The sequence below is a fragment of the Leuconostoc kimchii IMSNU 11154 genome (genome assembly GCF_000092505.1).
GTDB classification, from domain to species: Bacteria; Bacillota; Bacilli; order Lactobacillales; family Lactobacillaceae; genus Leuconostoc; species Leuconostoc kimchii.
Window position 1 is genome coordinate 1 of the sequence record NC_014136.1, and the last position, 115343, is coordinate 115343.

Here is a 115343-nt window from a genome sequence, read left to right on the forward strand (position 1 = left end):
AATGTATGTGATGTATTTATGTTAGTGTATATAACATCATTATATAGGCTAACATATACACGCTTATATACACATCTATATATACGTATATAGTGACTAACATACACGTGAATATGTTTGTAATATACTGACGTGTATGTTAGCCGTTAGACTGTTATTGACATTGATATTAGACTGGATTTTAACTAAAACGATTGGTAAGATCTTCTCATAATATTGTGCTAATCAATTTAATTAATAGTCGTCAAGTAACTATGTCTGTCTCAATTGACAAGTGCGCTTGTTTATAATCGCACACAAAAAAGCCATCAATGGACGGCTTTATTTGCGCAGTAAATCAGGTTTGATTGACTCACTGTTTAACTTTAGAAAAATGTTTTGAAAAGCCATGCAACAACAGTAAATATATGAAGTGAGATATGATAATTTCTTGCAAGTTAATCGTAATTTTTGATGAAAGCAGACTACTGAAATCGCATGTCAAGACCTCTTCTGAACACCTTAAATATAGCACATTGTGAAGAACAAAACAAGGCTATTGTTCATTATTTTATTGCTTGATCAAGACAAAACAAAAAAACAATGCCCTAAGGCACTGTTAAATATCGTTATTTGTGAAACCACTTCTTGATTGGCTTGCGAAATCCAAAGGCTGCGCCTGCTAGTGCAATCGCCCCATACAACCAACCCTTTGGCGGTTCAACATAGCTCGTATTTGGCGTGGGTGTTGGTGTAACACCTGGCGTTTTGTTCTCGACAGTATTTGATTCCGTCTTTGAACCGTTTTTCCAGATGTCATACGTATTCTTAATCGTGGCATTATCTTTGTTAGCTGTTACATAAACATCAAACACTGGTAAGGCAAAGGCTTTTGTTTTATCTGCATTCGCTAACTTAAAAAAGTCTGCGTTAGCCTCAGCTGTCAAGACTCGAGTCTCTTCATCATAACTAATCTTGAAATACTTAGTTAGATCAGTCTTACCGTCTTTTGAATAGACCTTCGCTGACTTATAATCCACTTCCTTTGGCAATGTATCAACGTATTTAAATGTCTTTAAATCGCTGGCACGGTTGGCTGGTAAGTCGTTAACTGTTAGCGCATAAGTAATTTCTTGCCCCTTCTTGATTTCATCACCATCAATTGACTTGTCAGAGTCACCTTTTGCCTCGCCTGATTCAACATCTTTTTTAGGCTTAATTTCAGGTGTGGTGTTCTCAACGGTATTTGATTCCGTCTTTGAATCGTTTTCCCAAATATCGTATGTGTTGTCGAACTTAGCATTTGAAGTATTGGCAATCGCATAGACATCTACAATTGGTAATTCGAAAGCTTTTGTCTTATTTGCGTTAATCAGTTTCAAATAATCTGCATTCGCTTCCGCTGTAAACATGCGTGTCTTTTTATCATAACTAATTTTGAAATACTTGGTTAAATCAGTCTTGCCATCTTTGGAATAGACTTTCGCTGACTTGTAGTCCACTTCTTTTGGCAATGTGTCAACGTACTTGATAGTCTTCATATCGTCAGTGCGATCAGCTGGCAAATCTGTTGTCTTCAATGAATAAGTTAACTCATCACCCTTTATCACAGACTTCCCGTTATCAGAACCATCCTTATCTCCAGCATTTTGACCTGCATCAACATCTTTTTTAGGTTCTGGGGTCACAATAAATTGAGTCAAGCCATAGGTTCCCTTGATTGGTGTTGGCTTAGCAGGTTCAGTTGGAGCTTTGGGTGGTGTTGGTGCGGTTGGTTGCTTATTTATATTGGTAAATTTCGTATAGATTTGACCATGCGTATTATAAACCCAGTTATCATCAACCTTCAAAATTTGTTGCTTATCGGTTGATTCGTTAGGTTTCAAAGTAAAGCTCGTACCCAGTGATAACGTTTTATTGATGTCTTTGGTAAAGGTGCTCTCGCCATCATGATTGACAACAAATAATTCCTTGCCAGAATTATCATAGACGTGGAAATTGATATTTTTATTAGCAGCTGTGTTAGGATGTTCATTTGTATACTTGTATGACGTTAAAGTAATAGAGTCTGCAATGATGACTTCAGATCCATCGCCCTTTGAAGTGACTTTCCAATTAAATTTACCTTTCAAAACACCATGACCAATGATTGACACGCCATCATTCATGTCATGAGTCAGTGTGAACTCACCAGTTTTTTGGTTAACGTCTGCTGTCATAAAAGTATCATATTGATCATGATTATCATGATTTTGGGTCAGCGCTTGCATTTCAGTATTGACATCAGTCCCGTTTTCAAAGGCAGCCTCATCCTTATCATACTGGGCCTTGTCTTTGTCATATTGGGCTTTGTCTTTATCGTACTTGGCTTTGTCCACCTTGTATTGTGCCTCTTCCTTATCGTAAGCATCATTAGCAGCTTGTTGCTTCTTCAATGCCGCATCAATAGCTGACTTTTGTGAAGCGTAAAGTGCCTTTATTTTAGTTGCTTCTGCCGCGTATTGACTGGCTGTAATGACTTTAGTCACAGTAGCATTTTGTGTGATTGTCATGCCCGCTTTTTTAGCAGCAGCCACGGACTTATCCAACTCACTATGATCGACATCGACCGATGTTCCCTTTGCGTCAGAATTTTTTGAGTCATCCGCGAAGATGTTATGGTTATCAAATGGATGGACTAAGCCAATAATTGCAGACGTCGCCACCATTGCCGATACTGCGATTACTTTTGTTTTGCGTTTAATGTTATGTGACATAATAAATATTCTCTCTTCCGATTTTTGGAGGGGTCGTAAATCCCGACCCCCTTTATAGGTTTTATTGCAGTTGTTGCTTTAAGCTGCTGTCCAGGAAATTAATTGATTGTTGACCAACTAATTCACCAGTCAGTACGATTCGCTTTTTAGCGGTGAAATTTGTGTAGTGACTCGCTTTAACCTGCTGCCAAAATTCTTGATCTTCCAAACAAGCAACCAATTTAACCTTTGGTTTGCCTGTGTTCTCAATAGACAATTCTTGATTCATCGCGCCCACAGCGATACCATAATCCAATTTGGTCGCTTTATAACGATAAACTGTATGACCATCAGAGAGATAAATATCTTTCCCTATGATGGTTTTTTCAGTCATGTTTTGCAAGGCACTAAACTTGGTAGGATGGTATGGCCACACGGCATTATAATCACCCATATTGTGAGCAAATATTGGCACTAATCCAGTTCCAAACTTTAGGTTGGGTGCATTCATGCCCGCACCAATGGCTAAGACGTGGTTACTAGTGCCTTCATAGATTGGCTCACTAATGCTAAAACTTGGCATAGCCACATGTCCACGTAGGATTTCAGCTTGATTGCTTTGGGCTAGTTTCAACATATCTTCTTTGCTAGATAAACCGCCAGTCCCTGAGTAATCAGGTTTGACACTTTTCTGTGCCGCCACTTGTTTGACTTGACTTGCTTTGACAACAGGTTGTTTTTTTGCTTGAGCAACAGCCTTATGACTAGCTTTTTGAACCTTCTTCGCTGTTTGCCACTGCGTATGGTTACCGTAAATCACAGCGCCAGTGACAATTAAGATGCCAAACATGGCTAATAACAGTGTTTTTAGAATTGGATGGTCCCTTTTCAAACGATGGTAATTTGGACGTCTCGGTTGCGCTGCCTTTCGACGGCGCTTGACTTGTTCAATGTTGATTGCCATAGTTCACCGCCTAATTGTCAAACGGGACAACATAATCGTAGCCATCATGATGCACTGTGATGGTTTTGTCTTGTACCGAAACGACTTTAGCGGTGACTGTTTGACCATTGATTGTGGCATCTACGTCTTCACCGACATGGTAGCGATCAGCTAAAGTAGAAGAAGTGTTAGCTTGTGAGCTTGATGAGCTTGATTGACTACTTGAAGCACTTACCTTTGAAGAAGAACCAGCTTCAGATGATTCGGGTGCTAAGGTTACGGTTGCGTTGCCTTCGTTGTGACCACTCGCAGAGACTGCTTTTGATGATTGTGCAGTGGCATCGGTTTTGTGTTGTGCCATCGCATAACCACCAAAGCCCGCACCACCAATAGCCAGAACAGCCAAGAAACCAATCGCCGATGATTGCCAAGCACTTGTTTTCTTTTGTTCAACTTGAGGCTGCTTTATTTGCGCTGCTAACAAAGTCATCAATTGTTGGTTAGTTTCATCATGTGATGTTGTCTTTGGGGCATTTTGAAGCATTTGTAACTGTTGACGAAGTTGGGAAACCTCATCATTATTGACAGCATCTTTACCTTTTAATTGTTGCTCGAGGTTTAGATTAGTTTGCTTCAAAATCTGGACTTGTTGCTCAAGTTCACTGAGGCTACCAGAATGTGTTTTAGCACTTTCTAACTCAGTAGCACTGATCATCGCTTTTTCATGCTCTGATTGATATTGTGCCCGCTTGTTACTGATGTCTTCTTCCAGCTTTTGATGCATGTCTAGCAATGATTGTGTGTTTTGAGCTAATAACTCATCACGCAAAGCTTTAAGACTGGTTAGCGTCTCTGTTTGCGCTTGTGACGTCACTTCTGAGACCTGATCGTCTACTGTGGCTTGAAGATTACTTTGCAAGTCTTTAGAACGTTCTACAAACCAGTTATCGAGCTCTTGGTTAACAGATACTTTCAAAGCCTCTAAGTCGCTTACAAAGTCACTCTTGAGCGTTTTGAGAGTATTATCATGACGTGCATTCTCATCTTCCACAGCCGTGCGATAACCTGCTTCACGAGCTTGATGTGCTTGCGCATAACGGGTTTCAAACTCAGTTGCCCGTTCTTCCTTCATTTGTGCATCAACCGTCTCAGAAACATTAGTGTCACGTAACTGTTCAACTGCTGCTTTAGTCTTTGCTTGTTGTTGTTTCAACAAGTCGGACATCGCTTTGCGTATCTTTTGCGTGTAAATGTTGCTGGTATCATTCAAAAAGTCATTTGCTTTGGCTTTGTCAGCGTTCAAACGACTAACCACGTAATCGGGGTGTTCCGCAGGTAAATCAGCTTTGACATCACTCAATTCAAATGCATTTGGTGTCAGGTTGACACGATCAATTAACTTCTGTGTGGGATCACTTTCGGTCATGACACCCTCTGAGTTGTCTTGAGTCGGAACAACAGCTCGAACAATCGGCTTCACTGTTTCAGCAGTTGATGGTTGCTTTGGCTGGTCAACTATCTTAGGAATATCAGGTACAGTCTTTACGCCCTTTTCCTGTGATTGGGCACTAGTTTCATTTTCAACAGCTTGAACTACTGGTGGCTTGTCTTCAATCTTTGTGCGTTGGAACTTATTAGGCTCAACTGTTAGGACTTCACCAGTTTCTCGCGCTTGTCTAAACTGTTCCTCAGAAGGTAAATCTGGCAAATCATCTGATGACAGACTACCATCTGCCAGCACGGCATCCATCAGCGGTTGTAAGGCTTCAACAATAATGTCATAAGTCATATCTTCATCTTGACGAATTTCTGTGTCATTAAAAATATGATCAGCGGTACTAACAACAATGTTTTCAAACCCTGCTGTTAATGTCGCTCTTTCCCAACTTAATCCGGTTGGCTCAGCGCGACCTTTTTCGTTAGTGATAAAGTAGACGACATTGCCTAAACGAACATCATGATCACCTGCGCGAACCACATCATTGACCAAACCAGCAGCGAATTGTTGTAGCCCTGACAGTGATACATTCGGCCAGCTTTCACTTACCCCACTTTTTTCTGCCAGGTCTTGAATCACCTCATCATTGAGATCAATTTCAGTTTGTTCAACGCGGGCAAAAAATGGATCCCCGATACTAGTTTGTTTTTTCTTTCCAAACATATCTTATTCCCCCGTTTAGAATGGCCAGTTGATGACGTTTCCGCCACCAGCAGTAGTTGCTGTTTGCCAAATCCATGTCAGCAATAGTCCAGTTAAGGCGCCGCCACCAATACCGAACATGGCGTGCATTAGCTTGCTGTTACTCTTTTGCGCCATCTGTTCATTACCAGTAGCACGCATGATGAAACCAATCAATAAGCAAATAGCGCCCACAACGATCAACACAATATAAAGAATTGTGATGACCTTTGAACCACTTGTTTTGGCAGCATCACCAATGTCCGCTGAGGCAACAGTCGGTAGCCACATTGGTAATGAAGCAACCAATCCCGCTAATGTTTGTTGTAAGCGTGAAATCGGACGACGCTCCCATAGAAACTTGTTATGTGCATTTGACTTTTTCATTCAAAAAGTCCTCCTTTTTCTTTGTTGTGTTATCAACACACGCACAGAATAACAAGAATCAAAAAATTGTCATAAAGGTAAATGGTTTTTCCTGAGGCAAACAAAAAAGCCCATCCAACGGGATGAGCTTTAGTTAATTTACAAAAAATAATTCAACGACACTCAATCCAAAAAAGTTTGAGTGTCGTTATTAACAGCTAAGGCTTGGTCGTTATTAAGTCTTGTAATGTTAATTCCGGTTTCATTTTCATATTTATTAATTTTATCTTTTATTGTAGGATCGCGGGTTAGCATTTCTTTAAAGTGTGGATACACATGAATATCTGTTAAATTAAGGCCATCTAAATTCGAGTCATTAAACTGATTATCTTCCGGATAAAGGTACTGCATCAGAGCTATGGAAGGGCCTGAAATAATTGAACCGGCACTTAAACCGAATATAAGTCCTCCATTTTGGTTTATTCTCTTCAAAATCTGATCAGCACCACTTTTTTTGATGTAGTGCAAAAGGTAAAATGGATAGCCCCCATTCAGAAAAATTAGGTCGTAATCAAAGAGTTTGTTAGCATCTTCAAATTCCACATCTAAGAAATCTACTTGCTGTATATTCATGCTGAGGAGATCTTTTTTTATTTTTTGCATCTGAGGGTGCTTTTCTTTTTCCTTTGGCCAAGATGTGGAAATAATACAAGCCTTTGTTATTTTATTCTCTTGAATCATTTTTTGAGCAACATTTATAATTTTTGGTGTTGAAAATCCATAAGCAGTAAGTAGTAACTTATTCATTTAAAAACATCCTTCTCTTTTTGTTGTATAATTTTTTTAAAATATTTTTTCAATTATAACACTGTAAAAAATTATAATTTATTTTATTTTTGTAAATGCACATTAGCATCTTTTTAAAAAAAATGGGGGCAAAAAAATGAAGTGCTTAGTATTAAGTGAAAAAGATTATTTATTGTACAAAGAAATTCGACTCAAAGCTTTACGAAGTGATCCACTTTATTTTGGATCTACTTACGAAGAAGAATCTATTAAGTCTGATGATTACTTTAAAAATAAAGTCAAATTTTCATCTAAACATTTTGTTATGGGCTTCTATGATGGCACAAAACTAATAAATGTTGCCGTTTTTAATAGTCAGACCAATATGAAAGAAGCTCACAAAGGTGAAATCACTTCGGTAATATGTTTAAAAAAATACCGCAATCAAGGATTAACCTACAATCTGCTGACTTGTTTAATTCGTAAAGCATTCACTGTGCCGAATTTAAAGATAATAAAATTGACATGTTTGACGGATAACAATAGTGCACGGCATTTGTATTGTAAATTGGGGTTCAGAAGCTATGGTGAAGAGCCGAATTCTCTGTTTGATGGCAAAAAATATTATAACGAAAGTTTATTGTTACTTGATTTTCATTCATTTACCGCAAAATAATGTTATGTCGTGGATAACCACTATCAGAATTGTTTTAATATATGCTTTCATTTATTTGAGCCAAAAAAGAAAAGGAAAACCATCTTATGACACTGATTCATGAATTACATGCTATAGCCGAAACGGCTGAGCACCATGAAGGTAAAACAATCTATTTAGCCGGAGGTTGGTTTAACCCACTTCAAGAGGAAATTCTGAAAAATTCTTTCAGTTCCTTACTCAAAAATACGACCGTAGCTCATGTTCATGTGCCCTTACTTCACCAGTACCAAGGCTCAAATCCGATTGTAGATGGTGAATTCAATCCTGATCAGGAATGGGCCACTGCCACTTTTGATGACGATGTTAATGCAATCGATAATGCCAACATTGTTGTTGCTTTACTTGACGCAAAAGATCAAGATACTGGTACAATTTGGGAAATGGGATATGCTTACGCCACTCATAAACCTGTGGTTGTATTAACAGTTGGTGATACGTTTGAGTATCCCATTAATCTGATGCCGGCTCAAGGGGCAATTCATCATCTCGAAAACAATACTCTAGCAACATTTGATTTTTATGAAATTAACAAACGTTTCTATGTTGGAAAAACAATCTAAAAACCTTAACCAATCGAAATTTCTGGTTAAGGTTTTTTTCATATCATTTCACGATGAATTATGTTTTTGGATTGAAACTAGTCATATTTGATCAAAATATTTTTAAAAAAGAAACGCCAACTTTGTACGAAGTATCCTGTCGTGAATGCTATAATCAATGTTCCAATTCCCAATGGTCCACCAAATACAAGTGCTAATGTAAAGAAAAGCACATCTTGCATAGACCTGGTTAATCGATAACTAATCCAACCCTTTTTTTCAAATGACAGGGCGACAGCATCGTAAGGAGAAACCCCTAAATTGACGCTTGTGTATAGACTAATGCCTAATGAAAAAAGAACCATACCAAAAACAAACAAAATAATAATTTCTAGGATAGAACTCTTACTAAATGTGTGAAAAATTATCCTACTCAATATTGGCGTAAGATAGCCAACAATGTATCCTGGTAATGACATATTAATTAAAGTACCAATGCCAAATTGACTGCGATCAAAAATGCAAATAGTCAGAAATAAAAACGCGTTAAAGATTAGTTGATAGTTTCCTAAGTACCAATTAAAAGTATTTGATATACCGATATCAGCGGCTGTCGCGGGGTCTATTCCCAGACTCGATAAGCGAAAAAATACGATACCCAGTGCTATTATACTTGTACCAACAACAGATAAACAAAGGCGAATGAAAATTGAAAGTGAGTCATTCTTAAACATTTCTTCTCCTTTTTCTTACTAATTATAAGAGAAGTCTAAACGTTTAATACATCATTGTCAATTTATATCTATGCCATACGTATCTTTCTACGCAGATTAATTTTTAATTGATCTTTTCAATTTTTATCTAGTTTATAGCACGCTACTATCACTTTGTAATTGATAAGTCCCAATCCGATCTAATTGTGTCACAAGATTTGTTTTAGGATTGTAGGTCACATTATAGACAAAACGTGTGGTGGCGTCTGCCGAGTCCTTGAGGTGGCTTTTAACAAAGACAATCACCTTCCCCTTCACTGCTTTGGCACTTGCTGAGGTGGGTAAGAAGTCCATGTGATCATAGGTCATCACCACACCTGTCTGTGTAATCATTTTATCGGGATCAGCCTTGAAATCTAAACTATTTTTGACTACATCCTGAGTCACATAAGGTGTCATCTGTTTGGCTTTGGCATCAAATTCCTTTTGAGAGGCAATTGTCCAATCTAGGGTAAACAGCCTATCTAGCAAGTTAGAAGCTGCAGAAACATTTGGTTGCTTTGAATCTAGTACCGTACCGACCTTTGATTTCTTCTTGATGAGTTTGCTTTGTTGTACCGCGAGTTCATTTGAGGCACTTTGATGCGTTTTAACAGCGACTTGAGTAGCTAACCAAAAACCCAGTCCAGCAATCACCATCAACGCTGGCATAGCCCACAGTAAGGCTATTTTTTTATTAACTTTTGACATGGTTATTTCCTTCCTGAGGTATCTTTTACAGCACCCGTTTGGAGTTCTGTAATTTTGCCATTTTCAATGTGCATCAATATTGTTGTGCTGGTTTCCTCTTTGCCTAATTTATATTTAACCGTCCCAAATCCTAGACCTGAACCATCGGCTGCTTTGGAATAGACAATATCATTGCTTTCTAAATGAAAAGTTGGCACCCCTTCATCCACGTCACCGCCAAACGTTGCCCCTAGAAAAGCTGAAACAACATCATCCGTTGCCACACTGCTTTTTGCATCTGATTTATTCAGTTTTAGTGAGATGGCAAACATTTCTTTGAGGAAAGTATTGCCAATTTTTTGAATGTTTTGGGTATCTCGAATATCAGCGGTTTCAATCTTATCAAGTTGTTTAGCCTGGACAACGTACTGACTTGTCTTAGCTTTTGTTGCTTTGATTTCTTGGTGCACGATATTCACACTCTTGACCGTGCGTTGATAGCTAAGTCCTTGCTGGATTAAAAACAGGCAAGCAAGCGTTAACGCAAAAGCGTAGACCCATTTTAAATTGAATTTTGTCATGGTTAATCTCCTGCGACCACTTTGGCAATCGTTTTATTGTTGGTTGAACTGGTACTGTCAATCACTTGATTACCTTTCAAAGCAATCACTGTGGGTACTTGTGTCACGCCGTACTTAGCAAGATATGCTTGTGCATCAAACTTTTTAACGTTGACCACAACATAATCAATTGTCTTTTGATGTGTCTTGATCGTCTTTTTAATCGTGCTACGCGCCTTTTTACAGTCAGGGCAACCAGGCCTATGGAAGATTAAGACTGTCTTTTGCTTGCTACTGGCATCTAACTGTTCAATCTTGTCAGCGAAGTTCTTGGTATCTGGATAACCATTCACTTCCGTGTTGTAATAATAAGTCCCACCAATTGCAGTCAATATCGCAATGACGGCTAAAGAGAACACTGCAATGCCCCATTTCTTTAATTTATTCATATTTGAATACTCCTATTTATCTGTTTTGCCTGTACTAGAGTCAAATGGCCCACTAGGAATAACAACGTTAGTGCCTGCCTTTGCAGGTAGCTTGAGATAAAGCCCAGGGGATTTTAGTCCTTTACTTTCGGGCGCCCAATTATATTGATCTTTTGTTTGTACGGCGAAGTGAACGTGAATACCTGTTGCTTCACCAGTTTGTCCTTCATGACTAATGTGTTGACCAGCAGAAACCTTATCACCTGTATTGACAACAATGGCTGACTGAGTTGGTGCGTGACCGTAATAGGTAAACACCCCGTCAGTGCCTTTAATCACTAGCCAATTACCCCCAACGCTATCAAAGCTTTTGGCTACTACCGTGCCATCATGAACAGCGTACACATTACTTTCACCACCAGTCATAGTGTGGTTGACGGTTTGAAAATCGACACCATAATGTTCTGCGCCTGTTAGGCCTGCATAGTTTGGATAGCCACCTGTTATGTTGTATTTTCCTTTAACTGGTAAGCCATCTGTGTTGGTATCCAACCCTGTGTCACATGAGGCATCAGACATAGCACTTGAATTGGCATCGCTTGAGGTATCACTAGAACCCGAGTCGTTGTTGCCGCCATCAAAGACATCAATATTACCTGCATAATCTAGTTTGAAAACCTTTTTGACTTCTTCGGCAGTTTTTGCGGTGTCGGCGACTTTTCGTTGTGGATCATTTTCTCCGACCCCTTCAAACTTTGTATCCCAAGCCACCATTGAACTGTTAATGTTGTTAGCGGCCGCTAAGCCAATTAGAGTTGCTTTATGACTACTATGCAATTCATTGATTGCCAGTTGAACTTGTGCTTGCACTGTATCAGCTGTGTCACCATAGCGATTTCCGTTAATACCTCCAGCACCCCACTGCCAAATGCCTTTTACCGAGCCAGCCGGATTGACGGCTTTCGAATTAAAGCCACTTTCTCTAAGACCAATCGCAATTGCAGCAGCGATATTGTCGCCTGACATTTTAATTTCTTTATGAAAACGGTCAATTGCATGTTGTATGGCTTTGTGCGTTGCTGAGTTGGGATCTTTCCAATCACCACCGATTGAAGTGCCACCATCATCAATGGTTGTATCATCATTCCAACAATTGGCATTCTGTGTTGAAAAGACCATGACACACATTAAGGCAATAACTGATATTGACAGAATTGCTGTAGTGATGATGCCGATGATGACATACAAGCGACGTTTTTTATCTTGCATCCAACGTTCTAACATGGTCTAACCTCCCATTAAAAGGCTGAGGCCTTTGAGAATAAAAACAAAAACAAAACCACCAATGACATACCAAATAATTTTGTTATCCACTGGTTGAGGTTTTTGACCTTTGTCATAGTTTTCAACGATTTGTTGCGCCTCTTGCTTCATTTTTTCACGGTTATCACGCGCCTTCTTTAATGGATGTGGCAACTTCATCTTACAGTCCTCCACCAAACAAATTAATTTCTGAGTCATTAAGATCAACGTGCATGAACGTAGCTTGCTTACCCACCAAGTTCATTAAGAAATCACCTTGATCCAATCCTTGTAACGCTTGTAGTTGACCATCAGTGATATTAGTTTCACTCACCACACTGCGTAAACGGGTTGTATCCGTTTTTGATAGACGTCCAATCGTTTGCTTTGGGAATCGGCCGAAGAAGGAAGATGCGGCACGACTAGCCTCAGTGTCTGAGGCATTACCCGTTGGCACAACGTTTTTGAGTCCTGGGAAGATAGCAAACATCCCGAAAAAATCTTTACCATGTTGTGCCATCATGTTATCGCCAAAGGTTATGCCTAATGAATGTTTAGCATTGAAAATATCATCCGCTTCATCCTGTATCCACCAGAAGTATTTTGGTGGATTACCATTGTCGTTGGCCTGAGTTGAGACTTCACCACGTTTAATGCGCTCACGTTGCTTAGTTCCATTAATCGTGATGTAGCTTTCCATCAAAGACAAAATGGTAAAGTATTGGGCGTTGTAGAGATCATCTTCTAATCTTGAAAGACCACTCGTATCAAAACGAATCAAACGCTCACCAGACAGATCAGGCATGGTCGTTACACCATTCACCATGTCGCCATGGTTTTGTATTAAGCTGCTAATTGTCGATAAGATGTTATCCAAACGTTCTACGGCAGGCTGTGTCATGTTGCGCGTCAGCATGTTACGGGTTTCTAGGAAGGTTTGAAAATCTTCGAGAATTGGATAGGCTTCATTTCGTAGCCCGATTACACGCAAATCTTGCGGGTTGTCTTTTGGTGACAATGACCACATACGCCGTTCAACATAGAAATCAGTAATTAGGTTACCCAACATTTCTAATTCTTTCTTGTCGGCTTGTGGATTAAGTGTCGCGTAGTACGTAATCACTTTTGTACGATGCTGGTTGAAACTTGCAATGACATCAACATTGCCATTTGCATCAAGGACAGTGCCAAACACTTGCATCAAATTAATGATGTTTTGACTACCATCAAGCGTCAGAGTGACACCGTAATAGTAATTCACTATATCACGCCATTCATTAGACTTATCAAACACCCAAACTGTATCACCGCGAGAAACTAATGGCCCCAAGTTCTTTTTGGCAAACGAGCTTTTACCTGAGCGCTCACCACCCACAACTAGGTTATAAGCGGTTAACTGCGTTCGGTGGTCATTGTAGCTAGGATCATACATAACTTCACCACGTTGCATGGTTAAGCCCATGTATGAACCACGAGGATGTGCAATAAAGGTTTGATTAAAGGCATAAGAACCAGCTAAAGCATAGGCTTTCATTGGGAACCCTTTGTCCTTAATCGTTTGATTTTCAATTGACATTGCTGGCATAAAGAACTGTTGGAAGTGGGTTAATTGCTCAGAAGGATAAACTTTCATGCGGTAGTTAGAAAGCTGTTGTTGAATTTCTTTAACACGACGACGTAATTCTTCTGGAGAAACATCTGATACCAATAATCTAACGTAGACACGTTTGTAAATTTCACGACCATTGCGGGCTTCATTCAAGTCTTGGAGTGTAATGTCAGCATCTTGTTCGGCTTCCAACGCGTCACCTTGTGAGGTCACTTCACTACGTGCCTTACTACGCAACGTGTTAGTAGCTGTCTCAAGTGCTTTTTGCACTTCAAAGTTGTTCTCAGTCCCAATCTTGATGTCTACAATGGTGTTCTTGTGATTGATTAACTCTTTGAACCAGCCTTGTAACTGTTCATTCTTGGGATAGTCATAGACATTGATAATGGCACTACTCGCCATACCATCATCAAAGTAAGTGGTATGAAATTCAATGCCACTAGGGTTTTGAACTTCCTCAATGAGTTCTAAATTATAGCCGCGTGCTTTCAATGCGGAACGTTTTGCTGTATTTAAACTTGTGCGCATGCTTATTTTTCCTCCAGTTCTAAGGTTTCCCCAGGATTGTTAATTTGGTACATGACCATCTTTTTACGATTAATTGAGACTGGCTCAGGTGTAAACGCCATGCCTGCGTGTGCCATAAAGTCACGGCGATTTTTATCTAAGGCAGCTAACGTCTTGCCATAGATCACAGCGGTATATTCTTGATGTTTAATGTCACCGACCACATTTTTTTCAATATTAATTTCTTGCAAAATGGTTTGGCGCATCATTAACAATTGTTGATAATGACGATCATCTAGGTCAACACTATTCAATTGGCTTTCCACTCTCACTAACTCTTGCCCCCATGAAGCTTGCTGATTCGCGTGTCAGCGGGTAGTTGACTAACGAAAATATCAAAGTCCTCCACGTAAACTGATAGCAACTGGTGAAAGTCAGCGATAATGGCGTTGGAACTCTTATCGCCTTCAGCATTCAGGAAATCCAAATCTTTTCCAGGTAAATTGAGCATGTCAGCGTATGTATCATCTGCCAATAAAATTGGATGCCCTTTTTTATTCAAAATGTCTTTATAAGGTAAAGCAAAGTAGATTGGAATTGGTTTGCGATTATCAAGTGCTTGTTTGACAACTGTTAAACCCTTTCCCTTTTGTGCTTGTTTAGCTTTTATTCCCATTATTTTTCCTCTCGTTTCTTGTTTTCAGTAATCGCAGTTAGATCACCTGTGGCGTGCTTGCTGGACTTTAAGATGCCACGTAGGATTTCTTGATACATGAGACCCATTGGGTTACTTGGACTCGGTAAAATCAAATAGCCAGCTAGTAAAGCATTACTGATAATTAGAATCAGCCCATACTTGCCAATATTGTAGGGATAGAATGATTTAATCATCAGGTAAGTAATACCAAAAACAATGACTAGGACAAAGATTCGTTCCATCGTGAAAAACATCCACCGAGATACTTTCTTCCAAATATTGCGTCCAGGGGTAAAGTGTTCATACATATAATTTCTCCTTTAACAAGTTATTTTTGCCTGGATTGAAGTTCAATCTGTGGTCAGTGTACAAGGTATCGAAAAAATGTCATAAAGGTAAATGGTTTTTCCTAAGGCAGAGAAAAAGCCCCCTGCACGAACAGGAGACAATGATTTGTTTGTTAAATTTTTGTGTATCCAATCTATATACGATATTGATATCTGTGTATATATTCATCTTATAACATAAACATACCTTTACTTATACTTAAAGTATAGTATATTGATATACATGTTATACGTATGATATAATATATATGTAAGCAAGTTTTACATGCCTGGATTGATGGTTTCATCGTTATTTCGTTTTGACAGATAAAATAACTAAGGAGCTTCATCATGAGTAAAACAATCACATTTTCAGCATCTAAAGGTGGCGTTGGTAAAACAACGATGACATTCAACTTCGCTAGTTTTTTGATCCGACAAGGCTACAAGGTCTTGTTAATTGATTCAGACTACCAAGGTAACTTGTCCTCTACCTATGAAAGCTATACTAATAAAAATACGCTATATGACGTCTTTACAGGCGGTTTAGCCCAAATTAGACACATTACCCCACAATTAGGTTTGTTACCTGCTAGCCCTCATTTAGACGAATTAGAAGGTACATTACAATCAAAGAATAATAAAAACTTTTTGATGATGATGTGGCTTCAAGATCACCTTGAGGAAATCAAAGATTATGACTATATTCTAATTGACACCCATCCAGAGTTTGGGACGTTAACGAAGAATATGATTGCCGTGTCTGATTACGTTGTCGTGCCACTAGAACCCTCTGAATATGGCTTTATTCAATCAAAACAACAATTTGACCTGCGGATGAAAGAGTTCCGAGATGATGCAGTAGATATTAGAACACGCGAATCACTGATTGAAGCGAAAGTCTTGTACCTTGCTAATCGTGTGAAGCACAATACCCGTTCAAGTCATGAGTTTGGCCAAATTATTGACCAAATTGAGAACCTTGTCGCTGTCTTAAATGAGCGTGAAGTGTTTAATAGTTCAACGATGCTTAAAACCCCAGTGTTTGATTTAGACCAAGCAAAGCGCAACCCTAAAACCTTGCAGCAAATTAATGATGCTTATCAAAAGCTATTAGAAAGTGTGAAATAATGGATTACGATAAAAAAGACCCCCGTATGTTTGATGAAGCCAGCGCTCAAAAACAAATGGCAGATGCCTTTAGTCGAGACGAGCCACAATCAGAGGTATCGTTAGGTGACGGGTTTAAGTTACCTTCTTCAAATCATAGTAGTCGTAAAATACAAACGACTTACACCATTCGCCCTGAGATAAAACAAGGCATTGAGAAGTTGGCTACCAAACAAGGATTCCGCTCATCAAGTGCCTTTGTAGATCTAGTATTAGAACAAGTCTTAAATCAATCAAAATAGTTTAGAACAAAACAAAAGCCGTGATTACTTATTAAATCACGGCTTTTTATCTATTTCTTTATATCATCAGGATTAACTCCTGGATATTGTTTGTTATATGCCTTAACTGTGGAGAAGTAATCAGAAGGTGTGCCATTAGATTCGATTTGTTTGGCCCAATTATCGAGGGGATATAACATATTAGTATCACTGTTTTCAATGTTCACTGGGGTGCCAAAACTTTCTTTAACACCATCTTTGTGTCTTTCGGACTCAGATAGCGCAAGATAATGGCTAGCCCAATTCTTAAACTCTTTAGCTGTCCACGTAGTGAAATATACTTGATTTTCACCCATTATCAAAACATGTCCCTTCATCGAAGCGGCTTTTTTTGCATACACTTTTTCATTGTTCTTGTCTTGAACTGAGGTTGAGGCGGATGAAGCCTTAGCACTTGACACGTAACTTGATGATTGTGCCTCAGGACTGTTTTGTTTTTGTTGATGCAACATAGCCAACAAAATTCCGATAACAATGATTCCAATTACCAAAATCGTGATCCAAATTTTATTTTGCTTAATTTTCTCCATCAGTATACTCCCTAAAATCAACTACTGTTAATTTTATCGTATTAGCCTACAAATTAAAAGTTTCACTTGTCTTCTTTACTTGATACGTTTTGTTGATTCTGCATTTTAGCTTTTTGTTTTGCAATAACACTCTCAGCCCATGCGCGATCCTTTTCTTTTTGTTGAACAGGTGTCAGTGGTTGAGTCACTGTCTTTCTACCAGGCAATGTACCGCTCAAACGTGGGGTGTTTGGACGTGACATGGTTGCTGGTGTTGCACCAACTCCCTTAGGTTGAACAACTGTTCCACCACTCACAATTGGCTTAGTTGAATTAGCAGTGCTAGACTTGGGTGAATTAGTTCTAGTAGATAAGCCACGATGTGCATCAGACATAGCGTGGCTCATGTTAGATTGAGACTTATTTGCTGTATCCTTTGGATGAGAATTAGGTGAATCTGTGGCAGCCTTTGAAAGTGCTTCATGCACATTATGTGGTTGAGAAGAAGATGGTGTATCACCGTTGTTTGATTTTGGTGTTACAGGTGAATGACGTTTGTTAAAGGCTTCAACCGCTTGTTGTCCTCCTGCAAAGTTGTCGGCGACACCACCAGCATAATCTTTGACATTGCCAACGGCTTTATTCACGCCACCTTTAACTTTATCACCAGCCGCACGACCAGTGTTTTTCAATAAACTACCTGGATGTTTCATTGCTCCGACTGTACGTCCTGCTACCTCAGCCGCCTTTGCCGCCTTACCTGTGGCTTGTGCGGATGCATCGACACCAGTATCATTTAAGCTATGATCAGTCAGTGCTTTACTATTATCTAAGCCTTGATTGCCACCTGAGTTGGCAATCTTCTTACCTAGTTCACGATTCTTCTTTTTCTGTTCTGGTGAAATTGCGTTGAGACCCTTGCCAATATTTTTCTTGGCAACCCTTGTGGCGCCACCTACCATGTGTGCAGCTTGATTGGCTAACATCATTGAAGCAACAGGATTATGACCTGAGCGAACACCAGTCCATTGCTCAATCATTTCAAAGCCACCTGCGAGTCCTTTACCACCAGCTAACAGAGCGGCAATCGACAAAATTGTAAATGGCCACATATCTAGACCTAAACCATTAATGGTATTAAAGGCAAATTCTACCCAGGCAAAGAAGAAAATTAATGAAATTGGCATCATGACAATACCTGTTATTTGTCCCTCAATCATTCCCAGAACTTGCTGTACCCGTTTACCTTGTGTGCCATCTCTTAGTCCAAAGTAAACAATGGATCCTGCCATAAAAGCCATTTTATAGACTGAGGACAGCAAACGCACAATCGCACCAGCTACAACGATAATAAAGACTATTTCACCACCAATGATGCCTAACCAATTTGTTTTCATCACTGGATAATCATCCGCAAATGTCTTACCCAGAACAAGTGAGTCACCGGTAATATCAACCATGTTGCCATTGCCACCAATTTTTTTGGTAAATACAGACTTTTGAGCGTCACTTAAACCGTCGGTGTAACCAGCATCACTCATTACTGAGTGGAAATCCGAACCTTCAATTTTTTCTCCAGTAATTGGATGGTTACTCAAGTAGACTTTATATTTATTCAGGTCAAAGTTATTTGAGGCTAATGTACGCAAATTTGTAGAGTTACCTTGCCATAATTGTGTGACAATGTTTTTTTCTTTTGTACCTGACGTATCATTGACCGTGGCTGTCCCAATACCACTCATCAATCCAATCGCCCAGGGTAAAGCCGTGATTACGGCAACTGTAATGGTGATTCCCTTAGGCCACTCCCTACCCTTGCGACCAGAAGTAGCGGTATATTGTATCCACTGCACCATCATCATGATGCCAAATATAACAAAACCCAGGTACAGAAAGTCTTTAAGAATATTACCTAAATTCCAATTTTGATAAACATCGCTATTTGGCTCAAAAAAGATATTCATAAAGTCTAACAGTTTGAAAGATGACTGATAAGCCGTAAAGACTGCATTCGCAATGTAATAGAAAATCAATGCAATGCTGTGCATGAATAACATGATCAGCGTTAAGAAAATATGTGGCAATGGTGATAGGTATTGCGACCATTGGTTGTAAAAATCGGCTGTTGGGCCATTATTAGGTAAAGTTGGTAAACTTTCCGCTAATGTATTGATGCCCGAGAATAGATTTGTCATTCGACTTCTCCTTGAGTTGTTGCAGCGTTAAGCTTCTTATATATTTCCCACATGTATGCGGGTTCGTTGTTTAGTAATCGTAGAACTTTACCGTTATTATTGTTGCCAGAAAGTGTCAGATATTTGCCACGATTTAAGTAAGCAACGGCACTGTTTTGTTCTTCCGTTTTATTTGAGCGTGGTATCCTCATTTTGATGGATTTCTCTACAATTTGACGTAGCTCAACATTGTCTAGTTGTTCTTCGGTCATAAATGGTTCATCAGGGTTAAAGTCATGTTTCCACTGCAAGTAACGTTCCTCATCAGAGAGTTCTTGTTGTGTTTGCACTGTCGCTGTTTCGATACCTTGATGCGCTTTGGCCAAAATGTTGTTGATTTCATCATCAGCTAACGTGTTGAGTTGACGATTATCAATTTGATTGCCACCTGCGCCTTCTTCCTCAATTTCTAGTTGAACTTGTTGATCTAGCTCATCAAAGTAAGGCACAAAGTCATGATAGAGGTCATCATATTTCAAATCGTTATGCTGCGCTTTGATGTTCAAATCGGCTGTATAGTAATCAAGTGAATACTGCTTACCCAATAATTCGTAGGCAAACGGCATTCGGTAAGCACCCGTAGAGAAAATTGGCAAAGGTCTAACTGATCTTCCCTTCTTATCCGCACGTTTGATCGTACGGATGGTAATCATCTCACGCGGACTCAATTCACTAATTTCTTTGGCATCTAACAGCCGAACCTTGCTAACTTGTGCATGACGGTTACCACGATCTTGACGATCTAACCCAATCTGTGAATTGACTGATTCAGTTTGGACTTCGACCTCACCTAATTGTTTGGATAAGGCTTCATTAGTTGGCTCATCATTAGTTAAAATGTGGAACCAGTTACCCGTGTTACCATTGATGTCATTGGTTTCCATTTCAGAATAATGCAATCGTGGTTGTGTTAAGGTTTGAATATACAAATCAACCAAATGCCCGTAGGTTAAACCACGCGTTAGAATATTGGTAAAACCTGGAATACGTGGGAACATAGAAAACTCATTGAGCTTATAAAGGATCCAACTGTCCATTTTCCTGCGGGTAATCGTTGAAGCAATATCGGTGTTAACCGAGAAGACTTGTGAGATAAACAAGCTGGCCAAAGCAGAGAAATCATCGTTAGATTGTGGCGTGATGATGAAGACTGCCATTGGATTTTCTGAGTAACGCAAGGTAACACCTGGTGTCTCAGTAGTGCCTTGTGGTTTAATCTGATCAACCAGGCATTGGATGACAGGCTGCTTAGAAAACAAGTCCCGCTTAATCTTGCCATTGAGTAATTTTCGTTGTACAATCTTACCAGTCAATGTAAACTTTTGTTTACGCATCACAATTGAATTGCCGTCATTATCGAGTGACAACTCAATTTGCCATGAGACGGGTAAATGGTTATGAATCGGATAAGTTAGCGTGCCTGATTGGGACACGGTTAGCTTGTCCTTTTCTATTGCATGCTTTTTACCTGATTCATAAACATGAATGCTCACATGAACGCCTTTATAGCGGTCAGAGAACTTAATCTTTAGCATTCTTGGAAACCCTAAGTCGGTCAAATTGATAGTGTTAAAGGTTGTCAGACGAGTGATTGACTCTGAGGCAAACAAATTCAAACGATTCATAACTGAGAAAGAAATTGATGATTTTGTATCCCCTGTGGCAGATAGGTACTCAGCGGCGTTTAGAATAATCATATTGCGCGCTGGTGTTCGCGGTAGTTTACCAATGTTAGTAATGTACTTAGTTAAGCCATCACCTTCCTTGTCCGTGAACTTGTTCATATCATTGATGAACTGCAAAACGTTTGATATGGTCACCATTGATTTGTCCTGGTGACGTACAGCAATATCTAATACCGTGAGCATGACTGCCTGGATGGTACTTTCAGCGGCACTATCCCAAATATCTTTGTGGCTACTTTCTTCACCACTGGAACCACCAATAACCTGCACGACCTTACGCAATTCCGTATTGGCACTGTCCCAGTCACCATCAAAGGCATAATCAATCGCAATTTCAAGTGGATTCCAGGACTCAGACTCACTTGGCTCCATGATATTGAGTAATTTCACGTCATAACCTGCTGTGCGTAATGACTTGTAACTCATTTTGGCATCTTCGTTTTTGGCATCAGTATCAATAATGTTCCATTTGATTTCGGCACGACGAATGATGTCAATTAGGGTGTAGCCTCGCATTTGGTCTTTTGAAGAACGCGTCATCCCAGTGGTCTTTGAATGTGTGTTACTGGTATCCACCCAATAAAAACCATCAAAACCGCCGTGAACATTCAGTTGCTTTTCAAATAACTTTGGCAAACGTTCCAGTAAAACGGGACGTATTTTTTTGTACACCCCGCTAAATTCTAGTGAATTCATACCTAGTGGCCGCTTAAACCATTGCCACGCCCACAGGAACGGATGAATCATAAAGAATTCGAAGGTGTATCCTTGTGTGTGCAGCACTGGTTGTCCTGGGCGACCCTTAAAATTCTTATTGCGATCAGGAATCAATTTATAAACCTTATCGACTTCACGGACTTCCGCAAAACGGTTAGTATTACGCGTTTGGTCTCTAAACAATTGATACCAGTCATAGATGCGTTGGAAGACATATTTTTTAAGTAGGAGTAACAAGCAAAGGATTAGTACAATGCTTGTCACTAAAGTTAGTCGGGACAGAATAGTGAAAATATTGAGTGGATTGAGCACCGTGGCGGTCATGTTCATGACATCGTTGAATTCAGGCCATTGAGCAACACCACTTTGCATATAGAACTTGAAGGCTTGAATATATGGGCCAACTACTCTTATCAACAAGTCAACAATAATCGTGACGTAAAGCGATATGAATATCACTCCAATAGTTGCTGTAATGCCATACAACCATAAGAACCAGGGACGACCACGCCAACGAATGTAACTCTCGCGCATAAATTGTCTTTCAGCTCGGTAATCTTTTTTAAATAGCTTCATTGTCTGTTGCCTCCTTAACTGTGGAAACCACAACTTGCCACTCTCCGTAAGGACTTGTTAAAGATGGCGGGTTGCCAATGGCTCTAAAGATGAAAGTGTCAAAGTCTTGCCCTAATCCTTGTCGCTTTTGGATAATTGCGGCAGACACTGGATCACTCACATACGTGGCAATTGTGTCATCAATTGGTCTGACACCACGAGATGGTTTATAACCAACGTCTGCGATGTAGTTGGCAATTGGTGAACTGACTTCCTGTGTACCGTTCAGATACTCAAAGCCCAGGTCAAAAGATGGAATATAACGCGCTACTTCTTGTGTGTCAAAAACAATATTGAAGCCACTAGTTTGTGCTTTTTGATTGAGTCGGGACAATTTTAGTTCAACAATTCGCACCATATCCGCCATCTTTAAGACATCAAAGACAATAATGGCACCAATTCTTGCGATAAACTCAGGACGGTAACCATCACTTTGCAAGGCAATTTCGAGTTGTTCTTCAAAATTTGCTTGACGCTTTTTGTCTTCTTTAACAGCATCTGATTTGGCATCACGATTCATCACTGCTGTGGCCCCTGAGTTGGTTGTCATGACAACGATTAAGTCTTTAAAGTTAATGACCCGACCATATTCATCACTCAAACGACCATCATCTAAGACCTGCAAAAGTAAATCCATGACTTCTGGATCAGCCTTTTCAATTTCATCCAACAACAATACGGCATAAGGCGTGTGCCTGACTCTAGTTGTGAGTTGATCTTTAAATCTTTCTAGGCTAGTCCCTGCAAACTTAAACTCAGACATATCAAAGCGAATAAAGTTTTGAGCGTTACCAAATAGATTTAGCGCTAGTTGTTTGGCGGTCTCAGTCTTACCAACACCAGTTGGCCCCATAAAGAGAAATGACTCAGGCTTTGAGGTATCGGCCAGACCTGCCTCACGATTAGTCAGTTTCATCGCAACTTTTTCTAAGGCTGTGTCTTGACCAATCACCTGGCTTTTTAGTCTTGGTAACAGGTTTAATAATCGTTCATCAGACGTCTGATGAATGACATATTCAGGCACATGATAATCATCATGGATGATTGTGGCAACATCTGTGTCTTCTAAACTAGATTTATTAGCTAATCGTGCGACACTTAACGCACCATCTAGCAACATAATTGCCTTTTCAGGAAAGTAACGGTCAGTGATATAGCGTTGTGATAGTGCCATAATTCTGTCTTGTACTGTTTCTGTCACTTCAATACCGTTATTTAGTTGTAAGGCGACTTTAGACAAAACACGCTTCGTTTGTTCAAAGCTCAGTTCTGGCACTTCAATCAAATCAAATCGCCGCATCAGTGCGCCATCACGCGCCACATATTCGTGAAATTCTTTCGTAGTCGTTGCTCCAATAATTTGGAGATCATCACGACTCAGAGCTGGTTTGATAATATTACCCGCATCCAATGAACTGCCTGATGTTTCAGCACCAGTGCCAACAATTTGATGAATTTCATCAATAAAGGCAATCACTGTATCTTTATTGGCAATCAATTCATCAATGATGGCTTGGAATTTATGAGCAAATGACTCACCATCGCTACTTTTCATTAAGTTGGCCAAACTAATTTGAACTAAGTGCTTGGCTTTGAGGGAAGAAACTGAGGTACTTAACAATTGACGTGCCAGGTCTTCCACAATGGCTGTTTTACCAACGCCAGGTAGCCCAACTAATAAAGGCGCATTTTGAATCTGTTTCATCAAGGAGACCATGATACGACGCGTAATACTTTCACGTTCGTAGGCATGATACTTTTCTGGATCAGACATCACTTTGGCACTAATGTCTGTTGTATAGCGATCAAGGTAAGGCGTGGTATTGTTTTGTTTTAATTCAATCATTCATTCCCTCCTTGGTCGGTGACGGGATCACCATAATTCGTATTGCTTTCAGGAACTTGATTGGCAGCATCATGTTCTCTGGCCAATTCTTCTAATTCGCTTGTACCCGCATCAATGTGATCAACTGCTTTTTGACGGTCAGCAATTAAACTTGTGTAGACATCAGTGTTTTTGGCATCATCTAATTGATGATTCAATTGGCCAAGTTCTGGCACTTCATCAGCGGCAATAAAATCACCTTCGGGATCATAAATTGACACCACTTGTAATTTCTTGCCAACTTGTTGTAATACGGCCACCATTTCAATGCCTAAAATTGGATCGCCTGCTGGGAATAATTCGTGGTAGTGTCTAGTTTCAATTGTCAAAGCAATTGCACCTGGTTGACCCTTTTCCTGGAAGGATAAAATATTAACTTCCGCAGACTTTGTAATGCCTGTGATAAAGCCTGTAACTTCTTGAATGTTTTCTTGTGACATGTGTTTGCTCCTTTTACATGTGTCGTGTACTTGTTTGATTAATGGCCTGATAGTTTTGTTCAACAACCGCTAACTTATCAGGCTTAAGCAATTTTGTTGTTTTTGGTTGACGGACTTCACCGTTGCTCAAGTTATCCGATAAATACTGAGTAACATCGGTACTAGCTTTGAGTGCTTGACTAATGATTTTGCCAGTATTTCGACCCTCTAGCGCCTTTAGGTTCTTTGACCAACCCGCAATATAATCAACGCTTTTCTCACCAGGCTCAATGCCTAGGTTTTTAGTAATCACATAGCTGGATAACTCTGCCTGCGTTTCTTTAATGGCTGTGGGCCAATTATTTTGACTCTGCAAAGAATGAAGTTGTGCGTGCGCTATTTCGTGTGCTAAGGTGTGGATTTTATCGGTTGGGGTAAGATCACTGCGCAACAGGATATATTTTTCATCCTTATTGGTTTTTGATTGAACAAAGGCCCCTTTTGCTTGTCCTTGCCAGGTCATTGGTCGTTTGGCAATTTGTTCGTCTAAACCTTGGTCAATGACGGGCACTTTAAGCTTGTCGGCGAACTTTAATAATGTTTTATAGGCCGCATCCAAATGTTTTGGACTTTTATCAGTGGCTAAGTCAATTGGACGATTCGGTAACAAACTTGGCAATTGCTCAGCTGTGGCATTGGTTTGACGAACATCAAATACGGTTTCGACTGGATAATGTTTTACACTGCGGACTTCCAATTGATTGTTATTGGCTAATTGCTTTTGTTCAGGTGTCGCATCAGACCAACGTATCTTTTCACCATTGCTATCAATAATGGTTTTCAAGTTTGTTGGGGCGCCAAATATTTTGATGCCCTTTTCCCCCTTATTAACTTGGATGCCATCAGCAGACCATTGTTTGTAGCCTTTTAACAAGGTGGCTTTTGGATTTTGTAGTTGAATCAACATTGAATTACGAGCCGAATAATTTAAGCCAGTCGCGGTAAAGTCAAGGAGCTTTTTAAGTTCAGCGGGATCTTGTTGGTACTTAGCCACCTTTCCCATTGCCTCTTGAATAATCTGCTTATTTTTTAAAGCATTTTCCTTACGACGATCAGCTTTGGAACGGCGTTCTTTACCCTTTTTAGGTGTTTGTTCCTCAACAGTTGGCTTAACAGGTTGAATGGTGCTCATTTTGACATCCACATAATCAGGTTTGCCTGTTTGTGTCTCTTGCACAGCAAGTTTTTCTAAGGCATCTAGGCGATTAGCATTATCCGTCATACTCATGACACGACGGCCTGTAACACCTGCTTTCAGTTGTTCGTTCCAATCTTTGCCTTGTAAGGGAATATGACGTTCTGCTTCAATTGCTTCACCAGTAATTGGATTTTTAAAGCTAAATCGATCAAAGTAATCTGCGGCTTTAAATCCTGCGACATCATTATCAAAAGCCACAATGATCTTATTAAATTTGGCTTGCTTAGCCGCAACCGCATCATTCAAATATTGCAAGCCACGCTTAGCATCAGTGCCAGACACAGACAATAGCGTGGCGTTACTTTTCACCATGTCTTGATGATTTTGTTGCGCATAACTCAATAAATCAATTGGGCTTTCAAATAAAATCAATGTTTTGTCACCTGATCCAAATGAGAGGTTATAACCCGTTGAGGTATCACTGCCAGCAAAGATTTTTTTGGATGTGCCACGCTTTTTGTAATGTTCAAAGTCTTGTTCAGTCCCTTGACGATCAGCGCCAACAATTTTGCCATTCACATCCTTCCAGGGAAAGATGACAGGGTTTTGATGCAACTTATCACCTTCACGGTAACGGCTACCTTGTACAACTGCGCCACTTTTCAATAAATTGTCAACGAACTGTGGATTGAGCTTGCGTTGATTAACTAAATAATCTTTGGCTACGTTTGTTTCTTGAGTTTTGAAGACCTTGTCATAATCAAACTTGTAACGCGGTGTGTTGTCTTCGTACAGTTTAGAGACATCAATATTTTCACCTTTGACAAAGCGTGCGTAAGCCAGTTGATTTTTAATAGCGGCACCTTTACTGTCACCATCTGATTTACCTAATTCGTAGTAATGAATGAAATCAACCAAATCGCCTTTAACCCCAGTTGAGTTCCAGACAAAGCGGTTTAATTTTGTCCTAACCACCAAACTGTCATGATCAACCATACGTAACTCAGTGGGAGTGTCCGTCGTGTATGGAATACCCTTCCAATCGCAATAGCCACGAATTGGTAATAATTTTAGCTGCGCACGTTCTTCTTTACTGATCGCCATGAGCTTGTCCTCCAACTTGTTTGTCAATTGGTAAGTGATTCAATTCAGCAAATGCCTGGTCAATATCATCTGTTTTCAAGTTCATTTTGGCTAACAGTGACCGTCCCAATTCAGCCACAAGAGCGTCATTAAGTTGTTTGATGTCTTTTTTGATGGCCCGCTTTTCGTCTTGAATTGCCTTTGCTTGTAAATCTAGTTCATCCAAACGTGTTTGCTTTTCTTTGATTTGTTGGTCAATCGTTTTTTTAGCCATTTTGTAGCTCCCTTTTTGTTTAATATAGGGTCAATATATCAACCTTTTAAATAACCTCATAAAAGTAAATGGTTTTTCCTGAGACTAAGCAAACCTCCCCCAGTCCCCCTAATCATTAACTTGACAGGCGTGGTTGATACCACACCAGTAAAGTTAATTGGGGGTTCAAAAAAAGCCATCACATTCAAACGATTTTCAAACCGTTTAAATGTGATGGCTTTCCTGCCTGCTGGCTGTTATGCACCATCTATTCTTGCTTTTGTGCCTACCAAAACTCTAACAAGTCAAGCAAATCTAAGGACTAAAGTCCAAAGATTTGGGGCTAAATTTGCAAGGCCAAGCCCTGCGTGTCGCTACGCGAGCTTTGCAAACCCGCCCTGGCTTGTTTTAGTTTCTCCGTTCACAACGCAATAAGAATAAATTGGTCACAAAACAGGCCAACAGGAGGACAAGACTATGGGCTTAGATATGTATTTACAAACAGAGAACAAGCAAACAGGTAAAGCCGTCATTATTCACTCATGGCGTAAAGCCAATCAAATTAGAGATTGGTTTGTAAGACGCTTTGACTTAGACCCTAATGACCAATTGAAGATTGCTATCACTCGTGATGACTTAGAGGCTTTAACGAGTGATATTGAACAGGTTTTGGCAAGCCATGCTTTGGCACTAGAGTTGTTACCTACGGCATCAGGGTTTTTCTTTGGTAGTACAGACTATGACGGCTATTATTTTGAAGTGTTGAGAGACACACGGCATTTTCTTCAGAAAGAATTTACTTACAACAGTGATTCAGAAAATTTGTACTATACAGAATGGTGGTGAAATATGAATATCAGAATTATTAGAATGGAGACCTACTTACAAAATTCAGCAATGGTACTCATTCCTAGCGGTGCTATCCAAGCCGTAGAACTTGTTTATGAGGCTAAAGGCTATGATGAATATGATTTGACGGCTAATGTCTGGTCGGGATTGGAAGACGAGTTATCCGAGCTAGGACTTTATTACCCCGTCAACAACAATTGGGTACACCATCAACATCTAAATGAGAAATTCGATAGATTAACAATTGGCTACGTGGCAGACAACAACATCACGGTCACAAACGAAAGTCTAGTCAATCATATTCACGGCAGTATTGATGGTGATGAAAGACCCGATTGGATGTAAAGGAGACATTATGGCATGGTATAGCCCTCAACAAGGTTTGACAACAGACTATATGATGATTGAACAAAATATTTCAATAACTACAGAATTATTGAGCTGGCGTGATTGTGACTCAAAATTAAAACCAATTCACTTGCAAGCGTATCGTAATGACTACAATGACGGTGATTATGACTATTTTTTCTCATTGCGGTTTGCAGAATATCCATTATCCAATCTTGTTTTTAATAATGATGTGACGGAACTAGTATGTGGCAACCCCAAAGCCAGTGCAGTAACCATTCGTAAAAAGTTGTTTAAAATCATGAATGCCTGGTGGCTAAACAACCCAGACTATCACTCACCAAAATCAGACAAGGAGCAACAAAATGACAGAAACTAACCCATTTGAAATTGTAAATAAGCTAATCACTACCAATGGTGTGATGATTGCAACCCTAAAAAATGGTGATGAAATAACCGTGGCTAGTAATGGTCTAGCGAGACATAACGGGACTTACTTCAAAGATTATGGAGACATTCTAGCGACTGTTTCAATTGATACAATTCTTGATGCTATTGTTCAATCAATATCTCAATAAAACAAGCCATGACTATTTTTTAGTCATGACCCTTCCCCCAGTCCCCCTGATCATTAACTTGACAGGCGTGGTTGATACCACACCAGTAAAGTTAATTGGGGGTTCAAAAGGCTCACTTCCGTTCGCATCGCACCAAATTGTTCTGTTTGCTCTGTGCCGTTTTCACAATCGCATGATAAAGAGTCTGTAAGTCGCAAGCGCCAAACAGTCTCTACAAAGAAACACAAGGACGTGGCAAGTTGCTGCGCAATCCTTGTGTTTCTTTGGTTATCATGCCAATTGTTACCCGTCACGACGCAACCAGCTCAATTGGAGCGATTGCCAATAGGAAAAAGTTTTGGAAAGGTTTATTTCTTTTGGAAAGGTTTATTTCTTATGGAAGTTTATTATCAACTCATTCGCAACAGCGGTCATACCGTGCGTTATGCCTCAACTGATAAGCAAGTTGTTCTCACGCATGGCTACCCAATTTATTTACAAATCTATGGCGTTAATCGTTCTACAGATTATATTTTGAAAGCCACGTTTGCCTTTTTAGCCACCCAATACGGCAACAATATTAAATTAGTCAATGTTGATGAACTGGAGAAAAAATAATGACAAAGCAATTCTATGATGATTTTAGTAAATTACCAATCGCCAAAATGGCACAATCAATCGCTGATATGACTTATTTGTTCAATGAGACCAAAGTGCCAACTAGTCACTATAAAGCGCAATTAAGTAAAGGCTTTGAAGAAATGGTTGAAGCAAACGTTAGTGTTTCATTAGTCAACACCATTTTCAACACTTTGCAAGCTTTGCAAAAAGAAAGCCCAAAGTTGTTTTACCAAGCTATGCTCTGCCTTGATACCAAAGTAAAGCCTAGCAGTATTACGCCAAGTCAATATCAAGCAATGGAATTTACTTGGTCACAATTTGAATTGAACAAAAAGAAAAACATCCTTGATAAGGACTTTATCCAAATGTTCAATCAAGTTGAAGAAAACGGACTAACCTATTACACGCAAAACCAACAGGAGACAGATGACAATGAATGATGAAGTTATTGAAAATATAGCCATACGTTACTTTTCATGGTCTGATAAACAACCTATGGGTGGCTCAGAAATACTGGTAAGCGAAAATCAAAGCAATAGTTCTGGCGAAATTGTTTTATCAGATGATGAAGCACTGCGATTAAGCGCATTTATCATGGAAGAATTGGCTGAGGGTAAACACGTTACCCTAAGAACCACAATTTAAGGGGAATAATATGGCAACCGTCAACGTTAAATATATGGAAACATTGGTTAAAACAGTGGCAGTTAATGTCCCTGACACACTCACAGATGAACAGAAACTGACACTAGCTGTTGAAATTGGTAAACGTCACTATTTTGACGAAAAAGTGATTTTGGGGGCAGATGATTTAGATTTACGTGAAATCAGTGCGGAATACAAACAAGAGACAACAGACTACGAGGAATTTTAATCACAGATAGGAGTGTGTGCTTATGGGTGTATTCGTTTTTAAACTTCTCATGCTAATTACCATGCTGGTCTATATTTTATATTACCTAGTCGGTGTGATTATGATTGCGCGTGAAGATGATGAGCGGTAAAATTTTTTGCCGTGTTCCCCAGACCCGCAAGCGGGATCAAACACGCTACGCTAGTCCTGCCAAGATCTTGGGTGCCACTTCGCTTTGAGTCAAACATTGTGCCACAACCAGTGACTTGTAAGCTGTGGTGATGATACCACAGCAACAAGCACTAGCACAGAATACAAGGGCTTCGTAAATTCGCTACGCTCACCCTTGTATTCTGCGCTGCTTGTGTCCCTATGTTCTTCGTCAAAACGAGATAACACACCAATCACAGGCAGGGCCGACAGGAAACAGTTTCTGCCTGGTGCGTACATAATGAAGGAGAACTACTATGAATCGAATTACCAAAGTTATCACTACTATTGCCGCAACAATTATCAGTTTGGATATTTTATTAATGGTCATCAATGGCACGATGCTGTATGTCTTGCTCACCCTGGCTGGCTTTTATGTCTTAGCTTGCTTGGCTTTCAAGCAGTCCGCTTATAAAGCAACGCGTAGCTGGATTGATACTGGTCACCTGTCCCATAAGGAGAAAACTCATGTCAAAACTCACAACTAAATCATTGTCTACCACTACTGATGTTAAAGGATCAGCCATTTTAGAAAGCAATGGCCAATATATTTACCCAGGTTTAGCACAAGCAATCTTTGACGATGCTATTTTTGGTCCGCGTATTTTAAAGCGACTGCAACGTCTTTTTGTTGACCACCCAGATGGTCTGAGTGAATCAGGCCATGACTGGTATTTTGGTTATCTGGTCTGCGCTTATACGCAAACGCATTTTGGTATTAAGAATCTATTGAATTATCCCTCAGTGACAAAGGAGCTTTTTTCACTTTGTCTCACACAACTCTCTAATTAGGAGGAACCTAGCATGTTAATCTTTTGTTTATGTCTATTAGCAATGTTTCTGTTTTGGCTATTTGGCCACATCATGGGCACCATCCTGTATTTGAGTATCCTATTTGTTGGTCATTTCATTTCATATTGGTACTTTTATTTATCACTTATTATTTTGATAAGTCTGGCTATTGTTTTTGGCATCAAAAGTATCTTAGCGATGCTGGTGCTAATTATTCTCATTCTTTCACTTGTATTATCACTAATGATATATTGGCCGCGTCATCACAATTCATAACAAAATAAAAAGCCCTGAATAATCAGAGCTTTTACCGAACTATATCATTCGGTATCCAATGGTTAAGCGCGTTGTAAATGCCACTGGTATCATTTACTTGTGTATTATATCATCTTTTGAGTAACACTTTTAAATATTAGTGTTAACTGTTAGCCCAGTTTCTTTGCGAATTTTAGTAATGATTTCAGGTATCTGTTCTCTGTACTCACTGTCTAAGCGAGCTATTTGTTGTGAGTGTGTTGCTTTGCCAATTTTATAGTATTCAAAGAAAATATTGACCTTCTTTGAGTAGATCTGATCAACTACCCTCACCTCATAGATTGTGTTAGGCTGTTTAGCAAACATCTTTTTAATATCTACAATGATAGCATCAATTTGATTCATTCTTCTTTCACCACCGCTCTAATGTTTTCAAAGGCAATATAGGTTTCATTAATATACACTCCTAAATCCGAAAAGCCATCAACCAAACCTGTTGTGTTAGGCACTAAATTGCCATCCGTGTCCTCAATATTTTGTTGTACCGTCACAAATTCATAATTTGCTGCCGCATGACGTAAGATATTTTGACAATCCGTTAAGGACATCATTGGTAATTTAACAGGTACGGCATTTTTTGCCTGTGCTTCACGTTTTAAAGCTGAGGTATGGTCTGACAGAAAATAGCCATTCCACTTCACCTTACCACGCACGCGATAGTCGTTTTGAAAGTAATTGTTAATCATCTTACTAAATTCTGCATCACTCATAGCTGTTACCTCCGTTATGACCACCAACAAGGCTGGCACGGTTAATCGCCGTACCGCCTTTTTCTTTGGACATTGCCCGCATCAGGGCTGTGGTGCCAAACCGTTTTCGAATTTCATCAACAACTTGATCAATCTTATTGGATTTAATTGATTTTTCTGGTTGTTCAAAGAGGTCAAGCTGTACGCCAGTGTCCTCAATTAAGCCGCCATAATCAATCCCAATATTACGAATCACTTCACCATGCCAATGCTTTTCAAACAAAGCCACCATAATTGCCATTAGTTTGCGGGTATCATTAGTTGGATCAATCCTTTGTTGCTTTCTAAAACCATGACTTCCCTGGCGTTCACTTTCGGCAAAAGAATACCCGATAAACAAGCTTACCAAACAAGTTTGTTTCTTATGTGATCTAATCCTGGTCGCCACTTGATCTGCCATTTCACGGACAACAATTTCAATCTCTTCTTTTCGTTTATAATCACGCGGTAATACCTGGGAATTACTATATGATTTGCTTTTAGGCACGACCACCCCAGCCATATCTGTACGATCAATGCCCCAAGATAAGGCAAACAATTGCTCGCCAACCAATCCCATTTTGGCTCTAAATTGATAAGGGTCCTGATGCGCCAAATCGTACATTGAATGGATACCCATCACTTCAAGTTTATGTGCTGTGCGGGAACCAATACTCCAGACATCATCCAGTTTCGTAATTGGCCACAATTTTGTCGGCACATCCTCATAGTGCCAAATACCCGTCAGGTTTTTTGTATGTTTTGCGTCAATGTCCAAGGCTATTTTTGCGAGCACAGGCGTGTCACCAATGCCAACTGTTAAATAGACACCTGTTTCCGCTCTAACTTGCTTTTGAATTTTAAAAGCGACTTCCTCAGGAGTTTTACCAAACAACCGCCAAGAGTGGGTTACGTCTAAAATAGACTCATCAATCGAGTACGGCAGCAAATTAATATCATCGGTATATTGACGATAAATATTATTGATTTTTAGGTTTTCAGCAATATAATTATTCATCCTAGGGTGTGCGATAAATAAGCCATGCACATCAGGTAAATCACGCTGGCGCATCACATTACTAATGCCTAAGTCCTTCTTAGCTGTTGGTGAGGCCGCTAGGACTAAACCACCATTCGTGTTTGCTTGTTCAGACATCACAACTAGATCGCCCTTTAGTGGATTAAAGCCTCGCTCAACATTCTCAACACTGGCATAGAAACTTTTTGAATCAATTAAAAAAAACACGCCACGATTTTCTTTGCTATAATCATATTCAGTTGTGATTGCGTTTTCCATCAGCAACCTCCAAAAACAATTGTGTATAATTCATTATACGAACAAGCGTTCGTTTAAGCAAGCGAACAAAACATTAAATTTGTGACAAAAGAAAAAGCTATGCTATAATAAAGACATAGAAAAGAGCCGTAGCGCTAACTACGACTCCTAGCAAACCCGTATCGACGGTGGCTAAGTTAATAATTCATCTAATGATCATCAGCCCAGCTAAAGCAAGATGATCATTTTTTGTTGCTGTTTTTTATCAGCTCAACAACTAATCCAACCAGTATCAAGACAAATGTCCCAAAACCAATCATTAGCTGTAAAGTATCCGAAACGGACACTAGGCATCTCCTTTCCTAGAATCTGGGTTTACAGTTTTGACACCAGCGCCACCTGCCGGTCGGCAGGTGATATGCGTTCTAAACCTTTTAGTCCTTTTTCGGAATAGGGAATATTTTGAATTACAAGTTTATCTGATTTCACCGTCATTTTCATCATCCGCCCTATTAATAGATACCTTTATTATATATCATAAAACCATTCAAATTTTAGTTTTTTAATAGAGCAAATGCAGACAAAAAAGGGTTGATTCAAACGAATCAACCCAATAGTTGTATTAAAATCACTATATGTTGTAACTATTCAACACCCAAAGCCTTAAAAGCAGCTTCTTCAATCGTATTATAGAAAATAATTGTAAATGATCCTAGCAAATCGCTAGGGACAGTACCAAAATCGGCAGCTGAGGTCATTGGTAGTAACACTTTCTTTGCACCGCTATCCCGTGCAACCTGTAGCGTATCAGCAAGATTCTCAGGCTTAACTACTGATCCGCCAATTGTTAAATCTCCTACAACAACAAGGCTATCAACAGTTGGCTTTGCGAGACTAATTGAAATCAAAGCAAGGTACGTCGCCAATGACAAATGGTCTGTCATCAAGCCATTATTTAAGTTGGTAGCGTTCAATATAAAGTCATGTTGTGACAACGAGATAGTACCACTAACCTGGCCTGCATTTGCTTTCAGATACTTATATGCTGTATCCATACTTTCCTTCGCGCCACGGTGACCACCAATACCAGTAGTCGCAAACTTGCCGTTACCCGCAGTCATTTGAGTCTCAATCTTAAACAAACTCAGTCGGTTTCCAGCATCATAACCGACTGAGTAAACATGCCCCGGCTTCTCAGTTCCAACAGGAATTAATGTTGAAGATCCTTGTTCAGGTACTGCGACAAACTTCTCTTCAAACGTTTCATTATCAATGTAACTTAAGTTCACATCGAAAAACTCCATGCCACCAATTTTCTTAAGTTGTTCCTTAACACGGCGTCGCATTTCAATGGCGAATCGAAGTACTTCTTCAACGTCTTCCTTGCTAAACTCTCCATGAGGATAGATAAGCTTGATCATTCCAGACACTGTCTTACGAACCGCGATTGTATCACGTTGATTCAATTGATTCCCTAGTTTGAAGTACGCTTCGAAAGCATCACCATATGAAATTTTACGCAACTCACGCATCACTTCCGCAAAATAATCAGTGATGAAGCCATATCCCTTTGTAAAAAAAGAAGGCTTATACTTTGGAATTTCCCAGCCAGGCAAGTAATTATGAATTCGGTCCAAAAATGCCGAATCGTTGGCCATTACATCGGGGAATGGATCAAACAAATGTGATGTCCGCATAACAACATCTACACTTTGGTTGATATTTCCAACAAACACCATTGACGCACTTGCTTGAATTTCATCCTTGCCTCGTGCGAATGATCCCGATGCCATGTAGTCTTTCATAATTTGAACGCCGTCTTTATCTTTAAATGTAATACCCGCTACTTCGTCGAAAGCGACAGTATCCCACATTCCAACCAGCCCTACTTGGTGGCGGCTCATGTTATAAAACAAGTTTGCAACAGTCGTTTGACCACCTGAAACCAAAATAGAATTTGGTGATAATTCTTTATACACGTGTGACTTTCCGGTTCCACGAGGACCCAGTTCCACGAAGTTGTAGTTGTTTTCCACCATTGGAATTAGACGTGAAATGAATAACCACTTTTGTCGCTTTTCAAATTGAGTTGGTTCCATCCCAATCGTTCGAAGCAACAAATCGATCCACTCGTCCGTAGTGAATTTTTCTCTTCCCTGTCGAACTTCAGACATGTCCAGTCCGGCAACTTGAATTGGAGTAAGCTTTTCTACATTGAATGGCGCTGTGCTATCACTTTCCATATCATCGTGATAATAACTTAGTCGCACAATCGCCCAGATACCTCCGCCTAGCAAACGCTCATAATCCTGAGGATAACGTGAATCCACTGGCACTCCCGTAATGCCTAAATTACTGAACGCCGCCTCATACCGATCTAATCGCGTGTTCAAAGTAACAGTCAATTTATCAATTACGGTATAAGCACCGTTCTCTCGAATTTTTGACTTAATTTTCTCCGCCTCGTCTGGACGAACATAATTGTTTGCTAGTGTTTTCTTGACGTTTTCTACACCTTGCTCGATAGTTGCTGGATCCGATGAGTTTGCATACATACCAAGCAGATACTCCAACACATAAGACGGCACGTTTGCGCCTTCTTTGATTCGCTGCGTCAAATCCTTACGAACAAAACGACCAGGAAAGTTAATTTCCAACTTGTCCAGCAAGTCGAAATTACTATCACTCCCAGAGGCTAAAACTTCAGTGGCAGTAATATCTACGTCGTCATTTGAACTCTCTAAGTCATCGTGTAAGTTGTTGTCATCATTAACTAAAGTCAAAATCGAAACCTCCAGTGATTGCAAGATCCATCGTAAATTCTTCGCGAATTATTTCTTGCTTATTTTCAACATTTTCGACAATCAAGAAGTAACTTTGCGTTTGATCATACACTTGGTCCGCGATTACAAAGCGTTTCTTAATAATTCGCTTACTTGGATTTTGGTCATCACTAAACGCATTAATAACTTCCGTAGAAGAAATGACGTCACCCGCTTGGTCCACAAACTTCGCTTCAAACGTAGCGCCATTCACGTCGGAACTAATTGGTTGCAATTGGTTAAAGCTGACAATAATAGTTCGAGAAGTAATGCGGTGTGGGACTGGACTCAGTTGAACTTCCACAGTTTCAGATGTATCTGCCCCACGCTTTGAGTGAACAGCAATCACCGGCACAATCATTTCTTGTGGCGAAACACCGCCGTGAACGTAATTTTTACCAGCCCCTTGCGACATAAAGACGTTTGCGGAAGTTGGATAGTACACTATTTCCTCTTGGTCATTGTCCAAAACATCACTAATCGCCACTGAATCAACGCCCGTCTGTTCAAATTTTTCTTTCGAAACGGCGTATCTTGGTGCTTTTTTCATAAAGTTAGCTGGCTTAAGATCAATCTTATCTGTGGTGTCCAGTTCGGAATCACGATAAATAAATCCATGATCCGCAGTCACAATAAAGTTTGTGCGATTTGCGCTTCTTAACCGCTTGATAATTGATTGAATTTCGCTGACAGTCTGAGCAGTCGCTTCGAACGTTTTACGTTCGGTTTTTGCATTGTCGCTAATTGCATCAATGCCGTTGTGATATACGTAAATAACATCTTTGCCCACGAATTCAGACTTTAGGTCTTCCGTTTTGGTACTCATCACCTTATCTGCAGCAATCGTCATTGATTTAGCATTGCGTTTTTGCAAAACCAACTCTCTTGAAGCCAAATCTGTTGCTTTAACACCATCCACCAAAACCGTAGGCACCGACGCATCATACGTCAGCTCTTCATGAGGAAGTAATGACGGCATACCGAAGTATGTCACCGACGGCACGCCGGTAATCATATAATCAACTTCAGCAGATAGTTGATTTTCTCTATTAATAAACTTCGCTAAATCTTGTCCTGACTCAAACCTCAATGCATCAGAAACAATTACGACAACTGGATTTTTGCTTGAAGCAACCTTGTTTCGATAGAAATTTCTCTGCAATTTTTGTGATTCAATGGACTTAATATCATACACATCAGACCAGCGCTTAATCATCGGGTTCAAAAAGCCATTTAAATAGCTTTGTTCTACACGTTGTGCAAGCGTATCAAACGAGTCAAACAATTCAGAATCTAACGTCCAACGATAGTCAACAAACTTACGATATGATGTATCGATATTAGCAAGCCCGTTTTTTGTATCCACATACGCTTCTGCAAATTTTTCTACGTTTTCGTAATCACCAAACGCTTTACCAGCTAATACTGGTATCGCCTTTCGAATCATCTTGTACGCCGATTCGTACTCATTCGCATACATCGTATCCTGTCGTTCATGAGTCAAGAAACGTAAATCAACCCCATTAGGCTGAAGTTCTGAGTTCACTAAACTAGTAGCAGCCCAATCCATGATTTTTAAATCAAAATTTCTAAATACATCAGATTTAATCAAATCATTCATCTCAACGTTTTTAAAAACCGATTCTCCGTTAATAAATTGCCAGACTTCATCGGCAATTTGTTTCATACGAGACGTGAAATTAGCCATATTCATCAATTGCGAAACTGCAGCTATAACATTAGTCTTCGCAAACGATTGATAAACATTTACTTGGGAAGGAAGATCCAGTTCCATTTGATCGAATGCCGTAATAACAAGCATACCACTTAACAATTCTTTCAACTTCGGCTCTGAAGAAAAATAACCAAATTGGCTACTCATTCCTTGCCAAAACTGATCATAAACATTGAATTTTTTAAACTCATTCAACGCTTGATTATCTTCTAAGTCCGTTTGAATAACCGACTTAAGAATGTCCAGAGATGAAATGCCGTTAGCCTTTGCAAGAGCGGCTAAAATAACAATAACTGGATTGTTAATTTTTCGGTCTTTAGTTAACGCCTTAAATTTATTAATGCGCTCCTTATTTCCGAAGAACTTCATGTTGTCCACAACAAACTCTTGGTGTTTCTCTTCCAGTCCTAATTCTTCACGAAGCATTACAGTTGCGTCCGCTGTAAATTCAACCGAGTAGCGTTCTACATCGGCCATTAAATTTTGTGATAAGCCAGGCTTTTTTGCAGGCGAATATATTAATGCAGCTTCCCCATTCTTCTCAAGACTCAAAACCTCTAACTTAGTCTTAAATTGTTCACCCGGAAGCATTTCAATTGTCGTTTGAGTCAATTGTGCAGTGATTTCTCCGATATTATCTGCGAAATCCGCATTTGCGTCATACCAAAAAACAAACTGTTTTCCTTGCGCGAATAACGTACGAATTCGTTCAACAATCTCCCCTGTATTTAATTCAACCATGTACTGATACTCATTCCTTTTATACGTTGTCCCGTCATAAACGGTGTTTAATTCATTATATCAAAATTAGTCAGCATCCCCTATTATAACATATAAATTATTGTTCACCCCCAGCTATCACGATGGGGTCATTAAGGACTTGATTGATGGTATTCCTGAGAGTGATTTTGATGTGCAACTTGAAGGCCAAGTTGAAATTATTGGCTGGCTCTACCAGTACTATAATGAAGAGTCGAAAGATAAAGCTATCGGTCAACCTAAATCTCATAAGTTTCGAGATGTTGAAATAGCTTCAGTAACACAAATTTTTACTCCAGATTGGATCGTTAAGTATATGGTCCAAAATTCAGTGGGTAAATACTGGATGAACGTTCTTAAAACTCGTCCTTCCTTTACAAGTGAGAAGGAAATCGCTCAAAATTTCGGTTGGGAATATTACATGGAAGATGCAGATCAACCCATCGATGTTGAAACCAATCTTTCTGTTGAGAACGATATCTTGAACAAAGATATTCAGAAACTAAAAGTGCTAGATCCATCAATGGGAAGTGGACACATTTTAGTGTATGCGTTTGACTTGTTAATGGATATTTATCAATCGGAAGGCTATTCAAAGAATGAAGCCGCAACATCTATTTTAAATAATAATTTATTTGGGATGGATATTGATAGACGAGCATTCCAATTGGCTTATTTCGCTTTGATGATGAAATACAGGCAATATGTCCGACGTGGGTTGTCTGATGAAAATTCTGCCCACGTTTACGATATTCCAAGCACTTCTGGTTTTGATGCTTTGGATTTTGCTGCAATTGAAGAAACATTCAGCAATCCGGTTGCATTAGAAATTAAAAAAGTACTAAACAGGTTTGAACATGGGGATGAACAGGGGTCACTTTTAAACACTGATGATATCGATTTCAATGTGATTGAAGACGCATTGGCAGATTTGAAAAACAGTTCTATCCCTCTTGATTTAATTAACGTAATTGATACGCTGGAAAACTCATTGGTAGTTGGGCAAACGTTATCAGCTATGTACGAGGTAGTGATCACAAATCCTCCGTATATGGGATCTTCTAGAATGAATAGTTCCCTATCTGATTTTGCCAAGAAGCAATTTCCAAATTCGAAATCAGATTTATTCGCAATGTTCATGGAGCATTATAATGGACGTATCGTAAAAAATGGTTACAATGCTATGGTAACTATGCAGTCTTGGATGTTTTTATCTAGTTTTGAAACTATGAGAACGTACCTTTTGGAAAAATTCACAATTTCAAATTTGATGCACATGGAAAACAACGTTATGGGTATTGCGTTTGGTACAGCCGTTACGATTGTTCGAAATGTGAACCTTCCCACCTTTGTTGGAACGTATCATCAAATAAAAACTTCTGATGCTTCGGGTAAAGTGCCAAAAAATTTACCTGTTTATGGTAATAGGTATAATCGAACTAACCAAGCGAATTTTAAGAAGATTCCTGGTAGTCCGATTGCGTATTGGGTAAGTGCTAATTTGATTCATGACTTTGAAGTTGGCACTAGAATGGACAAAATAGTAGAACCTCGTCAAGGTCTTGCAACTGCAGATAATAACAGATTTTTGCGCCAGTGGTTTGAAGTTTCATTAAACAATATTAAGTTTGACGCTAAATCAATCGATGAATCGATCTCATCAAACAAAAAATGGTTTCCATATAACAAAGGTGGTTCCTATCGTAAATGGTACGGCAACTATGATTATGTTGTTAATTGGGAGAATAACGGTGCCAAAATTCGTAATTTTACAGATGCCAAAGGAAAAGTCAGATCCCGTCCACAAAACACAAATTATTACTTCCGTGAAGCAATAACCTGGTCGGATGTGAATAGTGGTCATTTTTCGTTGCGATATCGCGAATTTGGATCGATACACGATGTTAAAGGGATGTCTGCTTTTAGTACAGATAAATCAGTTTTTGAATATATATTGTCATTATTAAATTCACCCGTTGGGGAATACATTTTCAAAATGCTGAATCCAACTATTAGTTTGCAAATAGGAAACTTCCAAACTTTTCCTGTTTTAGGAATCCATGCTGATTCAACGGCTATTAAAGCATTTGCTCATCGCAATATTAGTCTCAGTCGCAATGATTGGGACTCATTCGAGATATCTTGGAACTTTAAAATGCATCCGTTGATTCGTCATATCGATGAACATAATCGAAATTGGAATATCACCCCTATACTTAACCACTGTAATGTGCCAAACTTGAGCCAAAAAATATTTTTGGAGGTCAACTATGGTTAGTTATCGAAAGCGTGGCTCAGTCTGGCAGTATGAAATTTCATATAAAGATACATCTGGTAAATATAAAAAGTTGCGAAAATCTGGGTTTCCTAGAAAATCAGACGCCATTTCTGCAGCAGCTCAACTCCAAACAAATCATCCAAATTTAATTTCATTTCAATCTGGCAAACAGCTTTTCTCAGATTACTTCGAACACTGGATAAATCTGTATAAAAAGCCTACCGTTTCAAAGATAACCTTTATTAAATATCAAAATACATTGCAACATGCAAAACAATTATTTAAGGGAATTCGCCTTTCTGATCTTTCTCGTACTGTGTACCAACAGAAAATCAATAAATTTTCAGAAACACATAGCATCCGTACGGTACACACATTTCACAAGCAACTAAAATCCGCACTTCTTGATGCATTCGATGAAAAAATCATCTCTATTGATCCCACGAGAAAAACTGTAATTAACGGGACTCCACCTCGCAAGCAGCGCATGACATTAGACTACAAAGAGACCAAGCTACTTGTTAAACATCTTGATTTAAATATGCTAGAAGACCTTGTAATCTACGTTGCAATCGTGACCGGAATGCGCTTCGCCGAAATATTAGGACTAACTCCTGCTGACATAGACACCCAGAACAATATAATTTCAATAACTAAAACTTGGGACTATAAGTTTAATAGTGGATTCAAACCAACTAAGACGAAATCATCTCAAAGGGACATCGTCGTAGATTCCGAGACAATTAAAGCTATTCAAAAATTTGTCAGCCATCACAAGATTCCGGAAACGAATCCAATTTTCGTATATAACAGTCATAGCATCGTCAGCGCCGAAATAAATAAGATTCTCTCTTCCAAATTGAATGGATTAGGCATCGCAAGAATTCCGTTTCACGGACTTAGACACACTCATGCATCAATTTTGTTGTACAGCGGGGTAAATCTCCTTTCTGTGTCAAAGAGACTAGGCCACAGCAATGTTACCACAACACAGCAGACATACTTGCACATTATTAAAGAAATGGAAGAACAGGACGATAACAAAATAATAATCCTTCTTCAAGCTATAAAATAATTGGCACAATATTTGGCACAAAAAAGGAGATTCCAAAATTGGAATCTCCTTTTCCACTATTTTATTTTTGTTAACAACTTTTGTCCGTCTTGGATCTTTACATGATTTTCGACCACACCATCATCTAAATCAATTTCAATTCGTGCCGTCGCTAAGTGTTGCAATACTTGATCAAACATTTTCATTTCATCAATTTGATTTGTTAAACGAGTTACTTTCTTTTCGTAAACCTTACGAATCTTTGCTACTGTTTCTGATTCAACAAGTGATTCGAAATTGGCCAGTGCGTTTTCATAGGCTTCCTGAAGTGGCAACAAATAGTCCGTCCTTATCATTCCTGTTGTGTCGGCATCATAACGGTGAACATACATCAATGCTCGTAACCCTTCTTTCTTTCCAGAGTTATATTCCCAGTAGATGGGCCTCTTTGAGTACACAGAGACATGATCTGCATAAAAATCTTTGATGAAGTATTGCCGAATCTTTTCTTCCGCGGTGCCGCCACCTTTGCCGACAATTTGAGCGATATATTCTAGATTTGCCTGAACATTCTCATTTCCAAATGCAACTCTCAAGAACTCTTTCAAACGATTGATAATGTCCCGAGAATCATTAAAGTATGCATCATCAGACAAAATCAGAACATTATCCTTATTAGGTTGGAAAGACTTGTATTGATCAGAATTCCAATCGCCACCAGCATAAATCAATCCCGGCACATCCAAAGAATAACGTCCAAATACAAGTCCCACGAAATATGATAAGAACGACTTTATATCACGAACCTCGTCTGCTAAGCGCACGGAAACATCCTTGTTCGCTACGTCTGGTGTCAATTCGTCTTGCAGACCATATAAATCAATAAAAATACGGTTTAATTCTTCTTCATTGTCCTTCAATTGATCAAATCTATCTTGTGTTTCACTTTTCCACACTTCAAAAGCTTCTTTAAGGTTCCAATTTCGATTATGTTCATCGATATGACGTATCAATGGGTGCATTTTAAAGTTCCAAGATGTCTCGAATGAGTCCCAATCATTTTTAGAAATTGCGACTGCTCCAGTCACCTTCTCATTTATTTCAGGATTATCAATAGCCTTATCAAGGACTGGGAAACTATTAAAGTCACCAATTTGCAAATTGATGGTTGGATTTAACATTTTAAACACATGATTTCCGATTGGAGTGTTCATCAGGCCAAGAATGTTCATTAACTTATCATGACTTGATGAGAATGCAGACATCCCCGAAACATCATGTATACTACCAGCGCTCCTATATCTTATGCTGAATCCACCCGAAGTAATTAGAGACCAGGTTATTGCTTCACGGAAGTAATAATTAGGATTTCGAACAACGGAACGTTGCTTGCCGTTTGGAAATTTAAAATTCTTAATGTCTTGGCCATCATTCTCCCAATTAACTACATAGTCATAGTTTCCGTACCACTTTCGATATGCCCCCCCTTTGTTGTAAGGGAACCATTTTTTGTTTGATGAGACCGATTCGGGGATGTTTTTAGCATCGACCGCAATTTTAGCGTAACTAACTTCAAACCATTGACGTAAAAATACCGAATTATCGCCAGTTTGCAATCCAACTCTCGGTTCGACTAATGTATCCATTTGTTGACCAATCTCAAAATCTCTTAACAAATTATCTGAAGCCCAATAGGCAATAGGACTACCCGGAATTTTATTGAAATTCGATTGGTTAGTTCGATATAGATAATCAACATCGGGATTTTCAATCGCTTCTAATGTTTTCACTTTTTGAACGTCCATGCCACCTTTAAAGTCAGACAATTTAATATACACACCATTTTCCGATGTGCTTGAATTTTTTAAAACAAACGTATTGATAGGAACTGTAGCTTCTTCAAAGGCAGAATACTCCATTTGAATCAGGCTAGAAATTAGTTTAGTGTTCAAAATTGACTTTCGCAAATTCTCGTAACTCTTTATGAACATCCATACAAATGGAGTCATATATGCGGCATATCCGTTGGTCACTGTCATGTTGATGTTGTGCCAAATAAAAACGGAAAACAAATCACTTGAATAATCTTTATAATGCGTTTTCACATATTCTTTCAGGACCTTGTTCATTTTGTTTAGATATGGCGGGTTCGTGATGACTGCTTCGTACTTATTTTGCATTGTTTCAACTATGTCTAACAGACGCAATAGTTGATAAGTAATTTCACGAGTGTTGTTTAAGTCTAGCGAAGTGTCCTGTGGAATGTTAGTTAGAACTGTTCGCAAATTACCTGTTTTTACAGGTTTATCGATTTGAATGATTGATCCTAGCGTACGTGAATCATGGAAAAGAGACACAATGTATTTCAAATCTTGAATGTTAGATTCAGACACAGGTAGACTTTCGAAATAGTTGTCATTGATGTTTGAAGTGTCCTCAAAAACATAAACCTTTGGTGAAATATTCGAAGTTAAAGCTCGACGATTATACTCGCGAGCTTTCATCATAAGTGCAAAGTAAGCCAGTTGATAAGCGCGTTTATCTATTTCCAATCCAAATAAATTGTTTTCAAGAATTAGGCTTGATGCTTCGCGAGACGAATACCCTTGCTCAGCATACATCTTCATCAAAACATCAAATGCGTACACGAGAATGTGTCCTGAACCCATTGCGTTATCAATTACTTTAATTTGGGTAACGTCTAAATCATCAGAAACCATCTCCAAGCTATCAGGAAGTAAAAATTCTAGATGAGTTCCTAACTCTGAATGAGCATTACGTTCAAGATAATATTTTCCCAATGAGTTATCAACCATATATCGAACAACCCAGTCAGTAGTAAATAGTTGTGTGGCTGCAGGTATGTCATTAGTTTTGACAGTACCTCCATTTATATTTACTACTGCATTATGAGGTTCTTCATTATAGTACTGGTAGAGCCAGCCAATAATTTCAACTTGACCTTCAAGCTGCACATCAAAGTCACTCTCTGGAATACCATCAATCAAGTCCTTAATGACCCCATCGTGATAGCTGGGGGTGAACAATAATTGCATGTAATCACTGGTACGCTCAAACAGATAAGGCAAATTGTCATTCAATGCATTAGCTTGCTTAATGAATAGCATTGTATACGCCTTATCCAAGTCTTCTGGAATTTCAGTATCAAGTGCTTTAGCTAACAAAGCACGTTGATTGCTGTTAAATCCGCGCAAATCGTCTTCAATATCAAACGCTTCTGTCAAAATATCAGGCTCTGTACGCCCATTTTCAGATGATAGAACTCGTGTTTTAGATGGTAAATAGTCATTAACTTCCATAAATCGAATCGCAATAATTCGATTGAACCAGGTATATGCTACCTCTTCAATAAAGTCCTGAAGCAACGTATTCCAATCCTCAGCTACACGTGACTTTAAGTGGCTCACTAGTTCACGGCGTAACCTGATATCATCACCACTAATCTCGTAAGCCAACTCACCATAATACTCGATTTCAGCTGTTGATTCCGCACGTTTTTCTTGAATGCCATCTTCATCAATACCAAGTAGCCCTAGCTTATTCGTAATATCACGAATCAAGTCACGACGTGCTTTAACGGCAAAATTATTTATTGCCCGTTTGTCCATTTTTAATTCTCGCCTTCATTAGGTTATGTACAGTCCAAGAACAGATTCTTGGACTAATTTTTTAGATGTTCAAATCAATAAATGATGTTTTCCCATCATTTAGTTGTGCCAAAATTCGTTGCTTTAATTCTGCTAGTTGCACATCCAAGTCCGACTCAGAAGTAATGTGCCAGCTCGTTGCACCGGTATAATCACGTAAACTTTCGAAGCGTGGAATCTTGACTGGTCCAGCAGGTTTACTTTGCACTTCATCCCCATCTTCATGAGTAACAGGCAGCACTTGCCGCTTCGCCACTTCTGACTGAACTTTAGCCATCAATTGATTAAGCTTTGAACTAGCCAACGGTAGCTTACCATTCAAAGTTTCTAAATCAACAGCCTCAGTAGCCTGAGATCGAATGTTTTCCATTTCAGAAATATAATCTGACGTTAACAGTGACTTTGTAGAATCGCTCAAATCAGTCTCAGAAATCAGCGTTTCTCCACGTTCTTGGTAATCCTGTACCCTCAAGATTACTCTTTGTTGTTCATCATCCAGAACCGAGTTAAACAGGTTTGAAAACTCTTCATTCTTTGCTTTAACATCTTGCACTTTCTTAGCCGTGCCTGATTTGATTAACGATTCCAAGTTGTCTACAAGTTCATTTAGCTCAACATTCGTGATAAAGCCTTCGGAACGATGATAAATATCAACATTCTTTATTCCTTGCTCCCAGATTGCTTGAGAAGATTTATTACCATAAAAGTCCTTAACATCTTTGTCTTCCATAGCTTCATGCCAATCAAGCAATTCTTCCTCCATAGACGACATTTGCGCATAAAATTCGGCCGTATCTTTCACACCCAGCAATCGCTTGAGCAACTGAATTCCCTTTTGCAATTCAACGTGCCCAGGGAATTTTGAATCACGCCCCTCGTAATCTGACAATCGGTCATATTCATACTTGATTGTTGCATCTCGCAATTCAAGCACCATACCATCGTCTGTCTCATCCTGAAAGGCGCGCTTACCAAAGACCTCTTTAGCCAAATTTTTCAACGTCTTACGTTGCTTCATCGGAATATCTTGCTTAATCGTCAATGCGAGTCTCTTTTGATTCTTTAAGAACAAATCAGCTTTTTGCTTATTAGAATAATGTTCATCCTTAACAAGGATTTTTTCACCATCACTCTCAATGTCTATTTTACCGTCAACGAACAGCTTAGCAACTAGCCATTGCGTATCAATTGGTGAGAATCCATATGGAATAGCTTGAAATTGCGAAATAATGGTTTCCAATGACACTTTAGGATTCTTTGTCAGTTCTTTAGATATCTTGTTTTTTACATCTTCCAATGCATTTTGATTTACATCGGCCGCATCCAATACCATGTCGTCATCAGATGCGAAAAGTGAAACGATGTCACGGTCTGTATGTGTCTGAACCAAATCATTTAACTTTCGGAATGTGTTTCCAACAACATTTTTCATTCCTGATTCCAAACGCGTCTTTATGACGCTACCCTCAATTTGATTTCCATTAACAAATACACGCGCCTCTGAAAGTGCATCAAGCGCATGTTTCTTAGCGGCATCCATCAAGCTTTTTCGTTCTTCTGATTGCACGCTAATCAATTGGCTAGCTTTAGAATCAAGCGAGGATGATCGGCTGAGGTACTGCGCAATTCGAATAGCCTGACGTAATTCATCAATATACTCAGCATTATTTGGCAAATCAATCACTAGAGTGTTAGATTCTGTACTCTCCATCTCAAGCTTCACATCAACATTATTCATGTCATTCAGTGGCGTGATGACCTTCATATTTAGTGCGTTTCGATTTGAACCTTGAAGATACTCATCCACAAATGTGTTGAACTTAAAGTTATAGTTTTTCCCCATTCCATCCGGTGTGAATGTAGTAGCCATTTCAGCAAACAAGAAATCACCCAAACTTTTATCAACATCACTGTCATTAACCATTTGCTTGTCAATTTGTCGTTTAATATCTTGTTCTGTGTTAGTAAGGAATTCGTATCCCTTTGTCGTTTTTTCAACAAAACCTTGCTTAATCAGTACATTCAGTGCGTCTTCAACACGCTTACGCAATTCAATAACATCTTCATCATTGCTTGAAATCAACAAGGTTGTAATTCCATCGATATTTTTTTCGAAAGAATCAACGTGCTTCACCATGAACAACGTTTGTAGAACACGAAGGGCAAACGGATTTTTCTCTTCATTCGGATTCACCGCTTCATTTTTCTCAGCGTTCGAAATAACAATGCGGTGTTCGTGATCAATAAATCCCTCAAGCCCATCGTAGAATGAACTAAATGGAATGAGCGTACTGGTGTCGTCTTCGCCAACCTTTTCTGCAGACTCTTTGAAAATAGCCAGCATAGAGCGTTCACCTTCTGACAAGTGTTTCCCGTCAGATCCGTGTTCTCGCACCGCTGTCAAAACTGATTGCAACAGCTCGAACTGATAAGGTACGAATGGATACACGTCTGCATAATCCTGAGCAGACTTGTACTTTCGCCACTTACGCTCACTACCAAAGTTAAACTTATTCAAAATGGCCTGCTTATTGTTTTCAAAGTCACCTTCCAAGAATCCAGCAGCATCATTTGTTTTTGCGAGCAATCGCTTCTTAATTACTTCGGCAACGTCTGCAGAACTCATAGAAATCTTTGTATCAAATCGGCCTTGAATCTTTGAAAAATCAGTACCACTTAAATTAGTGGTAACCTCATCAATTGCTTGCTGAGAAGTAACCATTACCCAAGCTTTTCCGCCAGTGGCAACACCGAGCTCTTCGACAATTGTTTGAAGATTCAACATGCGCTTAATATCATCACCAATAAATTGACCAACCTCGTCCACTAGGAACACAACGTGGTGATTGTCGCCCTTAGCATTGATATAGGTAGCAACACGCTCTGCAAAATCTTTAATATTCAGTTCGTAATCTGCATGGAAATTAGGCATATCATATTGATATCCAACTTGCTTCAAAGCTGGTTCGATTGCAATTTTCTCCTCAAATGCATAACGATCACGGCCCTTCTCCCAATCATCATGCTTAGGATTCAATTCCTTATAAGCAGCCTTAAAGTCATCATATAGTCCGTCTGCAACGAGCATTTGTTCCATGTCAGCTAGCCAAAAGTTTTTGTCCGTAAAACCTTGCATCTTATTAAAGACTTGCAAAAACACGTTACGAATGGCATTTTCAGAGGACTTATTGCCTGATTTTGATTCAGAGTCAATGTTAAACAAAATAACATCCGAAGGAACACTAGCTGCCAAATCCATATTAGCAATTGTCATCGGGTCAGCAACCTTATTTTGCTGCTTGAAAAATTCGACCGCACTCATGCCATCAACCTGAACTTTAGAATTCAAAAGGTATGACAAGATTTTAAGGAAGTGAGACTTACCAGAGCCGAAGAAACCAGAAATCCAAACACCCATCTTGTCTGTCGTACCGTTAATTCCTTTTTGATATGCATCAAAAAAATCAGCGAAATAACGTTGCAACTCAGACGTCACAACATACTCATCTAAATCCTGTTTAATGGTTTGGACATCATCCTGTCCCACCTTGATAACCCCTTGAATATCACGGGTAATATCCTTTTCAAAAATATCTTGAATTTTCATTTTTTTACTCTCTAAAATTAATTAATTTGTGTTGCTCGATAGTAATTATCGTCGTTTAACTCGCCAAACATACTTAGTTTAATGTTATCGAACTTTCCAGGATAAAACAACACAACTGGCATGTAGTCAATCACTTGTGTCATTGTATTTAAAATTTTGTGTGTACGGACAAGCGGGAAAATTTGTCCAATCCCCTCAATAAAGATAATATCCTCATCCGGATTAACTCGACTCTTAATGTATTCGACAAATCGATTATTTTCTTCGTTTGTAGCCATTAAATTGTTAATTTGCTCAATAACAAAGTCCATCCCTTGTTCTTTTTCGAATTGATAAATTATTTCCGTATACCCAAATTCATTCAGAGTATCCATCATAATATCGAACAAGTTGAACAGCTTAATATTCATTTGATGCTCACCATATGGTCCGCCATTGACAATTTGATTAGTCTCATCACGTACATACAACTCATCTTGAGGACGGTAATCAAGGATAAAGTATGGCACCTCACCTGAAAGACCGTGATGGGCTGTTAAGCCGTCCACTTTTAGTCTGTGCCTCAAATTTTCAAATTTCTCAGTCAGTTCACTCAATTTCTATACTCCTGTAAATGCGGTTATGTAAATCCCTAGATTTTCTTTTTCCAATTCAATTAAAACTTGTGAATCTAGCAAATGTCGCTGAATAATATCCACGCCTTGTTCGTCAACAACACTTAGGCCAGACGAACGTACGAAATTTTTTAACAGCACTAGCATTCGTCGTTTCGTTTCATTCGTCCAGTTATCGACAATTTCGCTTTCGCCTTCTTTGCGTCGCATAAAAGCTTTCCACTCATAATCTTCTATTTTAGAATCGCCCAACATAATCTCATTTCGAAAATCTTCAATGATAAAGTCCTCAATCAATTGATTAAGTTTCATTATCGCTGTTAAGTTTATAAGCTTTTGATTTTGTGAATCAACATCATTATATAAATTAAGCAGACCATCAGGAATGACCGACAATCGTTGATTCATAGCTTGCGCAACTCGAATACGACTTCCCTTTGATGCCTGAAGATAAATATTTTCATTCAAGCTCATCTCACGCATTTCAATAGGAGACTTTCCCGCCAAGAATAGATTAACACCTATACCAAATTCTTTTTGCCAGAAAGATTGCGACACTTGTCCCGCTGAGTATTTTTTCTTCATACTACCTCCAATTATACCGTCCCAGATGCTATTTATTTATTCATCGACTTCGTCGGTTCTGTTATGAAAATTTATTTGTTAATTGGTGTAGAAATCATTCTACATTCATACCTATTCATTATACATTTAACCACACTGAAATAATAGAAAAATTAAAAAGGGCGCTGATGTCAAGATTATGGACAGGTTTTTTCGGCACCGAGAGTTGCCGGACTCCGAAAATTTTTCAAAACCCGGATTTCAGCTTAAAACGGCGTGATTTCTGGGTGTTTTTGTAGGTGGAACAGGGCCGAGCCCTGCCGGTGAGAGAAAACGGATGGTATAGATTGTGAATCAGCCGGATTTCACAAGTTGTATCGTGCAACAAATAAGCCTTCACAAGGCGAATTTTTGAAATTCACAAGTGACGGCTTATAAACGGTGTCCTACCAGCTAGTGCCGAAAACCGAGATTAAGTCAACCAAACATTGGTCGAACGATTTTGATTAACGCGGAACGCTCCCTAGCATATTTTGGTTATACCTTAATATCTGCTTTTAGATTAGAAGGCTCCCACCTATTTGGTTTTCAAAAGAGTTTTGAACTTTTTAATCATCAGCAATCCTACTATTATTTATTACCAGCAATGGATTTACCTGAATTCGTAGCGCCTGGTAAGCAATATAGTGTAATGCACACAAATTTGAGCCAATTTTTTTCGTCTTCAAATCTCAACAATCAATTTACGTTTCAGTACGACTTCGGGGATAATTGGAAGATTTCTTTAAACGTTGAATCAATAGAAACAAAAGAAATAATGTTGCATGACATTCCTAGGGTCACTGGAGGATCGGGCTATGGATTAATAGAAGATATCGGTGGCAATTCTGGGTTACATGAATATATAGAAGCATTTGCCAGTGGTGATCTTGATCATTATTATCAAATTTTTGGTAATCAACTGCCCCACCTTCGTCCTTTCTCGTTGCCCATTGCCAATGAGAAGTTGAAGCCCGAAATAAGCATTTTGAAGCGTCAATACGAAGATAATGAGTAGATTGGAAAACTCTAGTTATTGTTTTTAGTGAAATCCTATAATATGATATAGTAATATTTAATTGGGAGAATTTACTGGAGTGTAAGATGAAAAAAGCGATAACTATTATTTTGGTTTTGGTATTGTTTGGATTACTATTTTTAAATCCTACCCTGGCTTTTGTTGGATTGGTAATTTTTGGATTAGTCATGAAATTCGTTAACAAAAAATAATATATATAGCGGGTGCAACTATAATGAAGTTTAGGCGAAAAAGTAGAACTAAGACATGGCTTATCCTGGTTTTGTTGGTTGTTATTTTAATTGTCGGTTTGATTGCTGGTTTTAAATTAAATAGTCTTTTCAATAATCAAGATGCCGGAATACAAACCAGTCAGTCAACTACAGCTACAATGGTTAAAAACCTTGAAAAAGTTGATGAACATGTTTTTTTGAATGTCGGTATACAAGATATCGAAACAAGACAAAATAATCTTAAAATACCATGGACTCACATAGGGGTACCACTAACAGAGAAAAAAGCGATAATTATTTTAAACTATGATGCTAAGTTGGGAATCAAAAAGCCAGTTAAGATTAAATATAATGATAAGAACCAAGTTGATATTACAGTACCTAAATTCGACGTTATTGGTGTCGAATTAGATAAGAAAAACCCTTACCAACTTTATGATGACAGTGGCAATATTTTGAGTGCATCAACAAAAAACGTAGATACGGGACAACTTGTTTCTCAAGCACTTTCAAGCAGTAAACAAAAGCATTACTTAAAAACATACAAAGAAATGATTCAGGATTCGGCTAAGGATTATTACACCACACTTTTCAAGTCGACTGGCAAAGAAACAAGTGTGAAAGTTAATTTTGAGTAATAGAATATTGCTACATAACTACTAATTTAAAAGACGTCTAACACCAAAAATGTTAGACGTCTTTTAAACTTGTATATTTTCATGGCTTGTGTGCATAAAAAAATCAACTGTTCACGTACCAAAAAGTATGCGATCTGTAGTTAGTGAAATACTGATATTTTACCAAGTGCATAGTAGGATATCTAGATTTTACTTTAAATCAGAATAAAAATAATTAGTAACCAAAATCTTGATCCTTCATTATCGAGTTTACAAGTTGGGTTTCATTCAATTTCATTTCTCGAGAAAATTCAGAATATGTTAAATCCTTGCTTTTCGGTATCATCAAGCCCAATTTTGTAATAATAATATCTTCTTTATGCTTCACATTATTTTCAAAAGTGGTTCCTTCGTTCAAATACATTTTGGATTCAGGAACTGATTCGTTGTTGTTTGCTGGATAAATGTAAGACCCCTTTTTGGCATTGAAGCGAAACATATAAGCCATAACTTTAATTAGTCCTTACCTCCAATGTTACCAATTGGCTTATACCTAGTATTCGCTATTATTCTTTTGTCACTATTTTTACTACTAAAATCAGGATAAATTAGGCCAATTTGGGAATAATTGTTGCTTTTTGAAAATAATTGCTGCGCATCGATACCTGACTTATTTTTTAGATGATAGAAAATTTCCCTTATCAACTTATTGATGTATTTTTCCCAAAGACATTTACCATCAAATAATATGGGCCAATGTGATAGTTATCATTCAACTCCTCCGTTGCTGAAATTTCACTATTTGAATTTTTTAATTTTTCAATAGCTTGCTCTCTAACACTGCCGTCCAGATCATCTGGCATTGCTAATTTGTCAAAGGCTTTTTACTTCCGGCGAATTGTCAAACTAAGTGCAACGGTTTGTCAAAAAATACTTCATATGGGGTTTCATAGTTTAACACTTTGCGAGGACGTTGATTTAATTCAACCACACATTAATACAAATATTGTAAGTCACTAGCCGGCGTTGGGTAAGCCAATACCAACCGTTGTAAATCTGGTAAAGTCACGTGTTTTTCAATTAACAACGTGAAGTAGTTAATCATCTCGTCGGCAACATCACTTAGAAGGGTAGCACCCACAACCTGCCCACTCGCTTTAGCAACCACTACTTTAGCTTGGGCCTGTTGTGCGCCAAAGCGGTAATAAGTGAACCACTTCGTCATATCAAGTGTATTGACACGATACTCATCTGGATGCTCAGTCGCCGCGGCCGCGCTGATCCCGACTTGCGCTAACTTGGGCGCTGCAAAAACCTGCGTTGGCACAACGGGATACTTTATGGCTGCGCCGGGATGCGTCAACTCACCGACCAGATAACGCGCTTCAAAACCTGCAACTGGCGTTAACTTCGGTACCGGTGTATCGCTGACATCCCCAATGGCATAAATGTGCGGGTTGGCCGTCTGCAAATGATCGTTGACTTGAATCCCATGCCGATCAAAGGTAACGCCCACGTTGGCTAGACCTAACTGGTCCGCGTTCGGAATCCGTCCCGCTGAGCTGATGACCAGATCCGTTGTCAGCTCGAAATTATCAGCTGTCAATTGTAGACCGGTCGCCGTTTTAGTAATTGCTTGGACATCCGTATTCAAGTCAAACGTGATTCCATCAGCCGTCATTGCGGCCATCAAATCCTTAACCAAATCTGCATCAAAAGCTTTTAACGGGCGGTCATTATGATGAATCACGTGCACATCAGCGCCAGCGGCATTCGCAATCGTCGCCAATTCAAAGCCTACGTAGCCACCACCTACGAATGTCACGCGTTTAGGCATCTGGTCCAAATCTAAGAAGTCAGTGCTCGTCTTAAAGTATTCGTGCCCGGTAATCGGTAGAATCGCCGGACGCTGACCAGTGGCAATCACGTAATCAGTCGCACTGACTACTCGATCCCCGACCGCTAACTGATTGTCGGATTGAAAGTGCGCTTGACCATGTAACGTCGCAATATCTTGCCCCTTTAGTCCGTTCAACGTCCCATCGTTGATGCCATCCGTATAGCCTCGTTTATGCGCCATCAGTGCTGGCCAATCAATTTTGGGCGCACCAATCAGGCCCTGCCCTTGTAAATGTTGCGCTGCTTGTCGCGCTTCGACGGCGCTTAATAGGATTTTCTTAGGGTCACAACCGCGGTTAGGACAAGTGCCGCCCCACAGATCCGCTTCAACGATCAACACTGTCTTGCCCTGAGCCTTTAATCCGCTAGCCATGGCATTGCCGGCTGGTCCGCCACCAATCACAACAACATCGTACTGTTCCGCCATTCGAAATTCCTCCTTAAATTCATTAGCGACCATCAATTATCACAACCTAGTGTAACTAATTCATCCTTAATTGACGATTAAGATATTTCTTCATGTTGACTCAAGTAAGCCACGATTCGTTGGCTATCCAAATAGCCAACAACCCGATTTTCTTCCGTGACCGCCACATAATCGTGATCTGTCAATGCCGTAAAGGCGGTGCGTAACGTGGCTTGAACGTCTAACGATTGAATCCGACCACTCGCAACACTGGGTTTTTCTGTGAGATAACCCTGAATAAGCCCTACACGCCCAACGTAGACATCATAGACATTTTTAGCTCGGCTCGCGCCAAAGAAGTTCCGCACAAAGTCGTTCACTGGATGCTGAGCCAGAGCAGCCGGCGTATCGACTTGTATTAACTGACCGTGTTGCATGACACCGATCCGGTCACCCAACTTCAACGCCTCATTCATATCATGCGTCACGAAGACGATCGTGTTGTGATAGCGGGCGTGTAGCCGTAAGACCAAGTCTTGCAATTGTTGCCGCGAGATGGGGTCTAACGCACTAAATGGTTCATCCATCAAAACAATATCTGGTTGCGCCGCAATCGCCCGTAAGATACCGATGCGTTGCTGCTCACCACCGGATAATTCTGACGGCATCCGGTCACGGTATTCCTTTGGATCGAGGCCAACTTCCGCCAATAGCTCATCAATCGTTTGATTAATTTCCTTCTTAGCTGTCCCTTTCATTTCTGGAATCACGGCGATATTTTGCGCCACCGTCATCGTTGGGAACAAGGCAATTTGCTGTAAGACATACCCCATTTGCCACCGTAGACTTCGGACTGGTATCGTGGTTGTATCAGTACCATTAACTAGGATTTTACCAGCCGTCAATGGCTCTAAGCAGTTGATCATTTTAAGTGACGTCGTTTTGCCACTCCCAGAAGTCCCTACCAAAATAAATAGCTCACCCTGGTCAATCGTTAAATTAAGGTCGGGAATCACGGTCTGCCCATTAAAGTCTTTCTGGACGTGTTGAAATTCAATTGCCGTTGTCATTTAACGTCCCTCCTTCAATAAACCGTGCTTCACAAGATAGCGATGTGCAACCGTCGAAGCGGACTGCTTCTTAACATTGACTTCATAGTTCATTTCTTGCATATCAGTTTCTGAAATCTTTCCTGCTAACTTATTCAACGCTTTAACGACCTTAGGATGTTTGTTGGCAAAGCTCGTCTTCATCAACGGTGCCCCTTGATACGTTGGGAAGAAGTGCTTGTTATCCTTCAATAAGGCCAAGTGATACTGCCGTAATTCACTATCCGTCGCATAGGCATCTACCAAGTTGATTTTCCCCTTACTGATAGCTTCATAGCGTAGCGCCGGCTCCATCGACTTTGCAGTCACGTCTAACCCATAAGTCTTCTTGATTCCTTTTAAGCCATCATTACGATCAATAAACTCTAGGGTCATTCCGGGTTTCAGAATCGATTCAACTTGCGTTAAGTCGCTGATTGTCTTCAAATGATGTTCTTGTTGAAATTTCTTAGTCACTGCCAATGCGTACGTATTGTTATACTGCATCGGCTTCAAGTAAGTCATTTGTTCCTGTTTAGCGAGGCGCTGTTTGGCGAGCTGATAGGTCTGGTTAGCTGTTTGACCAGCTGGGTTATTCCCCTTACCTAAGGTCTCCAGCACCGAGCCAGTAAATTCAGGATAAATATCAACCTGATTATTCTTTAACGCGCTGAATAAGAACGTGGTCTTGCCAAAGTTAGGCTTGAGCGTCACATGAACATGCTCATCTTCAGCTTCAATCAGCTGCTTATACATATTAATCAAGATTTCTGGTTCAGAACCGAGTTTACCTGCAATCGTAATTGTTTCAACTCGATTGGCATAAACACTATAAGCCCCGCCACCACCTAGTAAAGCTAAAATACCGACAAAGACAATTAAGGCGTGGCGTGGTTTAGCCGTTTGAAACCACCGAACGAGCGCACTCAGCAGAATTGCTAACAATGCTGATGAGATAGCCCCAATCAATAATAACGAGGTATCATTACGGTCAATACCGAGCATGATAAAGGTCCCGAGACCCCCAGCACCAATCAAAGCGGCCAAAGTAGCCGTCCCAATAATTAAGACGAGCGCGGTCCGAATCCCAGAAATGATCTGTGGTAGGGCAATGGGTAGTTCAACTTTAAACAACTTACGCATTCGTGACATCCCAAAGGCATCGGCGGTCTCTTCAATTGAGGCGTCAATTTCTGAGATACCCAAATAAGTATTTTGAAAAATTGGCAGTAAAGCATAGATCACCAGCGCAATTACTGCTGGCACCGTTCCAATCCCAACTAACGGAATCAATAACCCTAACAGTGCCAAAGACGGAATCGTCTGTAAGACACTCGTGAGCTGTAATAATCCCTCGGCCCACCGTGGTCGTCGAACGACCCAAATAGCCAACGGAATCGCAATTACCATTGCGATGACTAATGATGCTAATGAAATCCCCAAGTGTTGCCATAGCGCAGTCAGCAAATCCCCGCGTCGATCTATAAACGTCTGTATTAATGTCTGCATGCTAACCTCCAGTGCTCACCTTTATTGCTTAATAACTTCTTAATTATCCATGTATTTAATCGTAGCATAATCCGCCAAAAATCATAGTAATACGCACCGGCAATTCACTAAATTTTGTAACTATTGTAGTTTCACATTAAAATTATTCATTAATTTAAAATGAAGCTGGCTAGTTTTTACAAGGCTATTAGATGAACCACTCAATGGATTATCATTACCACTAAGGAGGCCCCAACAATGGCTACGATTCATCTTTACCTTGCAAGTACCAACCACCAATCGACCAACATCACCGCAACAACCCCCGCTGCCTGGGTCGTCATTCTGAGATATGCTGACCATCAAAAGGCGCTAAACGACGGTGGCTACGGACATACCGAAACTTCACTGGCCTTGAGTGCTCTGACCACCGCACTCGCCACGTTGAAACGTCATGATTTACCCGTTCATATTCACACCACAACTGAACAAGTGGCGGCGGTTATTAGCGAACAACGTTATTTAAGCTGGCAGCAAAACAACTGGGACGTTCCCGAAGCCGACCAACCAGACCTACCCCAATGGCAAACGCTGATTCCCATTATCGAAGAATTTCCCAACCTCACCATCACCTACCACCCCGTGGACGATCCCGCGATGACCACCGCAACGACTACGCTAACGGCGGTGATGACGAAGCTATAAAATCGAACTCATTTCCTGTCAGTCATTTTGGACATAAATAAGCCGATCGTATACTTGACGGTCGGCTTATTTAGTTGAATTAATTTCTTCATAACTACTGTTACGATATCGCAACAAATTCTACATATAGCTTATTTCCAATTGAATTCATCCACAATGATTGACCAACAACTACAGGTCCCGCACATCTTCAGTATTAGATGTGAAATAATATTCATTGATAACTCGATACTTCCCTCTAGTTCTTTCAGCGATTTCTTCATAAATCGCATTAAAGTCACGTTCGAATGCATTCTCATCTTCATGCGTTTTAAATCCATTATATCTAAATTCATAACCATTATTGGTAAACAGCTCGCTATACTGACGATTTAAAACGTTTACCTTCGCCACTAGTCCTGAATCAGGATATAGCTCATCCGGGAGTCCATTTTTAATCAATTCATTATCCTCGTTATATACGGCGAATTTACAATTGAAATGCAACACAAAGTAAAAAAATAAACCCATACCGGGTAGAATATGTTTAACGACCAAATCAAACAATTCGAGGTATCCGGTATGAGCTATAAACATCTTACTATAAAAGAACGTGAAATACTTATGTTTTTACGAGCTAAGGGGTTATCTATCCGGGCTGTTGCGTTACGGCTGGGGCGAAATACAAGCACTATTTCACGGGAGTTAAAACGTTGTGCAGGTAATTATTCCCCAAGCAATATTGAATGAAACGCTTCCATACGGCCATTATCGTACGGATGGCCTTTGAGTGAATATGAATGTTTCAAGCCATAATTTTGGCATTTAATATTAAACTCAGCACTCGTGTATTGTGACCCCATGTCTGAATGAATAATGAGTGGCTTTCGATGCTTATCTAACGCCATCTGTAAGGCACTTGTGGCTAGCTCGGCTGTCATTGTATCGCCAATTTTATAGCCCAATACTTTTCTCTTCTCAGGATCCAAAACGGTCGCTAAATAGACCCATCTGTGATCAGTCAACTGAATATAAGTGATATCTGTTTGCCAAACACCGCTCAAATCATGCAAGTGTCTAATCAGATTGGGTTTTTGATCAACCGTCACAACAGTTTTGGGTTTGCGATAACGTTTTTGCATGCGGGATTTAATCCCTAATTCACGCATCAATTTGAGTGTCATATACTCAGATACTTTCGGCCCGTCGGTTTGTTGACTATAAGCAGCAATACGACGATAACCATAAAATTTAAAGGTTTTCCAAACGTCTAAAATATAAGGTTTCAGGGATTCTCTACGCTTTTCTTGTCGACTGGGCTGCTGCCAATGGCGCCAGTTGTAATAGGTACTAGGTTTGATTTTAAGTGCACTTAAAATACGCACAAGCGCGTAGCCTTGTGCTAAAAATTGATTAACTAGCGGCAATCCCACATTACGAACTATTTTTTGGCTAGTAAGATGGCCGCTCAATGCCTGTCAGGCTATGCGTGATAAAATTTCGTTTTCTTCCTCCAAAATAGCGAGGCGCTTCTCTAGTTGCTTGACGTCTTTTAAAGTCTTTGACTGACCCTTGATCATGATTGGGGTAGCTTGTTTAACCCAAATAGCAATAGAATCTTTTGATGGTCCAAATTCTTCTGCTAATGATTTGAGTGAACGGCCTTCTTGGTGAAGTTTAACCAATGAATCTTTGAAATCTTGTGAATAACGAATTGACATAAAAATACGCCTATACTTTCATTTTACGGACTGAATAAAAATAGTCCATTTTTTTAGTATAAGAGCAAGCTCAGCAGGAACGAAACTGAAGAGCTTTTTTTTTAACAACACAACTAATTTTCGAATCGTATATTTTCAGCCAACACTAGACTATTTGATAATAACTCTTTTCAAAATATAATCTAGCCTGCCTATGCTCAGAAGTCAATACATTGAACTATTTTTATTCAGCCATTGGTCTAAAACTCAAACGCTTGTGAAATTTTAAAAACCGAGCATTAAAATAAGGATTCCCAAGAGAAACGATTTTCTGACAATATAGAATTTAAATTATAGTTGGTGAAATATTGCTATTATACTTAATATGGAGTAGAGTATCTGAATCGTACTGTTTTAGTTACAAATAAAAATAAATAATCAGGATTTTGATCATTAATTGTTGAGTTGATAATTTGAGTTTCATTCGAATTCAATGTCCTTGAAAATTATACCAAAAGTTGAATCCTTACTTTTCACTCTTGAACTAAAAACATGAACGATTCTTTTTCACAGGTACTGCAGATTTTTTAATTAAGTTTTTGGTTTTAATTTTACAATATGTTTTTTGCATCTAAACTAGGACTAATTATTTACTTGATGTTTTGGTTGACTTCCATTTAATACTCGTGTGATTTCTTTAGCTGCTTCGAGGGCAACGTTTTCTTTTGCTTCTCGCGATTGTCCTGCAACATGTGGGGTAAGAAATACATTAGGCAGACTATACAATGGATTTTGTGCACTCACAGGCTCATTTTCAGTAACGTCCAAGCCTGCTCCAAAAATTTGATTATTTATTAACGCACTATATAATGCATCTTCATCAATGAGCTGACCACGTCCGACATTGATCAAGACGGCATTTCTTTTCATTAGTTTTAACGTAGCAGAGTTAATCATGTGTGTTGTTTCATGTGTTGCAGGTAATGCTAAAACAATATAATCTGCTTTTTTGTATATTTCAACTAATGAGGCCATTTCACCATTGTTTATTACGTATTTATGTCTCGCATTTACAAGAATTTTTACATTGAAACCGCTTAAAAGACGAGCGATTTTCCGCCCAATGTTACCATACCCAATAATTCCAACAATTTTGTGAGATAGTTCGTATCCAAAACTATTACCTGTTGAAAGAGCTAAACTTTTGGTATTAGAATTGATTAGTTTTGAGGCAAATTGACGTCCGGACATTAATAAAAACATCAAAGCAGTCTCGGCCACTGAGCTAGCATTTGCACCAGGTGTGTTTGTGACAACGATTCCACGCTGAGTTGCAGCACTAAGACTGACATTATCATAACCAACTCCATGCCTCGCTATAATTTTCAAATTTGGCATTTTATTCATTGTATTATCATCAAATTTAATTGGCATTAATAATACTGCTTCAACCTCAGGATTCTCATCAAAACAATTATCAGTTTCTTGATTATTTTCAAGCACTTGAAATCCCTGCTGTATTAAAAAGGTTTTGGCTATTTCATCTACCTGCGAAGCCACTAAAACTTTTTTCATTTTTTCTTCCACTCAATTTATAAACCTTGATGGTTTTAATAATTTATCTTTAGTTAAAAAAGTGTTTTAATCGTTTAACCGCTTCAATTAATTCGGCTTCTGATTTGGCATAACTTAATCGAAGGTAACCGGGCATTCCAAATCCCTCACCCGAAGGAATAGCTAGTTTTTCCTCAGATAGCAGTGCCATTGAGATTTCGTTGGTATTTTTAAAATTATTCTTTTTCATAAATTTACTATCAATTTTGAAAAAAATATAAAATGATCCAGATGGTTTAAAAGGTATGCTGATATTATCAATTTCAGACAAATCCCTATACAAAAAATTTAGTCTACTTTCAAACGATTTTCTCATTGTTTCGACACTTTTTTGTTGCCCGTTCAATGCTTCAATTGCTGCATACTGTGCTACTACAGTTGGATTTGAGGTCAAGTGTCCTAATATTTTAGTCATTGCATGCGTTATAGAAACATCAGCAATTGCCCAACCAATACGCCATCCAGTCATCGCATATGCTTTAGAAACGCCATTAATAATAATCATTTTACTGTTTACAAGAGATTCTAGTGACAATCCAGAATGAAATACTGTGTCGCCATAAACTAATTTGCCATAAATTTCATCTAGAATTAGATATACGTCATTAGTCTTTGTCCACAAAATAATTGATTCTAATTCATTCTTTGAGTAAACAGCGCCACTTGGGTTGTTGGGTGTATTTAGTATAACTACTTTAGGCTTGTCTTCTAATTTGTTAAGATCATCTATTGTTAACTTGAATTGTGGATCAGAAGAAACAATAGCTTTAAAAGATCCCCCGGCTAATTTGACCTGTTCTGAATAGCTAACCCAAAAAGGGGCAGAAGTTATAACTAGGTCTCCGGGATCAACTAATATTTGCATCAATGCATACAGGGCAAGTTTTGCGCCAGTCGTAATCACAACTTGATCGGTTAATAAGGAAACATTGTAATCTCTTTTTGCTGCAGCGACCACAGCATTTTTGAGTTCAACTAATCCATTTGTAGCTGTATAGGAATCAGTCAGGTGATCTTTGATAGCAATCCGTGCCGCTCTGCCAATATTGTCAGGTGTATTAAAATCTGGCTCACCTTGACTTAAATTAACGACATCAATGCCATCAGCAATCATGTCCTTAGCTTTTTTCCCCATTGCCAACGTTGGAGACGCTTCTAAACTGTCGACTCGTTTTGCTAACATTCTTTCATGTCCTTTCTAAAACAAACATTTGATTTTATTCGCCATAGTTCGAGTATGTAATAAAATTTCCCATGGCTTCGATTTATAGATACCTTCTACTACCTCAGCTCTGTCCGCTGAAGCCAACCAAGCATCATTTAATGACACCTTTTCAAAATGTATTGGTTTATGTTGTGGCCATTGCGCAAGTGTACTTAAATCACTAATGATAACCTTAGCAATGACAGGATATCCTCCATGAGTAGCGCGATCCGCTAATAAAACAATTGGTTGCCCGTCGCGAGATATTTGAATTGCGCCATTCATATTGGCTTCTGACAATAAATTTTCTGGTTTAAAAATAATCATTGGCCCTTCTATGCGGTATCCCATACGGTCAATATGCTTGCCTAAGTGAAATGGTTTGTTTAATAGTTTTTGCCATTCATCCTCCGAAAACCAGTCATATTCAGGACCGGGCACAATTCGAATTTTCTTTGTCTTAATTAAACTAATTAGGTTTAATGGCATTTTTGGTAATAGCTTCACAGTATTGTAATTAAAAGCCTGAGACGCGTCTAAAATATTCAATACATCACCACTTTTTAATCTTTTTCCATTAAAACCACCCAAATTAACGGCCAAAGTAGTCGCATGCGATCCCATAACTTTTGGCACCTGAATACCACCAGCAACACTCAAATATACAAATCGTCCTTCTATAATTTGCGTAAAGTCCAATACGTCATTTTCATTGACTAAAATTGGAATATCCTGACTCACCGTAGCATCATTTAGCTTTGCATTTACACGTGCACCAGTTATAGCTACAATAGTGCTACTCGAAAATTTTACCTTACCTCCAGTTACGCCAAACTCAATACTAGCAGGTTTATCTGTCGATTTATTACCCACAAGTGCGTTACCAATCTGATAAGAAAAAATGTCCATAACGCCAGAATTCAAAAACCCTTCACCCTGGTGACCTATTCTACCATCATCTTGAACCGTCGCTAGCATTCCAGGTGTTATGATTTTTATAGTATTCATAGCGTTTTCTCCTTAGAAACAAAATCATCAAAATGCGTACCTTTCAATTTTTGGAATTCAAGCTTATCTATTGCATAAAACTTCATCCTGTCTCCAGCATGAAGTTTTATTTCAGGTCGATTCGAATCAAACATAACTAATGGTGTTTGACCAATAATCTGCCAACCGCCCGGAGAGTCAACAGGATAATATCCTGTTTGTTCCCCACCAATAGCAATAGAACCAGCAGGAATTCTTAGTCTTGGTGTATTTTTACGAGGTGTATGAAGCTTTGCATCTAAGCCACCAAGATATGCAAAACCGGGTAAAAATCCTAACATATAAATTCTATATGCTTGTGCCGTATGAAGATGAATTACTTCTGCTATAGATAACCCATGATATTTAGCAACCTCTAGCAAATCTAATCCCACTTCATCATTATAAAGTACAGGTATATCATAGTGTCTTCCTTTTTTATCAACTATTTCACCATCCATTTTGTTTAATTGCTTTTCTAAAAAATGCTTAAATGATGCAATATCTATAACAAGTGGATCAAAAACAAATGTAACTTCTCGATAAGCGGGTATAATATCCACCAACCCATTTATATGTTGCCTCTCTACTAATTTAGCTATCGATAGTACTTGATTGCTAATTTTTTCTGAAACAACATTTTCAAATACAACGTTAATACTTGTGTCACCAGAAAAAATAACTTTTGAATTCATTTAGACCCCTTTTATAATGTATGAATGAGCGTTTCGATGCCAGCAAATGCCATGAATAGGACCACAATCCAGCCAAAAATGCTTAGTAGTATGGGATGCTTATAATCAGTACCCATAATTTTGTTTTTATATGCCCCAATCAATAAAATGGCCAAAGCAATAGGTAAAATTAGCCCATTAATCGCACCAACTACAACTAAAATTTGAGCGGGCTTACCTACAATGTAAAATACTAAGGTTGAAACAGCAATGAAACCAATGACAAGGTATGGACGGTACTTTTGAAATTTTACGGCACCCTCAGGAGAGTGTGAATAATTCATAAATGACACTGATGTGAATGTCGATCCGAGAATGGAGGTCATGCCAGCAGCGAACAACAGTAAACCAAAGAACTTATAACCAAAGTTTCCAGCTGCAATTTTAAAAATATCAGCTGCTGGATTCAAGGGATCTAACTTATGACCAGCCATTACGACTGCCAGCCCGGCTAAAAATAACATGACACGAATTACTGATGCAATTCCAATTCCTGAAAGCGCGCCCTCATTGACGTATTTCAATCCTTTTTGTCCATGCACTCCACCCTCTAACAAACGGTGACCACCTGCGAAAGAAATGTAGCCCCCTACTGTACCACCAACAATAGTTACTATCGAATAAAAATCTATATTACTTGGTAAAAAGGTATGTTTGATTGCTGAACTAACAGGGACAGTAGTAACAGACAAAATATAAATTAAAACTGCAATTTTTACGACAGCTAGCACTTGTACTGTGCGATCCATTACTAGCAATGCATTTCTGACAACAAATACAATTATTGCCAAAACAGCAGCAATGACAGCTCCGTTTTCGGCTGATATACCAAACAAAACATTTAAACCAAGTCCTGCTCCAGCAACATTTCCAATATTAAAAAAGAAACCACCGACCACAATTAAAAAAGTTAAAAAGTAGCCTAATCCAGGGAAAATATCATTAGCAATTTGTTGCGCATGTTTTCCAGATACAGTAATAATTCTCCAAATATTCATTTGCACAACAATGTCAATCAAAATTGTTATTAAAATTGCGAACCCAAAGCTCGGTCCTAATTGACTTGTAAAGGTCGCTGTTTGTGTTAAAAATCCTGGGCCAACAGCAGCCATTGCCATGACAAATGCTGCTCCCATCGCAACAGAACGTGCGCTTCTTTTATTAATTGACAACTCTGCGTTGCTTTTTATTTTGTTTTGATGCATATTTTTATCCTCTTAACAGATTTTATTGGTCACTATAACTTGATTCTCAAGAAGCAGTTTTTTAATCTCTATGGCCAAGTCCACAGCAGAATGGTTGTCACCATGAACACAAATAGAATCCACTGCTAGAGGCACAACCTCCCCGGTAACAGACACGACGGATTTTTTTTCCACCATTTCAAGGGCTCGCTGAGCAGCTTCCGCTGGATTTGAAATAACGGCGTTTGGCTGAGACCGTGGAACAAGAGACCCATCAGATTGGTAATTTCTATCAGCAAATACTTCTTGAGCGAACTTCATATTGGCATTTTGTGCTGCTTTAATTAATTCACTGTTGGCCAATCCATATACAATTGTTTGCGGATCAACTAACTTAATTCCAGTAATTACAGCATCAGCTATTAGTCGATCTTTCGCTGCCATATTGTATAAAGCGCCATGAGCTTTAACGTGATGCAATTTGTGATCAGGGGTGAAAGCAGACAGGGCGCCAACTTGGTAAGCCACTATATCTGTGATCTCTGATGTATTCATCTCAATTTTACGTCGACCAAAACCCTGTAAATCTGGAAAGCCTGGATGAGCTCCAATTGCAACACCTTTGTCAAGTGCTAGTTGAACAGTCTGAGCCATAATTGACGCATCACCAGCGTGAAATCCACAAGCAACATTTGCAGAAGTAACTTGCTGTAAAATTTCGCTGTCTAGGCCAATTTTGTAATTTCCAAAACTTTCTCCTAAATCTGAGTTAAAATCCACTTTTATCATTTTATTCACACGCTAAGTTCCTTATTTGATATATTAGTAATCAACATGTGTCCTGGTGAATGTGTAATGGCAAATTTTGGTTTCGAAGCCATTACTGCTGCTTGTGGCGTTACACCACATGCCCAAAACACAGGTATTTCATTTTCATTAATGGTAACCGCGTCACCATAATCTGGATTGGCAAGATCATATATACCAATTTCTGCTGGATTTCCAATCTGAATTGGAGCACCATGAACGCCTGGCAACCGATTCGTTACATTAACCGCTGTAGCTATTTGACTACTTTTTATAGGCCTCATGCTTACAACCATATTCCCCGAAAATTTACCCGCTTGCTTTAAGGGAATATTTGTATTGAACATTGGCACATTTGCTTTTTCAGTAATGTGACGAATTTCGATGCCCGCATCGACTAGTAAATCTTCAAAGGAAAAACTACATCCTATCAAAAAACTAACCAAATCTTCACGCCAAAAGTCTACAACGGACAAATATTCGTCAACCATTTTGCCATTTCGATAAATACGATATTTTGGAAAATCTGTAGCAACATCAATGTCATTCCCTAATGTTTGCAACTCTCTGCTCCCTACTTCTGTGACTTCCAGGATGGGAATAGGTTTAGGATTACGCTGAGCAAATAATAGAAAGTCGTATGCATCTTCCCAAGGAAGAACAATTAAATTTGTTTGAGCATATCCTGGGCACATCCCAGCAGTTGGCTTTTGATATTCGTTATTTCTCACTTTTTTTCTAAATTCTGTTGGTGTCATTTTAAAAATTTCCTATTCTTTCATTTGAAAATCCAACCAGTCAATGTCTGTTTTATTCTTATCTGACATGTAGTCGGGGTGAATAATAATTCTCATCAACAAATCTAAATTTGTTTCCACACCTAATATAACTGTCTCTTCTATCGCTATCTGCAATCTTTTTAATGTCTCATGCCGAGTCATGCCAGTTGCAATAATTTTTACAATCATCGCGTCATAATATGGAGGTACTTTATATCCTTGATACACAGCCGTTTCAATTCTAATTCCTAATCCGGTGGGCAAATGTAATCCAGTAATTGTGCCTGCGGATAGAGCGGACACGCGTGCCTCAATAGCAAAATTGTTTTTTGAGCCAATTGAAATGTCATTTATAGTTCGACCACTTGCTAATTGAATTTGAGCTGATACAATATCGATTCCTGAAACTTCTTCAGAAATAGCATGCTCAACTTGAATTCTTGTATTCATTTCCATGAAATAAAATTTGCCAGGACCCTGATATAAAAATTCAAAAGTGCCTGCACTTCGATAAGCCATTCTTTTTACAGCATTTAGAGAAACTGCTAACATTTTTTTTCGTGTCGTTTCATCCAGTAAATGACTAGGAGCTTCTTCGATTACTTTTTGGTGGTGACTTTGAATCGTACAGTCCCGTTCCCCCAAAACTATGGCATTGCCTAAACCGTCACCTAGGATTTGTACTTCAATATGACGCGGTTTAGAAACAAATTTCTCAAGATACATCCGTGGATCACCAACTGACGCCATGATTTCACTCTGGGCTACCTCAAAAAGCGATTTAAAACTGTCTTGATTTGATACTAGACGCATACCTTTTCCGCCACCACCAGCTACTGACTTTAGCATAACTGGATATCCAATTTTTTTTGCCTGTTTAAAACCAATATCAACATCTTCAAAAAAACTATCACTACCTGAAACAATAGGGACTCCAGCCTCTGACATAAATTGCCTAGCTTTTTCTTTATCACCCATTTGTGCGATAACTTCACTAGTTGGACCAATAAAGACGATTCCCATTTCTTCAACCTGCTTGGCAAAATTAGGATTTTCTGACAAAAAACCATATCCTGGATGAATCGCATCTGCATGTGTGATCTCAGCCGCTGCTAAAATTGCTTTTTGATTCAAATAACTATCTGCAACATTAGACGGACCGATTTGTACTGATTCATCCGCCATTGCTACATGTAATGAGTCTTTGTCTGCTGACGAATATACCGCAACGGTTTGAAATCCTAACATTTTGACAGCACGAATTATTCTAACAGCTATTTCTCCTCGATTTGCAATTAAAACTTTGAAATTGTCTACAAATTTTTCACCCATTACGATAACCTAAACAACTTTTGACCGTATTCAATTGATTCACCGTCTGAAACTAAAATTTCAGCTATTAAACCATCCTTGTTTGCTAAAACATCAGTCATCATTTTCATAGCTTCAACAATACCTACAACTGTTGACTTTGTTACTTTTTGTCCAACAGAAATAAACGGTGTTGACTCTGGGTCAGATGAAACATAGAAAGTTCCGACCGTAGGCGATGTAATATACTCACTAGTAGGTACTTGTTTTTCTGTCTCTGACTCAGCATTCACACCGCTTTGAAAATTGCTAAGAATATTTTTTGAAACACTAATTTTAGAGTCACCATTCCTAAAAGAAATATGGGTCAAGTTATTTTCATTTAAAATTTTCACAATGTAATTAATATCTTCTAGTTTCATCGAATACAACCCTCCTTATGATATGATTAGAATTTATCACAAATTATTATAGTATTCACATTTCCTGTTAGATAATCTAACATAGATTGACCTTTTTTATATTTTTTTGAAATACGAAATTGTACTCAAATAATCGCTACGGACTTTTAATGTCTTATAAAAAAGCTAATTAATATATAGAATAAATTATTTATTTATTTTAATTTTGTTATTAATTAATCTAAAATGAAAAATTTTTAAAAGGGTGCGAGATATTGTCATTACATTATTTATCGAGGGTAAACTATTATAATGCTTTTATCTGTAATTTTCACAGATGCTAAAAAACCATTTGACAAGAAAATTTTTCTCCTTACAATCTTCTGGATATTTCTGACTCGTATTCTTCGTTAGCCTTTTCTTGTTCAACTTTTTTTTGATTTCTTAAGAATTGACGTTCTGCATTTGTCTCAGCACGGATGTCCTGCCGCCACAAACGACTAATTTTATTAAACGAGCCACCCCGCACTGGCATCTGATCACCTATGTGCTTCTTTGTTATATTTGGGTTGACATTGTCGAACCACGGCTTGGGGGTCAATTTTATTTCCTCAGGGCTAGATGCAATTTTAGTTTTGTCTGTGATGCCGCCTTTGTCGCGCTTTTTTACATTGCTTAGTAGCTCAGACATTTGTTGGTCAATATCATTTAGTGAGGTATCTTCAATTTGTGCTAAATGTTTGTAGAGTTGATTCGCTAAGCGTTTCCTTAATTCCTCTTCCTTATTCTCAGACCATTTGAGTTGTCCCTTATGCATCACGCCCTGGTCTTCAATATTAATGGCGTCGTATTCTTGTGCCAGCGACTTAAAACCCTCATATTCAGGTTTAAGCTCTTCGGCAAACAAATCATCTATTAGTTGATCGGTTAATTGATTTGCTTTTGCCATCCTGCCTTTTCCAGCTGTTAAATGAGCATTACCAACCTGCCACCGCCCTTTCATGTTTTGAGGTAAAGCATCGTAAATTTGTTTGATGGCTTTAGCATGACGATCATTTAATAGGTTGTCTAGCGCTGCCTCCACAATTTCTTTTTTAAAGCCACCAACACCTTTTAATATTTCCTGATGCCGTCTTAGTTCCTGTGATGACATTAATTGTTTTCTAAACTGTCGTTTGGCTTGTTCAATCACTTCCAGAGGTATAACACCTATTGGCTGCCCTTTATACTTACCTTCTTGTTTGATCATCTCAGGACGCGTTTCTTGGCTTTTTTTAGCAAACCACAGATGCATGTTTAGGTGGTCAGTATCCTGATGAATCACACCAAACCAAACAATGTCATTTTCATCTTCTCCCAAAGGTAAATTAAATCCTTTGTTAATTAGCGTCTTAGCAACCTCTTGTTCTGCATGCTTCAATTTATTTTGGTCTATCATACGAGTTTCGGGATCATAGAGATTGTTTTTAACTAACCAATCGCCTCTGATTGAAAAAGCGAGTTCATGGATATTATTGCCATTTTTTTGAGTCTCATCCAAGTCTTTTCTCAATACAGAAATATCGTGATTATCATAATTTAGTTTATCGCTACCAAATATTGGATGCGTTTCTGTTACCGCAGAATTGCGGTTAGCATAGCCAGGCTTGCTAAATTGTTCCTTTAAGTCAATTAAATCGTTCATGGACTCATTATTAAGATCGTTTGTCTTTTCCGAATTATTAGCGTAGTCAACTAAATCTGAGAAATTTTGTCCCTTTATATCTGCTGTACTAGACGTGACAAACTGCGCGGGTAGATTAACCATTGCTGTCTTTTTTTCACCCAGTGCAAAGGCGGCAATTTTACCAGTCTTCGCCATTTTGCAATTCCTCCATAATCTCTTCTAAACTATCAAACTCTTGTTGGTAGTCAATCGTCAAACGGCGAGCCGTTCTGGAAGACATGTTTAACATCTGACCAATTTGCATGTAGGATTGTTGATAGTTATTAAACAGAATTAAACTTATCTGAGCCAAATAGTACGTACGATTATCGCGTTCATGTTGACTGTCAGCCATCTCACTAACTTGAGTAGGATGGTGCCAATTGAATTCATCAAGTTGTTCTAAATACTTTGTTAATTGTGCTTTTCTTTCACTATGCTTTTTAGTCATCATCTAATTGGCCTCCTGTCTGATGATATTTTTTGATTAGCTGCTTATCGCGACTCCGAATTTTTTTATATTCTTCATAAGATTGTGCCAATTCATTGTTTGGATTGAGTTCTGTTGGTGTACCAAATTGTTGGAACTCTGTGGGATTAATGGGGTTGATGGCATATTTAACAAAATCATTTTCTAAATTAATGCCTTCTGGAATATATTCAAGTTGACGTTGCTGCATGGTTAAAAGAAAACCTAATAAATTCTCTACATTTGCCAATTGCGCAGTCAATTTTGAATCACTTTTTGTGGAGTTGGCATCATTTACCTTCTGGGCTAGTTCCGAGTAATTGAGACGAGCATTTTTAGCATTAATGGCAATATTTTCTACGAAGAAGTGCAAAGCAAACTTATAGACACTACTTCGACTAAACTTCACATTAAGAGCATTTGGGTGTCTTTCTATCCAATGCTTCATTTGTTGAAAATACCATTCTTCATCTCGTGAATTTTTAATTCCAATCATTGTTGGTCTTTCATCAAAAGTTGATTGATTGATGTCAAATTCATTTAACAAATTTTCAATAAGCTCTAGTTCTGATTTAACCTCTAAAGGAATATCTTCGGGTAGCGTTGTGTCATATTTTTTATTCAAAACATTTCTTCTTTTGATGAGTGCCTTCATTTGCCTTGTTTTGAATTCTATTGCATCTTTCACTTATTCACTCCTTTCTGCATTACCGTTTAGGTAGTTGATTGTCCAGTTATCTTGAACGTTAAAAACATAGATATTAAATTTCAAAGTATTGTCATTTGACTGTGCCATCATATGAACACCACGGGGTACTAACTCAACATTTTTGTAAATTGGTTTGACCTGATAACGCACATAATTATTTTTTGACTGATGCAAATAATCAGCAATTTCAGTTTCATAAGTCACCATACTTTTTGCATTCGCTCGACTATCTGCATTTAATTGTCGTGTCCCTGTAATCAAATTTTTGGCTTCATTGTTTAGACCAGTAAATTGATACCCAATCAGATGACTACGGTTGTATAACCAGTCTGTAGTATTTGTTCCAGTTTTAATGGCATGGTATCCTGGCGTTTTAATTGTTAATCGTTCACGCGCTTTATACTTTTGAGAGGGCGGCATCAATTTTTGGTTAAGCGATGCATTAGCAACTTGTGGTCTGCCTAACCAATCTAATGACGAAAGTTTTTGCCAGCTACCCTCTTTTATTTGTAAATCATCCTGACTAAATGTTGGTTGGTTATGATTGATTTCAACAACTGTTTGCCCAGTATATTTCAAATTAACAAGCTCATCATTTTGTGTTGGAGAGTTACTTTGTTTATCAATATTAATCAGTTGTGATTGCGAACCTAGTGCTACAATTCTTTGCAAAATCGATACACGATTTAAATACACAATACCTATCAATATGACAATGCCTAATAGGATTCTTCTCGCAAACCGACCGCGTTTATAATTTTTCATTTGAACCTCTTCTGCTTATTCAAACTCATCAAAGTCAAGCGACTTTGGCAAATTTTTTTCCTGAGGGCGAGCGTTTTTTTGAATTCGTTCTACCTCATCATTTAAGTCTGGAAAATACATTTCAAGTCTTGCTAGAATTGTTTTAAACATTTCACCTATCGCAATTGTATTGTCATTTAATCCGTGCACAACGTTATTGTTAGCCATGATTAAATCGTCGAGATACGTATGCAATACTTTGGCTGCGCTATCTTCTTCAAGTCGCTGGGCATAGTGTTCAATTTGTTCACGAATCAATTGACTTGACGAGACATTTTCTTTTGATGCCTGTGCTTCAATGATTTTCAAAGCATGTTCATCGATGTTTTTAATTGTTTTTGTTATACCTTTCATACAACCTCCATAAAATATTTAATTAATTGGGAACAGGTTAAGGGGAAAGGAAAACCTTGTGGTTTTAATCCCGCCGTGCGGGCCTTTCAAGGGATTACCTCAATGAATTACAGTTAAACCATTTTTTAACCTACGTTTAACCCTTTTTTAACCTATATTTGATTGAAAAAAATAGCCCATTAGGGAATTTTTTGAACTATTTGTCATTACAAATCTGTTGCTTTTGGTAACAATGATTTGCCATCTTCAACGTGCTTTTTCGTCTTTTGATATTGAGTAATATTTGTCTTAGCACGTTGAATATTTTTTTGTGCATCACTAATTTGTGTTCGTATTTGTGTAATGGCATCACGCGCATTATCAATGCTAGTTTGTGTATCTGAGTCATCAGACTGGGCGAGTATTTTTTGGTACTTTTTGATGGAAGATTGTTGTTGATCAATTGCTTTTTGATATTCAACAATCGCGTTTGTATTCTTGGAAATCAGTTTTTGTTGTGCCGCTATTTTAGCTTCACTTTCGCTAAATTCAAGTTCCTTTTGGTTGGCAAATGTTAGCGTATTTGATTTAGATACTTTGTCACGATTGATGATGAATTTGCCACTTGCCGTATTTGTATCTGTTGCCGTTTTCTTCGTACTTGAGCTTTCAGCACTAACACTACTTGGCGCTTCGACTGTGGCAGTATTGATACTTTTATCATGAGCTGTTAAAGTCACAGCATTGAAGTTTTGACTCAGGTTTTTAAATTGAACCACGACTGTATTATTTGAAGTTGGCACGACACGCCCAGTAACTTGATTGCCACCATGATCGGTCATAGCAGTGAATTTAATTTTGCTAATATCAACCAAATCTTGGTCAGAAACAGCTCCGTCAGAGATTGTATAATGCAGTTCCAAAACACCATTATTTTTATTAAAAACACTTTTTGTTAGACTAGCGGTTTTGTTCAAAGTGCCAAATGACACTGGCGTATTTAACTCCGTACTAGGCAAATTTGAAGGTCGAGGTGTTATGTTAACCATCACGGTTGTACTAAAAGCTATCAGAATAAATAGGCTAAATATGGCAATTAAATTGCGCCGTTGATGTTCCAAAAACCAAGTGCCAAAGCGACTAAATCTTTGAAAGATATTTCTAAATTTATCAGCTATTGTGATTATTGCAGTCATTGTCCTACCCCTCTACATACTCAAATGCATTGCTGTTAAAGTCAGGATATGGTGGCAAATCATTATCTGTCACTTCACTATTTTTACTGTCAGCAATCTGTGTTTGAACAGCAGGATTTTTCGATGACTGATTAGATTTATAGATGCGGAATTGTGTCACTTGATTTTGCATGGCATAAATCTTTTGACCTGTACTTTTATCGGTGTAGTTGTGATTGCGCATCACAAATTCAACCTCAACTACTTGACCAACATCAGTCAAATAGTCACGAATCAATTCTGCAGTTCTGTTAAAAGCAACATAATCAATGTAAGTTGCTTTGCCATCTTTTAAATCATTAATGGCTAATTTGAAGTAGGCAATCTTGATTTCATTTTCACCTCTTACAGTGAAGTTAACATCACGAACTAAACGTCCAACGTGGTGATTAATTTGCATAATAATTTCTCCTTTTTTGATCCAGTAAACTAATAATCGGGGTTAATTGGTTAGTTAAATAGTCTTGGATATTATTTGGTAGTTTAAACACGGGAATTTGGTTGCCGGCTTCAGAATAATGAATGCCATTTAGGACTTTACAACCGACGTAATGATTCCCTAAGCAATCGTCAAACAACTCACCTTTGACTTTCATCTCACTTGATTTTAAGCAGACAAAGGCTTGCTTTTTTGTTGGTTGAACGAGATTATTTTTTAATTCTTTAACGAGAATGACAACATATTTAGTTTGTTGCAGTTCTTGTAAACTTTGCTCATCCAACAGCGTTAATTGTCTGACTTTCATAATCTCTTCCTTTCGGTCTTGCAGCCTCATGAAATGGTAAATGATACCATTTCATCAAATTTTTAATGACTTTATATGATTGATAAGAGGTACGGTATAACCGCACTGCGCCATCACTTTCTAATTCGTGATTTTCAATTGCTTTAATCACTTTTCGGCTGAGTTCACCTGATGAGTTAGCCACAAAAAGTATGTCTGCGTTGAAAAAGTCTACTGCAATAAATAGGTTGTACTGGTTTGCCATTTTGTCTCTCCTCTCTCCAATTTAAAAATTAAAATCCCGACGCAGATTGATTAGTTGTAACAGCAATTTTTAGTCGGTTTTCAAGCCCCTTAGCAAAATAATTACCGTATTGGTTAATATCTACCAAGTGGTTTCGCATATACTCCAATTGGTTACCACCAATCTTTGACAGAAAGAGTTTGATACCATCATCACCCTGCAACTGATTTTGCAATGCCAAAACCGAATTGCCTCGTTCAAACTCAGTTATCAAAAATTTATATCCTTGATCAAGAGCGCTGACAACAGTTTGTGCCTGTTCAGGTTCATTCAACAGTAAGTCAGGAATCAATGTTTGAACTACTACCCTTAAATCAGGATTTTTTTGAATTATTTTTCCGATAGCAATCAATGCTGATTTGTTATTCTTAGTTACTTCATCCTCATCAAAAGAATTGGTTTCAGTTTCACTCAAATAAGTCTCACTACTCTCAGTCTCACTTGACTGTCGTTTTGACAGTTCTTGACCTGTCGTTTTGGCAGTTCTTGACCTGTCATTTTGACAGTTCCGGACCTGTCGTTTTGACAGTTCCTTGTCCCCCAAGGGATTAGCCCTGTGGATAACTTCAAAATCAGCATTTATGTTGCCAACGTAAAGTCTGTTTGGTTTATTTAACCCTTGTCGTTCTTCTTCAAGGAGCCCAACATTTGCTAGTTCTTTTTTCAAACTAATGACTTTTTTCTCGCCAACACTAAGGATTGTTTGCAAATCATTGTTTTTGTAAATTAGGTAAACATCACCATTTTTATCAATCCAATTATTCTTAATTGACAACAAGAAACGATCACGTAGAATGGCGTAAGCCATTTTTGTTTCAAGCTTCATTTCGGAATAGAATTCATTTTCAAATAGTGCTTTGGGAATTTTATAGAATCGTTCGTTAGTTTCAACCTGATCTCTACTAACCCGTTCCATTTTTCTAGGTTTATCTTGGTCATTTGTCATCAGCAGTCCCCTCTAATGTCGCAACAATCTCTTCAAACGGTACATCCATAATTTTGTAAAACTTTATGAATGTAGTTAGTTTTGGATTGTAACTTGGATCAGTTTCAGCTTTTGAAATCGTCGCTGTTGACAATTCCCCTTTTGATTTCACAGCTAATTCCAATTGTGTCAAACCTTTTCTTTCTCGATAGGCTTTTACAATTGATCCAAAAGAATGTCTCATTTTGTCTTTTTCTTCCTTGTTTTGGTTGTCAAGTTCCATTGATTTGTTCCCCAATAATTAACCGTCATTTAAGACGGTCTCTTAACAATTCCTTAATATTTAGGCTGTTTTTAAGCAAAAAAAATAAGCCCACACAGGACTTATGAGCTTTTAAAATAACGAATATTACTAAAGCGTTACTTCATTTCAAATTATTGACTTGGGAATTTTAGTAAACTTTGTAATCCCTTGTGCGCCAACGTATCAACAAGCCTCTGTTACGTTAGATTATGCACGGTACACTAAAATTGCTATGGGCGGATTGCAAGTCATTTACCAGATGTTTAATCAATTAGTAAAATTTCGGAAATGTTTCTGTAATTTCACTAGTTGTTTTTTTATTTGTAAGACACTTGTTATTCTATTATACCAATGTCATACAGCAATGTTAAATCACTGTCCACGGTTTTTAAAGCTTATTCTAAGGCTGTTTAACATCTTAATTTCACATCTAAGTTTCTAAAAAAATACAGATACTCTCAGCAAAGCATATTTGCACATTGAGTATCTATATTTTTGATTAATTATAATAACTAGTCTTAATTCACTTGAAGCTACTGGATTAATCATTTGTACGAATTGTTAATCCAGTAGCTTCATGAATTTGTTTTGCTAATGCTGGGATTTGCAATCGGTATTCATCATCAAGACGACCAATTTGTTGTGAGCGCCTGGCTTGTCCAATTTTATAGTATTCAAAGAAGATATTAACTTTTTTGGCATATCGCTGATGAACGATTCGTACTTCATAAATCGTATTGGGTTGTTTTGTAAATAGTGTTTTAATGGTTGTAATCATGTCTTCAATTGGATTCATTTTTCTCTGATAACCGTCCTAATATCTTCATAGGCGATAAATTGTTGATTGATATAGACGCCTAATGCTGTAAAACCATCGACTAAACCAGTCACATTAGGAATCAAATAACCATCAGTAGTTTCAATATTTTGTTGTACAGTCACTATGTGATAATTCACACAAGAATGTTGTAAGATACTTTGTGCCTCATTTAATGGTATTGTAGGTAATTTCTGCGGTTTCTGATTGCGTTGAACATTCTCTTTGACTAAAGACGAGGTGTGATCGGATAAGAAATAACCATTCCATTTGATTTTGCCACGTTCACGATAATCATTCTTAAAATAGCGATTGATAATGGTGCTAAAGTTTTCTTTATTGGCCATATTACTTTTCCATTTCTAGCATAAATCAATATTATCAAGACAAGTATTGACGAATATCTGATTGGTACTGTTTCAATAGCTTTTTGCTGTATTTTTTAGGTTGATTAGAGTCTCTAACTTTTGTCCATAAAATGGAAGCGACTGTCATTCGTTCATGGTAAACTTTGGTACAATCATCAGCCATAAATGTTTTGACAAAGTTATTCCATTGATATGTCTGTTCCTCAGCGTTATTTGATAAATTTTTATCGGGGTGCTCGTAAACATCTATCAAGTCCTGGATTGTGGCTGTTTTGTCTTGTGTCGTTTCAATTGCTCGCATCTTAATAGCCATCGATTTTTTAAAACTAAATTGGCTTAGTCCATAATATGATTTAAAAAATGCTCGCGCTTCATTATTCAAACTAAAACCGGACGCTAATATACTTGTATTGGGTGTAATTGAACCGTCTTTTAGAGTGCCTTTACGACGTATTTTTCTGGTTACTTTAATGTTTGATACTGGTACGCCAGAAAGCAATTTAATAATATAAGCTGTTAACTCAGCCTTTGTTCCAGTGGTTGGCAGACTGTGCTTTTTGCAAATGTGTTGCAGTTCCGTTTTGTACCAATAGTAGCTCTGAAAGTCTTTAATACGCATGTTTTTGTTAAAATCAGGTCGTGCCATGAACAATACCCTTTCTTTTAATCATAACTATTACCTCCATTATGTCCTCCCACTAGGCTAGCTCGATTAATGGCAGTGCCCCCCTCCTCTTTGGACATAGCTCGCATTAGAGCAGTTGTGCCAAAACGTTGCCGAATTTCATCAACGACCTGGTCAATTTTATTTGTTTTAAGAAGATGTTCAGGTTGCTCAAAGAGATTGAGCTGTACGCCAGTATCATCAACTAAACCACCATAATCAATCCCGATATTTCTAATTACTTCGCCATGCCAGTGCTTTCTAAAAAGATTAACCATAACAGCCATTAAAGTTTTGGTATTATTGGTAGGACTAATCCGGCACTGTTTCCGAAAACCATGAGACCCTTGTTGTTCACTTTCGGCAAAAGAATAACCGATAAACAAACTAACTAAACCTGTTTGCTTTTGATGGGCACGAATCCTTGTAGCGACTTGATCAGCCATTTCACGGACAACAACTTCAATCTCAGCTTGTTGACTATAATTACGTGGTAATACTTGTGAGTTACTATAAGACTTACTTTTTGGTTTAATGTTTTCAGCCAAATCAGAACGGTCAATACCCCAAGACAAAGCGAGTAATTGTTCACCCATTAATCCTAGTTTCGAACGAAAGAGATATGGATCTTGATGCGCTAAATCATACATCGAATGAATACCCATCACGTTTAGCTTACGAGCAATTCGAGAACCAATACTCCAAATATCAGTGAGCTGTGTGATTGGCCACAATTTACTTGGTACATCTTCATAATGCCAAATCCCAGTTAAATTATTTGCGTGTTTGGCTTCAATATCAAGCGCCAATTTAGCTAAGACTGGTGAATCACCAATACCAACAGTTAAGTAAATACCTGTTTCCGACCGAACGTGTTGTTGTATTTTGAAAGCAACTTCTGCTGGTGTCTTACCAAATAACTGCCAAGAATGTGTCATATCAAGGATAGATTCATCAATAGAATATGGCAATAAGTGCGCATCATCAGTGTATTGTCGATAGATATTATTAATGCGTAGATTTTCTTGAATATAAAGGTTCATTCTCGGATGAGCAATGACTAAGTCCGGACAAACAGGAATATCACGTTGTCTAGTAACATTAGTGATACCCAGTATTTTCTTGGCCATTGGTGAAGATGCCAAGACTAAACCACCATTGGTATTTTCTTGTTCCGACATCACAACAAGTAGTGCTTTTAATGGATTGTAGTTACGTTCCACACACTCAACACTGGCATAAAAGCTTTTAGAATCAATCATAAATATCACACGTCGTTCTTCATGTGTATAGTCATATTCAGTTTTCTGCAGGTCTACCATATATTATCTCCAAAACAAGTGTGTATAATTCATTATACGAACAAATGTTCTGTTTGGCAAGAGAAAATTATGAAATGAGTTTGTTATGATTTTTTGACTACGCTTAGTAAATTGAGCGCAAATAAAAATACCTTAAACAATGGTTGTTGAAAGGTATTTTTATAGTGTTTGATCAAAATCGAAACACATAACAATATTATGGTGTACAGACTTGAAAATCGATTTGTAATATTTAATTATTTCGATATCGGTACTGGTTTTCATAAATTAAAAGACCAGATACAACTACCGCAATTACTGCCCCACAAGGTAAAGCCAGTAAAATATGGTCTGAAATTGTATTTTGCTATGAGCACAACTTCACAGTTTACAAGGAAAAATTTCATGATAAATCAACAATACACAACTGTTTTTATCGACCGTGATGGTACTATTGGTGGTAATGGACACTTTCAATCTTTAGAAGACTTTAAATTATATCCCTATACTTTGGAAGCTATTGATAAATTAAAAAGAAATAATATTAAAGTATTCGGTCTTTCAAATCAAACACATATTGAAGACGGTAAAATGAATTATTATGACTTCTTCAATTCTCTTATTTCAGTCGGTTTTGACGATGCCTTTATCTGTCCTCATTCAGAAAAAACGAATTGTAATTGCAGAAAACCAAAAAAAGGTTTAATCGATCAAGCCCATGCAAAATATTATTTTGAAAATAGTCAGTCCATTATCATTGGTGATAGATACTCATCTGATATAACGCTCGCCCTTGATTGTGACATGCTTGGTGTTCACGTTGGTACAGGAAAACAAGAAACCAATAAGCGGAGTAATTGCGATAAGGTTATCTATGTTAAAACGCTTAAAGATGCGGTAGATTACATTGTCAAATAGCCAATATGTTAAGTGAGGATTAAAAAAGCACAACGCTAAACATACAGCGTTGTGCTTTTTTAATCCTGATCTTAGCTAACCATTTAAACCGATACTGATTTATTTTCTACTAAATAACCATATCCACCCACAAATACACCATCAATAATCCCATCATGAGTTGTCAAATTAACAACAATTTTTGATGGGCTATTAAGATTGTATCCCTGCTCAAAAATATATTGTGACTTCTTTGCTACATATTTAAATAGATAGCAGGCCAAGGCACAGTTAGATGTACCTGTTGCCGACTCTTCATCAATATCATAAAGAGGTGCAAAATTTCTACAAATCGCAGTAATTCCACTCTCGCTCTCTTCAAGTGAAAATGCATGAACACCAACCACATTTTGTTCTTTACTCAAGGCAGCCATAACTTTGAAATCAGGCTTTAATTCTTGAAGTGCTTTTCTTGAACTTACTGGTAAAAGAATATCCCGCAATCCTGTTGATACAATCTGAATTGGTAGTTTTGAGTCGATTGCATTTGTATCTAAACATGCATTAAATAAATCTGATGTAAGCGTATTGGAATATGTAGGAACCTTTTGTTCCATAAACACCATGCCATCAGTGTCAACTTTCATAGATAAAATACCCGACTTTGTTTCTATTGTATAATCACTTTTAGATAATTTATTTGTCAAGTTCAGAAAGGCGAATGTTGCAATTGTGGCATGTCCACAAAGTGGCACTTCTTCCGTAGGTGTGAAATACTCTAAACGAAAGTCTGCTAATTTTGATTCGGTTATAAAAGCCGTCTCAGCATATCCCAGTTCTTTGGCAATTGCCATTTTTTGAGCAGAAGTTAAATCGGGTCTATCAAAAACAAGCCCAGCTTTATTACCGCCAGCATTGTCCTTACTAAAAGCACTTACAACATATACGTCAACCATTATTATTTGCCTCCATTCAACATGACTTCGATTGTCACTTTGTTCTGATTAGTATACCGATTTATTGGAACAAATACAATCACTATTGTTTAATTTATCAGAGTATTTTGTTAACTACCAGCTTCACGTAATTGTCTTTTAGCTTGATTCAATTGTTCTTCAATTTTATTTAAACCACTTTTGGTATTGCGATCAGTTCCCTTAATCAGCAAGTCTAAATCACGTTAATTACAAGCAAAACAGATTTGAATTGACAGCCTTGTTTATCCACTTTCCAACGTTTTATCTTTTAACCATATTTTGTTGGCATAGTTATTTTTCCTTTTCATAATCTCTCATCTGAATAGCCATACCGTTGATTTCTTAAACCGACATTAGTTTAATCCATAATGTGTTTTAAAAATGATCTTGCTTCATTATTTAAACTAAAATTTGACGCTAAGATGCTTGTATTCTGGGCTTTTAGGGCAGACTTACGACGTATTTTCTGGTTGCTTTGATTGATATGCCAGTAAGTAATTTAACAATATAAGCTGTTAACTCATCCTTTGTGACAATGATTGATAGATTATTTTTTTACAAATATGTTGTGCAAATCCGTTTTGTACCAATAAGTCCTATATCATTGATATTATGATTTTTTTCAACACAATACTAGACATTTCTCTCTGTACCTGTGCTTGATTGATGGATGATAATCATATAAAATTAAGTTATTAAAAATGACTGTAAATTTTTATCTTCATTAATAACGTTGTCGCCTATAAAAATTGAATGTGCCTTGATAAAACCTCACTTTTATTTTAATACTATACGGAACACGTTAATATGAATTATTATTATTGACTAATACTACATCCTAGACGCAAAGGACATTTGTTATGAACAAAACAGATAATAAACAAACCTCTCATATATCAATTAGAAATGCAAATATAGCTGATTTAACAGCGATTCTGAATATTGAAAAGTTAGGCTTTACAGCTGAAGAAGCCGGTACAAAACTTCAATACATAGAACGTCTCAAAAAGTTAAAAGAAACATTTTTAGTCGGTGTTGTTAATAATCAAGTAGTTGGTTTTATCGTTGGGCCTGTCGTTCAGGAAGATAGAATAGCTGATTGGATGTACGAAGAAATACGTGAACAAGATATAGTCGGTGGAAACCAAATGGTGTTAACAATTGCGGTAGACCCTACTTTTCAAGGATTTCATATTGGAAGTCAATTATTAGACGCATTTTATAATAAAGCCAAGACACAGAATAGCAAAACAATTGCACTGACATGTCTAGAGAAGAATATAGCCTTTTACGAAAAAAATGGCTATAAAAACATGGGACAATCCTTATCAAATCATGCTGGTGAAATTTGGTATGACTTGATAAAAAAGGTAAGATAGTAGTCGCAGATTAGAAAAATAAACCGTACACTTTTTATACGAAGTGTACGGTTTATTTTTCTAATCACGCAGGAGCTAAATAGTTAGCCATTAAAGTTTACGAACATCAACTAGTTTAAAAGTTTGACAGACAACCATGAGTTCATCGGTGAATTCTTTTCTCCATGAAGCCAGCTCTGAGGAAAAGAATTCTTTATGAACTGCATACCAGTATGACAATGACAGGTCTCCTTCACCCTCATTTCGAGCAAACTGTTCACTAACTTCCTTGATTGGCATAATTTCGATTTTTGTATATTGAATGACGGCAACAGGCTGATTAGACCCATCTAAAATGATATCGTACTGATTAACTTCTGGCATCCTTTCATCTTCATATTCATAACTAATTAGCGAAGAACTAGTTGCAGTTTTACGGCCTGTCACAACCAGTTTTGATAAATTATTGGCCATTTCAGATGTGCCATCACCGAAAGACCAAGCATCAAATTCAGTATTATTATTAATGTTATTTTGTTTACAAAAATTGTTCCAGTAGCTTATTATTGTATTTGTCATTTTTTGTCCTTTATAATTTGATTAGTGGTTTGTTTTCTAAAGCGTAATGAGTATCAAAATGATTATTAACAAAATACCGATCGTGAGAAACAGCAATAACTGTTCCCTGATAATCATCTAAAGTATCTTCCAACATTTCAATGGAACCAATGTCCAGGTCATTGGTTGGTTTGTCTAAGACGAGCACATTTGGATTTTGGCCAATAATTTGTGCCCAACGCAGTCTTTTACGCTCACCTCCTGATAAATTACAAACTTTTTTAAAAACATCAGTATTGAAGAATAAAAATTTTGACAATTGATATCTAGCATCTGCCTCACTCATTGGAACCTGGTTAATATATGACTCAATAATGGTCTTTTGCGTTTCTAACTCAGATTCAAACTGCGAAAAATATCCTATCGATAAATTAGGTCCAGTATATATGGAACCACTTGTTACCTCCTCAAGCCCAAGTAAAAGTTTTAGTAGTGTACTTTTACCGACACCATTATCACCTAAAATAGCAACACGATTGCCTCTTTTTACTGTGAAAGTAATATTTTTCAAAAGATCTTGTTGTTTCTCTACCTGAAACACAATATCTTTGGCTTCAAAAATTATTTTACTAGACTTTTCAACTTTTGTTAAATTCATGACCATATTTTTTTCTACCATACGTGGTCGCTGAAAAACCTCAATTTTATCTAATGCTTTTTGCATACTTCTGGCTCTAGAAGCAAATTTTTCATTATGATAAGTGTGTGCCCATTCCTGTAATTGACGGATACTTTGCTTCATTTTCTTCACTCGGTCCTGCTGATTGCGATATTTTTGCAATGCTAATGCAATTCTTTTTTGTTTTTCCTGGAAATAGAAAGAGTAGTTTCCATTGTATATAGATGATAATCCATCTTCAATTTCTATAACTTTCGTGGCAATTTGGTCGATAAAATGGCGATCGTGCGATGCTATGATAACTGCCCCTCTATAATGTTTAATGTGATCAATTAGCCAATCCGTTGTTAAGTCTAAATGGTTTGTTGGTTCATCTAGAACTAGTAGATTGGTGACTTGAACAAGTGACAATGCGAGTTTAACCTTTGCCTTTTGTCCACCACTTAAGTTTTGCCATTCTTTTGACAATAAGTTATCTATACTCAATCCGTTAGCTACGCTCTCTATTTTTGCCTCCATTTCATAGCCACCAAACAATTGGAAATCATCTAGTAATTTTCCATATCGGTCATAGTCCTTTTCAGATAGTATTTCTCCCGATGCCATTTTATTTTCAAGATGGATCATTGCTTTTTTCACTGAGATTAATGATTGAAAGCCCGATTTTAATATATCAAGTACTGTTTGATGTTCAATGACTTTTAAACGTTGACTAATGTAGGCAATTTTTGTTTCCTTTTGAAACGCAATTGTACCACTTTGTGGCTGGCTTTCTTGTGTAATTATTTTTAAAAGGGTTGATTTACCACTACCGTTACGGCCAACAATGGCCACCTTTTCCTGCTCGTCAATTGCAAAGGTAACGTCGCATAAAATATCGTTTCCAGCGAAACTTTGTGTAATTTTATTTAAATCTAATATATTCATGATTTTCCTTTGACCACAAAAAAAACTACCCCAAAATGAGGTAGCCATTAATGAATGGTTCTCTTAATTTAGGTTGTTAAACACGTTCAATTTTGTAAAAATGGACAGACTCCACCCCTTGATTTAATAATACGTACAAAATTGAATGTACGCGACTAATCCATTTTGATTGAACTTGTGTCATGAATATACCTTTCTCTTATTAAATATTGTTATTTTAACACATTAGAAATAATATTTCTAGATAAATGCTAGTAAAGAATTTACAACCAGAACTATGGTGATGTAGTAAAAATAATTTATCTCGTTTATTATAAAAAATGTTGTATTAAATCGATTTCAATAATATTAATCACCTTTTTTATTCTAACATGCACTGTTAAATTGATACATGGTGTTGTGCACATTACTTGGCAAACTGTACAAACTCTTAATTTATTCAATTTTATGCTTAAAACTCATTTTAATTTTTGTGAGATCACACGTTTCAATAATTTTTAGCAAAATAAAAATCAATCATAGAATATGATTAATCCTTGAAATTTAATAATTAATCAGATATTTTTAAAACTGCTTTTATTGACGAAAATTAGGATAGATAAGCCAACTGCCAATGTCAAAGTATATATTGGAAAAACTAAAATGTTTCCAGTATGAATGACACTCATGATAAAAGTCAAAATGCCAATCATGCAGTAATACATAAGACCAAAAATGCCACTAGCAATCCCGATAACTTCTTCATAAGCATATAACGAAGTTTTTAGAATAACAGGTAGTGCAATATTGATGCCTAAGAATATGCCAAAGATTGCAATGTAAATCATAAAAATATTGGCACTAGCAAAAGCCCAGATTGAAAAAATTGAGCAGGCAACGGCTATGCAGATTCCTAATAGAATAACATTGAAACTACTAGTTTTAACGGCCAATTTATTAACAACATAAGCACCTATAATCGTTCCTAAAGCAATTAAAATACCTGTGTTGCCGTATGCACTGGTACTAAGTTTTAAATTATTAATAAAAATAAATGGTGCTTCAGAGTAAAAGTTAAATAATATCGCATTGAAAACTGCAATGGCAAAAGCATTCAACAGAACGAATTTGTCCTTTAGCAACTTGAACGCAACAGTCACTAATTCTTTTACCGAATAATCAAATTTTACCAAGTTAGTTTCAGGAAGCTTCACAAAAGTGAGTATCAATAATACTGTGGCCAATACTATTAGAAATAAGAATACACTCATATAATGAAAATGAGTGACTAGTTGCGCACCAATAATCGGCCCAATCGCTGGTGCAATTGAGATAACTGCGCCGACAGTCGCAAAAACTTTGGTAGCTTTTGAGCCTGAGTAACTTTCACGCATGATTGCTTGTGTGATAACAGATCCAACACTAGCGCCAAAAGCTTGAATAAAACGACTCATCATAATTAAGCAAAAGCTATTAGAATAAAGTAAGGAAATATTGCCTAATAGATATATCAAAATTCCTATTAGCATGATTGGCTTTCTGCCATACTTATCAGATAATATACCCCAAATCAATACGCCTAGAGCGAATCCAATAAAATAAATACTTACAGTCAGCTGAATATTAGAATCAGTAACTTTTAATGCTTTGCTTAGTGCTGGCAATATTGGTGTAAATATTGACTCGCTTATTTGCGGAAAACCAATTAATAAGCAAAGTAATCCTACTGATAATTTAGATTTTTTTCGGGTGTCCATTTTTTAACCTCATAGTTTATTTAATCTTCAAATGAACACCCTTATTTGACTACAGCCTCTAATGCAATAAAAATAACGTAAGGCATTTTTTATTAGTCCTCCATGTTTTAATTTGCTGAAGCAATCAATACAGTATTTAATGCCCTAGTATTGTAACATATTTGGCATAATTAATGAATTGAATATATTTTTAAAAGTAAAATAATCTTGCTTTTGTTTCCTAACTCACAACTGATGAAGTAGCACAGACGCTTACATTTGTAAATCAAATCACTCCAAGAAACTAAGCTAGTTATTGAGAAGACCAAAATAAAACTACCACCGATTGATGATTGATCAATTAAATGTATTAATATCATGGCAAAGATTTAATTTTTTTAACTTCTAAAGTCATAATTTCAACTTATTAAACTACAAATATTTAATTAACAGCAAAGCTAAACATAGGTACAAAGTGTGGGATGTCTAGATTGGTATTTCATATAATTAAGTCTTTTCATATTTGAACTCTTTGTGAAATTATGCTAATATGAAAACAATTGTTCCACTGGGAACGTTGCTTAAAAATAAGCAGTTGATTGCATTTCATTAGGTCTTTGAAGAAATGTAATTGGCTGCTTTTGTCTTTTTATTAAACAATGGAGAAAACAAATATGCACATCAAAGAATTAGACTTGACGGACCTCAATGAATTACAAAAAGTGAGCACAGAAACCTTTTACGATACTTTCGCAGCTCAAAACACAGAACAAAACATGCAAGACTACTTAGTAAATAGTTACAAGTTGGAAAAGCTATCCGCAGAACTCGAAAATAAAAATTCATTTTTTTATTTCGTACTCAATGACACGAATGAAGTTATGGGTTATCTCAAGCTAAATGTGAATGATGCGCAATCAGAAGATGATTTTGAAAATGCCTTAGAGATTGAACGAATTTACATTCGTAAGGCATTTCAAAAACAAGGGCTAGGAAAGATTTTATATAATATTGCGACCACAAGAGCCGTGCAATTAGGAAAACGTCGTATTTGGTTAGGTGTGTGGGAACATAATCAAAACGCTAAAGCCTTTTATCAACATCTCGGTTTTGATTTTGTTGGCAGTCATATCTTTAATATGGGTAATGATCCACAAACTGATTTAATTATGGTTAAAACAATTTAACAAATATAATATTGTGTTCCACCGGGAACAGTTTCTAAACAGTATGTCCACATCATTAGGTCAATGAAGATGTGGCATGAACTGTTTTTTTTTATTTTAAGGAGAATAAAAATGACTTGGGTTTATTTATTTTTAGCTGGAATTTTTGAAGTAGTTTGGTCTAGCACCATGAAACTTAGTAACGGATTCTCACATTTTTGGTGGACTATATTAACTTTTATTGGAATGATCATTAGCTTCGCCATGCTTTCTTTATCACTCAAAAACTTACCTCTTAGTTTTGCTTATCCAATATGGACTGGTGTTGGAGCAATCGGTTCAATCATTATTGGCGTCTTATTTTTTGGTGACAAATTAAGTATATTCACGTGGTTCTTCGTTGTTTTGCTCATTATTGGTATTATTGGTATTAAATTTACTAGTGGGCACTAAGACTATGCCTTAACTAAAATAACATGTGCTATAGAAATTAATGCTATAACAACGTTTATAGTCACAAAAAATACTTGTGAAACTTTAAAATTTACAAACAAAAATGTACCCTATTTTTCCAATTCACAAATTAGTAATTTCAACAAATTTCACAAATGTCAATATTTTAGACCAATTATAATTTGACAAACTGACTATTGTGATATAAAGTAATAAAAAAGAATAGGGATGTGCAGGCGATACCTATGTAAACATTGCCGTCGATGGAAAGGCTTTTTATGCGCATTAATGTTCTTCAACACACGCCAAATGAAGGTCCAGGAAGTATTGCCTCTTGGGCTTTTTCTCATGGTCACGAATTTTTTGTCTATCATCCATACTTTTTTGACGGTGTTTTGCCAAAAGCATCTGAAACCGACCTACTAATTATTCTAGGTGGTCCAATGAGTCCTAATGATGAACTGCCGTGGATAGTAAAAGAAAGAAAACTAATCAAAGAACTCTTAAGAAAAAACAAACCAATTTTTGGTGCTTGCTATGGTGCACAGCAGATTGCTAAAGTCCTTGGATCTAAAATTATCAAATCACCTTTTAAAGAAGTCGGATGGGCAAATATTATTAAGCAAAATTGTTTCATTCCTAATTTTCCTGACAAATTTCCAGTGTTGCATTGGCATGAAGAAATGTTCGAAATACCAGAAAAAGCAACCCTGCTTTTCAGTAGTGAACTAGTATCAAATCAAGGATATCTTTATGAGGGAAATGTTGTTGGGTTGCAGTTTCATCTTGAACCTCAACAAAGTGACGTTAATGAAGTCGTAGTTAATGATTATTCATATGCAATAGTCAATAATGCACTTAAACAGACACCAGATCAAATAATCAAATTTCCAGTTCCTTCAATTAACAAGGAAATAATGTATGCAATTTTAGATTTTATAACTTTGTAATTTATATGCACATAAGATATTGGCTAGAATATGTTTGAAGGGTTTTTAACGCAATGAAAAAAATATTTTTAATTGATGGTTATGGTGGTTCACCGACAGTAAACTGGCTTGATTGGATTGGTCGACAACTTGAAAATGAATTTCAAATTAAAAAAATATGTATCAACAAGCCTGATGTAGCAGAAGTTGAAAAATTTGATAATGCTTTAGTTAACCAAATCGATGAAATAGAGTCGTCTTATTTTATTTGCCATAGCTTAGGTTGCGTGACTTTAATTCGTTATTTAATAAAGATTAAAAAAGTCCCTAAAGGCATTATATTTGTTTCTCCGTTTGATCAACACGTTCATGGATTTGACATGTTTGATGAATTTTTTGTCCATGCACCTCTAGAACTTCTAAACCTGGATTCAAATAAATCAATTATAATTAGTAGTATGAATGACCCAATTATACCCTTTAAATACAGTCAGGAAGTGGCAGAAAAACTAAAAATTCCGTTTATTCTTTGCCCCACTGGCGCTCATTTCCGTGCATCAGACGGTATGGTAAAGTTTCCAGCAATTTTGACTTATATTCAATCGAATTGGAAAAATTAATTTTTTTAAAGTTATCTAATATAAAATATTTCATTTTAATATGATTTAAGTGTTTGTTTAATTATGTTAAGCTTAAAGCATTTAAAGAACATATTAACTGTAAATAAAATTAAGGAGTATCTGTAATGACTAAAGTGCCAGATCCTAATAAAATATATCCTGATGAAAACGTCAAAAGTATTGTGTTTTTAAAAAATGTTGTTACTAACCCTAACATTGAGGTTGGAAAATATACCTATTTCTCAGATGAAGAACCGAAGAAATTCGAAGAACATGTTACACATCATTATGATTTCATCAATGATAAATTAATTATTGGAAAATTTTGTTCAATTGGCGCGGATGTAGAATTCATAATGAACGGTGCTAACCATCTTATGAAAGGTATCACACCCTACCCCTTCTATATTATGGGAGATGAGTGGTCTGGACATCTTCCTGAAATTGGAGATTTACCAAATAAAGGGAATACTGTCATAGAAAATGATGTCTGGATAGGTCAAAATGTAACAATTTTACCAGGGGTACATGTAGAAAACGGTGCTATTATTGGTGCTAACAGTGTTGTAGCTAGCAATGTTTCAGCTTACTCAATCGTTGCCGGAAATCCTGCCAAACAAATTCGGAAAAGATTTTCAGATGATATTATTGCACAGTTACAAGATCTAGCTTGGTGGGATAAAGATGTTGAATGGATTACTAAGAATATAGATTACTTAATGACAGGTAAAATAACCAAAGAAAAAATAGATGAATTGAACTAATTCATCTATTTTTTTCGGTTATTTTGTTGTTTGTCAATGCTGACAATCCAAACACGATATTTGCTTTTTGTGCTCATAGAATTAACATCTAAAGGTACTATTCAATTAGTGAGATTTGTTTTAAAACAGATTTTGGTACTTTATTTTGTTTAATTAAAGTTGGACCATACACAATCCTAGTGTTAGAAACTTTCGCTTCTAAAAAGGTCCCTGGTTTAAATGGTTTCACGTTTGCACCTGAGAGTTCAAAGGGAATACTTTTTTTATTACCCTCAGCATTCACAAATTCAAACTTGTACTGATAACTGTAAGAATCCTTAATTACATTACCACTGCCATCTTTTGTCTGTTCACGGTTGGGAACTTTTAACGGGACCTTTGTGTATGCCTTTGATGACTTATAAGTGTTATCGTAATAATTTTTTGTTTGTATTGCAAGACCAATAACTAAACATAATGTTAATACACTTGCAATGATTAAACTGATTTTTTTCATGTTTCATTTCCTCAAGTATTCTAAACAATAAAGAATGTCAACGCATTAATAATCACAATTATTAGCATAAAAGCTATATGAAATGTTTTGTGATTAGAAAGAATTGCTATATATTCACGAATTAAAGCGTTGGGTAAGAAATATTTACTGGTCTTAGACCCTATACCCTCAATATTTAGTCCTACTAGATGTGCAAAACCAGCTGCTCTAAAAACATGATAATCATTTGTTGCAAAAATTCCTTTTTGTAAATTAAATCCATTTTTTTCAACAACTTGTTTAGAAAAAAGCATATTTTGATAGGTATTTTTTGACTGATTTTCTACTAGAATATCTGATTCTGCCACACCATGCATAATTGCATAAGCTTTCATAGCTTCAGCTTCTGGCAACAATTCATCTTTACCTTGACCACCTGACATGATTAATTTCATAGTTTTTTTATTTTTTTTGAATTGTTGATTTTTAAAATTAGCAGCTACCATAATTCTTGATCCTAGTAATGGTGAAACAGTATCACCATTCAACAAACCAGAACCTAAAATAATCGCATATTCTTTGTTAAATTTTGGATGCACTACCTTTGTAATCATATAAGATGCGAGAAAAGTTAAAACCCAAAAAATTAAATAGTTTTGAAAACCGTAAGAAACATTTTCAACAAAATCAATAATTTTATTGTTTGGAATGTATCGATTTAAAATGCTAAAAACAGTTGGAATTATTAGCAGTAAAACCCCGATAATTAATGTTAACATGTTTCCGATTGAATGATTCTCACGTCGCCAAACTATAATACCATTCCAGATAAATAGAAAGGCGCTTAAAAATGTCAGTAAAAAAATAGGTATAAAAATCAAAACCAAGACTGCTAAATAGATATATGTTAGCAGTTGATTATTGATCTGAATAACAATAATAGATAATGATATAAAATAACTAAAAACAGTTGCAATTGTTGCCATACCACACAAAAGTCTATACCGGTTTTTCTTAATTAAAAGAAATGTTATGATTGATAGCACAAGTGATATTATAATAAAAAGTATGGCATAGCTAAAGTAATAATTAAAAATATTTTCCATAGCAACTAATAATCCCCTCTCTTACTTAACTCTAATTGTATCATGAAAGCGATTTTTACAAATAATATGCATCTATCGATTAGCTTTTCTCAGGTCAAACCATTGTTGAAATGTGGGCAGTTTCTGTACCGTCAATATTTGATACACTCTTCTAATTGATGTTACCTTTCAAAACATAATATGTACCCTTTTTTAACGGTGTCTTGTGTCCTATCAATGCTCTTTTCAGTACTTACTTGAGTTGCATTTGCACTCACCTACTACAGCAGCATTAACAATCCACAACGTACCTAGTTTGTATAATTTGCACTTCTTTCAATTTTTCACGATTCTAAACTAAAAAGGCTACTAATTAAGTAGCCTCATCCTTTCTAAATGTTTTTAAAATTAGTTTATCTATTGTAGTGTCAAGAATATTGACACAAATTATTTCTTATCTATTTCTCCGTAGTAAAATAATAATCAAAATGTTTTTTAGGAGAATTGATATGTTTATTCGAATTGCCACAAAAGAAGATGCTAACCAACTGATTGATATCTATAGACCTTATATTGAAAACAATACAACAAGCTTTGAATATGATGTCCCATCACTTGATGATTTTAAACAACGTATAAGGGATATAACAATTACGTACCCCTATATTGTCATGGTAGATGGAGAAACAATTTTAGGATATGCATATGCTCACGAATATAAAGAGCGTGATGCATATCAGTGGACAGTTGAGGTCAGTGTGTATCTGTCTAAAAATGCTCAGGGTAAAGGCATAGGGCGCAGACTATATAATTCTTTAGAAGAATACTTACGTCGTCAACATGTCGTTAATATTATGGCATGTATTACAGGAGCTAATGAAACAAGTATTGCTTTTCATGAGCATATGGGTTACGAAACTGTCGGACAATTCAAAAAAGTTGGTTTTAAAAACAATCAATGGTTGGATATTTATTGGTTAGAAAAACAAATTTCCAGTTCAGTTAGTCCCGAAGCATTTATACCATTTTCAAAATTAAATGAATCGTATTAAGTTTTTGATTATATTCTTAACATATTTTTTTAATTGATTAAGCAAAGCTATCTATTCATTGAACAGTAATAATTACAATTATAACTAATAAAAAGACCGATTACTTAATCACCCTTTTACCTTCTCCTGATTTTCTAGTGAATTATTCATTGGTTACTGATTTACTGGCAATTGCAGTTCAACCGTGAGTGATTTTTCAGAATCATTTGGATCCGTAGGATAAATTTCTCTCATAGGTCCGGAAATATGATAATTGTTTTTCGTGACCCATTTGAGTAACTGATTGCCACTGTCCCCGATATTTTCTAACCCATCATTATGGATTATTGAGGCTACCTCTTCTTTCTTAATTCAAAATAAAAAGCAAAAACAGTTTCTTTTGCTCTCGTAATTACTATATATAAACAATATTGATATTCGGGTCATACTTTCTTTTAGTGGTTAATATAGTTTATTGTCATTTTCAAAAGACTTCAGTTCAGTTAATCTTCAGCTACTATAATTTTTGGGGTTTATAATCATTATTCCTATCAATGAAAAAATTAAAAATGGCAGTGACATTTGTACTAGGATTAAATTGTTATGTCTTATAAGAAATGACCATGTTATTACTAAGAAAGTCAACAGTTCGCTAGATATATGCTCAGTACTACGCCCCTGGGAGTCCGTCTATGAGCTTTTTTAACCAAAAAAAATGACACAATCAAATATATTAGGTCATCTTAACTATTCAAAATAGAATAATTCTTCAAATTTTTTATCTAAAGCAATGCAAATCAATAAAGCCAATTTTGCCGAGGGAATATACTCATATGTTTCAATATTACTAATTGTCTGTCGAGAAACGCCAACCAGTTTTGCTAAATTATTTTGATTAATAGTCTTTTCAGCTCGTGCAACTTTCAAATTATTTTTTAAAATTAAGTGCTCATTACTCATACAAATAACGACCACACAGCCGTGACATTAGCCACTACCAATATAATTACAGTGATGATCGTGACAAATGAATTTTTCTTTTTTAACATATATAACTCATGGCCGAGTGCAAGAAAGAGAATCATGAAAAACAAATCATCAGTTCTTTCATGTTGAAAAAGCCTAACAGTAAATATAAAAAGCCATGCTAATAGTAACATTACATAATGTACTGCTGTCATGTTTTTTAATTCGGATAATTTTCCTTCGTCTCTATTTTCTTTCTGAGCAACTTTTAAAAACTTTTTTTCATTCATTTTATTTTCCTTCTTTCATAATTTTAATTATATATATGACAAGTTAACTTGTCAATAGTATAAGTGTGCTTGTCATAAACAACTACATATGTTGAAAAAAATAAACCAATTGACGTTTACAAGCGTTAAAAATAAATTATTTAAAAAACCTTCACAACATTTTTTAAACGCTTATTGAATCATAGTAATTTTAAAATCGTACAGACAAGATACTTTTATACAACCAAAACCTGTCAGCATAATGCTTAAAATAACAGGCACCATCTACCATCAACTATATTATTCCTGCATCATTTATTGGAAAATACCAAAATCCAAAAGAAACCGTTACTCAAATCAAAATAAAAAGCAAAGTCTTTTTAAACAAAGTCTTTGCTAAATAGTGATCACTGTACTTAATTGTTTTAAACATCCTGCTCTTAACTTCATAATTAATAACGACATTAAACATTTTATTTATATGTGTTTACTTTTACGATATTTTATAATAATTTTTTTGACATACAAACCGAATTACTTAGTCCATCATAAGGTGAATAATTATCAACTACTTGATAATTCATTTTCGTGTAGAGACGAATTGCATTAGTATTATTTTTACCTGTTTCCACGATTAGTTTTGTATAACCATCCGAATAGGCCTGAGATTCTAATTTGTTAATTAATTTCGTTGCTATGCCATTTCCTCTAGCAGTAAGGTTCACAAATAATCTTTTTATCTCTAATACACCTGTGCAATAATGCTTAGTGGCAACACAACCAATTGCTTGGTAAACATTATAAGCAACATAGGCATCTGATAGATCAGTAACTGAGTTAAATACATGATACTCATTTTTTTCTGTAATTTGAATATCATTGTTAAAATTAGCCAGTGTCTTATCAAGCATACGAACCAGTCTATTAAAATCTTGGTCTGTAGTGTTTACTTTCTTAATTTCCATTAGTTTACTCCAATAATTAGTCAACATTTTAGTTTAAAACAATATTAACATTTAAAAGTTCACTTTAATCTGAAAAATGTTAACTAAAATAACATTATGAGCCTGACTTGATAATATTTTTGTTCTAGATTATAACCGTATACTGATTGTAGTATTTAATTATTTTACTCATCTCTGTCTGTCAATAATTATGTCGTATACACTCAAAGTACTTGTGTCTCAACCAAAAAACTGATGAAAATTTTTGTTACTGTTGAATCTTTAAATGTCTATTTTTTCCAAGTCATTGAAAATTCAATTTCATCTGTTTCGTTATCAAACGTCTCTGCATCAATTACAAAGTTATTTTTTAAATAGACCTTTAATGCTTTGCTATTCTTCTTATAAACGTGTAACGTTAAAGAATTTTTCAATTCTTTAACATGATTAATTAGCTGCGTTCCAATACCCAACGTTTGAAATTCTTTTTTTACAAATAGACCAGCAATGTAACTGTCCATTTCCCCTAAAAAACCAACTATATGCTTATTATTGTCATAATAAACATATAAATTACTTTTTGGTAGCAATGTGGCCACAAGATTTGAGCTGAAGTACACACAATTGTAAGTATAGGAAAAAATCCTGATATCAGTCTTAACCAACTAGCAAAAGTCAGAAAAATTAGTAAAAGTGCTGCATCACAAATGACTTCTAAATTAGTTTCGAAAGGAATTATTACTAAATCTAGATTAGAAAATAATGCTAAAAGATCAGCGTTATCACTTACTAACGAAGAATTAAAAGTATTTTATGAGCACATGAATCAACAAACATATTTAGAAAATGAATTAGAAAATGTAATCAATGAATTTTCAACTGAGGAGTTAACAAAAATAACACTACTCATGAGTAAAATAGAAGATGTCTGGGACAACTTACCTTGGAATCCAGCAAATACAAAAGGATAATTATTCGATGAAGTTTTTTAATATAGAAAAAATAAATTCAGCAGTAGATGAAATAATTGACATGAAGTTGGAAAACTTGCCTCCTCATTCAAAAGTTGAAATCCAAGTACGTAATATCTCTCCCTATTATTGTATTAATGCCCCTTTAAAAATTAAAAACAATCAGCAATGGTTATCTGAAAATACCTTTTTGAGTGACGCTAATGGAAATATTGACTTAAACTATTTTCCTAGCTTATCTGGTACATACACAGGCGCCTACCCAATGGGCTGTATAACATTTTTAAAAACAGTTGATAGTAAGATTAATATCGATAAGTCAATACAAAATAATACTTCTCTCAATAAAGAATGTACTTTCGAAATCAAAGCGTTAGTCAACCATAAGGTGATTGATAAATGTCAAATTAAACGCTTTTTTTTGAGTGAAAGTGTGCAAAGTGAAATAATATACCGACGCAACTTTCAAGGAAGATTTTTTATCCGAAACATGCCAATAGATTACCTGCGATTATTGTATTAAGCGGCAGTGAAGGCGGAATTGAAAAAGCTCAGTCAATTGCACAATTACTAGCCAATCATGGATTTTCTGCTCTGGCGATTGGTTATTTTAACATAAAAGGCTTAACATCAAACCTTAGTCAGATACCAATAGAAATAATAAAGTCAGCAATTGACTTCTTAAAGTCTCACGATGTAACTGATAAGGATCGTATTGGTATTTATGGTCGATCAAAAGGAGCAGAATTTGCTTTACTTGCGGCAAGTTACTACACACAAATCAAATGTGTTGTAATAAACTCCCCATCTAATATAGTTTATGAGGGTATAAGTCATAAAAGATTACCCATACGTAAATCATCTTGGTCTTATAAAGGCAAAGACATTAATTACTTTCCGTTTTCATACAGAAGTTTTATATGGTCTAAGATCAAAAATCAAAGCTTTCCCATTGTAAGGGAAAATAGTGAGTACGAAATACCTGTGGAAAAAACTAACGGAAATATTTTCTGTGTATTTTCAACAAAAGATGAAATTTGGAACGCTGAACTAGCAACCACAAGAATAGAGAAACGATTAAAAAGATATCAGTTCAAAAACAAGTTAAGGATAATGCGTGTTGAACATACGGGTCATATGTTAACTGTTCCTTTTCAACCTAACAATCGCTATAAGTCAATTTCACAATGTAGAAATTATGAATGAAACACTATTAACTTGGCAAAAAACAATTGCTTTTTTTAAAGATAATTTTTAATTATTGATATTGATTATGTACATTTATCCATTTGTAATCTTGTTTACATATATCGTTTAAAAAGTCTTTTACAACTATAAAAACACTTAATTACGATTGTATTCGTCGTAATCAAGTGTTTTTGAATTGATTAAAGTTTATCAATAATTAGTATTCAATTAGTTTATTTTTTCTCAATCGGAATAGACCTAATTAATATGTAAATATTGTGTACAGTGTTAATCTTTTAAATTTTGATTCAGTGCATCTATAAATTTCTCAATCGCTAGTAACTCACTATTATCAAAACTATCTAAAATATCTAAATAGCCTTTAAGAGCTTCACTGTGTAAACGATCATGTTGTGCAGCCAATATTTCCCCTTGAGAGGTTAGCTGAACTATTTTTTGCCTTTTATCTTGACCGGAAGTAACGGTAATTAATTGGTTACCTTCGAGTCTATTGATAAGCCTTGAAACAGCTGGTTTACTAATAGACAACATACTTGATAGTTTTGTAATATCACATTGATTGTTTGTATTGATTAAAGACAGGGCTTCTAGTTGTCTTAATGAAAGTGTCCAATTAACGTTTTGTAAAGTATTTGACTGATTGAAATGGTCTTTTTTATTTCGAACTTGTGTTTGAGCGCTGTACAAGCTAATCAATTTTTTAATTATAGTATTCTGTAAGTCTTGCATCATTTTTTACTACCCAAGTCATTTAAAGTTTGGTCATCTAATGCCCGTGTGAGTTCTTCGCACCTGATAATTTTATCCTTGTTTATTGTAAATACGGCAAACACCTCAACATGCCCTACTTTGTCATTATTTTTGGTCACACTAACGACATAGTGGAGAAATATTTTCTGATTTTCTATATCAAACATTTCTTCTTGAAATTTAGTTACTTGTACTTTACGTGTCACTTTGTGTAGAGTCACAATATGCTGTCTGAATTGGTTTAAATTTGAGTTTACGCCATCTGTTGTTTGAAGATATTGCGTATCAAAATAGTTTTCTATTTTTTCTACTTTAAGACTATTTAATACATCTTCATAAGCATTTTCTATTAACGTTTTCATTTCTTTCTTTTCCATAATTTCCTCCAATTATGTAACATGTTAACTTTTATTAGTTAACATGTTACATAATATGCTAAAAATATCTAATTGTCAACAATCAATCGAAAAAATTCAAAAGAATATCGTTTTTCCCGCTTCCCCTAATTATTTTGTCTGCACTGTGCTGCCTTCACAAGTGCCTGATCATGCTTCCTCACAGACTGCACAGACACACACTGTCAAACGCCTTGCTGATATTCTCTTTAGATTGTGCAGCATCACTTTAAAAATAATATTAGGTACCAATACACATAAAAAACCTTGAAATATTATTCCAAGGTTTTTGTCGACTTTGTCAATTAATTATTGTTACTTAACGCGACTATCATCGTCAGTCAGGTTGCTCGCTGTTTCCTTAACAGAACTAACACCGTCAGATGTCTTTTCTTTGATCGTACTACCTGCATCAGAAACTCTGTCTTGTAGTGTCACTCTAGAATTTTGATATTCAGCTTGTGTCTGGATATCAATAATTTGAACATTTAATTCGACTAACTTTAGACTCGTTGTTTTTTCTAATTGTGTCTCAGTTACTTTGATTAACTCTTTGTAGATATCATGTGCATTGTGACCAAATTCCATAATGACATCTAAGTCAACAGCAACTTGTTCTTTACCAACTTCCACATCAATACCATCCGTTGGGTCATCGCTGTTGACAATTTTATTTTTAATATTTGAGACAAAACCACCGTCTACGCCAAGAAGACCTTTAACATTTTCAATGGCATAACCGACAATCTTTTGAATGACCTTGTCATTAAAGGTTAATTCACCTTTAACATCTGTTGAACTAGTTTGAGTACTCTTGTTTTCTGTAACCATAATAATTTCCTTTCTACGTCGATCAATTAGTCAGTATTCCTGGCTGCTATTTACGTTTAAAAATTTGTACTAATGGTGTGAAATCAAAATCATATTTGTCTAACAAGTAACCGACAGTACTTGCTAATACTGTTATAACTACAATCCAAAAAGTATTAGTAAAACCAACAGTCATCAGTAGAGTTGCTAAGATAAAGCCTAGAACACCAAATAGCCAACTATTGGGAATTTTATTCTTCAATTGCGTTCCTCCACTCTACTACACAACTCGTGTAGCCCTTTTTTTATGTGAACTACTGGTCGATTTTTGATCGACTTTAATATTTAATTTCAGTTTTTTTTCATCAATTCCGGACAGTAATTCTTGGATTTCACTCGTCAATATTTGCTTGATTTGGGGTAATTGTCCGATGACATGCTTTTGATACAATGAATCCGCAGTAATATCGAAGTGATTAACATGCTTGGTGTTTTTAAAATTAACCCTGATGTTAGATAGACCATAACCGGACAGTCTTGTATTCACAAAACTAATAATACCCTCGTTGCTCAACGATAATACACCTTCCTTATGTTTTTCAAGCAGAATGCCCTTTTTTTGTACTGGTATAAACAAAATAATAAACAAAATAAGAACAGTAAGTATTAGCAAACCTAGTTGAGAAACATTCAATAGATCATGTTGGTTGATAGGATTATTACCGGTTATTTTAGCAAAAAAATCATTCGTAGTTGTAACGAATTTCGGCCAAATGGTCATTGACAGCACAAAAATATAAACCAAACATAACAAGCCAAGAAAAGATTTTTGCCATTTTTTCATAAGGTCGTCTCTTTTCTGATCATGCATTATTTTAACAAATATTAAGTAGCGCCACTTAACACTGCAAATATAACATAGATAAATTTTGTTGTAAAATAATATACTCAAAAGCTTCAATAATTTATGTTTTTAGGATTATTTACAAATACTATTAAAAATAATAATATACCAACGTTTACAAGCACAAAAAAGTTTGTGAAACTATAAAATTCACAAACTTTAATTAGCACTATTTTTATATTTCATAAACGACAACATTTTAAAATAATTAGGGTAATCACGCTTGCTTTTTTCTCAACTACTACGTAAATTACAATAATTTGTCACTGATTGAGAACAAATTTAAATTTCGATCTTTTGAGCTGATTAGTTTATGCTCTTTAAATGCTTAAGAATATACGATAAGACTAAAGCTGGTTGATCTTCTTGAACCAAATGGCCTGCATTTTCAATCGGAATCAAAGAACAGTTAGTAAGCAGTTTACTAAGCTTTTCTCCTTGTTTTATTGGTATCCAACTATCATCTTGTCCCCATAATATGACAATTGGTTTTTCAATATCAGTGTATAATGGTTCAATTTCGTCTGTATATTTTTGACTTGATTGCGCTATTTGTTGATAAAATGCCTTTTGTCCATCATCACTTATCCATGGTTTCTTAATCCCCGCTAGAGTAATCGAATCCATCTTATGAAAAGTGGCACCGTTCACATATTTTTCTAACACGGCTTCATGAATATAACTAGGCAGACCACTAAAAGCTGTTTCATGAGAAGCAACATGAGAAAAGAATGGCGAACCCCATGGGGAGACAGCCACAGGATCAATTAATAGTATTTGTTCAAAATCAATTTTATTAATCAAAAATGTTCTTAGTACAGTGGCACCACCAAAATCATGCCCTACAATTTTAGGATTGTTAAGATCACAATGTTTAATTAAAGCAGATAAAACTTCATTTTGAACACCTAAGGATACATCAGACACGTTTTTTTCAGATTCACCATAACCCAATAAATCATAATAATAGACCGTAAACCATTCACTTAACGCAGGTATTATTTTACGCCAATTAAAGGACGACCATGGTGTACCATGCACCAATATCAGTGGTTCACCAGAACCTACAATATGATATTTAATATATCCAAATTCACTTCTAAAAATCTGATTAGGTTTCTCGTACGTGATTGACATATATTCTCCTTATTAAAGATCATTCAAATAGATTTTTCAGATTAAATCACAACTCTCGAGTAGAAATCTGTTGTAGTGTTTTTGAACCTGAAATTTGTTTGGTAAAAATGTCTATTAATTTATCTATTGCTATGGTGTTTTCGAAATTTTGAGCTATTTGGTGATTAAACTGATTCTCAATTATTGTTGTTTTATTTAAAGTTTGTTTCCCGAGTTCGGTTAAGACTAAATTTGTTTTTCTGGAATCACTACCATTTTTTTCCTTAATTATCAGATTTTTTAATAACAAACGTTGTACAACTCGACTCGGGTTGTCCGAACCACAAATCAATAAATCACCTACTTCAGAAATCGATAGGCTGCCATACCGGTCTAATATTTTCAACACTTCGTTTTGAGTTGGCGTAATATCTTCACTAGATAAAAGTTGAGCAAATTGTTTTTCTCCTTCTAAATCAACGGCTTTAGTTAAGTATCTGAGTTTTTCTATTTTATCCAAAACATCACCTCTTTAAATCATTTTTGCTTCATCATTATATTATAAACCATTTTAACCATTCTGTTTCTTGTCAATAATCTAGGTAGCACCATACTCGTGAAGTAATTATTGAAACCATCAATTTTTGATATTTTATTCTTCTCTAAAGCAGACATTGTCATATCAACGACGTGATCAGGTGTACGTAAGTTACCATACGATACGCCACCATTTGAAAAGAAATTAGTATCTGTAGCACCTGGACTAACCGCAAATACATTAACATTTGTTCCCCGAGTCTCAGCAGATAATGCTTCGGAAAATGATAAGACAAAGGCCTTGCTGGCGGCATAGACCGCCATGGTAGGAATTGGATGGTAAGCTGAAGTTGATGCCACATTGATAATCGTACCATCATTATTTGCAAGCATTGAACTTAAAAATAATTTAGTCAAATCAAATAAAGATACAACATTTAACATGATCTCATTATGTTGACTCTCGTAAGAGGTATCATTCACGAATCCATTAGTTGCTACTCCCGCTGAATTGATGAGCGTCTCCACTTCAATATGATTATCCGACAATTTCGTATATATTGTTTGAGCGATGTTTGCTATAGATAAATCGTATGCCAACGGCATAACGTTAATACCAAATTTTTGCTCGAGTTCCTGTTTCATCAGTTTCAATTTATCCTCTGACCTTGCAATCAAAACTAAGTTATTGTTTTTTTGAGCATAATGTTGCGCAAAAGCTTTGCCAATACCTGAAGAAGCGCCTGTGATCACTGTGTATTTCATTTTACTACCTCTTAATTTAATATATGTTTAGACATACGTGTCTAAACATATATTAAAACTTTTAACATCATTTGTCAACATTGACAGTTAAACCATACTTTTATAACAAGAACGAGCAATTACTGAAATCAAAATAAAAAGCAAAGTCTTTTTAAACAAAGTCTTTGCTAAATATTGATCACTGTAGTTAATTGGTTTAAGCAGAATATTTTTTACTAAAATTAAAAAACTTTGATGAACTTTTTCTGGTCTTTGACATGTACATAGCCAATATGTTCATAGAAACCATGTGCATTTGTTCTACTCATTCCAGAATTTAATCGAATAGATTTAAAATCATTATCAATAGCAGTTTTCTCTAACCATGACATAAGTTTGATGCCAACACCAGAATGATGATGATGACTCAAAACAGCTAAAGCTAAGACATTGAGAGCAGGATCTGTATAAATTTCTTCGTAAACTTCAGCATGTACATAACCTAAAACTTTCTTAGTAACATCATCTTCATAAACTGCCAAAAAATGATGGTCAGAATCTTTTAAAATTTTACGAAGTTGAATTAACGATTTATCTAAAGAATAGTTATAGCCAAGCTCTTCATGATTTATTTTATTCAATTCTATGAGATCATTTTCTACAATAGCACGTATCATTGAGCCTCTCCGTTTCTTTAATAAACGACAGTATACCACACCTACCCTTCTCTATGCGTAATGTTTTATAAATGAATCTTCTTATGTATAATTAAAGAACAACGTTTTTTCTTTCACAAAATTATGGAGACCACAAATGAAACACTTAGACAATCAAATTTATTTAATTCATGGCTACACAGCAACACCAAACAGTAATTGGTTCCCATGGATTAACAATCAAATGAAGCGAAACTTTTCTATCCCTGTCAATATGCTTGAGATGCCTAATACTGACCAACCTAGAGTTAATGAATGGGACCAAAAAGCTGACGAAGTTATCAAACCATCTAATCACATGACAATCATTGGTCACAGCTTAGGTTGTATTGAGGCGCTTCGTTTTGTGTCGCAACACCAAATATCAAATGTTAATTTGGTTTTAGTTTCAGGGTTTGATGAAACTACTCATACATTACCACAGCTACATGAGTTCACTGACTCTTCTCTTGACATAAATAACGATATTTTGCCAAAGATTAAAAATGCTGTTGTTATTTCAGCTGTTGATGATGACATTGTGCCCTCGCACTATTCTCAAAAATTATCTGAACATCTAAAATGTAAGTTTATTCTCTTACCTAATGGAAAACACTTTATTGATCGAGATCAAATTTTTGAATTGCCAAGCGTTTATGAAGAACTGCAAAATATGTTGTCTCAAAATTAAAAGTATATTAGCTATAAATTAATGAGGGTTATTTAAATTGTACGGTTACGATGCTTTTCACACTTTGGTACCACACTGATACAGTGTAAAATGATTTGAATTCATATGATTTTATTTAATTAAATTTAAAGGAGATTTTTGATGGATATTTGGGAAAAATTATACAACGAAGCAAAAGTATTATATAATCCGCATGAAGTGTCACCATTTATATACGCTGAACGTGCCGCTGCTTTTAACACGTATCAGCAAAGTAAACAAACAAAAATCAAACGCATCATAGCTTTCCGAGACGAGGCACCTTCTGGTGTCGGAGGCATGCCATGTGGTGCTTGTCGAGAATTTTTAATGCAATTAAATATTAAAAATGCTGATACAGAGACAATGGTTGATTACGCCACGCGAGAGACCACCACTTTAAATGAATTAATGCCAAATTGGTGGGGCGCAACACGAGCTTAAAGTAGAAATAGTAGATTTGAAGAGTCGTGATTAGTCACGGCTTTTTGATTTTCAAAGCATATGTCAACATAGCTTCACGCACCTACTTTGACAAAGCCTTACCCTTTCATATTTGAAGGTAACGGACGAAGTTGGTTATCATTTATCTAGAAAAACAATCTTTTCAAAAGACTATTAAATGTTTATAGAAAAAACTTTGTTCCAAAATACTAGCTTTGGTATTTTGGAACAAAGTTTTTTACTGACCAATACTGTAAAAAAGTAACACCAATCACTAATATGAAGCCTAAAATACCAGTCGCATTAAACGATATGTTCAGAAACAACACACTTAAAATAGCAGAAGAGAGCGGCTCCACAGCCCCTAAGACACTAACAGTGGTAGGATCAATATATTGTAAACTTTGCAAATAAAATAAGTACGCAAACATAGTTCCAAAAACTATGACTATGAATAATTCAATAACGATAATTGTATTTAATTTAGGAGAACTCCCCCACGGCTGAAATAAAAAATTCATGATGAGTCCACCAGTCAACATGGACCACCCTACAATAGTTAAGGCGCCATATTTACCAATTAATTTGTGAGGTAATAGTGTATAAACGACGTCACTAAAGGCCACCATTACACCCCAGAATACAGCGATTAGAGGGACATTTAGCGAATTGAAATGTCCCTGTGTCACAATGAGTACTGTGCCTAATATAGCCAGAATCACTGAAATGGTGTCTGCTCGATTTGGAAGTTTTTGATTAATCAATGATAAGAAAAGTATGATGAGTATGGGCGCTAGATATTGTAAGACGGTCGCAGTAGCAGCGTTACCTGTATCTACTGCTTTGAAAAATGTAAACTGCAAAGCTGTCATGCCAAAAACAGTGAATATAATCAGTTGAAAACAATCTTTAAAATTTTTGAAAATAGCGAATATTTTTTGGTGTTTAATACTTGCGTACAGTAGAATCAGTAGTCCTGATATTAGCATACGAAGCGTGACTAACCAATTTACGGTGATACCAGCGTGTAAAAATAAATCTTCAGCAACAATACCTGATACTGACCATAAAAAAGGACTTAAGAACGCTAATAACAATCCTAATCCAGGTTTTCTTTTGTTTATGTGCATTAACTGAAATCTCCCAACAATGTGATAAGATTAATCTTATCAATAATAACCATATACTGTCAATTTACCACTAGCTACTCTGATCACATTTAGATACTGCCTGATAAAATAGTGAATGTATATACAAAAAAGCCTCGTCAATTAACAACATGACAAGGCGCATGACAATTTATTTGTTATGGTTATTTTTTAGCGACTATAACTACAGTCGATTGTTTTACCCACAATTGGGAGATAAAATGATCACCTCCTTAAGTCACTGAGCAACAACATTATCACTCACCTCCCTTCGGGTAATCTACTAGGTTATCTACACCTATATTGTAACACATACAAAGAATTATCTAGAAATGTTGTAAATCTTATCGTACTTTTGGTGCTCCCTGCCATACTGCAATTTCTCCTGTGCCGCTTTTGTTATCAATATAATTTGCTACGTTATTTGATTGGTAGGCTTTTACAAATTTTTTAACAGCAGAACTATTTTTCTTATTTTTTGTGGTGGCAATAATATTAATACCGCCGTGTGTGCTTTTGTCCACAGGTTGGACATAAATAGCAGATTTTATGGAACGGCCCGATCCTACTATAAAACTAGGATCAATTGAAGATAAATCAACCTCGGGCAAAGTTCTTACTAACTGATCAGTAGCTAATTGCTTAAATTGCAAATTTTTCTTGTTCTCAGTAATATCCTTTATAGTTGGATCTTTCACCTTGTCTGATAGCTTAATTAAACCAGCAGATTGCAGCACTAATAATGATCTACCTTGAGTAATTTTACTGTTTGAAATGCTAACAATACCATTTTGAGGAATATTTTTAATTGCTTTATGTTTATCTGAATATAAACGCCCAGCAACTAATATTGTTTCACCAACCGGCACAATATTAGACTTGTGACTTTTATTCCAGTCACTCAAAAAAATATAATGTTGAAATGCATTAGCGTCAATATCACCTGATGATAGTGCAGCATTGGGTTGCGTGTAATCGGTAAATGTCTTAATTTTTAGAGTTAAACCTTCTTTTTGGGCGTTACGTTTAATGATTTTCCACTGTTCATCAGTGCGTTTATCACCCGCCATTATACCAACAGTTAGTGTTTCCTTCTTTTTGCCGACTGTATTCGGACCAAAGCTTGCGTAAGCAATGCCAGCAATAGCGACAATTGCTACGCCACCAATAAGCCATTTAGTTGTTTTACTCATGATACGTATGTCTCCCTTTTTTCTAATGACGATATCTGATTTTTAGCGTGACAATGAACAAGTTAGTTTTCCAATCAAAAAAAGCCGCCTCTGTACTATAAAAATACAGAAGCGGCTTACCATAAGCGCGATACCATTCTGAGTTAGGGCTATTTGTCACCAAATAGTTACTCACTAACCATCGGACATTGGAAAGTGATCCTAGTCGAATGGTGTGCCCGTTAACGAAGGCCAAGTCGTTACAAACTAAACGGTAAACCGATTCGTATGTACCAATCACAGGTCATTTTCACAATCGCACGCACGCTAACTTACATCACCCATTAGCTTTCTTAGCTTTGATAAACTGTTACTTTCCTGTTCAATTTGTTTCACTCTAAAAATGATTATATATCATACTACAACGTCGGATGACTAAAGTCAATAGTCTTTAATTTTGATAGTGACTAGAAAAAATAGATCACTAATAATTTACTTCGTCCAATCCGTTAAAAATTACTATTCATAGTATACCAATATGTCAATTTTAGTATACTGAATCATTATGTTTTTATCCCCTCATGTCTTTGTAATACGTTTCTCTTTTTTCGCGCCACAATGCACGGTCATGCTCATCTATGCTTCTTAATACTTTGGCAGGATTGCCAACAGCTATACTATTTGATGGCACGTTCTTGGTAACAACTGCGCCCGAACCGATAACTGAGTTGGTTCCGATAGTAACGCCAGGGTTAACAACAACATTTCCGCCTAACCATACATTATCTTGGATGTGGATAGGTAAGCCATACTCTAATCCCTCATTTCTGATTTCCATATCAATTGGATGGCCGGCAGTTAATAAGCTAACATTTGGTCCAAACATCACATGGTTTCCGATGTTAATTTCAGCAACATCTAAAAGAACCAACCTTGTGTTAGCATAAAAATTGTTTCCAATACTAGTATTAGATCCATAATCGACATATAAATCTTTTTCAATATAAGAAGAACGCCCGATCGATTTAAATATTTTTGGAAGCAACAGCAGTGCTTCTTTTTCCTTAAAATGAAGCAAATTGTTATATTGATCTACTAGTTTTCGACCACGGCGACTCAAATTTTTCAATTCAGGATCATTTGCGATGTATAGCTGACCATTTAGCATTTTTTCTTTTTGTGATGACATGACGCCTACCTCTATTAATTAAGAAAGTTTATTCTTTACACTTGACATAACTCTCTTCACTTTAAGTTTGTGCTTTTCATTGATTACTGAAAACTTGTTTTAAAGCTAGAATTAATTTTTCATTATCTTTGTTAAAAGCACTTTCAACATAAAATTCAACCAATTTTATTTCCTCCTTTAAGGATAATAACAATTATAAAATCAAACCAAATATTTGAATAACAGATACTTGTATCAAATAACCGTAAAAGGTTGATACCTAAGTCTAGTTTATCATCTCATGAAGATACTGTCATCTTGCCTCCTCTGCTAAATGTCCGTTACTCATCATGTAAGCATTAATTAAATTAAATAATTATCGTGAATTTTTCAGCAGATTCCCGTTTGTGTGAGTACCCTGATGTGACTGCCTTCCCCACAGGTAATAAAAGAATAGGATCCCATTCATTAGGTAGTCTAAGTATTTTTATTATTTTAGTAAAATCAACCCCTCTCATTGGTACTGAATCATAACCAAATGCTCGCAGAACATGCATTAAATTCATACTAAATAAGCCAATATCAAAACGAAGACCAACTGCTTCTTTATCTTCGGGATGTAAAGAATAATACGTTTTAATCCTTTGTGCCTTATTATTAATTTCTGACTCTTGAATCAAGTTATATTGGCGGCTTGATTGTATCAAATGATTAATATCATAGTTGCGTTTATCTCCTAAAATTAAAAATACTGCCGAAGATTGTCCGACCTGTTCTTGGTTAAAAGACAGCTTTTGAAGTGCAACTAATAATTTCTTATCCTTGATAACGACAACTTTCCATGGTTGTGCATTATTGCTTGATGGTGCATTAGCAGCATGATTGAGTATCTCTATAATCTCTTCATCACTAATTACATAGTTGCTATCGAAATGTCTGATTGATTTTCTCATATCTAGTTGTTTTAAAAAATTCATATTTACCCTCTTTTTCTAAGTAAAACAAGTATAATCAATATCATAAAGATAAACTAGTAGGCACAATTGTGTTACTTAGGAGGTATTTCAAGCATGCAATCAACTGACAAATGGTCATGTGGTATCACCAAAACGATGGATATTTTTTCCGGTAAATGGCGCCTTAATTTATTTTGGATTATTGCTCAAAATGAAGGGATTGGATTTAATCAACTAAAGCATCAAGTACCTGAAATTACTAACATCATGTTAGTTCGTTCACTAAACACCTTGTTAGCTGATGGTCTTATTTCAAAAAAGTTAACTGGAAGCAAGGCACCTTTCCATTCAGCATACCGTTTAACCAACAAGTCTAAAGAGCTACTACCACTACTTTTGAAAATCAATGATTGGGGAAATCATGCATTACTGAAGCCTTAACTCAGGTATTATTATTGAATAAAAATTGCTAGTAAGAAAATGAATTTATAAAGAATTTTAGATTAAATCAAATATTAAAATCACATTGTATATACAGACTATTGTAAAAACATGACATGTTATCTGTATTTTGAGTATGCAAAATCATCTTTACCATAACTTTTTATCCAATAGTAACCCATATAGAATAGCTAATACGATCGGAGTCATTATGTTGTCCCAAAACGAAATTTGGTTAAGAATGAAACGTTTTGAAAGTTTTGGTAATCAGTTACCACATGCTAAAGTATATTATCGTATAGACTGGGAAACAGTTTATTTCGATTTGGACGGTAAAATGTTTGGCCTTATGTCACCTAAAGCCGACAACAACACGTTATTGACTTTAAAGGGTGACCCAGAAGCCAACATCATTATGCGTGAGCTTTACAATGATGTGATTCCTGGCTATCACACGAACAAAAAGCATTGGAATTCTATCCGACTGAACACAACAGAATTGAGCGACACGGAAGTTGAAAAAATGATTAAAAAATCATATGATCTAGTGTGGCTTAACTTACCTCAGTCTGTGAAAGATAGATTGCGTAATGGCGCATAATACGCTTTATAGTGATTATCCAAATTTCTGAGGAACACAAAAAAAAAAACAGTAACTCAAACAGATGGTGCTCTGCCAAAGTTACTGGGTATCGGTCACTAACGATCTTTTCATGCTTTAAAAACTATATTTATTATCATTCGTATCTTTAATATACTTTGACGTTAGCCCTTCATTTTCAAGGAAATGACGGAATGGCACTAGTTCTTGCGCTTCGTATTTCTCTTTATAGGCGTTAACGACCTCTTCGCTGTAAAGGCTTGTATCAAGTTTCAATGTTTCTACCGGAATTGGACGGTCCTTAGTGATTTTTGCATCAACGACAACAACACGTCCTTGGTTATAATAAGCCACTGCCTGCTTGATAACTTGATCAATGTCTTCAATGCGCCTAACGGTTAAGCCAACAGCGCCTTGTGCTTCAGCAATCTTGGCATAGTCAACGTCAGTAAAGTCAACACCGAAATTATAGGTATTGGTATCCTCGTACTTGTTCTTTATAAAGCCGTATTCTGTATTAGTGAACACAATATTAATAACTGGTAAATCATAGCGAACATTTGTGACAACATCTGGATATGTCATTGAAAAGGCGCCATCCCCCATCAAATTCCAAACTTGACGATCTGGATAAGTATTTTTGGCACCAATACCACCTGGTAAACCAATACCCATCGTGGCAAACAATGGTGATGTACGCCACATATTCTTAGGAGTCATGTGCAAGTGACGTATAGACATTTGTGTCACGTTACCCACATCAGTTGAGAAAATTGCATCTTCTGCTGCATATTTATTGATTGCATTGTACACTTGATAAGCTTGTAAATCACCGGTTGTTTTTTGCTCAAGCTTATTCATGTAATCACGCCAATTTTTAACGTTTTTAACGTTAGCATGCCACCATGATGATTCTGAGACCGGCGCCACCTTAGCAAGTATAGCATTAATCGCATCACCGGCATCACCGAGAATCGCAACATCGTTTTGGTGACGTTTACCCAGCATTGCTGGATTATTGTCAATTTGAATGAACTTATCAACATTCCGGAATGTACCTTCAACCTCTGAGAATGGGAAGTTTGTTCCGACGAATAGGACAGTATCTGCTTCGAGAACAGCTTCATTAGCTGGCTTCCAACCAACACGGAATGTTGAACCTGTAAAGGCTTCAAAATCCCAATCAAATGTTTCAAAGTTTTTACCGGTTGTAATAATAGGCGCTTTTATCTTACGAGCCAATTCTTGAACAGCTGGGCCATGTCCAATAGTCCCGACACCAGCATAAATAATTGGCCGTTTTGCTTGGTTTAGTATGGTTACCGCATCATCAATATCTGTTTCATCAACGGGCGCTGATTTATATTCTTTGTATTTTAAACCTGACGAGTATAAAGGTGATGAGTAAATTGCGTTTTCATCAATTTCTGAAAATCCAAAGTCAGCGGGTACTTCAAGCACTGCAACACCACGCTTTGAAATTGCTGTACGAATGGCGTCATCTACCAAATGAGGTAACTGTTCCGCTGTAGCAACACGACGATTATAAACAGCAATACTTTCGTACATTGGATTTTGGTTTAATTCTTGGAAGGAATCCATATTCAATTCACGAACTGGCTTTGATCCTAGAATAGCTAATACAGGTGTATTATCCATCGCTGCATCGTATAGACCGTTGATTAAATGGGTTGCACCGGGACCACCTGATCCAACAGCAACGCCTAGTTTGCCACCAAATTTCCATTGCATGACAGCTGCCATAGCAGCAACCTCTTCGTGTTTAACTTGTAAGAATTTGATGTTGTTTTCAGGATTTCCCATGGCGTTCATCAAACCACTTAATGTTCCGGAAGGAATTCCGTAAATTGTGTGAACACCCCAGCCTTCCATAACCTTCAAAGCTGCTAATCCAGCTGATATTTTCTTAACTGACATTATATTACCCTCCTGAAAGTAACTGTAATTGTAAGCGCTTTCTTTACAACAATTTAAATTATATATGAATTGTTGTACAATATCAAGCGACTTATTAATGAAAACTATTTGACGCTATTATGAAACAACAAACTATTCAGTACATTAATGTAAACGATTACAACTAGGCTAGACATGCGCAACTACATCAGGCCCATTAACTTAGCAAACGTGGGCACAATGAGATCAACGATTAATCCAATAACTACCATTGAAATTGAGGCCATAGCGCCTTCAACTTCACCCACTTCTATAGCTTTTGCCGAACCAATAGTATGCCCAGCAGTACCAAACGATAGCCCTAATCCTATCGGATCTTTGTCCAACTTAAACCATTTAATTAATTGGTCACCCAAGGCATAAATAACAACAGCATTAACAATGACAGCCATGGCAGTAATAGATGCAGCCATGGCACCAACTTGACCGCCACCTGCAATGACTGATGAAATCGGCAATGCAATTGCTGTTGTTGCTGCCTGAGGGAGCATTGCAATTGTTGCAATTTTCGACAAACCAAACAAGCGAGAAATAATTAAAATCAGAAATAAAGCTATTGTTAATCCGACGAATAGGGAAGTAAATATTCTCAACCAATACCGCTTCACTAGATCACGACGTTTGTATAGTGGCACTGCAAACGCCATTGTTGCCGGACTCAAGAACCAAAAGATGAAATCCCCACCTACCTTATATTGTTGATAAAGTACTGTGGTAGGCTCTTTCAATAAACTAGATAAACCAATCAAGATTAAAATACCAAGTACCATCCCAATAAATAAGGGTTGAAATATAAATATTGGATACTTCTTAAATAGCTGTTGGCCAATCCAATAAACAATAATTGTTAAAAAAATACCCCAAAACGGTGTGTTCAAAACAGACAACATTTTTCTACTCCTAACAAATTAAAATTTATGATGAATTTTATTACTAATTTTTGTTACCAATTGCGCGGTATAAGCGACTGACAATAACAGCACAACAGTTGAGATAATGACTACTGCAACAATTTTAATACCTTCTTGCTTAAATAATGGCAACGAACTGGCAAGCGAAATACCTGAAGGTACAAACAGCAACCCAATCAACCCGATTAGACTGGTCGATAGTCCCTCCACTTGTTCCAACTTCACAAGACCACTAACTAACGCAATGAATAATAACACTAATCCAATTAATGGCGTTGGTACGGGGAAACCTGGTAGCAATAACGATATACCAATTGATAAAATGTTAGCTATGAGTAAAATGCCGCTAAAAATCAAAAATTGCGTTAGTAGTGGCGCGGCTTCCTTTTTATTTTTATTTTCCATAGAAGAATCCCCCTCTTTAAAAATTGTAAGCGTTTACATTACATCCTTAATTCTACACCCTCCTACTGATATTGCAAGTGATTTGAAAAAAAAATAAAACAAGACAGATTTTTACATGAAAATTTGTGCACAAGCACCATTATAAAAATGCGTTTACACTAAAACACTTGACCGAAAACCGATCTCGTATTTTAGTGTAAACGCATGAATTAATATCGTTAAACAACACTATTAGTAGTTATTATTTTGTCCATTGCGATTTGACAGCTTCAAAAATATGAAATACATCAGCAGTCATGTCGTTATAAATCTTACTTTGACTTGGATTCTCAATAATCCTTTCAAAATCTTCAATCTCGTATATCAACGCATTCTGTGTATCACCTGCTGTAATTGATTCGATTTTTTTTGTTTCCGTATGATACCATGTAGCTTCCTGAGCACGTGGAAATTCGAGCACGCGAATATAGCCTTTGGTTCCTGATATTGTGAGCGCCTTAGGCTGTTTCGCTTGCATGGATAAAGAAATAGTGGCTAATTCATTGTTTGAGTTACTCAAAATCGTCACTGATTGTTCATCAACGCCCGTCTCAAAATAATTGACGAAAGAGCTAATTTGAGTCGGTTGCGCTGACATAAAATAGCGTGCTGCGCTAAATGCATAGCCGCCAATGTCTAGTAGCGCACCACCTGCTAAATCGACATTAAAAAATCTATTGGTTACATCGTAAGGTTTGTGGCTACCAAACGTCACATTGATGGTCTTGACGATACCTAACTCTCCCACTTCTACCAGTGATTTAATTTTTTTAATCAGTGGCATATGTAATAATGTCATTGCCTCCATAAGCATAACATGATGCTTATTCGCGATATAATACAGTTCAGTGAGTTCTGCTTGATTAACCGTCATCGCTTTTTCGACCAACACATGTTTATCATGCAGTAAAGCCTGCTTTGCTATCTCAAAATGTGTATTATGTGGCGTTGCAATATAAATGGCAGTGATGTCTCTATTTGTAAGTAACTCTTCTAGTGTTTTAAATTGCTTTTTGATATGGTATCTTTCAGCGAACGGCTTTGTTTTTTCAAAATTCCGGCCAAATACACCCGCAATCTCCTTGCCGTTATTCCATAGTGTACCTGCCATTTCATTAGCTATTGTTCCAGTGCCAATTACTGCCCAATTTAATGTCATCATGTTTTCCTTTCTAACGACAAATTAATAGTAACTCAAAAACAAATAACGTAAGCGCTTACGTTATAGGTACATTGTAAGCGTTTTCCTTTAAAAAGTATATACTTGCTTATTTATTTTTATAAGCGTAGTATACAGATATACCTCATATACGTAAGCGGTTACGTATAAAATCTGAAATTAAATAATGGAGAAAAATATGACAGCATTAGATTTTTCACTCGATACTTTCAGTCTCACTGGCAAAACAGCTTTAATTACAGGTGGTGCGTCTGGTCTTGGGCGGTACTACACGCAAGCCTTAAGTTCAGTTGGCGCCAATATTTTGGTAGTTTCTTATACCAAAACAGGCTGGGATGAAACGCAAGCAATCGTTGAATCCTACGGCCAAACAATTGACTTCCTTCAACTAGATATTACACAAAAAGATGCAGCAAATCAGATAACCCATTTTATCAAAAACAATAGTCACACATTAGACATTCTCGTTAATAACGCGGGTATGCAAAAGCGACACGAATGGCAAGACTTTCCGGATGACGATTGGGATGCGGTGATT

General features: G+C 36.8%; 127 protein-coding genes and 1 pseudogene (1 of these 128 running past the window's edge). 36 read left to right on the top strand and 92 right to left on the bottom strand.

Going from position 1 to position 115343, the window contains the following annotated elements:
- Positions 1 to 608: 608 nt before the first annotated feature.
- From LKI_RS00475 to LKI_RS00495, 5 genes are all read right to left on the bottom strand, one after another.
- The gene (locus LKI_RS00475; RefSeq protein ID WP_013102155.1) at positions 609 to 2735 is read right to left on the bottom strand and encodes an LPXTG cell wall anchor domain-containing protein; all 2127 of its coding nucleotides are present in this window, start codon (positions 2733 to 2735) and stop codon (positions 609 to 611) included.
- A 61-nt stretch (positions 2736 to 2796) separates the two neighbouring features.
- Positions 2797 to 3678 carry a sortase family protein gene (locus tag LKI_RS00480; protein ID WP_013102156.1) on the bottom strand — a complete coding sequence of 294 codons (882 nt, stop codon included), beginning with the start codon at positions 3676 to 3678 and terminating at the stop codon, positions 2797 to 2799.
- A gap of 10 nt (positions 3679 to 3688) precedes the next feature.
- The gene (locus LKI_RS00485) at positions 3689 to 5818 is read right to left on the bottom strand and encodes an AAA family ATPase (protein WP_013102157.1); all 2130 of its coding nucleotides are present in this window, start codon (positions 5816 to 5818) and stop codon (positions 3689 to 3691) included.
- A 15-nt stretch (positions 5819 to 5833) separates the two neighbouring features.
- Positions 5834 to 6223: a hypothetical protein gene (locus LKI_RS00490; RefSeq protein ID WP_013102158.1), complete on the bottom strand. Its 390-nt coding sequence runs from the start codon at positions 6221 to 6223 to the stop codon at positions 5834 to 5836.
- 162 nt (positions 6224 to 6385) lie between these two features.
- Positions 6386 to 7009, bottom strand: coding sequence for a Type 1 glutamine amidotransferase-like domain-containing protein (locus LKI_RS00495; RefSeq protein ID WP_013102159.1), 624 nt, complete (start codon positions 7007 to 7009; stop codon positions 6386 to 6388).
- A 136-nt stretch (positions 7010 to 7145) separates the two neighbouring features.
- On the opposite strand from LKI_RS00495, the gene LKI_RS00500 reads away from it, so the two are divergent.
- Both LKI_RS00500 and LKI_RS00505 read left to right on the top strand, forming a co-directional pair.
- A complete protein-coding gene (locus tag LKI_RS00500) occupies positions 7146 to 7664 on the top strand; it encodes a GNAT family N-acetyltransferase (protein ID WP_013102160.1) in 519 nt (172 codons plus the stop codon).
- An 86-nt stretch (positions 7665 to 7750) separates the two neighbouring features.
- Positions 7751 to 8266 carry a nucleoside 2-deoxyribosyltransferase gene (locus LKI_RS00505; protein ID WP_013102161.1) on the top strand — a complete coding sequence of 172 codons (516 nt, stop codon included), beginning with the start codon at positions 7751 to 7753 and terminating at the stop codon, positions 8264 to 8266.
- 77 nt (positions 8267 to 8343) lie between these two features.
- Here LKI_RS00505 and LKI_RS00510 read toward each other — a convergent pair whose 3' ends face one another.
- From LKI_RS00510 to LKI_RS00550, 10 genes are all read right to left on the bottom strand, one after another.
- Positions 8344 to 8979 carry a YczE/YyaS/YitT family protein gene (locus tag LKI_RS00510; RefSeq protein ID WP_013102162.1) on the bottom strand — a complete coding sequence of 212 codons (636 nt, stop codon included), beginning with the start codon at positions 8977 to 8979 and terminating at the stop codon, positions 8344 to 8346.
- 132 nt (positions 8980 to 9111) lie between these two features.
- Positions 9112 to 9708 carry a hypothetical protein gene (locus LKI_RS00515; RefSeq protein WP_013102163.1) on the bottom strand — a complete coding sequence of 199 codons (597 nt, stop codon included), beginning with the start codon at positions 9706 to 9708 and terminating at the stop codon, positions 9112 to 9114.
- A gap of 2 nt (positions 9709 to 9710) precedes the next feature.
- Entirely contained in the window at positions 9711 to 10268 is a 558-nt protein-coding gene (locus LKI_RS00520; RefSeq protein WP_013102164.1) for a hypothetical protein, read from the bottom strand.
- Between the two features lie 2 nt (positions 10269 to 10270).
- Positions 10271 to 10696, bottom strand: a complete 426-nt coding sequence (locus tag LKI_RS00525; protein WP_013102165.1) for a thioredoxin family protein — start codon at positions 10694 to 10696, stop codon at positions 10271 to 10273.
- Positions 10697 to 10708: 12 nt separating this feature from the next.
- Positions 10709 to 11959: a phage tail tip lysozyme gene (locus LKI_RS00530; protein WP_013102166.1), complete on the bottom strand. Its 1251-nt coding sequence runs from the start codon at positions 11957 to 11959 to the stop codon at positions 10709 to 10711.
- A gap of 3 nt (positions 11960 to 11962) precedes the next feature.
- Positions 11963 to 12157, bottom strand: a complete 195-nt coding sequence (locus LKI_RS00535) for a hypothetical protein (RefSeq protein WP_004915944.1) — start codon at positions 12155 to 12157, stop codon at positions 11963 to 11965.
- Position 12158: 1 nt separating this feature from the next.
- Complete coding sequence (locus LKI_RS00540; RefSeq protein WP_013102167.1) at positions 12159 to 14114, bottom strand: type IV secretory pathway, VirB4 protein; 1956 nt, start codon at positions 14112 to 14114, stop codon at positions 12159 to 12161.
- Positions 14115 to 14116: 2 nt separating this feature from the next.
- A complete protein-coding gene (locus tag LKI_RS11100; protein WP_242651974.1) occupies positions 14117 to 14425 on the bottom strand; it encodes a hypothetical protein in 309 nt (102 codons plus the stop codon).
- Positions 14425 to 14769, bottom strand: coding sequence for a hypothetical protein (locus tag LKI_RS11105; protein ID WP_013102169.1), 345 nt, complete (start codon positions 14767 to 14769; stop codon positions 14425 to 14427). Before LKI_RS11105 ends, LKI_RS11100 begins: the two co-directional genes overlap by 1 nt.
- Positions 14769 to 15098 (bottom strand): hypothetical protein, encoded by a 330-nt coding sequence (locus tag LKI_RS00550; RefSeq protein WP_013102170.1) that lies wholly within the window; start codon positions 15096 to 15098, stop codon positions 14769 to 14771. The genes LKI_RS11105 and LKI_RS00550 overlap by 1 nt, the downstream gene beginning before the upstream one ends.
- 369 nt (positions 15099 to 15467) lie before the next feature.
- Here LKI_RS00550 and LKI_RS00555 point away from each other — a divergent pair, with 369 nt between their 5' ends.
- The gene (locus LKI_RS00555) at positions 15468 to 16247 is read left to right on the top strand and encodes a ParA family protein (protein WP_013102171.1); all 780 of its coding nucleotides are present in this window, start codon (positions 15468 to 15470) and stop codon (positions 16245 to 16247) included.
- Entirely contained in the window at positions 16247 to 16528 is a 282-nt protein-coding gene (locus tag LKI_RS00560; protein WP_004915935.1) for a hypothetical protein, read from the top strand. The genes LKI_RS00555 and LKI_RS00560 overlap by 1 nt, the downstream gene beginning before the upstream one ends.
- Positions 16529 to 16578: 50 nt before the next feature.
- On the opposite strand, the gene LKI_RS00565 is transcribed toward LKI_RS00560, so the two are convergent.
- The 7 genes from LKI_RS00565 to LKI_RS00595 form a co-directional block, all read right to left on the bottom strand.
- Entirely contained in the window at positions 16579 to 17097 is a 519-nt protein-coding gene (locus LKI_RS00565) for a hypothetical protein (protein ID WP_013102172.1), read from the bottom strand.
- Positions 17098 to 17159: 62 nt separating this feature from the next.
- Positions 17160 to 19271 carry a pLS20_p028 family conjugation system transmembrane protein gene (locus LKI_RS00570; RefSeq protein ID WP_013102173.1) on the bottom strand — a complete coding sequence of 704 codons (2112 nt, stop codon included), beginning with the start codon at positions 19269 to 19271 and terminating at the stop codon, positions 17160 to 17162.
- Complete coding sequence (locus LKI_RS00575) at positions 19268 to 22288, bottom strand: type IV secretory system conjugative DNA transfer family protein (RefSeq protein ID WP_013102174.1); 3021 nt, start codon at positions 22286 to 22288, stop codon at positions 19268 to 19270. Before LKI_RS00575 ends, LKI_RS00570 begins: the two co-directional genes overlap by 4 nt.
- Entirely contained in the window at positions 22275 to 24173 is a 1899-nt protein-coding gene (locus tag LKI_RS00580; protein ID WP_013102175.1) for an AAA family ATPase, read from the bottom strand. The genes LKI_RS00575 and LKI_RS00580 overlap by 14 nt, the downstream gene beginning before the upstream one ends.
- Positions 24170 to 24652, bottom strand: coding sequence for a hypothetical protein (locus LKI_RS00585; protein WP_013102176.1), 483 nt, complete (start codon positions 24650 to 24652; stop codon positions 24170 to 24172). The genes LKI_RS00580 and LKI_RS00585 overlap by 4 nt, the downstream gene beginning before the upstream one ends.
- A 13-nt stretch (positions 24653 to 24665) precedes the next feature.
- Positions 24666 to 26933 carry an ArdC-like ssDNA-binding domain-containing protein gene (locus LKI_RS00590; RefSeq protein WP_013102177.1) on the bottom strand — a complete coding sequence of 756 codons (2268 nt, stop codon included), beginning with the start codon at positions 26931 to 26933 and terminating at the stop codon, positions 24666 to 24668.
- Complete coding sequence (locus tag LKI_RS00595) at positions 26920 to 27186, bottom strand: hypothetical protein (protein ID WP_013102178.1); 267 nt, start codon at positions 27184 to 27186, stop codon at positions 26920 to 26922. The genes LKI_RS00590 and LKI_RS00595 overlap by 14 nt, the downstream gene beginning before the upstream one ends.
- A gap of 456 nt (positions 27187 to 27642) precedes the next feature.
- On the opposite strand from LKI_RS00595, the gene LKI_RS00600 reads away from it, so the two are divergent.
- From LKI_RS00600 to LKI_RS00645, 10 genes are all read left to right on the top strand, one after another.
- Positions 27643 to 28011, top strand: a complete 369-nt coding sequence (locus LKI_RS00600) for a hypothetical protein (RefSeq protein ID WP_010006596.1) — start codon at positions 27643 to 27645, stop codon at positions 28009 to 28011.
- 3 nt (positions 28012 to 28014) lie between these two features.
- Positions 28015 to 28359, top strand: coding sequence for a hypothetical protein (locus tag LKI_RS00605; RefSeq protein ID WP_013102179.1), 345 nt, complete (start codon positions 28015 to 28017; stop codon positions 28357 to 28359).
- 10 nt (positions 28360 to 28369) lie between these two features.
- Complete coding sequence (locus LKI_RS00610; protein ID WP_013102180.1) at positions 28370 to 28741, top strand: hypothetical protein; 372 nt, start codon at positions 28370 to 28372, stop codon at positions 28739 to 28741.
- Positions 28728 to 28940: a hypothetical protein gene (locus LKI_RS00615; RefSeq protein ID WP_013102181.1), complete on the top strand. Its 213-nt coding sequence runs from the start codon at positions 28728 to 28730 to the stop codon at positions 28938 to 28940. Before LKI_RS00610 ends, LKI_RS00615 begins: the two co-directional genes overlap by 14 nt.
- Positions 28941 to 29315: 375 nt before the next feature.
- A complete protein-coding gene (locus LKI_RS00620) occupies positions 29316 to 29537 on the top strand; it encodes a hypothetical protein (RefSeq protein ID WP_013102182.1) in 222 nt (73 codons plus the stop codon).
- Complete coding sequence (locus LKI_RS00625; RefSeq protein WP_002814575.1) at positions 29537 to 29980, top strand: hypothetical protein; 444 nt, start codon at positions 29537 to 29539, stop codon at positions 29978 to 29980. The genes LKI_RS00620 and LKI_RS00625 overlap by 1 nt, the downstream gene beginning before the upstream one ends.
- Positions 29973 to 30185, top strand: coding sequence for a hypothetical protein (locus LKI_RS00630; RefSeq protein WP_013102183.1), 213 nt, complete (start codon positions 29973 to 29975; stop codon positions 30183 to 30185). Before LKI_RS00625 ends, LKI_RS00630 begins: the two co-directional genes overlap by 8 nt.
- 10 nt (positions 30186 to 30195) lie before the next feature.
- On the top strand, positions 30196 to 30414 hold the full coding sequence (locus LKI_RS00635) for a hypothetical protein (RefSeq protein WP_013102184.1): 219 nt from the start codon (positions 30196 to 30198) through the stop codon (positions 30412 to 30414).
- A gap of 446 nt (positions 30415 to 30860) precedes the next feature.
- Positions 30861 to 31091 (top strand): hypothetical protein, encoded by a 231-nt coding sequence (locus LKI_RS00640; protein WP_013102185.1) that lies wholly within the window; start codon positions 30861 to 30863, stop codon positions 31089 to 31091.
- Positions 31072 to 31395 (top strand): hypothetical protein, encoded by a 324-nt coding sequence (locus LKI_RS00645; RefSeq protein WP_013102186.1) that lies wholly within the window; start codon positions 31072 to 31074, stop codon positions 31393 to 31395. Before LKI_RS00640 ends, LKI_RS00645 begins: the two co-directional genes overlap by 20 nt.
- 405 nt (positions 31396 to 31800) lie before the next feature.
- Here the strand turns inward: LKI_RS00645 and LKI_RS00655 are convergent, their stop codons facing one another.
- From LKI_RS00655 to pglZ, 6 genes are all read right to left on the bottom strand, one after another.
- A complete protein-coding gene (locus tag LKI_RS00655; RefSeq protein ID WP_013102188.1) occupies positions 31801 to 32055 on the bottom strand; it encodes a hypothetical protein in 255 nt (84 codons plus the stop codon).
- Entirely contained in the window at positions 32052 to 32420 is a 369-nt protein-coding gene (locus LKI_RS00660) for a hypothetical protein (protein ID WP_013102189.1), read from the bottom strand. Before LKI_RS00660 ends, LKI_RS00655 begins: the two co-directional genes overlap by 4 nt.
- The gene (locus tag LKI_RS00665) at positions 32413 to 33735 is read right to left on the bottom strand and encodes a Y-family DNA polymerase (RefSeq protein WP_013102190.1); all 1323 of its coding nucleotides are present in this window, start codon (positions 33733 to 33735) and stop codon (positions 32413 to 32415) included. Before LKI_RS00665 ends, LKI_RS00660 begins: the two co-directional genes overlap by 8 nt.
- Before the next feature lie 221 nt (positions 33736 to 33956).
- A complete protein-coding gene (locus LKI_RS00670) occupies positions 33957 to 34061 on the bottom strand; it encodes a putative holin-like toxin (RefSeq protein ID WP_013102191.1) in 105 nt (34 codons plus the stop codon).
- Between the two features lie 297 nt (positions 34062 to 34358).
- Positions 34359 to 36431, bottom strand: coding sequence for a protease Lon-related BREX system protein BrxL (brxL, locus tag LKI_RS00675; RefSeq protein ID WP_176608530.1), 2073 nt, complete (start codon positions 36429 to 36431; stop codon positions 34359 to 34361).
- A 52-nt stretch (positions 36432 to 36483) separates the two neighbouring features.
- Complete coding sequence (gene pglZ, locus LKI_RS00680; RefSeq protein WP_013102192.1) at positions 36484 to 39012, bottom strand: BREX-1 system phosphatase PglZ type A; 2529 nt, start codon at positions 39010 to 39012, stop codon at positions 36484 to 36486.
- 100 nt (positions 39013 to 39112) lie between these two features.
- On the opposite strand from pglZ, the gene pglX (LKI_RS00685) reads away from it, so the two are divergent.
- Together pglX (LKI_RS00685) and LKI_RS00690 are read left to right on the top strand one after the other, a co-directional pair.
- The gene (gene pglX / locus LKI_RS00685; protein ID WP_242651975.1) at positions 39113 to 41308 is read left to right on the top strand and encodes a BREX-1 system adenine-specific DNA-methyltransferase PglX; all 2196 of its coding nucleotides are present in this window, start codon (positions 39113 to 39115) and stop codon (positions 41306 to 41308) included.
- On the top strand, positions 41301 to 42383 hold the full coding sequence (locus LKI_RS00690) for a tyrosine-type recombinase/integrase (protein WP_013102194.1): 1083 nt from the start codon (positions 41301 to 41303) through the stop codon (positions 42381 to 42383). The genes pglX (LKI_RS00685) and LKI_RS00690 overlap by 8 nt, the downstream gene beginning before the upstream one ends.
- A gap of 56 nt (positions 42384 to 42439) precedes the next feature.
- Here the strand turns inward: LKI_RS00690 and pglX (LKI_RS00695) are convergent, their stop codons facing one another.
- From pglX (LKI_RS00695) to LKI_RS00710, 4 genes are all read right to left on the bottom strand, one after another.
- Positions 42440 to 45991: a BREX-1 system adenine-specific DNA-methyltransferase PglX gene (gene pglX, locus LKI_RS00695; RefSeq protein WP_013102195.1), complete on the bottom strand. Its 3552-nt coding sequence runs from the start codon at positions 45989 to 45991 to the stop codon at positions 42440 to 42442.
- 61 nt (positions 45992 to 46052) lie between these two features.
- Entirely contained in the window at positions 46053 to 49637 is a 3585-nt protein-coding gene (brxC, locus tag LKI_RS00700; RefSeq protein WP_013102196.1) for a BREX system P-loop protein BrxC, read from the bottom strand.
- Positions 49638 to 49654: 17 nt separating this feature from the next.
- Positions 49655 to 50233, bottom strand: a complete 579-nt coding sequence (locus LKI_RS00705; protein ID WP_013102197.1) for a DUF1788 domain-containing protein — start codon at positions 50231 to 50233, stop codon at positions 49655 to 49657.
- 3 nt (positions 50234 to 50236) lie between these two features.
- Positions 50237 to 50836 carry a BrxA family protein gene (locus LKI_RS00710; protein WP_013102198.1) on the bottom strand — a complete coding sequence of 200 codons (600 nt, stop codon included), beginning with the start codon at positions 50834 to 50836 and terminating at the stop codon, positions 50237 to 50239.
- Positions 50837 to 51302: 466 nt separating this feature from the next.
- On the opposite strand from LKI_RS00710, the gene LKI_RS00715 reads away from it, so the two are divergent.
- Positions 51303 to 51872, top strand: a complete 570-nt coding sequence (locus LKI_RS00715) for an IS1096 element passenger TnpR family protein (protein WP_083774968.1) — start codon at positions 51303 to 51305, stop codon at positions 51870 to 51872.
- A gap of 235 nt (positions 51873 to 52107) precedes the next feature.
- Positions 52108 to 52743, top strand: coding sequence for a DUF4230 domain-containing protein (locus LKI_RS00720; protein ID WP_041773482.1), 636 nt, complete (start codon positions 52108 to 52110; stop codon positions 52741 to 52743).
- Between the two features lie 214 nt (positions 52744 to 52957).
- Here LKI_RS00720 and LKI_RS11110 read toward each other — a convergent pair whose 3' ends face one another.
- The 5 genes from LKI_RS11110 to LKI_RS00740 form a co-directional block, all read right to left on the bottom strand.
- Positions 52958 to 53230: a hypothetical protein gene (locus tag LKI_RS11110; protein WP_013102201.1), complete on the bottom strand. Its 273-nt coding sequence runs from the start codon at positions 53228 to 53230 to the stop codon at positions 52958 to 52960.
- 8 nt (positions 53231 to 53238) lie between these two features.
- Entirely contained in the window at positions 53239 to 53427 is a 189-nt protein-coding gene (locus LKI_RS11115; protein WP_013102202.1) for a hypothetical protein, read from the bottom strand.
- Between the two features lie 289 nt (positions 53428 to 53716).
- Positions 53717 to 55048 (bottom strand): dihydrolipoyl dehydrogenase family protein, encoded by a 1332-nt coding sequence (locus LKI_RS00730; RefSeq protein WP_003643772.1) that lies wholly within the window; start codon positions 55046 to 55048, stop codon positions 53717 to 53719.
- A 77-nt stretch (positions 55049 to 55125) separates the two neighbouring features.
- Positions 55126 to 56097: an ABC transporter ATP-binding protein gene (locus LKI_RS00735; RefSeq protein WP_013102204.1), complete on the bottom strand. Its 972-nt coding sequence runs from the start codon at positions 56095 to 56097 to the stop codon at positions 55126 to 55128.
- On the bottom strand, positions 56098 to 57624 hold the full coding sequence (locus LKI_RS00740) for an ABC transporter permease/substrate-binding protein (protein WP_002814535.1): 1527 nt from the start codon (positions 57622 to 57624) through the stop codon (positions 56098 to 56100).
- A gap of 237 nt (positions 57625 to 57861) precedes the next feature.
- Here LKI_RS00740 and LKI_RS00745 point away from each other — a divergent pair, with 237 nt between their 5' ends.
- A complete protein-coding gene (locus tag LKI_RS00745; RefSeq protein ID WP_011679766.1) occupies positions 57862 to 58308 on the top strand; it encodes a ribonuclease H in 447 nt (148 codons plus the stop codon).
- A 171-nt stretch (positions 58309 to 58479) separates the two neighbouring features.
- Here LKI_RS00745 and LKI_RS00750 read toward each other — a convergent pair whose 3' ends face one another.
- Positions 58480 to 58749 (bottom strand): hypothetical protein, encoded by a 270-nt coding sequence (locus LKI_RS00750; protein ID WP_223823384.1) that lies wholly within the window; start codon positions 58747 to 58749, stop codon positions 58480 to 58482.
- Between the two features lie 120 nt (positions 58750 to 58869).
- On the opposite strand from LKI_RS00750, the pseudogene LKI_RS10705 reads away from it, so the two are divergent.
- A pseudogene (locus LKI_RS10705) lies at positions 58870 to 59034 on the top strand (helix-turn-helix domain-containing protein); the annotation flags it as partial.
- On the opposite strand, the gene LKI_RS00755 reads toward LKI_RS10705, so the two are convergent.
- The 26 genes from LKI_RS00755 to LKI_RS00880 all read right to left on the bottom strand — a co-directional run bounded on the left by LKI_RS00755 (position 59013) and on the right by LKI_RS00880 (position 79731).
- Complete coding sequence (locus tag LKI_RS00755; protein ID WP_041773551.1) at positions 59013 to 59720, bottom strand: IS3 family transposase; 708 nt, start codon at positions 59718 to 59720, stop codon at positions 59013 to 59015. The pseudogene LKI_RS10705 and the gene LKI_RS00755 overlap by 22 nt on opposite strands.
- A 45-nt stretch (positions 59721 to 59765) precedes the next feature.
- Complete coding sequence (locus LKI_RS00760) at positions 59766 to 60008, bottom strand: transposase (RefSeq protein WP_004912700.1); 243 nt, start codon at positions 60006 to 60008, stop codon at positions 59766 to 59768.
- A 621-nt stretch (positions 60009 to 60629) separates the two neighbouring features.
- Positions 60630 to 61562 (bottom strand): phosphoglycerate dehydrogenase, encoded by a 933-nt coding sequence (locus LKI_RS00765; protein WP_013102207.1) that lies wholly within the window; start codon positions 61560 to 61562, stop codon positions 60630 to 60632.
- A 49-nt stretch (positions 61563 to 61611) separates the two neighbouring features.
- On the bottom strand, positions 61612 to 62784 hold the full coding sequence (locus LKI_RS00770; RefSeq protein ID WP_013102208.1) for a pyridoxal phosphate-dependent aminotransferase: 1173 nt from the start codon (positions 62782 to 62784) through the stop codon (positions 61612 to 61614).
- A 15-nt stretch (positions 62785 to 62799) separates the two neighbouring features.
- The gene (locus LKI_RS00775) at positions 62800 to 63813 is read right to left on the bottom strand and encodes a 5-oxoprolinase subunit C family protein (protein ID WP_013102209.1); all 1014 of its coding nucleotides are present in this window, start codon (positions 63811 to 63813) and stop codon (positions 62800 to 62802) included.
- Positions 63810 to 64526, bottom strand: a complete 717-nt coding sequence (gene pxpB, locus LKI_RS00780; RefSeq protein WP_013102210.1) for a 5-oxoprolinase subunit PxpB — start codon at positions 64524 to 64526, stop codon at positions 63810 to 63812. Before pxpB ends, LKI_RS00775 begins: the two co-directional genes overlap by 4 nt.
- Positions 64527 to 64537: 11 nt before the next feature.
- Positions 64538 to 65770, bottom strand: a complete 1233-nt coding sequence (locus tag LKI_RS00785) for an NRAMP family divalent metal transporter (protein ID WP_013102211.1) — start codon at positions 65768 to 65770, stop codon at positions 64538 to 64540.
- 12 nt (positions 65771 to 65782) lie between these two features.
- A complete protein-coding gene (locus LKI_RS00790; protein WP_041773553.1) occupies positions 65783 to 66538 on the bottom strand; it encodes a LamB/YcsF family protein in 756 nt (251 codons plus the stop codon).
- Positions 66539 to 66543: 5 nt separating this feature from the next.
- A complete protein-coding gene (locus tag LKI_RS00795; protein ID WP_013102213.1) occupies positions 66544 to 67314 on the bottom strand; it encodes a putative hydro-lyase in 771 nt (256 codons plus the stop codon).
- Between the two features lie 12 nt (positions 67315 to 67326).
- Positions 67327 to 68667, bottom strand: a complete 1341-nt coding sequence (locus LKI_RS00800; RefSeq protein ID WP_013102214.1) for an acetyl-CoA carboxylase biotin carboxylase subunit — start codon at positions 68665 to 68667, stop codon at positions 67327 to 67329.
- Entirely contained in the window at positions 68667 to 69068 is a 402-nt protein-coding gene (locus tag LKI_RS00805) for an acetyl-CoA carboxylase biotin carboxyl carrier protein (protein ID WP_011679739.1), read from the bottom strand. Before LKI_RS00805 ends, LKI_RS00800 begins: the two co-directional genes overlap by 1 nt.
- 352 nt (positions 69069 to 69420) lie before the next feature.
- Positions 69421 to 70908, bottom strand: a complete 1488-nt coding sequence (mobP2, locus tag LKI_RS00810) for a MobP2 family relaxase (RefSeq protein ID WP_013102215.1) — start codon at positions 70906 to 70908, stop codon at positions 69421 to 69423.
- A complete protein-coding gene (locus tag LKI_RS00815; protein ID WP_013102216.1) occupies positions 70892 to 71206 on the bottom strand; it encodes a hypothetical protein in 315 nt (104 codons plus the stop codon). Before LKI_RS00815 ends, mobP2 begins: the two co-directional genes overlap by 17 nt.
- Positions 71196 to 71909, bottom strand: a complete 714-nt coding sequence (locus LKI_RS00820; RefSeq protein WP_013102217.1) for a hypothetical protein — start codon at positions 71907 to 71909, stop codon at positions 71196 to 71198. The genes LKI_RS00815 and LKI_RS00820 overlap by 11 nt, the downstream gene beginning before the upstream one ends.
- On the bottom strand, positions 71910 to 72695 hold the full coding sequence (locus LKI_RS00825; RefSeq protein WP_013102218.1) for a DNA/RNA non-specific endonuclease: 786 nt from the start codon (positions 72693 to 72695) through the stop codon (positions 71910 to 71912).
- Between the two features lie 15 nt (positions 72696 to 72710).
- Positions 72711 to 73088, bottom strand: coding sequence for a hypothetical protein (locus tag LKI_RS00830; RefSeq protein ID WP_013102219.1), 378 nt, complete (start codon positions 73086 to 73088; stop codon positions 72711 to 72713).
- 206 nt (positions 73089 to 73294) lie between these two features.
- A complete protein-coding gene (locus LKI_RS00835; protein WP_013102220.1) occupies positions 73295 to 74263 on the bottom strand; it encodes a hypothetical protein in 969 nt (322 codons plus the stop codon).
- A 4-nt stretch (positions 74264 to 74267) separates the two neighbouring features.
- Positions 74268 to 74702, bottom strand: coding sequence for a single-stranded DNA-binding protein (locus LKI_RS00840; protein WP_013102221.1), 435 nt, complete (start codon positions 74700 to 74702; stop codon positions 74268 to 74270).
- The gene (locus tag LKI_RS00845; protein ID WP_013102222.1) at positions 74692 to 75048 is read right to left on the bottom strand and encodes a hypothetical protein; all 357 of its coding nucleotides are present in this window, start codon (positions 75046 to 75048) and stop codon (positions 74692 to 74694) included. The genes LKI_RS00840 and LKI_RS00845 overlap by 11 nt, the downstream gene beginning before the upstream one ends.
- Complete coding sequence (locus tag LKI_RS00850) at positions 75017 to 75292, bottom strand: hypothetical protein (protein ID WP_013102223.1); 276 nt, start codon at positions 75290 to 75292, stop codon at positions 75017 to 75019. Before LKI_RS00850 ends, LKI_RS00845 begins: the two co-directional genes overlap by 32 nt.
- A 28-nt stretch (positions 75293 to 75320) precedes the next feature.
- The gene (locus LKI_RS00855; protein ID WP_013102224.1) at positions 75321 to 76277 is read right to left on the bottom strand and encodes a replication initiator protein A; all 957 of its coding nucleotides are present in this window, start codon (positions 76275 to 76277) and stop codon (positions 75321 to 75323) included.
- Positions 76267 to 76539, bottom strand: a complete 273-nt coding sequence (locus tag LKI_RS00860; protein WP_013102225.1) for a helix-turn-helix transcriptional regulator — start codon at positions 76537 to 76539, stop codon at positions 76267 to 76269. Before LKI_RS00860 ends, LKI_RS00855 begins: the two co-directional genes overlap by 11 nt.
- Before the next feature lie 562 nt (positions 76540 to 77101).
- Positions 77102 to 77356, bottom strand: coding sequence for a hypothetical protein (locus LKI_RS00865; protein WP_013102226.1), 255 nt, complete (start codon positions 77354 to 77356; stop codon positions 77102 to 77104).
- The gene (locus LKI_RS00870) at positions 77353 to 77724 is read right to left on the bottom strand and encodes a hypothetical protein (protein ID WP_013102227.1); all 372 of its coding nucleotides are present in this window, start codon (positions 77722 to 77724) and stop codon (positions 77353 to 77355) included. Before LKI_RS00870 ends, LKI_RS00865 begins: the two co-directional genes overlap by 4 nt.
- Before the next feature lie 34 nt (positions 77725 to 77758).
- Entirely contained in the window at positions 77759 to 78391 is a 633-nt protein-coding gene (locus tag LKI_RS00875) for an SAP domain-containing protein (protein ID WP_013102228.1), read from the bottom strand.
- A gap of 17 nt (positions 78392 to 78408) precedes the next feature.
- A complete protein-coding gene (locus tag LKI_RS00880) occupies positions 78409 to 79731 on the bottom strand; it encodes a Y-family DNA polymerase (RefSeq protein ID WP_013102229.1) in 1323 nt (440 codons plus the stop codon).
- Positions 79732 to 80115: 384 nt separating this feature from the next.
- Here LKI_RS00880 and LKI_RS00885 point away from each other — a divergent pair, with 384 nt between their 5' ends.
- Positions 80116 to 80628, top strand: a complete 513-nt coding sequence (locus tag LKI_RS00885) for an HAD-IIIA family hydrolase (protein ID WP_041773561.1) — start codon at positions 80116 to 80118, stop codon at positions 80626 to 80628.
- Positions 80629 to 80711: 83 nt separating this feature from the next.
- Here LKI_RS00885 and LKI_RS00890 read toward each other — a convergent pair whose 3' ends face one another.
- Positions 80712 to 81563 carry a PhzF family phenazine biosynthesis protein gene (locus LKI_RS00890; protein WP_013102231.1) on the bottom strand — a complete coding sequence of 284 codons (852 nt, stop codon included), beginning with the start codon at positions 81561 to 81563 and terminating at the stop codon, positions 80712 to 80714.
- Positions 81564 to 82444: 881 nt separating this feature from the next.
- Here LKI_RS00890 and LKI_RS00895 point away from each other — a divergent pair.
- Positions 82445 to 82963 carry a GNAT family N-acetyltransferase gene (locus tag LKI_RS00895; RefSeq protein WP_013102233.1) on the top strand — a complete coding sequence of 173 codons (519 nt, stop codon included), beginning with the start codon at positions 82445 to 82447 and terminating at the stop codon, positions 82961 to 82963.
- Between the two features lie 90 nt (positions 82964 to 83053).
- Here LKI_RS00895 and LKI_RS00900 read toward each other — a convergent pair whose 3' ends face one another.
- The 3 genes from LKI_RS00900 to LKI_RS00910 all read right to left on the bottom strand — a co-directional run bounded on the left by LKI_RS00900 (position 83054) and on the right by LKI_RS00910 (position 86842).
- Positions 83054 to 83521, bottom strand: a complete 468-nt coding sequence (locus LKI_RS00900) for an ASCH domain-containing protein (protein WP_013102234.1) — start codon at positions 83519 to 83521, stop codon at positions 83054 to 83056.
- 10 nt (positions 83522 to 83531) lie between these two features.
- Positions 83532 to 85106 carry an ABC-F family ATP-binding cassette domain-containing protein gene (locus LKI_RS00905; protein WP_013102235.1) on the bottom strand — a complete coding sequence of 525 codons (1575 nt, stop codon included), beginning with the start codon at positions 85104 to 85106 and terminating at the stop codon, positions 83532 to 83534.
- Between the two features lie 554 nt (positions 85107 to 85660).
- On the bottom strand, positions 85661 to 86842 hold the full coding sequence (locus LKI_RS00910) for a multidrug effflux MFS transporter (protein ID WP_013102237.1): 1182 nt from the start codon (positions 86840 to 86842) through the stop codon (positions 85661 to 85663).
- Positions 86843 to 87495: 653 nt separating this feature from the next.
- Between LKI_RS00910 and LKI_RS00915 the strand changes: the two genes are divergently transcribed.
- The 5 genes from LKI_RS00915 to LKI_RS00935 all read left to right on the top strand — a co-directional run bounded on the left by LKI_RS00915 (position 87496) and on the right by LKI_RS00935 (position 90753).
- Positions 87496 to 88008, top strand: coding sequence for a GNAT family N-acetyltransferase (locus tag LKI_RS00915; RefSeq protein ID WP_013102238.1), 513 nt, complete (start codon positions 87496 to 87498; stop codon positions 88006 to 88008).
- 111 nt (positions 88009 to 88119) lie between these two features.
- Positions 88120 to 88440 carry a DMT family transporter gene (locus LKI_RS00920; protein WP_013102239.1) on the top strand — a complete coding sequence of 107 codons (321 nt, stop codon included), beginning with the start codon at positions 88120 to 88122 and terminating at the stop codon, positions 88438 to 88440.
- Positions 88441 to 88718: 278 nt separating this feature from the next.
- Positions 88719 to 89390 (top strand): type 1 glutamine amidotransferase, encoded by a 672-nt coding sequence (locus LKI_RS00925; RefSeq protein WP_013102240.1) that lies wholly within the window; start codon positions 88719 to 88721, stop codon positions 89388 to 89390.
- Between the two features lie 53 nt (positions 89391 to 89443).
- Positions 89444 to 89989, top strand: a complete 546-nt coding sequence (locus tag LKI_RS00930; RefSeq protein WP_013102241.1) for an RBBP9/YdeN family alpha/beta hydrolase — start codon at positions 89444 to 89446, stop codon at positions 89987 to 89989.
- Positions 89990 to 90114: 125 nt separating this feature from the next.
- Positions 90115 to 90753, top strand: coding sequence for a CatB-related O-acetyltransferase (locus tag LKI_RS00935; RefSeq protein WP_013102242.1), 639 nt, complete (start codon positions 90115 to 90117; stop codon positions 90751 to 90753).
- Between the two features lie 97 nt (positions 90754 to 90850).
- On the opposite strand, the gene LKI_RS00940 is transcribed toward LKI_RS00935, so the two are convergent.
- Positions 90851 to 91249, bottom strand: coding sequence for a DUF1093 domain-containing protein (locus LKI_RS00940; protein WP_013102243.1), 399 nt, complete (start codon positions 91247 to 91249; stop codon positions 90851 to 90853).
- Positions 91250 to 91269: 20 nt separating this feature from the next.
- The gene (locus LKI_RS00945; protein WP_013102244.1) at positions 91270 to 92214 is read right to left on the bottom strand and encodes a YdcF family protein; all 945 of its coding nucleotides are present in this window, start codon (positions 92212 to 92214) and stop codon (positions 91270 to 91272) included.
- A gap of 608 nt (positions 92215 to 92822) precedes the next feature.
- Here LKI_RS00945 and LKI_RS00950 point away from each other — a divergent pair.
- Positions 92823 to 93365 carry a GNAT family N-acetyltransferase gene (locus tag LKI_RS00950; protein WP_013102245.1) on the top strand — a complete coding sequence of 181 codons (543 nt, stop codon included), beginning with the start codon at positions 92823 to 92825 and terminating at the stop codon, positions 93363 to 93365.
- A gap of 153 nt (positions 93366 to 93518) precedes the next feature.
- Here LKI_RS00950 and LKI_RS11230 read toward each other — a convergent pair whose 3' ends face one another.
- From LKI_RS11230 to LKI_RS00970, 5 genes are all read right to left on the bottom strand, one after another.
- Positions 93519 to 93716 (bottom strand): GyrI-like domain-containing protein, encoded by a 198-nt coding sequence (locus LKI_RS11230; RefSeq protein WP_083774969.1) that lies wholly within the window; start codon positions 93714 to 93716, stop codon positions 93519 to 93521.
- Positions 93717 to 94091: 375 nt separating this feature from the next.
- Entirely contained in the window at positions 94092 to 94304 is a 213-nt protein-coding gene (locus tag LKI_RS00955) for a helix-turn-helix transcriptional regulator (RefSeq protein WP_013102247.1), read from the bottom strand.
- Positions 94301 to 94600 (bottom strand): DUF6442 family protein, encoded by a 300-nt coding sequence (locus tag LKI_RS00960; protein ID WP_013102248.1) that lies wholly within the window; start codon positions 94598 to 94600, stop codon positions 94301 to 94303. The genes LKI_RS00955 and LKI_RS00960 overlap by 4 nt, the downstream gene beginning before the upstream one ends.
- Positions 94601 to 95082: 482 nt before the next feature.
- Positions 95083 to 95544, bottom strand: coding sequence for a GNAT family N-acetyltransferase (locus LKI_RS00965; protein ID WP_013102249.1), 462 nt, complete (start codon positions 95542 to 95544; stop codon positions 95083 to 95085).
- A gap of 269 nt (positions 95545 to 95813) precedes the next feature.
- Positions 95814 to 96143, bottom strand: a complete 330-nt coding sequence (locus tag LKI_RS00970) for a GNAT family N-acetyltransferase (RefSeq protein WP_341271173.1) — start codon at positions 96141 to 96143, stop codon at positions 95814 to 95816.
- Positions 96144 to 96146: 3 nt separating this feature from the next.
- Here LKI_RS00970 and LKI_RS00975 point away from each other — a divergent pair, with 3 nt between their 5' ends.
- The 3 genes from LKI_RS00975 to LKI_RS11235 all read left to right on the top strand — a co-directional run bounded on the left by LKI_RS00975 (position 96147) and on the right by LKI_RS11235 (position 97700).
- Entirely contained in the window at positions 96147 to 96494 is a 348-nt protein-coding gene (locus tag LKI_RS00975) for a MarR family winged helix-turn-helix transcriptional regulator (RefSeq protein WP_187286366.1), read from the top strand.
- A 7-nt stretch (positions 96495 to 96501) separates the two neighbouring features.
- Complete coding sequence (locus LKI_RS00980; protein WP_013102252.1) at positions 96502 to 97017, top strand: acyl-CoA thioesterase/BAAT N-terminal domain-containing protein; 516 nt, start codon at positions 96502 to 96504, stop codon at positions 97015 to 97017.
- Between the two features lie 137 nt (positions 97018 to 97154).
- A complete protein-coding gene (locus LKI_RS11235; protein ID WP_423202009.1) occupies positions 97155 to 97700 on the top strand; it encodes an acyl-CoA thioester hydrolase/BAAT C-terminal domain-containing protein in 546 nt (181 codons plus the stop codon).
- A gap of 270 nt (positions 97701 to 97970) precedes the next feature.
- Here the strand turns inward: LKI_RS11235 and LKI_RS00985 are convergent, their stop codons facing one another.
- The 9 genes from LKI_RS00985 to LKI_RS01025 form a co-directional block, all read right to left on the bottom strand.
- The gene (locus tag LKI_RS00985) at positions 97971 to 98435 is read right to left on the bottom strand and encodes a MarR family winged helix-turn-helix transcriptional regulator (RefSeq protein ID WP_013102254.1); all 465 of its coding nucleotides are present in this window, start codon (positions 98433 to 98435) and stop codon (positions 97971 to 97973) included.
- Positions 98432 to 98830: a hypothetical protein gene (locus LKI_RS00990; RefSeq protein ID WP_013102255.1), complete on the bottom strand. Its 399-nt coding sequence runs from the start codon at positions 98828 to 98830 to the stop codon at positions 98432 to 98434. Before LKI_RS00990 ends, LKI_RS00985 begins: the two co-directional genes overlap by 4 nt.
- Positions 98831 to 99163: 333 nt before the next feature.
- Entirely contained in the window at positions 99164 to 99679 is a 516-nt protein-coding gene (locus LKI_RS00995) for an Asp23/Gls24 family envelope stress response protein (RefSeq protein ID WP_013102256.1), read from the bottom strand.
- A gap of 46 nt (positions 99680 to 99725) precedes the next feature.
- The gene (locus LKI_RS01000) at positions 99726 to 99920 is read right to left on the bottom strand and encodes a DUF2273 domain-containing protein (RefSeq protein ID WP_013102257.1); all 195 of its coding nucleotides are present in this window, start codon (positions 99918 to 99920) and stop codon (positions 99726 to 99728) included.
- Positions 99921 to 99938: 18 nt separating this feature from the next.
- A complete protein-coding gene (amaP, locus tag LKI_RS01005) occupies positions 99939 to 100502 on the bottom strand; it encodes an alkaline shock response membrane anchor protein AmaP (protein ID WP_013102258.1) in 564 nt (187 codons plus the stop codon).
- Between the two features lie 366 nt (positions 100503 to 100868).
- Positions 100869 to 101699, bottom strand: a complete 831-nt coding sequence (locus LKI_RS01010; protein ID WP_013102259.1) for an alpha/beta fold hydrolase — start codon at positions 101697 to 101699, stop codon at positions 100869 to 100871.
- A 46-nt stretch (positions 101700 to 101745) separates the two neighbouring features.
- On the bottom strand, positions 101746 to 102198 hold the full coding sequence (locus tag LKI_RS01015) for a MarR family winged helix-turn-helix transcriptional regulator (RefSeq protein ID WP_013102260.1): 453 nt from the start codon (positions 102196 to 102198) through the stop codon (positions 101746 to 101748).
- 17 nt (positions 102199 to 102215) lie between these two features.
- Complete coding sequence (locus LKI_RS01020) at positions 102216 to 102980, bottom strand: SDR family NAD(P)-dependent oxidoreductase (protein ID WP_013102261.1); 765 nt, start codon at positions 102978 to 102980, stop codon at positions 102216 to 102218.
- A gap of 221 nt (positions 102981 to 103201) precedes the next feature.
- Entirely contained in the window at positions 103202 to 103636 is a 435-nt protein-coding gene (locus LKI_RS01025; protein ID WP_013102262.1) for a GNAT family N-acetyltransferase, read from the bottom strand.
- Positions 103637 to 103772: 136 nt separating this feature from the next.
- Between LKI_RS01025 and LKI_RS01030 the strand changes: the two genes are divergently transcribed.
- Positions 103773 to 104345: an RBBP9/YdeN family alpha/beta hydrolase gene (locus LKI_RS01030; RefSeq protein WP_013102263.1), complete on the top strand. Its 573-nt coding sequence runs from the start codon at positions 103773 to 103775 to the stop codon at positions 104343 to 104345.
- Between the two features lie 141 nt (positions 104346 to 104486).
- Positions 104487 to 104807 (top strand): cytidine deaminase, encoded by a 321-nt coding sequence (locus tag LKI_RS01035; RefSeq protein ID WP_013102264.1) that lies wholly within the window; start codon positions 104487 to 104489, stop codon positions 104805 to 104807.
- 209 nt (positions 104808 to 105016) lie between these two features.
- Here LKI_RS01035 and LKI_RS01040 read toward each other — a convergent pair whose 3' ends face one another.
- The 4 genes from LKI_RS01040 to LKI_RS01055 form a co-directional block, all read right to left on the bottom strand.
- Positions 105017 to 105937 carry a DMT family transporter gene (locus LKI_RS01040; protein WP_013102265.1) on the bottom strand — a complete coding sequence of 307 codons (921 nt, stop codon included), beginning with the start codon at positions 105935 to 105937 and terminating at the stop codon, positions 105017 to 105019.
- 362 nt (positions 105938 to 106299) lie between these two features.
- Positions 106300 to 107148, bottom strand: a complete 849-nt coding sequence (locus LKI_RS01045; protein WP_013102266.1) for a MetQ/NlpA family ABC transporter substrate-binding protein — start codon at positions 107146 to 107148, stop codon at positions 106300 to 106302.
- Positions 107149 to 107698: 550 nt separating this feature from the next.
- Positions 107699 to 108316 (bottom strand): sugar O-acetyltransferase, encoded by a 618-nt coding sequence (locus LKI_RS01050; protein ID WP_013102267.1) that lies wholly within the window; start codon positions 108314 to 108316, stop codon positions 107699 to 107701.
- A 347-nt stretch (positions 108317 to 108663) separates the two neighbouring features.
- Positions 108664 to 109272, bottom strand: a complete 609-nt coding sequence (locus LKI_RS01055) for a nitroreductase family protein (protein ID WP_013102269.1) — start codon at positions 109270 to 109272, stop codon at positions 108664 to 108666.
- A gap of 93 nt (positions 109273 to 109365) precedes the next feature.
- On the opposite strand from LKI_RS01055, the gene LKI_RS01060 reads away from it, so the two are divergent.
- Together LKI_RS01060 and LKI_RS01065 are read left to right on the top strand one after the other, a co-directional pair.
- On the top strand, positions 109366 to 109692 hold the full coding sequence (locus LKI_RS01060) for a winged helix-turn-helix transcriptional regulator (RefSeq protein WP_013102270.1): 327 nt from the start codon (positions 109366 to 109368) through the stop codon (positions 109690 to 109692).
- A 211-nt stretch (positions 109693 to 109903) separates the two neighbouring features.
- The gene (locus LKI_RS01065) at positions 109904 to 110293 is read left to right on the top strand and encodes an MmcQ/YjbR family DNA-binding protein (RefSeq protein ID WP_013974993.1); all 390 of its coding nucleotides are present in this window, start codon (positions 109904 to 109906) and stop codon (positions 110291 to 110293) included.
- Positions 110294 to 110410: 117 nt separating this feature from the next.
- Here LKI_RS01065 and spxB read toward each other — a convergent pair whose 3' ends face one another.
- The 4 genes from spxB to LKI_RS01085 form a co-directional block, all read right to left on the bottom strand.
- The gene (gene spxB, locus LKI_RS01070) at positions 110411 to 112231 is read right to left on the bottom strand and encodes a pyruvate oxidase (protein WP_013102272.1); all 1821 of its coding nucleotides are present in this window, start codon (positions 112229 to 112231) and stop codon (positions 110411 to 110413) included.
- A gap of 182 nt (positions 112232 to 112413) precedes the next feature.
- Positions 112414 to 113160, bottom strand: a complete 747-nt coding sequence (locus tag LKI_RS01075) for an LrgB family protein (protein WP_013102273.1) — start codon at positions 113158 to 113160, stop codon at positions 112414 to 112416.
- Between the two features lie 18 nt (positions 113161 to 113178).
- Positions 113179 to 113586 (bottom strand): CidA/LrgA family protein, encoded by a 408-nt coding sequence (locus tag LKI_RS01080; RefSeq protein ID WP_013102274.1) that lies wholly within the window; start codon positions 113584 to 113586, stop codon positions 113179 to 113181.
- A 241-nt stretch (positions 113587 to 113827) separates the two neighbouring features.
- Positions 113828 to 114784, bottom strand: coding sequence for a Gfo/Idh/MocA family protein (locus LKI_RS01085; protein WP_013102275.1), 957 nt, complete (start codon positions 114782 to 114784; stop codon positions 113828 to 113830).
- A 199-nt stretch (positions 114785 to 114983) separates the two neighbouring features.
- Between LKI_RS01085 and LKI_RS01090 the strand changes: the two genes are divergently transcribed.
- Positions 114984 to 115343, top strand: partial view of an SDR family oxidoreductase gene (locus LKI_RS01090; protein WP_013102276.1) — the 5' end (the start) only. The gene runs 420 nt beyond the window's last position; 360 of the gene's 780 nt are visible here — the first part of the coding sequence; the start codon lies at positions 114984 to 114986; its stop codon lies off the right edge, out of view.

Bases quoted from the DNA above. Each gene is read 5' to 3' on its own strand.
- LKI_RS00475 (WP_013102155.1), bottom strand. From the start codon at position 2,735: ATGTCACATAACATTAAACGCAAAACAAAAGTAATCGCAGTATCGGCA.
- LKI_RS00480 (WP_013102156.1), bottom strand. From the start codon at position 3,678: ATGGCAATCAACATTGAACAAGTCAAGCGCCGTCGAAAGGCAGCGCAA.
- LKI_RS00485 (WP_013102157.1), bottom strand. From the start codon at position 5,818: ATGTTTGGAAAGAAAAAACAAACTAGTATCGGGGATCCATTTTTTGCC.
- LKI_RS00490 (WP_013102158.1), bottom strand. From the start codon at position 6,223: ATGAAAAAGTCAAATGCACATAACAAGTTTCTATGGGAGCGTCGTCCG.
- LKI_RS00495 (WP_013102159.1), bottom strand. From the start codon at position 7,009: ATGAATAAGTTACTACTTACTGCTTATGGATTTTCAACACCAAAAATT.
- LKI_RS00500 (WP_013102160.1), top strand. From the start codon at position 7,146: ATGAAGTGCTTAGTATTAAGTGAAAAAGATTATTTATTGTACAAAGAA.
- LKI_RS00505 (WP_013102161.1), top strand. From the start codon at position 7,751: ATGACACTGATTCATGAATTACATGCTATAGCCGAAACGGCTGAGCAC.
- LKI_RS00510 (WP_013102162.1), bottom strand. From the start codon at position 8,979: ATGTTTAAGAATGACTCACTTTCAATTTTCATTCGCCTTTGTTTATCT.
- LKI_RS00515 (WP_013102163.1), bottom strand. From the start codon at position 9,708: ATGTCAAAAGTTAATAAAAAAATAGCCTTACTGTGGGCTATGCCAGCG.
- LKI_RS00520 (WP_013102164.1), bottom strand. From the start codon at position 10,268: ATGACAAAATTCAATTTAAAATGGGTCTACGCTTTTGCGTTAACGCTT.
- LKI_RS00525 (WP_013102165.1), bottom strand. From the start codon at position 10,696: ATGAATAAATTAAAGAAATGGGGCATTGCAGTGTTCTCTTTAGCCGTC.
- LKI_RS00530 (WP_013102166.1), bottom strand. From the start codon at position 11,959: ATGTTAGAACGTTGGATGCAAGATAAAAAACGTCGCTTGTATGTCATC.
- LKI_RS00535 (WP_004915944.1), bottom strand. From the start codon at position 12,157: ATGAAGTTGCCACATCCATTAAAGAAGGCGCGTGATAACCGTGAAAAA.
- LKI_RS00540 (WP_013102167.1), bottom strand. From the start codon at position 14,114: ATGCGCACAAGTTTAAATACAGCAAAACGTTCCGCATTGAAAGCACGC.
- LKI_RS11105 (WP_013102169.1), bottom strand. From the start codon at position 14,769: ATGGGAATAAAAGCTAAACAAGCACAAAAGGGAAAGGGTTTAACAGTT.
- LKI_RS00550 (WP_013102170.1), bottom strand. From the start codon at position 15,098: ATGTATGAACACTTTACCCCTGGACGCAATATTTGGAAGAAAGTATCT.
- LKI_RS00555 (WP_013102171.1), top strand. From the start codon at position 15,468: ATGAGTAAAACAATCACATTTTCAGCATCTAAAGGTGGCGTTGGTAAA.
- LKI_RS00560 (WP_004915935.1), top strand. From the start codon at position 16,247: ATGGATTACGATAAAAAAGACCCCCGTATGTTTGATGAAGCCAGCGCT.
- LKI_RS00565 (WP_013102172.1), bottom strand. From the start codon at position 17,097: ATGGAGAAAATTAAGCAAAATAAAATTTGGATCACGATTTTGGTAATT.
- LKI_RS00570 (WP_013102173.1), bottom strand. From the start codon at position 19,271: ATGACAAATCTATTCTCGGGCATCAATACATTAGCGGAAAGTTTACCA.
- LKI_RS00575 (WP_013102174.1), bottom strand. From the start codon at position 22,288: ATGAAGCTATTTAAAAAAGATTACCGAGCTGAAAGACAATTTATGCGC.
- LKI_RS00580 (WP_013102175.1), bottom strand. From the start codon at position 24,173: ATGATTGAATTAAAACAAAACAATACCACGCCTTACCTTGATCGCTAT.
- LKI_RS00585 (WP_013102176.1), bottom strand. From the start codon at position 24,652: ATGTCACAAGAAAACATTCAAGAAGTTACAGGCTTTATCACAGGCATT.
- LKI_RS00590 (WP_013102177.1), bottom strand. From the start codon at position 26,933: ATGGCGATCAGTAAAGAAGAACGTGCGCAGCTAAAATTATTACCAATT.
- LKI_RS00595 (WP_013102178.1), bottom strand. From the start codon at position 27,186: ATGGCTAAAAAAACGATTGACCAACAAATCAAAGAAAAGCAAACACGT.
- LKI_RS00600 (WP_010006596.1), top strand. From the start codon at position 27,643: ATGGGCTTAGATATGTATTTACAAACAGAGAACAAGCAAACAGGTAAA.
- LKI_RS00605 (WP_013102179.1), top strand. From the start codon at position 28,015: ATGAATATCAGAATTATTAGAATGGAGACCTACTTACAAAATTCAGCA.
- LKI_RS00610 (WP_013102180.1), top strand. From the start codon at position 28,370: ATGGCATGGTATAGCCCTCAACAAGGTTTGACAACAGACTATATGATG.
- LKI_RS00615 (WP_013102181.1), top strand. From the start codon at position 28,728: ATGACAGAAACTAACCCATTTGAAATTGTAAATAAGCTAATCACTACC.
- LKI_RS00620 (WP_013102182.1), top strand. From the start codon at position 29,316: ATGGAAGTTTATTATCAACTCATTCGCAACAGCGGTCATACCGTGCGT.
- LKI_RS00625 (WP_002814575.1), top strand. From the start codon at position 29,537: ATGACAAAGCAATTCTATGATGATTTTAGTAAATTACCAATCGCCAAA.
- LKI_RS00630 (WP_013102183.1), top strand. From the start codon at position 29,973: ATGAATGATGAAGTTATTGAAAATATAGCCATACGTTACTTTTCATGG.
- LKI_RS00635 (WP_013102184.1), top strand. From the start codon at position 30,196: ATGGCAACCGTCAACGTTAAATATATGGAAACATTGGTTAAAACAGTG.
- LKI_RS00640 (WP_013102185.1), top strand. From the start codon at position 30,861: ATGAATCGAATTACCAAAGTTATCACTACTATTGCCGCAACAATTATC.
- LKI_RS00645 (WP_013102186.1), top strand. From the start codon at position 31,072: ATGTCAAAACTCACAACTAAATCATTGTCTACCACTACTGATGTTAAA.
- LKI_RS00655 (WP_013102188.1), bottom strand. From the start codon at position 32,055: ATGAATCAAATTGATGCTATCATTGTAGATATTAAAAAGATGTTTGCT.
- LKI_RS00660 (WP_013102189.1), bottom strand. From the start codon at position 32,420: ATGAGTGATGCAGAATTTAGTAAGATGATTAACAATTACTTTCAAAAC.
- LKI_RS00665 (WP_013102190.1), bottom strand. From the start codon at position 33,735: ATGGAAAACGCAATCACAACTGAATATGATTATAGCAAAGAAAATCGT.
- pglZ (WP_013102192.1), bottom strand. From the start codon at position 39,012: ATGGTTGAATTAAATACAGGGGAGATTGTTGAACGAATTCGTACGTTA.
- LKI_RS00690 (WP_013102194.1), top strand. From the start codon at position 41,301: ATGGTTAGTTATCGAAAGCGTGGCTCAGTCTGGCAGTATGAAATTTCA.
- pglX (WP_013102195.1), bottom strand. From the start codon at position 45,991: ATGGACAAACGGGCAATAAATAATTTTGCCGTTAAAGCACGTCGTGAC.
- brxC (WP_013102196.1), bottom strand. From the start codon at position 49,637: ATGAAAATTCAAGATATTTTTGAAAAGGATATTACCCGTGATATTCAA.
- LKI_RS00710 (WP_013102198.1), bottom strand. From the start codon at position 50,836: ATGAAGAAAAAATACTCAGCGGGACAAGTGTCGCAATCTTTCTGGCAA.
- LKI_RS00720 (WP_041773482.1), top strand. From the start codon at position 52,108: ATGAAGTTTAGGCGAAAAAGTAGAACTAAGACATGGCTTATCCTGGTT.
- LKI_RS11110 (WP_013102201.1), bottom strand. From the start codon at position 53,230: ATGGCTTATATGTTTCGCTTCAATGCCAAAAAGGGGTCTTACATTTAT.
- LKI_RS00730 (WP_003643772.1), bottom strand. From the start codon at position 55,048: ATGGCGGAACAGTACGATGTTGTTGTGATTGGTGGCGGACCAGCCGGC.
- LKI_RS00735 (WP_013102204.1), bottom strand. From the start codon at position 56,097: ATGACAACGGCAATTGAATTTCAACACGTCCAGAAAGACTTTAATGGG.
- LKI_RS00740 (WP_002814535.1), bottom strand. From the start codon at position 57,624: ATGCAGACATTAATACAGACGTTTATAGATCGACGCGGGGATTTGCTG.
- LKI_RS00745 (WP_011679766.1), top strand. From the start codon at position 57,862: ATGGCTACGATTCATCTTTACCTTGCAAGTACCAACCACCAATCGACC.
- LKI_RS00760 (WP_004912700.1), bottom strand. From the start codon at position 60,008: ATGTCAATTCGTTATTCACAAGATTTCAAAGATTCATTGGTTAAACTT.
- LKI_RS00765 (WP_013102207.1), bottom strand. From the start codon at position 61,562: ATGAAAAAAGTTTTAGTGGCTTCGCAGGTAGATGAAATAGCCAAAACC.
- LKI_RS00770 (WP_013102208.1), bottom strand. From the start codon at position 62,784: ATGTTAGCAAAACGAGTCGACAGTTTAGAAGCGTCTCCAACGTTGGCA.
- LKI_RS00775 (WP_013102209.1), bottom strand. From the start codon at position 63,813: ATGAATACTATAAAAATCATAACACCTGGAATGCTAGCGACGGTTCAA.
- pxpB (WP_013102210.1), bottom strand. From the start codon at position 64,526: ATGAATTCAAAAGTTATTTTTTCTGGTGACACAAGTATTAACGTTGTA.
- LKI_RS00785 (WP_013102211.1), bottom strand. From the start codon at position 65,770: ATGCATCAAAACAAAATAAAAAGCAACGCAGAGTTGTCAATTAATAAA.
- LKI_RS00790 (WP_041773553.1), bottom strand. From the start codon at position 66,538: ATGATAAAAGTGGATTTTAACTCAGATTTAGGAGAAAGTTTTGGAAAT.
- LKI_RS00795 (WP_013102213.1), bottom strand. From the start codon at position 67,314: ATGACACCAACAGAATTTAGAAAAAAAGTGAGAAATAACGAATATCAA.
- LKI_RS00800 (WP_013102214.1), bottom strand. From the start codon at position 68,667: ATGGGTGAAAAATTTGTAGACAATTTCAAAGTTTTAATTGCAAATCGA.
- LKI_RS00805 (WP_011679739.1), bottom strand. From the start codon at position 69,068: ATGAAACTAGAAGATATTAATTACATTGTGAAAATTTTAAATGAAAAT.
- mobP2 (WP_013102215.1), bottom strand. From the start codon at position 70,908: ATGGCGAAGACTGGTAAAATTGCCGCCTTTGCACTGGGTGAAAAAAAG.
- LKI_RS00815 (WP_013102216.1), bottom strand. From the start codon at position 71,206: ATGATGACTAAAAAGCATAGTGAAAGAAAAGCACAATTAACAAAGTAT.
- LKI_RS00825 (WP_013102218.1), bottom strand. From the start codon at position 72,695: ATGAAAAATTATAAACGCGGTCGGTTTGCGAGAAGAATCCTATTAGGC.
- LKI_RS00830 (WP_013102219.1), bottom strand. From the start codon at position 73,088: ATGAAAGGTATAACAAAAACAATTAAAAACATCGATGAACATGCTTTG.
- LKI_RS00835 (WP_013102220.1), bottom strand. From the start codon at position 74,263: ATGACTGCAATAATCACAATAGCTGATAAATTTAGAAATATCTTTCAA.
- LKI_RS00840 (WP_013102221.1), bottom strand. From the start codon at position 74,702: ATGCAAATTAATCACCACGTTGGACGTTTAGTTCGTGATGTTAACTTC.
- LKI_RS00845 (WP_013102222.1), bottom strand. From the start codon at position 75,048: ATGAAAGTCAGACAATTAACGCTGTTGGATGAGCAAAGTTTACAAGAA.
- LKI_RS00850 (WP_013102223.1), bottom strand. From the start codon at position 75,292: ATGGCAAACCAGTACAACCTATTTATTGCAGTAGACTTTTTCAACGCA.
- LKI_RS00855 (WP_013102224.1), bottom strand. From the start codon at position 76,277: ATGACAAATGACCAAGATAAACCTAGAAAAATGGAACGGGTTAGTAGA.
- LKI_RS00860 (WP_013102225.1), bottom strand. From the start codon at position 76,539: ATGGAACTTGACAACCAAAACAAGGAAGAAAAAGACAAAATGAGACAT.
- LKI_RS00865 (WP_013102226.1), bottom strand. From the start codon at position 77,356: ATGAATCCAATTGAAGACATGATTACAACCATTAAAACACTATTTACA.
- LKI_RS00870 (WP_013102227.1), bottom strand. From the start codon at position 77,724: ATGGCCAATAAAGAAAACTTTAGCACCATTATCAATCGCTATTTTAAG.
- LKI_RS00875 (WP_013102228.1), bottom strand. From the start codon at position 78,391: ATGGCACGACCTGATTTTAACAAAAACATGCGTATTAAAGACTTTCAG.
- LKI_RS00880 (WP_013102229.1), bottom strand. From the start codon at position 79,731: ATGGTAGACCTGCAGAAAACTGAATATGACTATACACATGAAGAACGA.
- LKI_RS00885 (WP_041773561.1), top strand. From the start codon at position 80,116: ATGATAAATCAACAATACACAACTGTTTTTATCGACCGTGATGGTACT.
- LKI_RS00890 (WP_013102231.1), bottom strand. From the start codon at position 81,563: ATGGTTGACGTATATGTTGTAAGTGCTTTTAGTAAGGACAATGCTGGC.
- LKI_RS00895 (WP_013102233.1), top strand. From the start codon at position 82,445: ATGAACAAAACAGATAATAAACAAACCTCTCATATATCAATTAGAAAT.
- LKI_RS00900 (WP_013102234.1), bottom strand. From the start codon at position 83,521: ATGACAAATACAATAATAAGCTACTGGAACAATTTTTGTAAACAAAAT.
- LKI_RS00905 (WP_013102235.1), bottom strand. From the start codon at position 85,106: ATGAATATATTAGATTTAAATAAAATTACACAAAGTTTCGCTGGAAAC.
- LKI_RS00910 (WP_013102237.1), bottom strand. From the start codon at position 86,842: ATGGACACCCGAAAAAAATCTAAATTATCAGTAGGATTACTTTGCTTA.
- LKI_RS00915 (WP_013102238.1), top strand. From the start codon at position 87,496: ATGCACATCAAAGAATTAGACTTGACGGACCTCAATGAATTACAAAAA.
- LKI_RS00920 (WP_013102239.1), top strand. From the start codon at position 88,120: ATGACTTGGGTTTATTTATTTTTAGCTGGAATTTTTGAAGTAGTTTGG.
- LKI_RS00925 (WP_013102240.1), top strand. From the start codon at position 88,719: ATGCGCATTAATGTTCTTCAACACACGCCAAATGAAGGTCCAGGAAGT.
- LKI_RS00930 (WP_013102241.1), top strand. From the start codon at position 89,444: ATGAAAAAAATATTTTTAATTGATGGTTATGGTGGTTCACCGACAGTA.
- LKI_RS00935 (WP_013102242.1), top strand. From the start codon at position 90,115: ATGACTAAAGTGCCAGATCCTAATAAAATATATCCTGATGAAAACGTC.
- LKI_RS00940 (WP_013102243.1), bottom strand. From the start codon at position 91,249: ATGAAAAAAATCAGTTTAATCATTGCAAGTGTATTAACATTATGTTTA.
- LKI_RS00945 (WP_013102244.1), bottom strand. From the start codon at position 92,214: ATGGCAACAATTGCAACTGTTTTTAGTTATTTTATATCATTATCTATT.
- LKI_RS00950 (WP_013102245.1), top strand. From the start codon at position 92,823: ATGTTTATTCGAATTGCCACAAAAGAAGATGCTAACCAACTGATTGAT.
- LKI_RS00955 (WP_013102247.1), bottom strand. From the start codon at position 94,304: ATGAGTAATGAGCACTTAATTTTAAAAAATAATTTGAAAGTTGCACGA.
- LKI_RS00960 (WP_013102248.1), bottom strand. From the start codon at position 94,600: ATGAATGAAAAAAAGTTTTTAAAAGTTGCTCAGAAAGAAAATAGAGAC.
- LKI_RS00965 (WP_013102249.1), bottom strand. From the start codon at position 95,544: ATGGAAATTAAGAAAGTAAACACTACAGACCAAGATTTTAATAGACTG.
- LKI_RS00980 (WP_013102252.1), top strand. From the start codon at position 96,502: ATGAAGTTTTTTAATATAGAAAAAATAAATTCAGCAGTAGATGAAATA.
- LKI_RS00985 (WP_013102254.1), bottom strand. From the start codon at position 98,435: ATGATGCAAGACTTACAGAATACTATAATTAAAAAATTGATTAGCTTG.
- LKI_RS00990 (WP_013102255.1), bottom strand. From the start codon at position 98,830: ATGGAAAAGAAAGAAATGAAAACGTTAATAGAAAATGCTTATGAAGAT.
- LKI_RS00995 (WP_013102256.1), bottom strand. From the start codon at position 99,679: ATGGTTACAGAAAACAAGAGTACTCAAACTAGTTCAACAGATGTTAAA.
- amaP (WP_013102258.1), bottom strand. From the start codon at position 100,502: ATGAAAAAATGGCAAAAATCTTTTCTTGGCTTGTTATGTTTGGTTTAT.
- LKI_RS01010 (WP_013102259.1), bottom strand. From the start codon at position 101,699: ATGTCAATCACGTACGAGAAACCTAATCAGATTTTTAGAAGTGAATTT.
- LKI_RS01020 (WP_013102261.1), bottom strand. From the start codon at position 102,980: ATGAAATACACAGTGATCACAGGCGCTTCTTCAGGTATTGGCAAAGCT.
- LKI_RS01025 (WP_013102262.1), bottom strand. From the start codon at position 103,636: ATGATACGTGCTATTGTAGAAAATGATCTCATAGAATTGAATAAAATA.
- LKI_RS01030 (WP_013102263.1), top strand. From the start codon at position 103,773: ATGAAACACTTAGACAATCAAATTTATTTAATTCATGGCTACACAGCA.
- LKI_RS01035 (WP_013102264.1), top strand. From the start codon at position 104,487: ATGGATATTTGGGAAAAATTATACAACGAAGCAAAAGTATTATATAAT.
- LKI_RS01040 (WP_013102265.1), bottom strand. From the start codon at position 105,937: ATGCACATAAACAAAAGAAAACCTGGATTAGGATTGTTATTAGCGTTC.
- LKI_RS01045 (WP_013102266.1), bottom strand. From the start codon at position 107,148: ATGAGTAAAACAACTAAATGGCTTATTGGTGGCGTAGCAATTGTCGCT.
- LKI_RS01050 (WP_013102267.1), bottom strand. From the start codon at position 108,316: ATGTCATCACAAAAAGAAAAAATGCTAAATGGTCAGCTATACATCGCA.
- LKI_RS01055 (WP_013102269.1), bottom strand. From the start codon at position 109,272: ATGAATTTTTTAAAACAACTAGATATGAGAAAATCAATCAGACATTTC.
- LKI_RS01060 (WP_013102270.1), top strand. From the start codon at position 109,366: ATGCAATCAACTGACAAATGGTCATGTGGTATCACCAAAACGATGGAT.
- LKI_RS01065 (WP_013974993.1), top strand. From the start codon at position 109,904: ATGTTGTCCCAAAACGAAATTTGGTTAAGAATGAAACGTTTTGAAAGT.
- spxB (WP_013102272.1), bottom strand. From the start codon at position 112,231: ATGTCAGTTAAGAAAATATCAGCTGGATTAGCAGCTTTGAAGGTTATG.
- LKI_RS01075 (WP_013102273.1), bottom strand. From the start codon at position 113,160: ATGTTGTCTGTTTTGAACACACCGTTTTGGGGTATTTTTTTAACAATT.
- LKI_RS01080 (WP_013102274.1), bottom strand. From the start codon at position 113,586: ATGGAAAATAAAAATAAAAAGGAAGCCGCGCCACTACTAACGCAATTT.
- LKI_RS01085 (WP_013102275.1), bottom strand. From the start codon at position 114,784: ATGACATTAAATTGGGCAGTAATTGGCACTGGAACAATAGCTAATGAA.